The organism is Bradyrhizobium sp. USDA 3240 (assembly GCF_054063295.1).
The window spans coordinates 57,672-173,014 of sequence record NZ_JBSSGD010000003.1; the positions used below are offsets into that span (position 1 = coordinate 57,672).

A 115,343-nucleotide genomic window follows, 5' to 3' on the forward strand; every position below is an offset into this window, starting at 1 on the left:
GACGCCTTCCGGAAGAAGGCCGACCGCGGCTTTGAGCGCCGCTTCGAGATCCTCATCCTCGCGCGGCAGGCAGGTGTAGGCCTCGCCGAAGCGACCAGACGCGAGCGCGTGCGCGCCGAGCACGAAATCCGGCCGCTGCGCGAACCATCGGTTCACGCGGATCGCGCTCTCGTCTTCCGCCGCCGGCCGGATCTCGTCGAGGTCGAGCCACGACAGGTCGCCTTCCGCGTCGCCGACCTTGCGCTTGCGGAAGAACAGGATGTCGACGACGACGTCGGTGCCGGCGCTGGCGCGGAAGCTGCCCTCGGGCAGGCGAATGGCCGCGACCAGATCGGCCGACTTCGCGATGTGCTCACGCGCTGAGGCGTCCGCCTTGTCCATCGTGCCGGAGCTCGTGACGAAGGCGGCGAGGGCGCCGGGCTTCACGAGGTCGATTGCTCGCGCGATGAAATAGTCGTGCAGCCGGAGGCCCATCGACCCGTACGCGCGATCCGAGCGCACGGTTCGGTCCGAGAACGGCGGATTGCCGACGGCGAGATCGAAGCTGGCCGGCAGCTCGGTGCGTGCGAAATCGCCTGCGACGATCCGCGCCCGCGGCTGCAGCAGCCGGGCGATGCGTGCGGTCACGGGGTCGAGCTCGACGCCCGTGACGTGGGAGGTCTCGCGTAGTTCCTCCGGCATCAGCGCCGGAAACAGTCCGGTGCCGACGCCGGGCTCGAGCACGCGGCCGCCGCGCCAGCCGAGGCGCTGCAGGCCTGACCAGATCGCGCGGACAATGAACTCGGGTGTGAAGTGGGCGTACTGGGTGCACCGCGCCAGCGAGGCGTAGCCGGCGCCGTCGATCGCGTCCTCGAGGTCGGCGCCGATCTCCTCCCAGCCCTGCGCGAACTCGGATTCGCCCGGCCGGCGGAAGACGCCATTGGCAAGCTCGGAAGCGCCAAAGCCCGTGAAGCGCATCAACTGCCGCTGCTCGTCCGGCGAGGCGGGCAGCTGCTCCGCTTCAATCCGCACGGCGAGCCGAATGGCCGCGACGCTGTCGCGGGCGCGCTGTTTCCAGCCCTTTGCCAGGCCGCGGTCGCCAGCGAGGTGGAAGTTGTCGCCGCGCTTCACGGCATTCGGCTCGCGAGCCCGCGCGGGGGTGAACGCCGGCGCGGCGGGAGCCGGGGCCGACGGCGGCGGGTCGCGGTCATGGTCGTCGCCGTCCAAGTCGGCGGCGAAGGCGGTGACGCCGAGACCGAGACCCGACGAGAGGGCTGTGTTGCCGAAGAGGTCGATCGTGAAGGGGTCGTCCTGAGCCACTGGAAATGTCCTTCTGCTGGGCGCGTGCAACCGCGCGCGCGAGCGGGCTGTGGCGGACGGCACGGCGTTGCGGGGTTGAGGCGAGGGCCGGCGGAAGGCCGGGTGCCGAATTGCGAAGCCCGGCGCATGGCCGGGCTGCTTGCAGGTCAAGGAGGGCGCGCGGCCCAGCTAGGCCGCGACTGCCTCCGGCAGGTGGCGGAGCTGCACCGGCAGTTTCGCTGCGATCTCCGCTTCGGTGAGTTCGTCCAGCAGCTTCAGCGCGGTGCCATGCCGGCCGGCGTAGACGAGCACGGTGCGGCGGCCGCGCACGGCGGCGGGCCAGCGCTCGCCGACATAGCCGCGGTAGTAGTCGTGCGTACTCGACCAGATGTGCTCGAGCCGCTCTTCGCGCGTCATCGCGCGGACGGGACGAGACTCGCGCTCGATGATCGCGGCCTTCATCCGCTCCGGCGACGCTCTGTCCGACAGGTCGCAGTAGCCGTGGAACCAGCGCATCTGCCCGTCAATCAACGGTGACAGGAAAACGCTTGTCACGCTTGCCGTCATGAATTCACGCATTGCGAACATATCGCCTCGCATCCACAGTGGCGGCAGGATCTCGAGCATGTAGTCGTGTTCGCGCTCGGCGAGCTCGAACCATTCGCCAGCGAAGAGTTGGGCGGCGTCGCCTTCGGCCATCGCCGGATCGCCGCGATGCCGGTTGAACATGCCGTACATCTCGGGGCGCGTCGCGACGCCCTCGAAGACTTTACGGATGGTGGGTGAGGTGTGCATCGGCGGCTCCTCTTGGCCTGGCCGGACTGAAGCGCGAGCGATCGGCGTGATCTCTTCGTTCACTTCAGTCCTTCCTCACACCTCCTCGCCGGCCGCATCGAAGGTCCGGCGGGTCAAGGGCCGCGGAACGCGGGCGAAGCTTCACCCTTGACGCGCTGGCCGGGCATGCGGCAGCGGTTTACCCTCTTCCTATTTTCTCCCTCTTTATTCGGACTTCCCCGTCGCATCGCTCAGGTGCAAGCCTCGCCATCGCGATCATGCGGGAGCCTTGACGCCGCAGCCACCCGCGAGGTCCGCAGCGTCGGGCGGGCCTCCGCCGTCGACTTGCTCAGCTGTTCTCCGTCTCTTCGCCAGCCCCGTCAGATCCTCATTCCAGTCGCCGGCGCACGGTCGCGATCGCGCATAGTGCACGCTCGCTTCCGCGGCGATGGCACGAACGCGATCAGCGTAGACGTCACCCTGTCGATTGTTGTCGGTTGCTGCCACAAGCCGGGCGTTGGCGCGCATGGCCAAGCTGCGGATAGCTTCATCGGTCGCCGGCGACCAGCCGCCTCCGGTGCTGACATAAAGGGTGTCGGAGCGGTGGACCTCGATCGCGGCGAGGCTCATGGCATCGATGGCCGCCTCAGTAATGCAAATCCGCTCGGACCTGGCCGGTCCGAAGCGAAACAGCTCCTTGGCGCCGTCACTGGCGAAGCCGCGCCATGCCGGTCCACGCTCCTCCCACCCCGTGAGCACTCCAGCAGAATCGCTATGTGCCGCCCACATACTGCCCTTTGGCCCCTCACGCAAACGATCGCAGACGACCGCCTGCCTCACGATATCGGCCGGCAGCCCGCGTTCATCGGTGAGATAGCGCCAGGCTCGCGAGCCGGGGCGCGGCTTGACACGATGTCCCCACCGCTCAGCAATAGACCCAAGCGCCTTCGGCGTTGTCGGATGCTGCCACGCCGGTGTGCTGGGGACGAAGCCAATCATTTCCGCAACACGGTCGCATGCGTCAAGGAAACCGACAGATCCAAGATGTTCGGCGAGCGAAAATACGTCCCCTTTTGCCGGCGACAACGGGTCGAACCAGCCGCGGCCTTCGTGGATGACGATGATGATATTGCTGTCGCGGCGATATTTGATCGCGCGTCGTGTGCTTTCCTTGACGTCGACCTTCCAGCCGTCTTTCTCCAGCAGGGCCGCGCAGCCAACCTTTTGGCGCAGCTCTTCGATTTCTCTCTTGTCCATTTGTCTGCACCGGACTCGCGCAGGCGGGTCCGCCCCTTCTTCTGTTGGACTCTCTTGCTCCTAGCCTTGCGGAACATCCCCGACCGGCCGCGAAGCCTGCCGAATGCAAGGGCGCGCTGACCAACGGTCAGTCGTCGCATCGTCAGGCGCGGCGAAGCCTCCCTTGCATTCGGCATGGCGCCAGCGGCAGCCGGTCACCCGGCTCAATGAGCCGGGCTCCAGGGGGCGTATTCATGAACGATGGCGTCCTGATCGCCGTCGTACTCGCTGGAGACCATCACGCCGAATTCGTTATCAGCCTGGAAAAGAATGACCGGCACCATGAGCGTGCGAGCCAGATCGAAGGCATGGTTCTGAGCGAGAGTAAGATTGTGCGACATTGAAGGCTCCCGTCTTGCGGCGGGGACCATCCCCGCTCGACAGGCGCCGACGTGTTCGGGGGCGGCTGCGGTCACCTCGAGAGGCGAAGCCGAAGAGGTCGCACGCTTGCGTAGCTAACCCCTTGCGGGTTGATCGTGAGCTATCGCTGAAAGTTGGTGACGGCGGGAATCGGGAAGGCGGCATATCGTGGGGGTGCTTGACGCCTCCACTTCTCCACCGAAGGAGCGATATGCCGTGTCCAAAGATAACATCATCAAGTTGATTCAGCCAGGAAACGTCGACGATCAACTCACCGAAATCTTGCGCAATAGGGCGCGTGCTCTGTTGGCCCAGGCGGTCGAGGCCGAGGTCGCGGACTTTCTCGGCAAGCATGCCGATTTGAGGACTGCGGACGGCCACCAGCGCTCGTGCGCCACGGTCACCTGCCGGAACGCGAGGTGATGACCGGTATCGGTCCGGTCGGCGTCCGCCAGCCGCGTGTACGCGATCGCGAGGCGGAGGCTACCGATCCCGACCGCATCCGGTTCTCTCCGTCGATCCTGCCGCCCTACATGCGCCGCTCGAAATCGATCGAGACGCTGCTGCCGATCCTTTACCTGAAGGGTATCTCCACCGGCGACTTCTCCGAGGCTCTGGCGGCGCTGCTCGGCAAGGATGCTGCCGGGTTGTCGGCATCCGCCATCGGCCGTCTGAAGGACGGTTGGCTTGACGAACACACCGCGTGGCAGAGGCGCGATCTGTCGGCGAAGCGCTACGTCTACATCTGGGCCGATGGCATCCATCTCCAAGCACGCCTCGAAGACGAAAAGCAGTGCATCGTGGTGCTGATCGGCGCGACGCCGGAAGGCCGCAAGGAACTGGTCGGCTTCACCGATGGCGCCCGCGAGAGCGCGCAGGACTGGCGCGATCTGCTGCTCGACCTGAAGCGGCGCGGGCTCGGCGTGCCGCCGCGGCTCACCATCGCCGACGGCGCGCTCGGGTTCTGGAAGGCCGCCGGCGAGGTCTGGCCGAAAACGCGCGAGCAGCGCTGCTGGGTACACAAGACCGCCAACGTGATCGCCAAGTTGCCGAAGAGCCAGCAGCCTAAAGCCAAACGCGCGTTGCAGGAGATCTGGATGGCCGAAACCAAGGCCGCCGCCGAGCTGGCGTTCGACGCCTTCATCGAGAGCTATACGCCCAAATACGAGAAGGCGGCCGACTGCCTGAGCAAGGATCGGGACACGCTACTGGCGTTCTACGACTTCCCGGCCGAACACTGGAAACACCTGCGGACCACCAATCCCATTGAAAGCACCTTCGCTACCGTGCGCCACCGCACGATCCGATCGAAGGGCTGCCTGTCCAACAGAACGGCGCTCGCGATGGTCTTCAAACTGCTTGAGGCCGCGCAGAAAAGCCGGCGTCGTCTCGATGGCCACAACCAGTTGCCAAAACTCGTTCTCGGTGTGACATTCAACGACGGGATCGAGCTCATCGCCAAACCGACTGACCGTCAGCCCATAACCGCCGCCGCCTGACCGGCCGCGCCGTCACCAACATTTGGCGATAGCTCGTTGATCGTAGAAGGCCGTACCTGAACCAAGGAAAGCCCATTCGAGAGCGGGGTTGGTCCTTCAACGGAAGCATGGTCTGCCAAAACGCACATATTTGATCCCGCGGATAACCAAGCCGAGCCTGCTTTGCGAATTGTCCCATTCAAAGCACTCATGGTCGTCGGCATCGCACGCACGCACGCATGGATAAACTCCCGGTCCGAGTACGTGTGAAGCTGCTTCCGATTAGATCAGCAGGTATTGTTGTTCGGGGATTCGGGCCGTTTGCGTCAGGGATGGCAGCTTATGCCGGGCTCGGCATAATAGAGAGCGTTTTTAGATTGGCGGCGCGGTACCGAAACTTCAAAGTGCGCAGCTGCGAGTGCGCCGGTAATCTAAAAACGTGTTGGACGAAGCCGCCTAGCGCGCAGCTGCCGCTATGGAAATTGGATGCTGCTTCCCGATGGACAGCGCCGTCGCCGGGGCTTCGGGGACATGCTGGATGCGGTCTTGATGCGAAACATTCTAATCGAGATATGGTCTCCCGGACGAAAGGACCGGCGACGCCAGCGCCTGGAGGGCTCGATGTCGGAGGCGTGACAATAGGACGCCTGCTGTCTGCCTTGGCAGACGGAAAGCACGATGATCAATGAGTTGAAACGCCCGACCGTCATGAAGTGTCCATAAGAGGTGGGTCGTGTGACGCAACGGGCGCGAGCACCTCGATGCACACCATCTGCCCTTGACGGCAAAAGGGACATTCTCGCAGGGAAACTCCGGTCAGCTCCTCGACCTTGTCGCGATAATCGCGCCCTTCCTTCGGTTTTACCGGCGTATCGGACTGCTGCATTCCGAGCAGTTCGCGGCAGCGGGCGAGCTTTTGCTTGCGGTAGCGGTTGCCCATGAAACCGTAATAACGGATGCGCTGAAATCCCTCGGGCAAGACATGGACGAGGAAACGCCGGATGAACTCCCCGGCGTCGAGCGTCATCACCTTTTGCCGGTTCTCGTTGCGATAGTCCTTCCACCGGAAGCGTACCTTGCCATCCTCGATATCGACGATCCGGTTGTTGGCGATTGCCACCCGGTGTGTATAGCGTCCGACATATTCCAGAATCTGCTCAGCGCCCGCGAAGGGTGGCTTGGCATAGACCACCCAGTTGACCTGGCGGGCGGGATCCAGATAGCGCCGGAATGCGACGGGATCGTGCAGCCGTTCCAATGACGAAAAGAATCGCAACTCACCGGCATCGAATGCTCTTTGCAGGCCTTCGAGAAACAATCGCCGGAAGAGTCGGGAGAGCACGGCGACTGGTAGGAAGAAGCCGGGACGACACGCGATCCAGCGGCTCCCGTCAGGCGACAGCCCGCCGCCGGGCACGACGCAGTGGAGATGGGGATGATGGCTGAGATTCTGACCCCAGGTGTGAAGCACCGCGAAAAACCCGATCTCCGCGCCGAGATGTCGCCGATCGGCAGCAATGGTGCGCAAAGTCTCGGCGGCTGCGTGGAACAGGATCTTGTAGACCGTGCTGGCATTCTGGAAGGCAATCGCGGCGATCTCGTCGGGAACGGTGAAGACGACATGGAAGTACTGCGTATCGAGAAGCTCTTCCCGCCGAGCCTCGATCCATTCCGCTCGGGCGAGCCACTGGCACTTGGGGCAACTGCGGGAACGGCAGCTGTTGTACGCGATCCGTCGTTCACTACAGCGGTCACACTGTTCGACATGCCCTCCGAGCGCCGACGTTCGGCAGCGCTCGATGGCAGCCATCGCTGCGCGTCGTTCGGTCGATAGCGAGGCCCGGTGCTGCTCTCGCCAGGCAGCACCGTAGCGACGGAATATATCCGCGACCTCCGGACTTGAGCGGCCCATGAGGTTGGCCGTCAGAAATGTTCGGGCGTTGGCGGCGAGGAAGCCTTGGGGATTGGGCGCGGCAGCAGTTCAAGCGGGCTCGTCGCCGCGCAGACCTTGTTGGTAGCGATCCGCAAATATTGGGCGGTCGTCGACAGGCTGCGATGGCCGAGCAGGAGCTGGATGGTGCGGAGATCGGTTCCGGCTTCGAGCAGGTGCACCGCAAATGCGTGCCGCAGCGAATGCGGCGTCACCGGCTTGGAGAGTTTCGACACCCGATGTGCCTTGCGGCAGGTGGCATCCACGGCGCTTGTCGATATCGGTTCTCCAGTAACGGCGCCGGGAAACATCCAACCCCCGGTGGGTCGCACGGCGCGCCAATAGTCCGTCAGCACCTCCAGCAACCTGGCCGATAGCATGACGTAGCGGTCCTTCTGTCCCTTGCCTTGTTCGACGCGCAGCACCATGCGCTGGCGATCGATGGCCTCAGGCTTCAGGCGGGTCGCCTCGGAAATACGCAGGCCGGCGGCATAGCATGTCGTCAGGATCGCCTGGTGCTTGAAGCTCTCGATGCAGCCAAGGAAGTGCAGCACCTCCTCGGGGCTGAGAATGACGGCCAGTGTCTTTGGCGCCTTTGGGCACGGAATGACCTGGTCGAAATCCCAATCGAGGCCGAGCGTGACGCGGTAGAGGAATCGAAGCGCTGCGACGGTCACGTGCACCGAACGTGGCGCCAGCTTTTTCTCGTTCGTCAGATAGACCTGGTAGGCTCGGATATCCTCCGGGCCTAGCAAAGCCGGCGATTTAGCGAAATGCCGGGCGAACTGCGAAACCTGCAGCAAATACGAATCCTGTGTGTGTGTCGCGACAGGTTGCGTACCTGCATGTCTTCCATCATGCGTAACCGAAGCGAGGTCATAGCGAACTCCTTGGCAAGGGGGACGCTGCGCGCGGGCAGCAACACCATCTTGCCAAGGGCAAGCGCGTCTGAAATGGAATGGATTACGTCGCTGTACGGGTGGTGTCGGGGTCAGAGACACGGGCTGGCTTCAAGGGGGATACCCCACGCTCAACACGGATACCCTCCCGCGGAGCGGGTTCGTCCAAGCGTCCTTATGCCGAGTGCTCGATTATGCCGAGCACCCGGCTTTATCGCGTCGGTTCGCCTAAGGCGTCGAGCAGTTTGGCACGCGTGACTCGGCATAATCACAGGGTAGCGAGAAACGCCATGAGCCTGTCCGTGGGTCTGTAGCGAGAGAATCTCCCGGGTACAGGATCGAGCCTTTCGAGAGCCTTTTCTTTGGTAGCCAAATCGGCGGTTATGTAGATGTTCGTCGTCTGGATGCTCTCGTGACCGAGCCACAAAGCGATGACCGCAAGATCGCCCCCCGACTGGAGCAGATGCATCGCGGTGCTATGGCGGATGACGTGTGGCGACACCGACTTGTTCGCTAAACTTGAACAGGACGCCGTCGCTTTGACGACAGCTCGGCGTAGAATGTAGTCGGCTCCATCGCGTGACAGTGGCTGGTTCCGAGCGCTTGGAAAGATGATTGCATCCGGCGCGTCGTCGATCTCGCGAAGCCATCCACGCAAAACGCGAGCTGTTTCGTCCCAGAGCGGGATGACGCGCTCCTTCCGGCCCTTTCCCAACAGCTGGATATTTGCGTGGCCGGCATCGAGATGCAGCTGACGGCGTCGTAACCCAATGATCTCGGAGATTCTGGCCCCTGTGTTGTAGAGAGCCAGGAGCAATGCGTGATCGCGTCGACCCGACCATGTGCTGCCGTCTGGCGCAGCAATCAACGCTTTCACCTCGGCGCGCCTAAGGAAACCGACAAGCTTCTTTTCAAACCTCTTGTTTGGGATCGCCATGATCCGAGTTGCCATTCCCAAACAGCTCGGGTCGTGGAGGGACAGGAAGCGAAAGAAGCCTCGAAAGGCTGCGAGCCTGGCGTTGCGAGAACGGACGCTGCAGCGACGATCGCGTTCGACATAGTTTAGGAACGCGAGGATGGCATCGGCATCGATCTTGGCAATGGGAAGGGCAGTCGGCGCGATCCCGGTCGTATCCTGCACAAACTGTAACAGGAGGCGGAAGGTGTCGCGGTAAGAAGCCACTGTTCGAGGGCTGGCATGTTTGTGCACAGTCAAGTGCTCGGCGAAGAATCGCTGAAGGTGCGGACCAACAAGAGTGACAGGTGCACTCATCCCTCGCCTCCCGCCGAACGATCGAGTGTAAAGCGCGTTCCGGCTGCTCTCAGGAGGTCCGGTGTGGCGGAGAGATACCAGTAGGAGCTCTCTGGCCCAACATGACCAAGATAGACCGCCAGCGTTGGCAGCAGTGATTGCACGTCCAAACCCGCGCTGTGCCACTCGCACAACCGCCGCACTGCAAACGTATGGCGAAATGAAGTGAGACATGGGCGGCGATCATGCGTGTTCGCCGGCGCGATCCCAAGGCTCTGGCACAGACTCGCGAACCAACGTCCGAGATCGTGGACGTCGAGCGGACGGCCATCCCGATTGACGAACAGTCGATCGCCCCAAGTATCACGCTCGTGTGCACGTCGTTCCTCAAAATAGCCACTTAGGGCCGCAGCAACAGTCGCATGGATCGGCACAAGCCGCGATTTATGGAACTTCGTTTGCAGAATTTGAAGATGGGGGTGGGCATCGTCGAGGCGCACGTCCGCCATGGTCAAACGACACGCTTCGCCTACGCGGATCCCGGTGCTTCCGAGCAGACCAAGCATTGTTGACAGCACGATTGGTCGAATCGGTACACGCGAGTGTGACCGTCTGGCCGAGTTTATAAGAGTCGTCGTCTCCTCGTCGGAGAACACATACGGCCGACGCCGCCGACCTGCGGCGATGACGCGCGGGCCCGGCACTTCTGTTCCCGGAATGATCGCAGCCAGATAATTGAGAAAGCCCCGGACGAGGATAAGCCGATCGCCTCGCCCCCTGATGCCGCACGTCGCAGGCGCGTGATCCCATGCCCATGAGACCGCAGTCGCCGCTCGAATTGGAGATCCATCGGTCGCGCCGATGTTCTTGGCGTAAGCGATGAAATCTCGTAGCCCACGCCCATGTCTCGTGTTTGTCAGGCCGACAGCCTTGCGGATCGCCAGATAGTCATCGACGTGTCGCTCGAATTCCAGCGGACCGGTCATCGCGCACCTCCGATCCATGGCATCGAGACGCGCGATAGTGTGGCGAGGTCGAGCTTGGCGTAGATGGCAGTGGTTTGGAGGCGTTGGTGGCCTAGCAGGTCGGCAACCTCGCTGAAGCTTGCACCGCCGTTGATCAATCGGCTCGCTGCCGTATGGCGCAGCATATGCGCGCCGCTAAGCCGACCGAGCGGAATCCCAGCACGCCTCAGGTTGCGCTTGACGATCTGGGTGATCGCAGTGGTATTACTGAGGCGGCTGGGCGGATTGTTGACGCCTATGAACAAGCCGCGACCCGACCCAGAGGGGCGCTCCTGTTCAATATACGCTGCAAGCGCCGTCCCTACATCCTGAGGTAAGGGCATCGCCCTCTCGCGGTGTGACTTGCGAATGCGGGTACGAATGACACCGGCTCGCCAATCGATATCGTCGATCTCCATTGCAATGATCTCGGCGCAGCGCAACCCCAACTGCACGGCCAGGAGTAGTATTGCCCGATCGCGGCACGGCGCTTTGCTGGTCATAACCGCGTCGAGTAAGCGCGAAATGTCGTCGGCTGATAGGCGCCGCGGTAAGCTCGCATGCGCCGCCAGCCGCGTCCTCGGAATCGCGCGATCGAGCCCGCTTGGTACGATGCCGCGCCAAGCTAGAAACCGTAGGAATGACCGAACCGCGGTCACCGGCACTCCGCGGCCACACCCCTTCTTCGATGCCGCTTCCTCGCAGATGAAGCCAGTGATCTGCTGAACCGACAGCGTGGCCCATTGGTCAGTGTTATCAAAACAGGCGGCAACGAACCGGCGTACGACGCGCCAGTATCGTATCCGCGTCGCCGCCGCACCGGCGACGTCACGCAAGTAGCAATCATAGCTGTGCAACCATGAGTTAGCATCGATCTCGGATTGGAAATGCATTGTTGTTCTCTCCCGTGGCCAGGATGGCCAACCGGGAAAGCTCTTGGATTATTCGAGAAAGACCCTGGATTATCCCGAGTCGTGCACAGGAAATTGCTCGATTCACTAACGAATCGACGCGATAAAGCCGAGTGCTCGGCATAATCGAGCACTTGGCATAAGGCAGCCCGCAAGGGGGAAGACCCGCTTGCGGGGCTTCAGCGCAGTCAACAGCCCGGCCCGCAGGGCGACGCCCATCCTGCTCGAAGACACTGCGAGCAGCGATCCGCTTTTAGCTGAATACCGCAAATGATGCGCGCCGAACTCACTTGATGAGGCCGCTGCACCTCTTTGGCACGCTCACTCGGGTTAACCGCCGATCTTGAGCCATGCTTGCCAACCCTCACGGCTGTTCTATGCATTACGGGAGCAATCCCTGCCGAAGCGCGAGGGCCACAGCGTGTGGAAGGGTTAGTGCGGCAAGATTTCGCCTGGCATTGTCCAGATGAAACTTCACGCCTCGCGGCGTGACGTCAAGAAGCTCCGCAATGTCCTGCATCGTCTTGCCGTCAGAGATCCACGCGAGACACTGCCGCTCGCGCTGGGTTAGTGGGCTTCCTATCCCGCCTGATGACGTACGTCCGATCTTGGCACTCACGTGGGCATGGAAGTTGAGACCCACCGTTTGCAACATGTCTTGTGAGGTCTCGATGAAACGCTCGAGCCCAAGGCTGCGGTCGTCCACCGCGAGCGTAAAGGCCGCGACCTGGTTTTGGCTTGCGGGCATGCGAACCGTCAGACCGGTCCTGATCTTGAAGCTGAGCGCATCGTCAAATAGTCGGCGTTCTCTCGGCGACTTTGCGCTTCGCGCCTCACGGCCATCCCACAGCAGCATCCGGCTTGTGTTTCGCGGTTCCTGAAGAACGGGATCGATGTTGTCGTACCCTTCGCGAAAATAGTGACTTGTCCAACTCTTCGGATAGGAAGAGATCAGTTTGGGGCCGTTCGCACGGTGGCCAAAATAGGCGAACCAGCGGAAACCCAATGCATGCGCAGTTCGTTCCGCGACTCGCCGAAAATCATCTTCCGTATGGGCAGAGTGAAGACAATCGACAAATTCATCGCATGCTCGTTTGACACCTTTCATTGTGCCCCTTTTTTGAACTGTTCTGAGTTCCCTAAAGCGAACAACGCGCTTGATTCGCGCGCTGCGTGTGGGCGTGTATTGCGACGTTGCGGCAGCTTTGCGGCAAGAACAATTCCAAAACGCCCTGTCAGAACTGACAGCGCAACGCTGTGATCGTGCCTGCTTTCTTGATCTCGAAGCTGTGATTCGTAAGCAGGAGGTTAAGAATGAAGGTCATTGTGCGCTCGCGTGCGGCGCTTCTGCGCGATTTTGAACTGGCGACAGGAATGCATCGTCTGCGAGGGCGCGTGTTCAAGGAGCGGCTCGACTGGGATGTCTCTGTCGCGGGCGGATTGGAGATCGATCAGTACGACTCATTCAAGCCGACTTATCTATTGGCGCTCGAGCAGCGCGAGCTGGTCGGTTGCGTGCGCCTGCTGCCCACTACTGGACGCAACATGCTGGCGGATACGTTCCCGGTGTTGCTGGATGGCCACACGGCACCGAATGCAGTCAAGATCTGGGAGAGCTCGCGCTTTTGCGTTGATACCAAACACGTCGCGGTGACAGCTGAGAACGGCTTGCGGGAAGCAACGTACCTGCTCTTTGCGGCAATGATTGAATGGGGCCAGCAGCTCGACCTGCAGGCGATCGCGACCGTCACTGATCTGCGCATGGAGCGCATCCTGCGCCGGGCCGGATGGCGTCTCGACCGCCTCGGCGCCCCCCGTCAAATCGGGACGACCAAAGCAGTGGCTGGACTGTTGCCGGTCACCAATGACGCTCTCGGCGCAATCCGAGCGGCCGGGAAGATTTCGGGGCGTGCAATTGAAGCGCCGTCAAGCCTTCCGCTCGCGGCATAGCGTCCGCGTCTTCAACTCCCGAAACAAAGTCATCAACAATGGATCCAGCTGCATTCTCAGCTCTGGTCGAACAGTGCGCGCCGACGCCGAACCTCTTGCGGCCGCTAACGGCAATTGTGCGGCAAGCGAGCTCGTTCGAGCCGCTGCTCATCACAATTCAGGGGCGGAAACCGATTCCTATTCAGGCAAGTGACCGTGACGAAGCGATCCAGCTCGCGACTGAGGCCATTACCGCCGGCCAGTCGGTCCAGACCGGTCTCGCGCAACTTGATGCAGATGAAACCAAGCAGGCCGGGTTGACGGCTACCACGACCTTCGACGCCTGCAAGCATATCGCGGGCCTTGGCAGATTGTTCGAGGCCCGATTGCAAGCGGCAAGGGTGAACGCCGCGGGCCGCGATCAGGCTATTGCCAGGGTTGTTGCGAGCTTTGCAGCCAAAGCTCCCCGAACAACGCCCGAGCCCCGTACCCTGCCGGCCGATGCTGCCGACATTTCCAACGCTGACATGCCGACAAGCAACATGCCAGCTCGCTCCGTCAGGGAGCGCCCGAACTGGGACGTCTACCGCTCAGGTCTCGGCACATCAGCCTTCGTCTATGAACGATAAGGGATTCTTCTGTTCTGCCCTCAACTCATCACCGCGGTCCGGGCTGGTCCGGCTGCAGTGCCAATCGGAGCCGTGCCATGACTTCTCCTCTTAAACACTCTGCTGCCCTGCTTTGCATGGGGGCCGTACTCAGCATCGCCTTGGTTGAGCCGGCGCTGGCGCAGACGGCAAACATCGAAGGCGTGTTGCAGAACATCGTCAACATGCTGACCGGCAACGTCGCGCGCCTGCTGGCGACGCTGGCGGTCATCATCGTCGGCATCGCCTGGATGTTCGGCTATCTCGACCTGCGCAAGGCCGCCTACGTCGTGCTCGGCGTCGCCATCACGTTCGGCGCCTCCGAGGTGGTCTCGACCTTGACCGGAGGTCGCTGATGATCGAGGCCGGGCGTCTCACGGAGGACACCTTGTTCCTCGCCTGCACGCGGCCTGCCATGGTCGCCGGAGTCACCATGGAAGCCATGGCGCTCAACGTTATGTTTTCCTGCATCCTGTTCCTGGTAGCCGGGAGCATCATCTACGGTTTGGTCGCGATTCCGATCCATGGTCTTTGCCGCATCATCTGTCGGCATGACCCCAATATGTTCCGAATTCTGCTCGCCTGGATCGAAACCCGTGGACGCACGCGTAACGCGTTATTCTGGGGCGGATCATCCTGCACACCCCTCAAGCTCGTTCGGCGATATCAAGCACGAGACCTCGGCTATGCGTAACACGGCGCTCAAAACCCGGGAGATCGGGCCAGATGTCTACCTGCCGTTCGGGCGGCACGTCACGGATACGGTGATTAGTCTCACGACGCGAGCGCTGCTCACGGTGATCCGGCTCGACGGTACCTCGTTCGAGACCGCCGAGACGGCGGACCTGAATGACCTTCACGCCAAGCTGAATCTCACTCTACGCAATGTTGCGGATCCGCCGCTGGCGCTCTGGACTCATCTGGTGCGGCGCCGGACGTCAGACTATCCAGACGGGGCATTCCGATCGATCTTTGCAGCTTCGCTCGACGCGCAATATCGCGAGCAGCTTCGCAAGGCAGCGCTATTTCGTAATGATCTCTATCTGACGCTGGTTTGGCATCCTGCTCGCGCCCCCGCCGATGCCGCAGCTGCGTTCTTCAGGCGGCTTGGCCGGAGCGCTGCGGCTTCCATCGAGGTCGACAGCGACGCCTTGAAGCGGCTCAACGATGCGACGCGGGATATGGTCGCGGCATTGGAGCGCTACGGCGCTCATGCTCTCGGATTGGCCGAGCGCGACGGCATCACCTTCTCAGAGCCAATGGAGCTACTCCACGCCGTGGCCTCCGGCGAGTGGATGCCAATGCCGTTGCCGCAAGGGCCGATCGGCCCCGCACTCTACTCAAATCGTGTTATCTTCGGCCGTGAAGCCATTGAAATCCGCAGCGCCGGCGGCTCGCGCTTCGCTGGCATGTTCGGACTCAAGGAATATCCGGCGTCCACCCGGCCAGGCCTGTTGAACGCGCTGCTTTCCGCGCCTTTCGAACTTGTCGTCACGCAATCCTTCGCGTTTTTGTCGAAAGCCGACGCCAAGACGGTCCTGACACGCAAGCAGAACCAGCTGGTCTCGGCTCAGGATCCGGCGGCCTCACAGATCGACGAGCTCGGTGACGCGCTCGACGATCTCGAATCCAACAGGTTCGCACTTGGGGACCATCACCTGTCGCTGCAGATTTATGCCGCGACGCCTTCACAGCTGCAGGATCACATGAGCGTGGCGCGGCGCACTCTGGCCGACGCGGGCGCCGTGGTGGCGCGCGAAGATCTCGGCCTTGAAGCGGCTTATTGGGCGCAGCTTCCCGGGCTGTTCAAATATCGCGCACGAACTGGGGCGATCAGCTCACGCAATTTCGCGGCATTCTCCCCATTCCACACCTATCCCACAGGACAGCCTGCCGGCAACCACTGGGGGCCAGCGGTTGCGATGCTCAAAACCGCATCCGGCTCGCCGTTTTATTTCTCGTTCCATCACGGCGACCTCGGCAATACCTTCATCTGTGGCCCCTCGGGGTCCGGCAAAACCGTCGTGCAGAATTTCCTGCTGTCGCAGGCCGAGCGGCTCGGCGCCACTTACGTCTTCTTCGACAAGGACCGCGGTGCGGAGATATTCGTTCGCGCCGCCGGCGGCACTTATCTGACACTCCGCAACGGCGTTGAGACCGGCTGCGCGCCGCTCAAGGCGCTGGAGCTGACGCCAGCCAATCTTTCGTTCCTGGGCGAGCTTGTCCGGAAGCTCGTAACGCCAGACAACCGTCCGCTGACCGTGATCGAGGAGGAGCGGATCGATTCCGGATTGCGAGCCCTTGCTCACTTGCGGCAGGCGGAGCGCTCGTTCGGAGCGCTGCGGGCTTTTCTGGGCCAGCAGGATCGCGAAGGAATCGGCGCTCGCTTGGAGCGATGGTGCCGAGGCGCTCCTTTCGGCTGGGTGCTGGATGGCGAGCAAGATGCAATCGGGCTAAACGCCCGGTTCATCGGTTTCGACATGACCGATCTGCTTGATCATCCGACCGTTCGCACGCCGCTCATGATGTATCTGTTCTATCGGGTCGAGCGCCTGATCGACGGCCGGCGCCTGATCATCGACATCGACGAGTTCTGGAAGGCGCTTGGCGACGAAGCATTTCGGGATCTCGCCAACAACAAGCTCAAAACCATCCGCAAACAGAACGGCGTCATGGTGTTCGGCACGCAGTCGCCGCGCGACGCGCTGGCCTCCCCGATCGCACACACCATTGTCGAGCAATGCCCGACCCAGATTTTTCTGCCGAACGCGCGGGGAATGCGCTCGGACTATGTCGACGGCTTCCATCTGACCGACACCGAATTCCGCCTGATCAAGGAGGAGCTCGCGCCCGAAAGCCGGCGGTTCCTGGTCAAACAAGGCCACAACTCGGTGGTGGCGGAGCTAGACCTCGGCGGGTTCGATGATGCGCTCGCCGTGTTGTCGGGACGGACGGAAACTGTCGAGCTGCTCGATCGCGTCCGGGCGGAGGTCGGCGACGATCCAGCCCAATGGCTGCCCGTATTTCAAGCGGAGCGGAGGGACGTCCGATGATGGTTCAGCGTATCCCGGCAATCTTCACCTGCGTGTCTATCGTGGCCCTCCTGACGGCATTTCCCGCAGCAGCGGAGATTGTGTTCGATCCGAGCGTCTATGCACGGCAATTCGAGCAACTGACGGAACTGAAGAAGCAGGTCGATACCCTGACGTCGCAGCTCAAGGTGGCGCAGGATCAACTGAACCAGGCCAAGCAGCTCTATGACAGTTTCAACAAGCGGACCAACGCCAACGACATTGGCGCGCTTCTAAACACGCCCCAGTTCCGGAAAGTGCTGCCCCAACAATTCTCTGACATCGAACGTCTCGTGGCGGGGCAGGGTGGCGGCAACTTCGCTGACGCGATGAACCACTATCTTTCACAGAACCGCACCTATGCAGGCAATAGTGGCAATTCGTATTACCAGAGCGAGCTGGACCGGATCGCACGGCAGACTGGCGCCAAGCACTCCATGGGCCAGGCGGTCTACGACACCGCCTCGCAGCGTATCGATGCGCTCGAAGAATTACGAACACGCATCAGCTCGGCAGCCGACGTCAAGGAGACTCTCGATCTGTCGGCGCGGCTGCAGGCCGAACAGGCATTGCTGCAGAACGATGTGCTTCGGATGCAGGGTCTTGCGATGATCCAGCAGGCCCGCACCGACATGGATGGCCAGCGGGAACGCGAGAAGCAAGAACAACTGGTTGATGAAATGAAGGCGGCTCTGCAATGAAATTGAACACGTCCATAGTTGCACTGTCTTTCGCCGCTGTGCTTACGGGCTGCAACGAGGCCGACCAGAGTCAGCGCATAAATACGGTCGGCTGGTATCTCGACCATCGGGACGAGCTTGCGGCGGATCTCAACACGTGCGGCGACAATCCCGGGGAGTTCGCAAAGACGCCGAACTGTATCAATGCGAACGAGGCTCGCAACAAGATTACCGTCCAAGAGATGGAAGACGCCCTAAAGTAAGGATCGCCGCGATGGCCATAAACGTCTTTGACAGTTTTCTGAAGGAGTTCGAGCAGCCGATCACGACGTTCGTGTCGACCTCGGTATCGAATCTTGCCTCCTACATTGATGGTCCTCTTCGCACGGCCGTGATGCTCTATGTCATCCTCTACGGCTTTGCGGTGATGCGGGGCGCAATCTCCGAGCCAATCATGGAGTTTGCCTGGCGGGCAATGCGGATCGTAGTCGTGGTGCTGCTAGCGACCAACTCAAGCGCGTTTCAGCAATACGTCACGGGGCTGTTCTTTGATTCCTTGCCGAAGGAGATTGGCAATGCGTTGGCTGGTGCTGGACTGAATACCAATTCGGGGGTTCCGTTCGATCAGCTTCTGACCAAAGGAATTGACGTAGCAAATAAGATCTACAAACAGGCCGGACTGACCAACATCGCGCCAGCGCTGATTGCCGCCATTCTTCTGGTCTTTGTCGCGGTTGGTTCCTTCTTACAATTTGCCATCCTGCTCTATGCCAAAGTTGGTCTGGGCGTCGTGATCGCGCTTGGGCCGCTCTTCATTGCGCTTGGACTATTTGAGGCCACGCGCCCGTTCACGGAGGCCTGGCTTCGGCAGGTCGCGAATTTCGTGATCCTGCTGGTGCTGGTGGTCGCTCTGGTCGGGCTGATGTTGACCACCGTCAGCGGCTTCATCGACAGGTTCGCTGCAAACGCCGGCACGGCCGGCGAGATGGTGGTAGCTGCGGTCGCCATCAGCGCGGTGCTCGGTCTGTCCGGATACATCGCGCTTCAACTGCCGGTCATCGCAGGCGGCCTCGCCGGGGGTGGCGCTTCGCTCGCAAGCCGGCTGGTCACGAGCCCAATGATTGCCAACGCGACGGCCGCAGCCGGCGGCGCTTATGCCGGCGCGCGCTGGTCAGCCAGCCGGGGTCTCGCCGCACTAAGAGCGAGCCGGCAGGGCGGCAGTATGCAGCGCACCCGATCGCAGGGGACCGCCGCGACGTAGACAATCATCGCCGGCAACAGGCGACAACGACAAACAGGGGCATCAGAACGATGTGGCGTCGACTATTCATCATCTGCCTAATCGCAGTTCAGCTTGGCGGCTGCGCGAGCTGGTCAAAGGGACCGCCATCATGTGATGGCCAGGCTCGGCGGCCGCTCAATCGTTCGCTGTGGGATTGGGAGACGGGTACGCCATTGGCGACGCCGGAGCCGCCTATTCCGCCGTCCGCACCGGCACCAGACATCCGCAAGGGTGAGATCGCCCCGGCAGCGCCCTCCACGCAACTGGCTGCATCAGACCACCAGGCCGCCATTGCAGCCTCTTACCGCGCTTGCGGCAAGGAGGCATGAGATGGTCGGGCACGATGAGCTGAAAGCCTATTTCGACAATGCGCGTCGATGGGAGCAGGATCTGTTGCTGGCGGCCCATCGCTCGCGCAGAACGGCATGGGTGATTGCCGCGGGCGCCTGCGCATTGGCGATCGCCTCGCTCAGTGCGGTCGCGGCACTGGCGCCGCTAAAGACGGTCGAGCCGTTCGTGATCCGGGTCGACAATGCCACCGGCATTGTGGACACCGTCTCCGCCCTCAGTTCGACGCCGGCGCGTTATGACGAAGCCGTCACCAAGTATTTTCTTGGACGCTACGTTCGGGCGCGTGAAGGTTACAGCTACCCCGAGGCAGAAGCCAATTTTCGGACGATTTCGCTGCTCTCGGGGCAGGGCGAACAGGCCCGCTTCGCGGCATGGTACCGCGGCTCCAATCCCGAAAGCCCCCAGGCCGTTCAGGGCCGTTTCGGGGTCGCCACAGTACGGATCAAGGCGATCTCGCTCCTGGCCGACAATGTGGCCTCTGTGCGTTTCATGAAGGAGAGCCGCAAGGGCGAGGAAACCCGCATCACCCACTGGATCTCCACCCTGACGTTTTCCTATGCCAACGCGCCAATGTCCTCCGCCGACCGTCTCATCAACCCCCTCGGCTTTCTGGTCTCGGAATATCGCGCCGATCCGGAGGTCGTGCCATGAAGTCTTTCGTTCTCTTGATGACCTTTGTCCTGGGATTCGCGGAGCCGGCTTTTGCGTTGCAACAGCCGTCACCCGGACAACATGATGCGCGCGTGCGAACCGTGACCTACGATCCAGCCAACGTGGTCCGGGTCAACGGCGTGATTCGGGCGTCAACCCAGGTGTTGTTTGCCGACGATGAGGAGGTCGCGCATGTCGCAATCGGCGACGCGATCGCATGGGAGGTCGCACCGGCGGGCTCAATCCTGTTCCTTAAACCCCGGGAGAAACATCCGCCAACCAATCTGCAGGTCGTCACCACGCGCCCTGATGGCCGCAAGCGCTCGTATCAGTTCGAGTTGTCGATCGCCGAGACGACTCTGGCGGACAGCTATTTCGTCGTCCGCTTCGCCTATCCCGGCGACGAGATCGAGCGTCGGCGTGCGGAGGCGGCCGCCCGTGGCGCGGAGCGGGAAGGCGCGCTGATCGACCAGACCTTTGACCTGCATCATGCCTATGGCGCCCGCAACTGGCGCTTTTCAGCACAGGGCTCGGTCGACCTCGAGCCCGAAGCCGTTTTCGACGACGGCAAGGAGACCACGTTCCGCTTTGCAGGCAACCGCGAAGTCCCCGCGATCTACCTGATCAACTCCGACGGCTCGGAGAGCCTGGTGCCCAAGGATGTCCGCGGCGAGCTCGTGGTGGTCCATGCCACGGCGCGGGAGTTTCGGCTGCGCAAAGGCGACACCGTGCTCTGCATTTTTAACGAAGCATTCGACGCGGTGGGAATTAATCCGGGCACCAACACCACAAGCCCGTCTATTGAGCGGCGGGCGAAGAAATCAGCACCAACTCCAAGGCCACGATAGGCGAGGGCGATATGACCGAACATGATGATGAGAAGATCGCCGGCGACCGTGCCATTACGCCTGTGGGAGGAGGGGACAATGCTCGCGCGACGATGCTCAAACGCGGCTTCGGCGCGCTGGCGCTCACCGCCTTTGCCGCTCTGATCATCTGGGGCACTTGGAAGGGCGAGAAGCCTGTCAGCGATTCCGCCCGAAAGCTGATAATCCGCCAGGCGGCAGCTTTCGAACCCATCCCGGAAGCGCCGGCCGCGCCTGTTACCACGGCCTCAGTTGGAGCCCCGCCGGTCTCAGCCACGCCAGCGGTCCCCGCGCCCGCCTCCGACCAGCTTCTGGAAAGTGCCCGGCGCGCACCGGTGCTGGCCTACAACAGGCCGAGTTCTGTAGGACGCGCGGCCCACGACGGCGTGACCGGAAGTGTCGTCACCGACCCCTATGGGTTCGGACGGGGCGAGCCGCGCAACGACCTCGCCGACAAGCTGAAGCCGACCCCGATCGAGGGCGTGCGCGCGGCGCGGCTCCCCAACCGCAATCTGCTGGTCACCCAGGGCACCTCGATCCCGTGCGTGCTGGAGACGGCGATGTCCTCGGACGTGGCCGGCTTCGTCTCCTGCGTCGTCGTGCGGGACGTGATGTCCGATTCCGGCAACGTGGTGCTGATGGAAAAAGGCACGCAAGTGGTTGGCGAGTATCGCGGCAATGTGCGGCGCGGATCAAAACGCCTGTTCGTGCTGTGGACCCGCGCCAAGACGCCGACCGGCGTCATTGCGGCATTGGCCTCGCCGGCCACGGACGCACTGGGTCGCGCCGGTTTTGACGGTGACATCGACACCCACTTCTTTGAACGGTTCGGCTCGGCGCTGTTGCTGTCCATCGTCAGCGACGCCTCCTCAATCGGGCGTCAGCAGCTGCAGGACAGCTCGATCCAGATCAACAACACCACGGGAGCCACCAACACTGCCGCCGGCATCGCCGTCGAGCAGTCGATCAACATTCCGCCCACTCTGAACAAGAATCAGGGCGAGCTCGTCAATATCTTTGTCGCGCGCGATGTTGATTTCTCCTCGGTCTATCGATTGCGGCGGGTCGAGACCCGCACGCAGATTTTGGACCGCACCGTCCCCGGGGGCCTCGTGGCCCCGGCGGTGGTGACAAAGTGAGTGCCGTACATTCCATCGAGCGCGATGGCAGCCGGCTCGTGCTAGCGCGCTATCTCGAGCCGTTGGCTCCATTTCTGGCGGACAAATCCTTGACCGAAATCGTCGTCAATCGCCCCGGCGAGGTCTTCGTGGAAGGTCCCGGCGGCTGGACCCGGCACGAAGCGCCAGCTCTGACGCATGCCTACCTATCACACCTGGCGACCGCGGCCGCCGGCCACACCCGTCAGGACATCGGCCCGGAGCATCCGGTGGTCTCGACCACCCTGATCGGCGACGAGCGCTGCCAGATCGTGGTGCCGCCGGCGGTGCCAACAGGAACGGTCAGCCTCACCATCCGCAAGCCGTCGGCTTTGACAATGACACTGGACGCCTTTGACCAGGCAAAACTGTTCGATGAAGTCCGCGCCGCCAACAACGAACTCACTACCGACGAGCATCGGCTTCTGGCCCTGAAAGAGGCCGGTGCCTGGCGCGACTTCCTCCAGCTTGCCGTCTCAACGCGGCGCAATATCATCATTTCCGGCGCGACGGGTTCGGGAAAGACCACGCTATCCAAGGCGTTGATCTCGGCGATCCCGGCACATGAGCGGCTCATCACCATCGAGGACACCGCCGAGCTTGTTGTCCCTCATCAGAATTGCGTGCGGCTGCTCTACGCCAAGGACGGGCAGGGTCTTGCCAAAATTGGCCCGCGCGAACTTCTGGAGTCCTGCCTGCGGATGCGGCCGGATCGCATTCTGCTGCAGGAGCTGCGCGACGGGACGGCGTTCTTCTATCTGAGGAATGTGAACTCGGGCCACCCCGGATCGATCACAACGGTTCATGCCGACAGCGCCAGGCTCGCCTTTGAGCAGCTGACGTTGCTTGTCAAGGAAAGCGCGGAAGGGCGCGACCTGCATCGTGACGACATCCGCTCACTGCTGCTGCTTCTCGTCGACGTCGTCATCCAGATGCAGAAGCGGGACGGCCGCTACCGCATTTCGGAGATTTATTATGACCCCGTTCGCAAACGCGACCAGAACAATTAGGGCCGCGCAGGGCCTGGCAGTCGCGCTCGCGGGCTGCGCGCTGTTCCTGCTGGTCGCCTCAAACGTTCTGCTGCTGGGGCTCCGGCTTCACGATGGAGGACTGCATTGGTCGGAGATAGCGACGGGCTGGCCGCGTTACGGCGCTGACACACGTTTCGACCGCTGGCTGACTCTGTCGACTCTCACCGGGGTGGTTGTGGTCTTTGGCCTGCTCGGCGCACTCTTCCGGCACCGTCCTCTCCCGCTTTACGGCAGCGCGCGTTTCGCGTCCGAGCGAGAGATCAAGGCCGCTGGCCTGCGATCCAAGGAAGGCGTGCTACTCGGCCGTAAGGACGGTGCACTGCTCTGCTTCGGCGGGTCGGAACACGTCCTGGTCTACGCTCCGACCAGGGCGGGGAAGGGTGTCGGCTATGTCATTCCAAACCTATTGAATTGGCCAGATTCGGTGGTCGTTCTCGATGTAAAGAAGGAAAACTGGGATCGGTCTGCGGGATTTCGCGCAGCTCACGGGCAGGAGGTCTACTTGTTCGATCCGCTCGAGGAGAACGGTCGCACCGCGCGCTACAATCCGCTTGGTTATGTGCGCGGCGATCCCGCGGATCTCTATGACGATCTGCAACGCATCGCGGTGATGCTGTTTCCGGCCGAAAGCCGAGGCGATCCGTTCTGGTTCGAGGCGGCCCGCTCGGCCTTTGTGGCGATCGGCGGCTATGTCGCGGAAACGCCGGGCTTGCCATTGACGATCGGAGAAATCCTGCACCAGCTGTCCGCTGCCCCCGACCTCAAGACACATTTCGACAAAATTGTCGCCGCGCGCAAGTCCGGCCCTTCGCCACTGTCGCGGAATTGCATCACGGCCTTGAACGACTTCCTCGCGGCTTCTGAAAACACCATGAACTCCGTGCGCAAGACCGTCACGGCGAGGCTCGGGCTTTGGCTCAACCCGCGCATCGATGCCGCCACATCGACCAACGATTTCGATCTGCGGCAGCTGCGGCAAAAACCGATGTCGATCTATCTCGGCGTGACCCCTGACAATCTCGACCGCATGGCGCCGCTTCTGAACTTGTTCTTTCAGCAGGTGGTCGATCTCAATACCCGCGAGCTGCCGGAACAAAATCCCAAACTCAATCGCAAGGTGCTGCTGCTGCTCGATGAATTTCCGGCGCTGGGCAATGTCAACGTACTCGCGAAATCCGTCGCGTTCATCGCCGGTTACGGCATCCGCCTCCTGACCGTGGTCCAGAGTCCGGCCCAGCTGCGCTCGATTTACGGGGTCGACGCTGCCCGCAATTTCATGACCAACCATGCCGTCGAGGTGGTGTTCGCGCCGAAAGAACAGGACGTAGCAAATGAGCTTTCCGAACGCATCGGATACGACACCGTGAAAGCGCGGAGCCGCAGCGGGCCAAAAGGGCTCGCGATGCGCTCGACCAGCGAGACGGTCTCTGAACAACGGCGCGCCCTGATGCTGCCGCAGGAGCTGAAGCTTCTTCCAAGATCCAAGGCCTTCATCCTCGGCACAGGCCTTCCCCCGGTCGTCGCCGACAAGATCGTCTATTACGAAGACAAGGCGTTCCTCACACGCCTGCTACCCGCACCGGTCCAGCAGCTGCCGGGCGGCCGCTCGACCGCGCTGCTTGACGCCGAGATCAAGGAGCTGCGCTCCGAGGTTGCGGAGCTACGCGCGGTATTTCGGTCCCGCCCGTTGACTGACGAAGAGGTAGCCGACCCCTCCACAATTCCAACCAATGCCAGCTTTGATTTCGGGGACGTGGACGTCGACCTCGAAGGACTCTCTGAGGACGACCTGAAAGCCTGGGTCCAGAACTACATCGACGCCCAAGCCGTCCCGCCGGCGCGACGGTCCAGCCGCAAGCAGAACGGACGACAGCATGAACGACACGCGTGACCACAGCGGGGATTTCAGCCTGGAGCGGCAACGTCGCGCGGGGCGCGCTTTCACCCGAGGCAAGGGGGACGCCGAGTCCACAGCAACAGCCCCCAACACGCCTTCATCCGCGGAGGTCACGGAAGTTGCGTTTCCGGACCGCATCCGTCGGAGATATTACGTGGTGGCCAGTGAACCCCAAAAGGATGGATCCGACCGCGAAGCCCGGCTCTATGCCGATGAGCGGAAAGAGTACCTCGCGTTCAAGGCCACTGACGATCGCCTGGTCACCCGCATAGCTGCCGCAGAAGTGATCCGGGACATGGTCAGCGTGGCACAATATCGCCACTGGGAGGCACTTCACGTCCGTGGTTCTGTCGAGTTCCGACGCGAGGCCTGGCTCGAGGCTGGCGCGCGCGGGATGGATGTCAAAGGCTATCAGCCAAGCGAGCCTGATCGCCAGGCGCTCGCTGACCGGCGAGTCGCATGGGATCGAGCCCGGGCCCGGGCCAATGATGCAGAGGCTCGCTCCGCCTCCGACAGGCCGCTGCAGGCGGATAGGCTCGATTACGACAAGGGCGTTTCCGGACGTCTTATGGAGGTCGGCTATGGCCCCTACCGCAACCGCGCCGACGCCGAGCCATCAACCTATGTAGCCATTGAACTGGATGATGGCCGGCGACATCAGGTGTGGGGCGTCGGGCTTGAAACGGACGTCGCAAATAGCGGCGGCAGGCCTGGCGACCGCATCTCTTTGCGCAGGGATGGCGTCGAACCCGTCATCAGGGCAATCAAATCCATAGACGCCGCCACAGGACTCGCTAGCATTGAGCGGCGGCAGATGTGGCGCAACAGGTGGAGTGTGACGGTGGAGGCACGCCGTGCAGACCGACCGGCGGCCGCGCATGATTCCGACCTGCTCGCTGCCCAATCCCAGATCGCCGTCATCAACAAGCTTGTCGAACGCGCTCTGCCGAACGATGAGAATGCTCGCCAGAACATTATGGCTTTCGCCAGGGAGCGCATCGCCCAGCATCTTGAGAACGGGCATTCGTTTTCGCGGGCAGCAGTCATGGAACCGGTTCGAGATCGTCATCCATCGGAACGAGATAAGGAGATCCGAATAGCTCAGACTGGTGAACGCGCGACAGTGCGTGAGCGTCAGCGCTGAATGCACGAGGTCCATCAATGGGCCGCATTGGGCTTTTGGGAAAGTAACCCCGCCCGAAGACAATCCAAAAATCAGCGTGTTTCTGATTTACCATGCTGGCTGGATTGGACGCCAGCATGGCCAGCATGGATAGGCAAGCCTTATTCTCTGGATCTCCGTGCGTGTCGTGGCCGCCATCGAGCGCGGGATGTCGCGCAATCGTGCCGCCAAGCAGTTTGGGGTGGCGATCAGTACTGCCATCGGCTGGATGCAGCGGGTCGAGGAGAGCGGCAGCGTTGAGCCTGGCCAGATGGGCGGTCACAAGCCGAAGGCGGTTTCGGGAGACCACGCAGTCTGGCTGTCGCAGCGGATCAGGGACGGCGATTTCACCAAACGCAGTCTCTTGCCGAGCTTGCCGGTCGCGACCTGAAGATCGACTATCGGTGTGGGACTTCGTGCATGCCGAGAAGCTCAGCTTCAAAAAAGCGTGGCGGCTGGCGAACGCGATCGCCCCGAGGTAGCTCGCCGACGAGCCCAATGGGCAAAGTACCAACGTCGCGTCGCCGGCTCGCTCGTTTTGCTGAGCAAGACCTTGCGAACCTGGTGAACGGTTTCAGCAAGCGGCAAGATGCAGACACACGCTCTGATCGAGAGGACGTTGATCTGGAGCGATTCGGCCCGAAGGGCGGTCAACTACAAGAAGTTGCAGCTTACGGAAGCCACTATTCGGCTTAGAATTCGATCTGTATCGTGGTGGGACTCTATCGCGGTGACGGGCTCTTTGCGGCCGCATCGGAGCGGCTCCAATCATCGAAAGTCTCGCGTGATGCCGTGATGCCGTGATGCCAAGCTTCGTTTTCAGTTCCAAATTGAAGGACGGCCCAGCCAGATCCACACAAGGCATGCGCGCTTTATGACGTTGGGGGTGAGCCTGTAATTAAAGAGAAGGGCAAGCAGGGTCAACCGCAGTTGGAGATCGCGCCGTACCCCAGTTCACTGCGCGGCCGGAGGCTCGAGCCCGCAAGCCAGGCATTGGTCAAGTTTCACGAACGATTGGCTGCGAGGCTCGATTCCGAGATTGCCTTGGCGCCAGTGGAGCAAGACCTGCTGGACTTCCTCAATGGTATCAGGCTGTCGCCATCGATGATGGCGCAGGCCTGTCGGCAGAATGCGACCATGCGCGCGCCCCTCGGCCTGGACACGGTGGGGCGTGCCCCACCGCCGATCCCCGACGCGCTGTCGTTCGCGCTTTATTGCAACACGCTGCTGAGTATATGCGCCCCGGAAGCAGACCAGATGAATACCAACCCACCCGTTCAGCTCACCGCGAATTTCTCCATTTCCACTCGCGAGCAGTCGCCGCACCCGGCGCAGGGGCTATTTTCGTACAAGTGCGTTAGCATTGCTGGCCGGCAGCGAAAACGCTCGCTTGGCCTGCTCAGCGATTTTGTCACCAATGAACTGCCGCACCGCATTGCGGAGATTAGATGCAGTGAACAACCAAACGACGCGGTCAGGACCCTTGGCCGCCCGCGTTGAAGGCCGGGGATTGGGCGAAGGCGCTTTCGGCCGTCGAAGAGGCTGTCGCCGTGATGCCGGACGACCTCCATTTCCGCATGCTCCATGCGGATCTGTTGCTTCATAAACTGCGCGGCTTGCAGTCCGGCTTGCCGGCCCTGCGGCAATTTGTTCGGGACGCGATCGACAAAAAATCCGAGCTATGGATGGAAGGGGCGCTGCGCCAACTCTTCAGTTCGGCGAATGATAACTCCCACTTCCCGCCTGCCGAGCGCCTTCGGATGGGCAAGGATGTTGTCCGAACTGCTCGGCCCTTATAGCACGACAACCGGTGAGCAACCAGCCGAGCGAGATATGTCGTTTTGGCGTTATCTTTGTCGATTTGTCGCGGTCGCAACACGATCATTCAGAGTCTGCCACCACGCGCTCAGCCAAGTCACTGAACAAAATGGAGAGCGGCTTTTGGAGTTCATCCTGTGCAACTGGCACGAACATTGAAGACGTCATTTCGTGACGGCAGCGGCCGCTGACCGTCCTCACGGAAAAGGAGTCAAGAAATGAAAAGCGACATGTCGGACTATGATGTAACTGAACTGACTCTCGAAGAAGCATGTTCAACGTCGGGAGGCGACAAATGTATCATTTTTGAGCCGCCGCCGGGTGGCGGAACCATTGATGCCAATCCCCTGCCCCCCGCCGGGGATAGAGGGTTGATGTAAACTGACTACAAGCCTGCCAGAGACGCGATCATAAATCGCGTTCGCTGGCAGGCTTATTCTTATGCCCTCGTAACATGAGAACTCCATCGGGAACAACCGTTCGGATGCGTCGTAGAGGCCAGATTCGCGCGAAGGCCGATCTTGCTCGCGACCTCAAGATGACTAATCTCGACCGGCGGCGGAGGCCGAAGCCCGCCAATCGGCATCGCTGACGGTGCTTACCATCTGGAAAGAGGGGAGCCATGAAGCCTGAGATGTGGCTGAATTAACAGTTGAAGAAGCATCTGAACCTTCCGGAGGGAGTAGTTGTCGCAACTGCACTCGCGGCTATGGCTGCGTGGCAGCTGTCATCCGCCGCACTTGCATCTGAAGCGAGTTAGATGCGCAACCGCCTGACGTCGCATGGTGCAGACTGGCAGTTTCGCTACCAAATTAACGATTGCAAACCTTGTGACATAATCGAACAATGACCAATATCTTACTTCCTCCTGAAATTGTGAGCTACACGGCCGAAAGCATCCTCTCCCGGCAATCAGGACGATCTTTTCTCATTTACAAGATCATTGTGCTTTCTGTGGTCGCCGCATTGGTGGCGTTGCCACTCATTACCGTAACGGTCTCTGTTCAAAGCGCCGGCACCATTCGTCCCACCATCGAGAAGACTCCCCTGATCGCGCCCGTCTCAGGGCGCATTTCGCGTATCCTTGCCGTTGAGAACGATGTGGTTGCCCTGGGGCAAGAGATCCTCACCCTCGATGCCGTGGTGGTTGAGGAGAAGCTCAGAGCAGTTACAGGCGAAATTCGCGCCAAGGGCGATCTAGCCCGTGACCTTGAGACCCTAATCTCCTCCGGAACAGAAGCCAAGGACCCGATCCAGCTGCTGACCGAGTCCGCCACGGCCGAGCGGCTGCATTTTCTGAACCTGCTGCGGGAGAATGAATATGCCCGCAGTAACGCCGCGGCAGAACTCGAGCGCGCCAAGCGGCTGCTCTCCGTTGCTGCAGCGCCCGCAAAGGCGGTCGACGAACGGGCTTTCGCTCTCCAGAGCATTGAGGTCAAAGGCGAGATCCTCGCCCGGCGCAAAGCCGCCGAGTGGAACCAACAGCTCTTCGACACGAATCTGCGCTTGAAGGAACTCACTGCCAGCTTGCATCAGCTCGAGAACGAACGAGATCTGACCCGGATTCGAGCTCCCGTGTCCGGTGCTCTAGAGCAATTCTCCGGCCTCACCCCTGGTGGCTACGTCCAGGCGGGGCAAACTGTCGCTCGCGTCTCGCCGGATGGCGAACTGGTGGCGGAGATCTACGTCTCCCCCAACGACATTGGCTTCGTGCGAACCGGCCAGTCAGTGCGGCTCCAGGTGGATGCCTTCAACTACAATCAATGGGGCGTTCTAGAGGCGACAGTGCTCAACGTGGCCCAGGACTTCACCCTCCACGATAAAAGCCCGATCTTTAAGGTCCGCTGCGCGCTCTCTGCCAGTCATCTCACGCTCAAGAACGGAGTCATCGGTCAGTTGAAAAAAGGCATGACCGTGCGAGCCCGCTTCCTCGTGGGCGACCGCAGCCTCCTTCAACTCTTCTACAATGAGGTCGACGATTGGCTCAATCCGCTCCTTGCAGGCGGTTAATTCTTCCTCTTCAGAAACAGTGAGCGTCAATGTCGAGTAACGTCATCAAGTACAAACAGCGCGACGCCACGGATTGCGGAGCCGCCAGTCTTGCTTCCGTCGCAGCTTTCTATGGCTACAAGCTGCCATTGTCACGCATCCGCCAGTATGCGTCGACCGGCCGCTCCGGCACCACGGTGTCGGGCCTCATGCAGGCGGCTCAACAGCTAGGCTTCATCGCCAAAGGGGTGAAGGGTGGGTTCGACAGCCTTTACAAGATTCCCAAGCCCGCCATCGCGCATTTAGTCGTTAAGGAGGTCCTACACCACTTCGTCGTCATACAGGCGATCGACCGCCGGTCGATCATCGTCATGGACCCGGCCTATGGCGAAATCCGCAAGTTGTCGCACCAGGAATTTAAGATGCAATGGACTGGCGTCTTAGTGCTTTTGGTTCCGGCAGACATATTCCAGCGCCGCGACGAGACAACCTCATCCTTCGTCCGCTTCGCCCGTCTGCTTGCGCCACATAGGGAGCTGATGGCGCAGGCTCTCATCGGGTCACTGGTGACGACGATCCTTGGCCTCTCAACGGCTATCTACGTCCAGAAGATCGTCGATCATGTGATCGCAGCGGGCAACCACAACCTACTCAACCTGATGAGTGTCGCCATGCTGCTGATCCTGCTGCCGCAGACTCTGATCAATCTCCTCAGAAATCGGCTCCTCCTGCAAACGGGACAGAAGATCGATGTCTGCTTGATCCTCGGCTATTACGATCACGTCCTGAGCCTGCCTCAGAAGTTTTTCGACAGCATGCGTATAGGTGAAATCGTCTCCCGTATGAACGACGCAATGAAGATCAGAAGCTTCCTGAACGACGTCTCGATCACCATGGTGGTTAACGTGCTCGTGATACTGTTCTCGTTCGGGCTGATGTTCGTCTACTCGTGGAAGATCGCCTTGGTCGTGGCGACCTCTATCCCACTATACTTATTGGCCTATTGGACCATCAATTGGCTGAATAGGAAGCGCCAGCGCACCATTATGGAAAATGCCGCCGATCTGGAAGCGCAATTAGTTGAATCACTAGGAGCGGTCTCCACGATCAAGACATTCGGTATAGAGAGCCTGGCCAATCTTAAGATGGAGACCCGCTTCATCAAGATGCTACACTCCGTCTATAGCGCCGGCCTTATCTCGGTCTTCGGAGACAATGCCTCAACCCTCCTCTCAAACCTATTCACCGTCGTGCTGATGTGGTTCGGTACGACGCTTGTCCTCGATCAGAGCGTCACGCCCGGCGAACTACTGTCCTGCTATACGCTGCTTGGCTATATTACCCGGCCGGTTGCCAGCCTGATCCAAACCAATCGGATCGCTCAGGATGCGTTTATCGCCGCGGATCGCCTGTTCGAGATCTTCGACCTGGAGCCGGCAAGCGGTGGCAGCATCGATGCCACCAAGTCCGAACTTGGCGATATCTGCCTGGAGAACGTCACGTTTCGCCATGGCGCGCAGCCTGAGCTTTTCCAGCATCTCAGCATCACCTTCCGCCGAGGCGAGATGACGGCCGTGGTGGGGAAAAGCGGCTCAGGCAAGAGCTCCCTTGCAGCGCTGGTGCAGAATCTCTATCCGCTTGAGCGTGGATGTATCCGGATCGGCCCGCATGACCTCCAGGACCTCTCAACTGAATCCCTGCGTAAAGTTGTCGCTGCGGTACCGCAGTCGGTCGACGTGTTCTCCGGCTCGGTGATCGATAACATCGCCCTTGGTGAGTTCGAGCCGGACATCGAGAAGATCGTGAAGATCTGCGATCAAATAGGGCTGCGGTCGGTGGTCGACCGCTGGCCCGGTGGCTTCCAGGCCTATCTGGGCGAGAACGGCGTACGCCTGTCCGGCGGCGAGAAGCAGCGTCTAGCCCTGGCTCGCGCCCTGTACCGGGACCCGGAAATCCTGATCCTCGATGAGGCGACCTCCTCTCTCGATTCGGTCGCCGAGGCGCTTGTCGTAGGGGTGGTTGAGGAATTGCGTCGGGCCGGTAAGATCATCATCGCCATCTCTCATCGACTGAGCACCATTTGCGAGGCCGACAAGATCGTGGTCCTGGACAATGGACGGGTTGTTGCGGAAGGAAGGCATCCTGATCTGCTGGCAGCTGAAGGTGCTTACGCTCGCTTGTGGCGGGCACAACTTGGAACCGGCTAACATTTCTACTGTTATTGCTGTGTGCATCTGAGCAACACTGGTCGGGATCATCACCTTGAGCCGCTTGCCGCACACCCGATCCGACGCCTCCCACAGCGCCGTCAGCGCGTCCTTGATCGTCGCGCCATATCTGCGTCTTCGCTTTCTTGTTGTCTCGAGCTTGCCCGATCCTACCGTCTCGCGTCGCCGGAGCGCGCGCACCGCATGCTTGCGATGCCAGCCCGTCGTCGCGCACAGCTCGTCGAGGATCCGTCCCTTCTCCCCTCGTTTGGCCGACCGGTAACGCTCCGTTGCTGCCGACACCACCCTCTCAGCATTCGCCAACCGGCGAAGGGAAACTCCACCGCCCTTGTAGCGGACGTACATCTTATGACCACATCGTGCGCACCAGGCGATGCCGTGGAGCAGGAGCTCGCCATTGCTAGGCGCGACGCAGGACTTGGGTTGTCGATCTGGATCGCGACGCAGCCGGTCGATTTCCGTCGGGGGATGGACCGCCACCATCGATCGCCTGCTCGTCGATGTGAAGATCGCGGCGAGCGGCGTTCAGGCGGCGCCGTGCCGGATTCTATTCGGCAATCAGGCGCGAGGTCCCGATCCGCACGTTCGCTGACTGGAACAGCCCGGTGCCCGGCTTCGGCGAGGTCGACATGGTCGCCCATGGCGGCACGTCGGTGGCTGGCTCGTTCATCCAGACCCTCACGATGGTCGATGTCGCCACCGGCTGGACGGAGTGCCTGCCGTTGCTGACGCGGGAAGGTTCGCTCGTCGTCGAGGCGATCAACCGCGCACAGAGCCTATTCCCCTGGCTGTTGCGCGGCGTGGACTTCGACAACGACAGCGCCTTCATGAACGATGTCGTCGTGCCATGGTGTCGCGAACAGAAGCTCGAAGTAACTCGCTCGCGCGCCTACAAGAAGGTAAGCGCGAATTTCTCCGCACCTTTTGCTTTTGAGAGTCCTGATGCATGAGGTGTCCACCAAAATAGGTGGACACCTTGTGATGAGCGACGATGATCAGAAACTGCGGGTCAGGCTTGTCGGCCGGAACGGTCGCCGGCGCTACGAGGCGGCATCGAAAGAGCGTCTTGTCGCGGCCTGCCTTGAGCCTGGGGTTTCGGTATCGAGGCTTGCACTCGAACATGGGGTCAACGCGAACCTCCTTCGGAAGTGGATCAAGAAGCACAGCGCGACCAGGTCGCTGCCGCCGTCCTCACGCCCGGCGTTCATCCCGGTTCAGCTTGAGGGGAAGTCCGAGCGGGACCTGTCGCGAAAAGACAGCGTGGCGACGGTTGATTTGCCGGCTTACGATGAAGTGCGTGGTTCGGAACCCAAAGGGACTCCAGCTTTTTGTTCTCCGGCCAAAGTGAGCGTGTCGCTGCCGAATGGCGTGAAGCTCGCGCTGGAATGCGGCGATGTGGATGCATTGACGGCGATCATCGGAGCGCTGGGCGATGTTTAGACTGGGCGATGACCTGCAGGTCTATCTGCACCGTGAGCCGATCGACTTCCGGGCTGGCATCAACAGCCTTGCGGTCCTGGTCCAGGAGACGATGGCGCTCGATCCATTCACTCCGGCGGTTTTTGCGTTCTGCAATCGCCGTTGCGACCGGATGAAGCTTCTGTTCTTCGATCGGTCCGGCTTTGTACTGGTCCTGAAGCGGCTGACCGAAGACAGGTTCCGATGGCCGCGCCGCCAGGAGGCGATCGTCACGCTGACGACGGAGCAATTGCACTGGATCCTTGACGGCATCGATATCGATGCGATGGTCCGCCATCCGGTGCGGCAATATCAGGTTGCCGGCTGAGCTCTCGAGTTGAGCGGTTGACGCGTCGGTACGGTTCAGATTCAAGAATTCGATGAATCGAACCGGCGATCCGAGTGTTGAAGTGCTGTTGGCACGCATTGCTGCGCTGCAGGCGGAGAACCATCAACTCGCCGACCGCGTCGCCAAGCTCGAGGAAGAACTGGCGCTGGCACGCCTGCATCGTTTTGCGCCGCGCTGCGCGGCGGCGATCAGGGTGAGACTCCAGCGACAATCAAGGTGAGACTGCGCCGATGGGGACGGACCGAAGGGAGGGCGCAGCCCGACCGGAGGACCGTCCCCATCGGCGTCGCGCGTTTTTGGACCCGTCTGGCGGCCGGGTGCGGCTGGTGCAAGCTGTTGATTCGTCTCGACAAGAGGGAATCGATGCCTTGCCTGGCCTCCACATCACCGACCACCAGATGAGGCTGTACATGACCTACCGACTGACACTGTCCCCCGAGGCCGCCGCGGCCAAGGCGGGGTTCTCGAAGGCAAGCGCGGATCGAATCGAGGGCGATTGTCGCCCGCCATCGCAGAAGAAGACGCCGAGGGGCCGGCGCCGGGCCGATCCGCTCGGGCCCTATTGGGACGCCGAGATCGTTCCGATCCTGAAGGCTGCGCCCGGCATCGGCGTGCTGGACGAGCTGCGCCGACGGCATCACGAGTTGAACCCGAACATCCGCCGCACGCTGGAGCGGCGCATCAACGCCTGGCGGGCGCTCAACGGCCCAGAACAAGACGTGATCTTCCGCCAGCAGCACGAGCCCGGTCGCCTGGGTCTGTCCGACTTCACCGACGTGAGCGCGCTCGGTATTACCATCGCGGGTGAGCCGCTCGAACACCGGCTCTATCACTTCCGGTTGGCGTTCTCCGGCTTCGAGCATGCCCATGTCGTGCTCGGCGGCGAAAGCTTCGTCGCCCTGGCGGAGGGCTTGCAGAACGCGCTGTGGGCGCTTGGCGGCGTGCCGCGGGAGCATCGCAGCGACAGCCTGTCGGCAGCATTCCGCAATCTGGCCGCCGACGCACGGGGGGATCTGACGCAGCGCTACGCCGGGCTGATGGGCCACTATGGCATGGCGCCAACGCGCAACAATGCGGGCATCGCACATGAGAACGGCTCGATCGAGAGCGCGCACGGCCATCTCAAGCGGGCACTGGAAGATGCGCTGTTGCTGCGGGGGACGCGCGAGTTCGCCAGTCTCGATGCGTACCGGGCTTTTGTCGACGAGATTGTCGGCCGGCGCAACGCCAACCTCGCCAAGCCGATCGCGCTCGAGAAGGAGGCCTTGGCGCCGCTGCCAAAAGGCCGCACGACCGACTTCGAGGAGAAAGTGATCCCGGTGACGTCGTCAGGCGGCTTCATCCTGCGGCGCGTATTCTACACCGTGCCTTCAAGATTGATCGGCCATCGCCTGCGTGTGCGCATCTTCGACGACCGGCTCGAATGCTTCCTTGGCGTCACGCCGGTCGTGACGCTGCGGCGCGGTCGGCCTGTGTCCGAGAGCCAGGGCGGTCATGTTGTGGATTACCGGCACGTCATCCATGCCCTGCGGCGCAAGCCGATGGCGCTCCTCAATCTCGTTTATCGCGACCAACTCTTCCCGCGTGCAGCTTACAAACGTCTGTTCGAGACCTTGCGGGAGCATGGTGATGACCGGCGCGCCTGCAAGGTGACGGTCGAGCTTCTGGCGCTGGCTCACGAGCGCGCCTGCGAAGCAGAACTCGCCGAGGTGATCGCGATGGATCTGGACGCCGGACAGTTACCCGATCTTGCCGCGCTGCGCGACCGCTTCCGACCCGAGGCGGCCTCGATCCCGCGTGTCGCCGTCAAGCTGGCGCCGCTCGACGTCTACGATGAACTCGCCTCCGTCAGCGTCATGTCGGGCCGCTCGAACCTGGGAGAGGCAGCATGACCGGTATCGCTACCTCCGTCGATGCTGCCCGTGTCGAGCTGCTTCTCAATGAGCTCCGCCTGCCGGGCGTCAAGGCGATCTGGCCGAAGCTCGCCGCACAGTCGGACAAGGAAGGGTGGCCTGCCGCCCGCTTCCTCGCCGCCCTTGCCGAGCACGAGGCGGCCGATCGCACCCGCCGTCGGATCGAGCGACACATGGTGGAAGCGCGTTTGCCCGCCGGCAAGACGCTCGCCACCTTCGACTTCGAAAGCGTGCCGATGCTATCAAAGGCACAGGCGATGGCGCTCGCCGCTGGCGACGCCTGGTTGAAGGCCGGCGCCAATTTGCTCTTGTTCGGTCCACCGGGCGGCGGCAAGACCCATCTCGGCACGGCGATCGGCCTGGCTCTCGTCGAGAACGGTTGGCGCGTTCTCTTCGCGCGCACCACTGATCTGGTGCAACGGCTGCAGGTCGCGCGGCGCGAGCTGGCGCTGGAGTCCGCGATCGCCAAACTCGATCGCTATGACCTCCTGATCCTCGACGACATCACATATGTGAGCAAGGATCAGGCGGAAACCAGTGTGCTGTTCGAGTTGATCGCCGCCCGCTACGAACGACGCTCGCTGCTGATCACGGCCAATCAGCCATTTGGCGAATGGGGGCGTATCTTCCCGGACCAGGCAATGACGTTGGCTGCCATCGATCGTTTGGTCCACCACGCCACGATCCTCGAGATGAACGTCGAAAGTTACCGTCGAAAAGTTGCCCTCGATCGCAAGCGCGGTCCAGGCCGGCCACCTGTTCACACGACCCCCAACGAACTCGACAAGACTGTGATTGACGCTGGCAGCGCCGCTTGATTGTCGCGCAGCGTCAATCAACGCTTGCGAAGTAGGCGGCCAGCGTCAATTATCTCCTGACTCGGCCGCCTCGTCTCATCTTGATTGACGCGCCGCTCTCATCCTGATTGTCGCGCTATACCGGGCAGCGAAAAGCATGTTGATCGTCTCTTCAATGAAGCCGAGCAGGCCTCCGATGAGGAGGACGCCGGCAGTGAAACGAACAATATCGCCGAACTTCCGGACACGGGCTTGCCACCCGTCGAAAACACAATGGGAAAGAAGCGCGGCCGCAAGCCGCTGCCGGGGAACCTACCTCGTGAGCGCGTCGAGTATGACCTGTCCGACGATCAGAAGGCGTGTCCTTGCTGCCGTGGCCAGATGCATCGCATGGGCGAGGCTGTCACCGAGCAACTTCATATCGAGGTGAAGGCGAAGGTTTTACAGAATGTGCGCTTCAAATATGCGTGCCGCCATTGCGATCGCACCGGGATCCACGCCCCTGTCGTGACCGCGCCGATGCCGCCGCAACCATTGCCGGGCAGCGTTGCCACGCCCTCGACGCTGGCGTTCGCGCTGGTTCACAAATATGTCGATGGCACGCCGCTCTACCGCCTGGCGCAGGCCTTCGAACGTGCAGGTGCTCCTGTCAGCCGCGGCGCTTTGGGCCACTGGGTGATTGGTTCGAGCGAGAAGCATCTGCATCGCATCTACGACGCCCTGAAGCTGCGGCTCAGATCACAACCTCTCATCCATGGCGACGAGACAACGGTTCAGGTCCTCAAGGAGAAGGACAAACGGGCCACCAGCACATCGTACATGTGGGCTTATCGCAGCGGCAAGGGCAGCCACGAGCCGATCGTTCTTCTGGATTATCAGCCGGGCCGCGGCCAAATCCACCCGCAAGCCTTCCTCGGCGATTACCGTGGCATTGTAATGAGTGACGGCTATACCGCATGGCGCACGCTGGAAGGGGCCACCCACATTGGATGCATGGCCCACTCCCGGCGGCGCTTTGTCGATGCCCTCAAAGCCAGGAAGAAGGGCGGCGGTCCGCCCGAGCAAGCGCTGCGGTTCTTTGAACAGCTCTACCGGGTTGAAAGGCGGGCGTGGGACGGAATACCGGAGAAGGGTGAAACACAGGCCTACTGCATTCGCCGCTTCCGCCAGCAACATAGTGTCCCCATCCTCAATGCTCTCAAAGTATGGCTCGATGACATGGCCCCGAAGGTCTTGCCTGACAGCAAGCTCGGCGACGCCGTATCCTACACCCGAAACCAATGGGAATATCTGACGCGCTACACCGGGGACGGCAGCATGCCGATTGACAACAATCTTCTGGAGCGCGACATCAGGGTTTTTGCAACTGGCAGGAAGAGTTGGTTGTTCAGCGATACCGTGGACGGAGCCAAGGCCAGTGCCGTCGTCTATAGCCTGATGCTGACCTGCCGCGCCTCACGTGTCGAGCCGTTAGCGTGGTTGCGCCACGTCCTCACCGAATTGCCTCAGCGCGCCGGCGACGCCGATATTACAGACCTGCTGCCCTTCAACTTCCACAAAGCCGCCACTGCCTGAACGGCTCGGTATCGCCCGATACCAGGGCAATCCATCAAAACCGCCGGCGTGCGAAGAAAATCGCGCTTACACAAGAAGAATGATCAGGCGTTTGTCGAGCAGAAGAGTGGTGCCGTCGTCCGCCGCCTCATGGGCTATGGCCGCTTCGATGGCGTCGAGACGGCGCGTATGATGGGCCACATCAACTTCTTCCAACCGTCGTTCAAGCTGAAGGAGAAGCGTCGCGAAGGAGCTAAAGTGATCAAGCGCTATCATCTCCCATCGACGCCCTAAGAGCGTGCCTTAGCGCATCCCAAGGTGACCGCGGCCGTGAAGAAACGGCTACGCGATCAGTATCGCTCGCTCGATCCGGTCGCGCTGTTGGCAGAGATTCGCGCGATCCAAGAGGAACTAGGCAATCGCGTCGATCGTCGTGCCGGACAGGCGCGCGGCCCGCAACCCGCTCACACTAGCATCCTGCCAGCGACCGCAGCGACGTTCGCGAAGACGCTCGGCAAGAGCGTGACGGTCGGCGAGCCGCGTGCTACACACCGGCGAACTCGTCGACCCTATAAGACCAGAGTTCGCATGCCGTCCAAGCTCGACCCGCATATTGCCGCGATCGAAGCGTGGCTCGCAGAGCAGCCGCAGCTGACGGCACTCGCAATTGTCGGCCGGCTGCGCGAGAAACACCCCGAGGAGTTCGGAAAGAGACAGCATTCGATTGTGCAACGTCTGCTGAGGGCGCTCAGACGAAGGGCTGCCGAACGGTTGGTCGCCCAGGGCCCGCTCGACGACGCCACAACCGCTGCCCCATGGCCCGGGGCTGTGGACGGCCCGGGCTATGTAGGGCCCCGAGCCGCCCACAGCCCCCTCGTCGAGCAAGCCGGTCGTCGAGCAAGCCGGAAAAGCCACTTGGCGCGGCCAATCCTTCAAGGTCGTATCGACCAGTACGATGGCGCCATGAGGGTAACATTCGCTAATGCGGCAATACGCGAGCCAAAATTGGACACGCCGATTGACAAAGCGAACGTCCTTCTGTCGTTCCCGCGTGGATAAGAGGGACCGGCTTACCGTCATCAACGCCGTTTGAGGCAATGCGGTTTTGGCAACGATTTCGCCTATAAGCGTCCCGAGCTTATCCTCAACGTGGACCGCCCCCTATATATCCACCTATTGCGGCAGCTGCCATCCCAACAACGCCGACAATTGCAAACACAACCCCCCAAAGCACGCCTCCCGAAGTAGCAGATGCTTCCTCAGGAGTTAGTTCAGTTAGACCCAAGGCTGAGATATCGGCCTTCATTGCTGTGTCCTTTCCAAATCTTAGGATGAGTGAGCGATGCTGGCAAGAAAATCAAGAATCGTGCCAACTGCATAGGAACAGCCCAGAAAAGCGTTCTGCTATCTATTCAACGGCTTAACTGAGTGCGGCGGCACGCCGCCGAACATCACCGTGTCACGGACGCGACAAAACGCCCTTACTAACCTACTCCGAGGCCCTCCGGCACGTGCAGGCTCAAGAGGCCAAGGGCAACATGGTGGCCTGGGTCATCGATCGCGCCGGAGCAGGCGCCACCAAATAGGAATGGTGATCACGCATCGGTCTGCAATTGATCGTAAGGCCGGCTCAAGCGCCTTGATTTGCACTGACGTCTATTTTGATCACGGCGTGTACCGACGCAGCCTCCACTTTTCCAACAATGCGTAGAAGCTGGCCTCAAACGCCTGCCGATCAATGACAGAGCTGGCCCCGGTTGTTTGGACAGAATTTCCGCGTTGATAGGTGGAGCGTCTGCCGTGGTTAGGCTGCCATGCGGAGCGGCAGCGAGTTGAAGTAGGCTTGATCCGGAGCGCCGCGGTCAAGGCTCGAGTGGGGACGCCGGCCATTGTACAACAAGGCTTGAGAACGCCCACGGGACCGTATGCCGTGAGGTTCTGTACCGGCATCACCCTTGGGCAGGCCGCGAGGTTTTCGTCCATGGTGTGATCGACAAGGCGGACGGCGTTGTTTTCCGCTGCACGCTGGATGGATCGGAGACGCGGCGTTTTCTGGAGATCCCATCCTGGATGTTCGACCGCGCGGCATGTGCTCGCGGTGGCAGCCTAACGGCAGAGCCCTTTGTCAGCCTGGAAGCGCTCAACGCGTTGTCGTCGCTTGTCGATTCAGCGGTCAAGAGCGCGACATCATCATGCAGCCTCCATGGTGATCGACAGCCGCCACGACAGAACCCGGCGGGTCGCCCAGTCCAGCGCCACGGCCAGATAGACGAAGCCTTGCGCCATCGGGATGTAGGTGATGTCCATCGCCCAGACCTGGTTCGGACGCGTGATCTCCATACCACGCAGCAGGTACGGATAGATCTTGTGGCCGGGCTCGGGTTGCGTGGTGCGCGGACGGCGATAGAGCGCCTCTATCCCCATCCGCCGCATTAGCGTTTTGACATGCCGGCGGCCGATCTTGCACCCCTCGGCAGCCAGCAGGCCTCGCAGCATTCGCGAACCGGCGAAGGGAAACTCCAGATGCATCCGGTCGAGCCTTTGCATCAGCGCGAGGTCTTTGGGCGGCACTGGACGCGGCAGATAGTAGACGCTGCCGCGGCTGATGTTCAGAGCTTCCGCCTGCTTGCCGATCGGCAGATCGTGTTCACGGTCGATCATCGCTTTGCGCTCAGCAATCCCGCCTTGGTGAGCGCTCCTTCTAAAAAACTGAGCGGGCGCTGCGCGCCCCCTGTGGGATATAAACGGGCGTCAACTCGCCGATCGTAAGACCGTATGTCCGCCTCTACCGATGAGGTGGCTCGCCCTACACTGCGCGTCCGAGGGTTGCTCGGGCGAACCGAGCCGATCCTCATCACAGGAGGACGAGCCGTGGCAGATTATAGGGAAGCATTCGTCGGAATCGATGTGGCCAAGCTGAGAAATGCCGTCGCGATTGCGGATGCAGGCCGGGAGGGGGAGGTTCGGTTCTTCGGCGAGGTTGATGCTTCGGCCACCAACATGCGCCGCGTCTTAGGGCGGATCGCCAACCGGTTTGACCGCGTCCACTTCTGTTACGAAGCCGGCCCGACTGGCTATGGTCTTTATCGCCTGATCCGGTCGCTCGGCCACCAATGCACGGTGGTGGCGCCGTCGCTGATCCCAAGGAAGCCGGGTGATCGTGTGAAGACGAACCGCCGGGACGCCGTTTCTCTCGCGCGGCTGCTACGCGCCGGCGAGCTGACGGCGGTATGGGTTCCCGATGAAGGTCACGAAGCGATGCGCGACCTCGTTCGCGCTCGATCGGCAGCGGTTGAGACGCTGCGCATCCACCGGCAGCAGGTGAGCGCCTTCATGCTCAAGCATGGCCGCACCTATCCCCGCAAAAAGGGCTGGACGATGCGCTATTTGCGTTGGCTCCAGGAACAACAGTTCGACCACCCCGCACATCAGATCGCGCTACAAGAAATGGTCGAAGCAGTTCGCGTCGCCAGGGACCGGGTCGACCGGCTCGAGCGCACGATCGAAGAGTTCGTCTCGACCTGGTCTCTGGAGCCGCTCGTGCGGGCGCTTCAAACATTGCGCGGCGTCGATCTGGTCGTCGCAGTGACATTCGCAACCGAGGTCGGTGACGTGAGCCGTTTTGAGGGCCCACGTCAACTTATGGGTTACCTCGGTCTGGTGCCAAGCGAGCGATCGACGGGAGAGGCTGTCAGACGTGGCGGCATCACCAAGGCCGGCAACGGCCGTGTTCGCCACATGTTGGTCGAAAGCGCCTGGACATATCGACACCCGCCGAAGATCGGCAAGACAAAACTATACCGGCTCGAACAGACGTCGCCAGCAGTGCGAGAGATTGCTTGGAAGGCGCAGAGCCGCTTGACGGCCCGGTACCGGAAGCTGGCGGCGCGCGGCAAACGAACGACGGTGGTCTGCACCGCTATCGCCCGTGAACTGGTGGGGTTCATGTGGGCGGTTGCCAGGCAAGTGCAGACAGCCTGATCGAGCGCCCTTATCATCGTGCATGGGCGGAGGCGGGACCACGGCAGAGGGAATGCCCGTCAGACGCTTTGTGGCCGGCAAGAGCGCCGACGCCCGCAGTAAGATAGGAGCAGACCTCGGACGCACAATCGGGAATGCGGTAGCCAACCCGCGCATCAGAGCTTGATCACCGACGTCCTTCGGTTCCGCCTCCACCTATGCACGACCATCTCTATGAATAGCCGATCGACGACGATCGGGGCGGTGCTCTGCGTTCTAATCCTTGACAGCGGACATCAGAGCGCTGTTCAGCGGCCACCTACCGGTTGACGGGGCGATCTGCGAGTCTGCGGTTTGTTTGAACCGTTAGGCTTAGAATGGACACAGTGCATAGTGCTATCACGGAGCCGGTGAGGCGGCTTGAGGTCTTCACTGGAGCCGGCCGTCGGCGGAAGTGGAGCGACGAGGACAAGGCGCGGATTGTTGCGGAGATCGTTGCGAGCGGCGACTCGGTCTGTTCGGTAGCGCGACGGCATGGATTGCCGCCGCAGCAGTTGTTTGGCTGGCGCCGTCAGTTGCGAGAAGCTGCGGGCGGTCATTCCGAAGTGGAAGAAGTACAGTTTGTGCCGGCGGTGGTGGATGCCGTAGTGCCGGCGCCCGCTGTTGGCCGTGAGCGCAAAGCGGTGCGCTGCAAGGCCAAGACGGATTCCGGGATCATCGAGATCGAAGTTGACGGCATCACGATCCGGGCCGGTCGTGGTGCCGATCCGCCCTAAGACGCGGCGCATGTTGGTGGCCGAAGCATCAACCTCGCCGAAGAACCGAACCTCCCCCTCCCGGCCTGCATCCGCAATCGCGACGGCATTTCTCAGCTTGGCCACATCGATTCCGACGAATGCTTCCCTATAATCTGCCACGGCTCGTCCTCCTGTGATGAGGATCGGCTCGGTTCGCCCGAGCAACCCTCGGACGCGCAGTGTAGGGCGAGCCACCTCATCGGTAGAGGCGGACATACGGTCTTACGTGTAGCGCGCTGTCGACGACAAATTATTGTGCCCGAGCAAGACCTGGATGATCCGGATATCGGTTCCGTTCTCGAGAAGATGTGTCGCGAAGCTGTGGCGCAGCGTGTGCAGCGTGACGCGCTTGGTCAGGCCCGCAGCCTTCACCGCCGACCGGCAGGCGGCATGCAGCACGGTCTGATCGATCGGATGATCTTCGTCACGACCAGGGAACAGATAAAGCCGCGGCCGGGCGAGCCGCCAGTAGGTGCGCAGGATGCCCAGCAGCTGGGGCGACAGCATCACGTTGCGATCCTTCGCGCCCTTGCCGTGGCGCACCTGGATGACGCCGCGGGCGCTGTCGATGTCTTCGATCCGCAGTCCCGCAACCTCCGAGGCCCTGAGCCCGGCCGCATAGGCGGTGGTGAGCGCGGCGCGGCTCTTCAGGCTCGATACCGCTTCAAGAAACTGAACCACTTCGTCGGCGCTGAGAACGACCGGCAGCTTGCGCGGTTCTCGCGCATAGGGAAACCTCCGCTACCATTCGCTCGAAACCGGCGCGTTGCACGCCACCGGCGGCTGAACGACCGAGATCATCATCGATCACTTCGATCTCTGACCACCCGAGTGCCGTCAGCCGGTCCCGCATGGCGTATTGCAATGCGCTGCTCTCGCGATTGTGCAACACCTGATGTGCTGAGGATTGGCGCACGTAAAGAATCGCCTTACGCTCCAGATGATGAGGCCTGACCTTGTCAGAGATCATGATCGCCCCCCTTCGCGGGCGGCGTCGCTGTCATCGCAGCATGGTCGAGCATCAACTGCGTCATCAGGCTTGTGAGGGCCGCCCGCGCTTCCCCCGGCAGCTCCGACCATGCCGGCGCGCCGAGGGCGCCGTTCGACAGGCCGCCCCCGAACAGATCCATCTGCTGCTGCAACCGCGGTTGTCGATTGTGTCGGTATCCGCTCCCTGGCATTGCCGTCTCGCGTGACATGAGTCGCTCCCCGATTCTGGTCGTGAGAGCCTCTGGATGCGCCAGAAAGCGGGGCAGCTGATGGCGTTCGATCCTTCAACGCCAGATCGAGAAGCGCAGCGAGCGCCGCAAGTGCATCGATGCTAACAAACGGCTGAGCTGTCAGAAGCTCGGCGTCAGGGCAGGCCGTCCGGTCGAACATCCATGCTGGAACTTCCAGCCAACGGTCTGCTTGCGATCCGTCCAGGGTGCAGCGAAAAACGACATCGTCAACCTTGTCGACCGCCCCATGAACGCAAACTCGGCGACCAAACCAGGGATGATGCCGATAAAGAACCTCGCGAAGAACGGTCCTGTGGGCGTTCTCAAACGTCGTTGTACAATTGCCGCCGTCCACATTCGAGCCTTGACGGCAGCACACCGGATCAAGCCTACTTCACCTCGCTGCCGCTCCGTACGGCAGCCTAAACCCCGGCAGAGGCTTGATGCGGAGATTCTGTTCAGACAATCGGGACCGGCTCAATCGTTGCAACGGTATGATCGTCATCGCCTGCCAGGCGATTGACACAGGTCCTTACCAAGAAATGCGTTCCAACCTCTTGGGCGGCGCAAAACAATTCATAAATATCGGCCTCACTATCACCGGTATGGATGCACTGCGGTGGCTTCTCGAAAAGCTCGGTGGATTGTTTGAGGTTCTCCAACCACCGAATGCTCTCCTTGGTTTCAATGGGGATCCGTGTCAGGTTGACCTCGCGCCTGAGCGCAGCGACCCCTCTGAATTTCTTTCTGGTCCAGAACTTCACAGCGCTGAGCCCCAGTGGAAGCCCCTCGAGGGTCACCGCAAGGCTCGAATGCATCAATATTCCGCATGTCGTGTACGTTTGGGGGTTCCCGTCCAATCTTCGAGAGTTGCTTTTTGGGGATGCGCTTAATCATCCCGATCAGATCCGGGCGCTCCCTTTGATAGCTGAATTCGGTCGCATCATGCAGGACAAGAACAGGCCCCTTCGCAGCCGCGATACGTTCCCGTGTCGCTTTAAAATGACCAGACAGGATATCGGCCTCGCCTACTCGTTCATTGGAGAAGAAACGATAGGCCGCCTTGGTATTCGCCCAGTCTTGGCAAACCATCGGGATGCTCTGTCCGATGTCTCCACCAATCTGCTTCAGCAGCATACGAAATCTCTCGCCAAGTCGAGCGTCCTGGAATTCGCAAAGCGCAGCTTCACGGTCAAACCAAGTCACAACGTCAGACGCCAACCGATGCGCCTTCTCATCCCGGGCGCGTGAAGTCAGTCCCATAGAGCACCTCTTCTCGAATCAGGTGCCCATCAAAGAATCACAAGCGATTCTGGCGACTCAAGTTTTTCGGCTCAGCGCACCTCAAAAGATGTGGGTAATCGTAAGCTTCGTCGTATGCGTACAGATCGCGTTAAGAACCTCGCGGACATCGACATTCCGCGGCCGGCCGCCGCGCTTGGCCGGCGGAATCCTCGGTGCGATCAGAGCACCCGGCAGTCCCTCAAGGAGATTATTTCCTTGACGTTTTCAGCAGCGATTAGACAACCCCATCACTACCAGCGAAGAGACTATTTTTCTCGTAATTGTTCGCGGGCCCTTGGCGCGCTATTTGCTTGGCTCGCGTTAAACTTATGGAGCTGTGCAGTGCTAAACATACAATTGAGGGTTCCGCTTGTCGGCCAAGAGCGTGGCTATGATGGTCAACCGATCATGCGACGAGATCACCACGGAATTATGCGGCCGTGGGGGAGTTGGGCTTGTTGGTATGCTTCCGCTTGTATGGTGTCCTATTACTTTCGCCCGGGGCCTCGCCTGGGTTTGCCTACGCTTTGGCGGGCCGACGCAGGCCTCGACCGAGACTGTTTTCATTATTTGGCTTCGATCGAAGGATTGGAGAGGCTCGTACAGCCATATGGCGGATTTACGCGCGATTTTCTCGCCGAGACGTTGCTGAGGCGAGGGCCGATCTGGGCTGCGGTAACTCTAGCAGCGGGGGCTAAGCATGTAGCGGTACTGACCGGCGTGAGTGGATATACGCTACACTTCAATGATCCGTCAACCCCAGAGCGTGCAGAAATTGACTTCTTTGATCTTGAGCTCGACGAGCTTCTCGTCAAGAATCGCGATTGGCTGTGAGCGCTGCGCCGCAAGTCCCCTTCGCACAGGACCTAGACCCTATGTTCGCCCTCTGAGGTGACGGGCGGCCCGCCCCGCGGCAAGCTCCTATCGAGGGTTGCGCCGGATGGTCCGGCGCCGAGCCTCAAGCATGGGGAGCGGGCCTGATGAACGATAGCATTTTCGTGGGGCTGGATGTGCACAAGGCGACGATTTCGGTTGCAGTGGCCGAAGCGATGCGCGGCGGGGAAGTTCGTAACTTGGGCATCATCCCTAATCGCGCCGATCAAATCGACAAGCTGGCGAAGAAGCTTGGCAAGGGTGACCGACAGGTAAGTTTTTGTTACGAAGCCGGCCCCTGCGGATATGGCCTGCATCGACAACTGACGGGACTGGGGCACAACTGCATCGTGGTGGCCCCCTCGCTGATCCCGATGAAGGCTGGGGATCGGGTCAAGACGGACCGGCGCGACGCGGCGATGCTGGCCAAGTTGCACCGGAGCGGCGAGCTGACGGCCGTGTGGGTTCCGGATGCGGCGCATGAGGCCATGCGCGACTTGGTGAGAGCCCGCGCCACGGCGATGCGTGTGCTCGGCAAGGCGCGGCAACATCTCCAAGGATATCTGCTGCGACATGGGCGCATCTATGCCGGGAAGAAGGGGTGGACTCTGGCTTATCGTCGCTGGCTCACTACGGTGCGCTTCGATCACCCGGCGGGCCAAATCGTTCTGCAGGACTACATTCTTGCCGTGACCGACGCTGAGGCCCGTGTGGACTGCTTGACCAAGCGGATGGAGGAGCTGGCGCCACAATGGTCGATGATGCCATTCGTAGAGGCCGTGCAGGCCATGCGCGGCGTCGCCTTCAAAGCAACGCTTTTCAACGTCGACAACGGCGACATGGTCTTGTTCGAGACCGAGTCGGGAAGGCGCATCCTGTGCGACATCAACATCCGCCAGGCCGCAGATGACGAGGACGACGACACCCCGACGTCGCTAAGCAGCTCCGGAAAAAGCTCGATCGGGACGAAAAAGGCCGGCTCTTTGTCGATGCCTTCCTCAACACTCATCCGGACGCCGATCACATCCGAGGCCTCTCCAAGCACTTCCACCTCGGCGATCCTTCAGGCTGGGTGAAGGCCGACGACAAGATCATCATCCGCGAGATATGGTCGTCGCCGATCGTGTTCCGCCGGGCGAGGGCGAAAGACGAAGATCATGTCCTCTGCGAAGACGCCGAGGCTTGGCGGGACGAAGCGCGCCGTCGCGCCAACCGTTTCAAGAAGCACCGCAGTGCCGAAGACGGGAACCGAATTCTGATCCTCGGCGAGGACGTCGATGGCAAGACCGACGATCTGACGGAGATTCTAGTGAAGGTCGACGAGGTCTTCTCGAAGATCTGCGGCGCGAACGACACCTCCTTCGAGGCGCGCCTGCTGGCACCGATGCTGGCCTCCGACAAGGAGGAGGAGGAAGTCCTCACCAAGAACAATTCCAGCGTCATCATGCGGCTCGATCTGAAGGTCTCCAAGGTCACGCGCGGCCGCTTCCTTCTCGGCGGCGACGCCGAAGTTGCGGTCTGGGACCGCGTTTGGGAGCGCAACAAGAAGTGGCCTGAGCGCCTTCAATACGACGTCCTGATCGCTCCCCACCATTGTTCCTGGCACAGACTGTCCTACGACAGTTGGTCAGAGAAAGGCGAAGGCGCCAAAGTTTCCGGGCCCGCTCGCAGCGCCCTCGGCCAGCCGCTCGACGGCGCGCTGATCGTCGCCAGCAGCAAGACGATCAAGGACGACGAACACGATCCGCCCTGCATCCGTGCAAAGCGCGAATATCTCCACATCCTCGATCCGGTGAAGGGCGAATTCAAATGTGTCGCCGACGGCCCCGGCGATGACCCGCTGGTGATCGAGGTCAGCTCGGCCGGACCGCGAATCAAGCGTGCGGCGATCGCTGTCAGCGTCGCCGCCGGCACTGGCATCGGCAGCCAGCCTCTCGCTCACGGATGAGCGGATGGCAGAAATCTCCGCAAAGGACGACATTCCGATACCCGTTCGACGGGCCCTGCGTCTCATCGAGTCGCATCCGTCCGTCCGACGGGTGACTGCCGACCGCGTCGAAGGTAGCGACGTCACGCTGGCGGTCGTCGACATTCGGACCGAACTTCCGAACGCATGGAGAGCGGTGTCATTCGGCCCTTTAATTGCGGTTTGTTGTCAAGCTCACATTTTCGAACTCTCCAACGGCAAGGTGGTAGCGCCCGCGCCGTCGGAGCTGGTCGGGGTTGCGGAGACGGCGCGGGCGCGGCTGATACATGCTCTACTGGCCAGGCATTGGACAGTACGGGCTGGTTGATGTCTTCGCCGGGGTCATGGTCCTTTCCGAGGTCGCGCAGCGCCTCATGATGATGTCCGGGTCGGACGCCTCAACGTCTGCAGCGGAGTACAGTCGAGCGCCACCAGCCGAATGAACGAGGTCGCCACAACACCGTCCCAGCGGGACATCGCCAGTCCGGCAGACCGGACCAGGAACTTTACAAAATCGGATCAGGCTTCCTTTGCTTGGCCCCAGTCAAACGATGTGCCGTCGACCCAGATGCAGTGCAGAACAACGGCGATCTTGCGCGCGATGGCGACCTTCGCCTTCCTCATGCCAATCCTCTTGGCGAGCTTCATTCCCCAGGCCTTAAGGGACGACCACTTCTTCGTTCGATAAAGCAGGACGGTCGCGGCCTCGAACAGGTAAGTTCGAAGAAGACGGTCGCCCCATCGTGATATTTTGCCATTGATGTCAGTTTCGCCAGATTGATTGCGCCGAGGTGTAAGACCTAGATAGGCGCCGACGCTCGATGCTGATCGGAATCGCGATGGGTCATCGATCGTATGGCGGAAGGTCAAGGCGGTCACCACGCCAACGCCAGGAACAGTCATCAGGCGGCGCGTCGTCTCATCCGACTTTGCCAACTGGCGGACTTCGTTGTCGAAGTTGCTTTGCTGCTTACAGATCTGTTCATGGATCGACAGAAGCGGCTCGATCACACCGAGGAGCTGATGATCTTTGCCCAATAGCTCACAGACCTGATTGCGAAACTGCAGTCCGATCGCACGTGGCAACAGCAAGCCGTATTCTTTGATCAGACTTCGGACCTGGTTCTCGATGTCTCGACGAATAGCCACGAGCCGGGATCTCGCGACGAGTATCGCGCGGATCCTCTGACTTTCCTCGCTCTTGACTTTGACCTCTCGATACCAGCCAACCCGCACCAGCTCGGCTAGACCTCGAGCATCATTCTGATCGCTCTTGTTCATGCGTACCGACAAAGCCGCGTGGGCATGCCGAGCGTCGATGCAAACCACCGGAAGATCGACCCTGCGAAGTTCATGCCACAGCCAACTCGCCATTGCGCCGGTCTCAAAGCCGATGCGCTCCGCCTGTGGCGCCCGCTTGCGAAGCAGTGCCGTGAGCGCCCCCGGGTCGGACTTGGCTTTCCCCTCGAACAAGACCTCGCCCGCTTCATTGACCACGCATACTGAAGTTTCTTTTTGCGAGACATCGAGTCCGACATATTGCTTCATGACAGCTTCTCCGAAGCGGTTGATTGCGAGAGCTCGATTCTAATGGAGCTTTCGTGTCACGAGCGCTGACCGCAATTACGTCATCATCTGCAATATTGGCTCTGACGCAATTTTGGTGCAGCTCGCTCATTCGGCACCTATCAGTCTGGCTTGAAGCAGATCGATTTTTCCGCGGCCGTACATTTGACGTCTAACGAGCTTGAGGCGAGTAATCTGACCTTCAGTCTGTCCGTTGGACCAAGGCGACGTGATTGCCGCTCGAACCGCTGCTTCATCGTTCGTTACGCCGCGGGCGAATGAGGCGACAAGGCTGGCGCGAGCGCGCTCGATCCAGGATGACAACTCAGCGGCGGCTCTGCGCCGGATCATCCCGTGGAATTCGGCTACGATCTCTCGCGCGGCCTTGATCACGGCGATGGTGGCGGCTTCGTCGGCGGCCGGCTCGTCCTTTTTCGCCTCGTCCGCCTCGTCGACACGCGGGATCAGGTCGAGATTCAGATCGCCCTGGCTCAGCGACTTCAGCGGCTTGCCCTCGAACTCCGAGGGCATCGAGGTCCAGAAGGCGTCGACGGGATCGGACAGCAGCAGCACCTCGATGCCGCGCGCGGTCGCAGCTTCCAGCCGCGGATTCGACTTCAGCCGCTCGATGCTGTGCCGAAACACACTGGCGTTTTCTGGATACCGAAGGTATCTTGGCGTTGGACCCTCCGCCTATTCTGTAGCCCGGCGCGATCGAAGGCGGGCGCTCTTGTGAAGATGCGCTCCGCGATAGGCAGATCTTCGGTGCTGTCGATTTCGTACCACCTGAGACCGTCGCAGCGCGACGCTGCAATCCGTAAGCCTCGTCTTTCCACCAGGCTGGCAAGGAGCGCCTCTGTGCAGGCCTGCGTAGCTCCAGATCCGATGAGGTCATCTAGCGCTGGAACGATCGTTGCTCTCAGCGTCGTCGCTGACAATCGTAGCAGGTTCATCGTCTTGAAACGTCTTGGGCCATCCGCGACAAGGTTAGCTGCGGTCTGTTTCATGCGGAAACTCGTGATGACGCCGCTATCCGACAATAAGACCGCCAAATCTTCCATCGATTCATTGAAGGGAGCAACTGCAGCCACGTCGGTTGCTTGGCTCATCATTAGGTAGCGCAACGCATCCCCTTCAAAGAAGACGTCACCCTTCGACAATGAAGCAGTCTCCGGAAAACAGCGCGTCGCGCGCCAGCCAAAGAGAATAGGCGCTGCCGGTGCGGTCGAACCCGGACGATTCGACAGAGTTGATTTCGAGCTCGCCAAAGCGGTTGCCGCAGGCATATTGAATAACGTCCTTGCGGTAGCCCATACAATTGTGACTTCTTCCACGCCACCGCTTCCAAGTTTCGCAGCGCGTTATGGAGTATGGGCGTTCCATTGACCCCGACAAGCGGCTTGGGCCGCAGATCGGTCAGCGGCCGCAAACGGGAGCCGAAGCCCGCGGCCAGAATGACGGCTTTCTTCGGAGCATCGGTGGTCATTTCATTCCCCTTCGTCGTTGTTTGATATCGCGTCCTCACTCCCAAGCGTGAACGACACGGATCGTCACCGCGATTTCGGTAGTTAATCTGGTCCCGACAGAGCTCCTGTGAGGGGATGGGCAACTCCATCAGACCGAGGGGTCTTGGCGGCAGTCCTCGCCGCAGCGGCGCCCGACGATGTGAACAAGACTGTCCGCTGAGCCAACCCCACGCGCCCTCCAAAGGTCCCACAATATCGGTTGTTCTGCTGCTGTGTGGGGTCTACGGGCTTCGTGAAAAGCGGATCTACATCTTCGGAAGGGCGGATCATCGTCCGCGTTGGGATTTCTCCGAGAGAGAAATGCGCTCGTGCCCCTTCGTCGGTGACTGGATGGTCGTTGAGGTGGGGAGATCGGCAGAGATATTGCGGCAATGGGCAGATCGGCCGCGTATGACCTGCCGCGGCAGTCGACGGTATGCCCAATTTCAGGAGTGAAAACCTGCGACTTGCTGATAAGCGCGCTTGAGCATGATTGCAAGGCAGCCAGTTGCATGGCGGAGGTCCTTCGAGAATGAGTATGTTAGAGAAGCTATTGCCTTAAGTCAGCAGGGCGAAGATAGCGCGCTTCTGCACTTGCGAATTCGTCGTTCCTCAAGACCTCGTCGAGTGTCGCGATATCGGGCTCAATGCTGACAGTGTTCCCCTCAGCTGCGGCCGCAGACCTGCCGCATTGCCGCTCGCATGGAATGGTTGGCCCAGATCACCGTCGCGATGCGTGCGTTACAATAAGCAGAGACCGATGTTCGATAGTATTTCGTTGGAACGATCACGACCGGCAACCTGTTCTGGCAGGCGTGCGTGAACGCAAGGATCTCGTCTGCGGCGCTCTTTCGCGAGTGAATGAGGATCGCATTAGCTCCCGCATCCGCGCAAGCGTGAGTGCGCAAAACGGCTTCTTCCATTTCATGCCCGACAATCAACGCTTCGATGCGGGCAACAAGCACCAAAATCGTCCGCGACCGTATCCTTCACGGCACGCAAGCGGGCGGCTGGAGAATTCGTCGATATCGGCGAGGGGATGCCGCTCGCCAATAAGCGAGTTCGTCTTCGGGAAATAGCTGTCTTCCAGCGCAATCCCGGCAGCGCCACGCTGACGGAGTGTGTTTCGGCATGGAATAAGGACCCCGTTTCGGGGTGATCGGCATCCAATCGGGACCCCGGGATAAGGGTCCACAGTGGCTTCCATCGAGTCATGGAAGCCGAGGTTGGGATGCTGGTGGTGGAGACGATTGGTAAGATCCGTCGCGCCTACTTTGTTGATGGTCGTCCGATCAAGGCGATCTGCCGAGAACTTGGCGTATCGCGGAAGGTGGTTCGCAAGGTCATTCGTTCTCAAGCGACGGAGTTCCGGTACGAGCGCGAGACGCAGCCGCTCCCGAAGATGGGTGCCTGGAGTGCCGAGCTTGATCGGTTGCTGGCAGGGAATGAGAGCAAGGCGGCGCGGGAACGGCTGACGCTGATCCGGCTATTCGAGGAACTCCGCGGCCTGGGTTATGCCGGCGGCTATGATGCGGTTCGTCGATACGCCCGACGGTGGACCAAGGAACGCGGCACCTCGACAGCGTCGGCTTATGTGCCGCTGAGCTTTGCACCAGGCGAAGCCTACCAGTTCGACTGGAGCCACGAGGTGGTCCTGCTGAGCGGCACCACGGTGATGGTGAAGGCTGCTCATGTTCGGCTCTGTCACAGTCGCATGCTGTTCGTGCGGGCCTATCCGCGGGAGACGCAGGAGATGGTGTTCGACGCCCACGACCGGGCATTCGCCCTGTTCAAAGGCACCTGCACCCGCGGCATCTACGACAACATGAAGACCGCGGTGGAGACGATCTTTGTCGGTAAAGGCCGTCTCTACAATCGCCGCTTCCTGCAGATGTGCAGCCACTATCTGGTCGATCCGGTCGCCTGTACGCCAGCGTCGGGCTGGGAGAAGGGGCAGGTCGAGAACCAGGTCGGGCTGGTCCGGGAGCGCTTCTTCACGCCGCGGCTGCGGTTCAAAAACCTCGACGAGTTAAACGCCTGGCTGCTCGACAAGTGCATCGCCTACGCCAAGGCTCATCGCCATCCGGAGCTGGTCGATCAGACGATCTGGGACGTGTTCGAAGCCGAACGCCCCAAACTCGTTCCCTATGCCGGCCGCTTCGACGGCTTCCATGCGGTGACAGCATCGGTCTCGAAGACCTGCCTGGTGCGCTTCGACAACAACAAGTACTCGGTCGCAGCCAGTGCAGTCGGACGACCGGTCGAGGTTCAAGCCTATGCCGATCGCATCGTGATCCGTCAGGATGGACGTATCGTTGCCGAGCACCCGCGATCCTTTGGCCGCGGCGATACCGTCTACGACCCCTGGCATTATGTGCCGGTGCTCGCCCGCAAACCCGGCGCCTTGCGCAACGGTGCTCCCTTCAAAGACTGGGTGCTGCCGGCCGCGATCGAGCGGATCCGGCGCAAGCTGGCCAGCACCGACGATGGCAATCGGCAGATGGTCGACATCCTCACCGCGGTGCTGACTGACGGTCTGTCCGCGGTGGAAGCGGCTTGTGCCGAAGCGCTCAGTCACAGCGTCCATTCCGCCGATGTCGTTCTCAATATCCTGGCCCGTCAACGTGAACCCGCCCCACCGGCCAACATCATGACGCCGGCCGCACTGACGCTCCGTCATGCACCGATCGCCGATTGTGCCCGCTACGACAACCTCCGGAGGACCATCTGATGGAACGAACCCAAATCTTCGACCTCATGGGCGAACTTAAGCTCTACGGCATGAAGGCTGCCTTCGACGAGATCATGGCAACTGCCGTCAAGCGCCAGCACGAGCCTCAACGCATTGTCGGCGACCTGCTCAACGCCGAGATCAACGAGAAGCAAGCCAGGTCGATCAAATACCAGCTCACCATTGCAAAGCTGCCGCTCGCCAAGGACATCGCCGACTTCCAGTTCGACGGCACGCCGATCAATCAGACTCTCGTCAATGATCTCGCTGGCGGCGGCTTCATCGCCCAACAACGCAACGTCGTGCTGGTTGGCGGCACCGGTACAGGCAAAACCCACCTGGCGATTGCCATCGCCAGAAGTTGCATCCGCGATGGCGCCAGAGGACGCTTCTACAACGTCGTCGACCTCGTCAACCGGCTCGAGACCGAGACCCGCAACGGTCGGCAGGGACGGCTCGCCGAGCATCTGACCCGCATGGACTTCATCGTTCTCGACGAGCTGGGCTATCTGCCGTTCGCGCAATCCGGCGGTCAGCTCCTGTTCCATCTCATCAGCCGGCTCTACGAGCGCACCTCCATCATTGTCACCACCAATCTTGCGTTCGGCGAATGGCCCAGTGTGTTCGGTGATGCCAAAATGACCACCGCGCTACTCGACCGATTGACCCATCACTGCGACATCGTCGAGACCGGCAACGACAGCTGGCGATTCAAAAGCCGCGACGATGTTCAAACAACCCGCGCTCGCGCCGTCTCCGCAACCCCGACCAGCTCCGACGACCCGAGCGCTACCAGCAGAGCACGCCGATCAAAGGGGTCCCTTTTGGATGCCGATAGGGGGTCCCAGTCGAACGCCGATTGACAGACGGAGTGTGCGTGCCAATAGACGAGCATTGTTGAAGTGCCCGAAGCCGCCATCCCAACAACCAGCACAGGAAGCTCGTTCTACGTCGGCAAGTTGGCTCCAGGACGCTTCATTGGCGTCGCGGTAGCCCAACGAGTCGCGGTAGCCCAACGAGCAGGCAATTGACAGGCCCGACGCCCAGAGACCCTTGAACCCACGCGCTTGGCGATTGCGGCGGAGAGGCCGTCATGCGCTTCCATGAGGAACGAGACTTCGCTGCTGGAGCAGACCTGAGCACGCAGCATTTCAGTGAGTAAGGAATCAGCGCGCGGACCGGAGCCACTCGCGGGAACAGATTGCTGTGATTGGTCTTGCATGCCGATTCCTTGTTCGTGCGTTTGGTCGGCCGATATTCAGCGGCGGAAGGTGACATGTTTCTGTGATCAAGATCAATTACGCGGGTTGGTAGTTGACTGTGCCGCAAAATTGTTGCGTCTCGCACCGGGCGAGCAGGATTCGTAGGTAAGCCAAGCAATCACATGATGTCCGATCGTTGAAGGACGCACTGTAACCCATGCGCCAACCGAGTTCCTTTCTGTATTTTGTATTCTGCGCGGTTGTGAGACTACCTGACGCGCTAAGGGTTCAGTTCGTTCGCATTTTGTGGCGCTCAAGTGTGCGTTTGGCGTTTCAGAGTACACCCGCGCGGACTCGCGATCAGGACTCGGTCGCGTTGCACGGAAATTATCTAATCGATCGTGTCGCATTCCTGTCTAACTCCGTTCAGCTCGCGGATCATGAGTGTGGGGAGGGCGTGCGAGACGGATCCGAAGTCCTTGCCTCTCTTGTTGAAACGAATTCGAGGGTCCTTCCGGCCACGATGCCCGTGCCGTCCCTTGATCGAGGTGGTGAGGCTGATAGTGCTCGGCACAGCGTGGTCTCCGATCCGGGGCTCCAGCGCCTGACGTTCGAGTTTATTGCCGGGCGCCTTCGATTCAACCAAGCGCGGGATGGGACCTTTTGGGAGGACACAGCCGATGTCGCCATCGCAGTCTGCAAGCGCCGAACCATCCCCGACCTTCGGCCATCTTGAGCGACCGGCATCTCCTGGGTTCAGCACCGCTTCGAGCCACCTGGATCTGCCCGCCCAGTTGTCATGCCCCGCGGTTGAGATACAGGCCAGCGTGCCAACGGAGGACTTCCCGCGTGCGCAAGACTTCACGCATATCGTCGGCTTGGCATGGGACCATGGTTGCCAATCAGCCTCCGATGTCCCGATCGGTGTACTGAGCAGAAAAGGCCTCCTGCCGACGTCACCGCTCCAGTCGCGAGCACATTTTTACATCCGTGGTCGACCTTACACGACCAAGCTGGGGCAAGGAACAAGGCACCCGACCCCAAATAATCCGGCAGGACTTGATATTACGCTCATCCCTGGATCTAGCTTCGAATCCCACGAGCCCGCAGCAGTGGGCATCGAAGGCTTCGCGGGAGATATGCGAAAAACATCGTCATCGACCAAGGCTGCGACGTCTGCGATGCCGACGAAGGGTGCCAAAGGCTGTGGGCTTTGGTCATGTTTCAAGTCAGGGATTGGCAAAAGTCGTCGCGAAAGCTCGTCCGGCCCTCCGGATCAGCCGGAGGAACAGGCCTCCGGATCGGGCGTCCCAGTGCAGCGTCCGCTGGCGCTCCGCCGCAGGCAGTGGCTGGGTGACGAGCATATCACGGCGGATTACACACTCCTGGAGCGGGAATTGCAGAGGGACAATCCGGATCTGGCCGCCCACACCCGGTTTCTGCGGCCCGCGGAAGCTCATCTGCTGCGCTTGACCGATGACGCGAACGTCGTGCAGGAAACCTTGCTGGCGATCGTCAATGACGAGCATGGTAACGATACCGCCAACTTCCTGTTCGTGCCAGTGAACAATGGCGGTGTCAGTAGCAGGGACGGTACGCATTGGACGCTGCTGCTCGTTGATCGCCGCGAGCCGGAAGGGATCGTTGCCTATCACTACGACTCCTTGCCGACGCGTTCTCACGCGGACCGGGCAAGAGAACTCGCAGTCAGGCTGGGCGCTCGCCTCGAGACCGCGCGCATGAACCGGCAGGGGAACAATTATGATTGCGGCGTCTTTGTGGTGGACGGCACACGGACGCTGGCGAGACGATTGGCGGAAGGGCAGCGGCCTGATGACGAGCCGCTTCACCTCGACAACCTCGTCGCCGATCGGCAGGCACTCCAGGATCGACTGAGCGGTCGTGCGCATTCGCGACGGCGAACTCGGTAATGCGCTTGGTCTGCTGGCGCGTCGCTTGCCGGCACCAGAACCTAGGTTGGGTACCAGGACGCGTGAACGACGTGGGTCGGCTCGCTCACGACCCCGCGCTCGCCGGATCGTGGGTGCCGGGCTGTGATCGACCAGCCAATCGGACGCTTCGACACCGAGCGACGGGCTTAAAAGCGAACCTTTCAGCGCTGTCGATCTGCCCGAACGGTGGATCGACACCGTGACTGCCGCTGGCCCATGAAGAACATCGTGCGGTATGTGGATCAAGCGCGTACCGCAGGTGGTAAGGTGGAAGAATCGCGCCTAGCCTCTCGCCGCCGACTTAGCCGCCTATAAAATTGGGGCATCAGAATAATGTTCGCGCTGAACGGATTGTTGGGGGTCACTTCCCTCATCCCTGGCCCCAACACCGCCATATAGGGCTGACCATGAATAATCAGACCTGTCGGCTGCTGGAATGACTGCGGCAGCATTCCTCTTCTATTCAGTGCGCCGATCAGGACGTCGGGGGCGCGTTGCGGGCCGTGATTGAAGCCCAAGGCGACGACATGTCCGAAATCATACGCCGGCGCCTGAGCCGGTATCGCGGCTGCCGGATAAGATGACTGTTGCGGCTGGCCCAACTCGCACCAAGCCCCGGTGTCGTGATCATCGTTACGTACTTCGTCGCGTAAGGCCGTCTCAAAATTCAAACTGCCATCGGGGTACGGCAGAGGCGATCATGGCAATTCCAATGGCGTCCCCGACACGGCGAGCACTTCTTCGAGCGGTTCCTGGAATGAGGTGAGCCGCGGATCACCTTCCCAGGAGACCGATGATGGCCCATCGGCCTCCATCTCCCGCTCCAGCAGCGCCAGTTGCTTCCGCAGCTCTAAGCCGGCATCGCTGATGCCTGCCGCCGGGGGAGGCGCCCGCAGCGAGCTCGGCCGCGGGGTTGCTTCCCCCGCGGCCCGTCTATTTCTACCTCGCGCTCCAGCAGATCTAGATCGTTGTCGTTGATGGTTGCCGCGGGAGTTGCCTGCAGGAGAGAGTGCTGGAGGCGACGTCCCCCGCGGCCGACGGTGGCCCGTCAACTTCCATCTCCCGCTCCATCAGTTCCAACAGATCTAAGTTGTCGCTGATGGCTGGAGACCCCCGTAGCGAGTTGTACTTCCAAAGCAGCTTCAACTGGACGCCCACCGAGTGGAACTTTCTGACGCACCTGTACCTCTGGGCATCGTCCCGCAGCGACTGGTCGTCGAGGCGGCCTGCTATCGCGCTTTTGGCATGCGACTGGAGCCACACACTGAACCCGCGAAGAATGCTACCGGATCTGCTGACACCGCGCGGCGTTTCGAAACCCTGCCATGGATATCCTCTCGCAATCCGCTCCGGCCGCCTCGACTGCCCTCTGGATGAGAGCCGCATCTTCGGGATAGGCAACCAGCCGTGGACCCATGGTTTCCGGCGCTCTGGCGCTCAACAGGAAGTTCCGAAGATGAGCCAGCGCATTCATGACTTTTCTGCCACCACCTTTCAAACTGTAAAGCTCGGCATCTTCGTCCAGCGAGCGGTCGTGAGGCCGAACAATAATGCCCGGCTTGTTTCGTCGTAGAGCCAGCAAGAGAAGCTGCGAATAGTGGTCGCAATGGACGTGGCGGTCCGCGGCTTGAGTCGACCTGCGACAGGCACGCCCGCAGTCGCAGACACCTTGAAGTCATTGAGGCGTTCCTTGTCGTCGGTATGGGTGCAGCATGGGAGCCTGCGGTGGGTCACCGCTGTTCTCACCAGTGCAGTTAAAAGTGCTCGGACGTCGTGTTCGCTGTCAGCGCCAGATCTGACCTCTGGGTCGCGCGCGGACGGCCCAAGCGGTGATCGATGACCCGACCGGGGCTCGTTACCGAAACGCGCCTCATGTCTTTCGCGGCTTGGCGCACCACGATCCACGCCAACTGAAGACGCCCCCAAATCCTGCGGTTCAGAGCGCATCCGCTCCCGGACCGGCCTGATGCCTCGGTGAGCCTCGACCGCCGAAGAACCCGCTTCAACAAGGGGCTCGTCCTTGCGCTCAGTCCCATCAACTCCGGATTGGGAGGTCTTTGATTGTCCAGGACTCGCCATCGCTCATCATTTGCTCCGATTTACGCGAGAAGACACTTGAGCCATCATCCAATACGGGCTGCATCTCAAGTCGGAAGTGCGCTTAAGGTCGCGCCCGACATGAGATATTCCAACGACGATCTGTCGACGTGCCGGGTTGAAACTCCTCGCCTCATCTTCTTTCGAAGTTTCGCGAGGCCAGCGTGCGCGGCGCGGTTTGCCTGAGCCCAAGGCTCCTTGAGGCCAATGAGCCAATGACTGAGCCGACCCAACAGCCCCCGCCTCCGATGTCGGGTTTGCAACATGCTGTCGGGGACGTGATGCCTCCGATTGAGAAAATCGCTTTTGCAAATCAAGTCATTGCAATTGGCATAAGGCTTGAAGGAGGTGAAACAGGAACGTCATCCAGTACGCCTGTGCAAGGAGGAGCGGTGGTGACTTACAAGAGTGTTGCCCTCGGCTTATCGTACGCGGGGGGGGGGGTACGACGGTGACAGTCCAAATGTCGCGATCCGTCGCAATACGCGGTCGCCCATGGTGGTGTCATTGTGATTGACTCTTGGGTGATGGTTCGAGATGACATCAATTCGCGTGCGCGCCACGGTGCTGCGCCTGTGCCAGGCTCCGCGCCCGCCGGCATAAGTGTCCGTGATGCGATCGAATTCGAACGGCTCGAAGCCGAGGTGCGGCGCATGGAGGCCGACGGACCAGCTGCGGTTGATTGGAGCAAGGTCAACACATTGTCGCTCCACATCCTGGCCAAGCAGTCAAAGGACATTTTGGTCGCGTGTTGGGCGACCTATGGTTTGTTTCGGACTGGAAGATACCAGGGCCTTGCCGTCGGCTTAGGCGTTTTGCGCGGAATGGTGGACGCGCATTGGGATGGACTCTTTCCGCCGATCAAGCGGGAACGGGCGCGGGTCGGAGCGATCGATTGGCTCGTTGGTCGCGTTGGACCGGAGGTGGTAGAGAATGCGCCCGTCGAAACCGAATATCCGGCCGTGCTCGCCGCCTATGAGGCGCTTGATGATCTCGATCGTCAATTGCGCGAGAAGGTGATCAATAAGCAAGTCGCTTTGGGCGAGCTATTGAGGGCGCTGAAGCCGCATTACGACAAGGCCAAGCGCGCAATCGCCGCGGCGGCAGAACATGCGACTGAGGCGGCACAAGGTGCCGATGAGACCGCGGCCGCACCGGCCGTATCCACTCCGCCGGTTGAACCTGCTCAATCAGGAGCACCGGAGGCATTGCTACCGGCTAGTTCCGATGGCGACTCGGCCCGCTTTATCGACGGCTTGCCGGATATGCTGCGACAGGCTGCGGCCGTAAGGCGCGTCACATCGCCCACAGACCCGAAGGTCTATCTGCTCAATCGCTTCGGCGCCTGGATGCGCTTCGACGCGCTGCCGCCCGATACAGGGGGGCGCACGACGATATTTCCGCCTGCGGACACTATTGCAGCGTTAGAAGCCAAGATTGCGGCCGGTCAGCGCGCCGATGTCGTAGACTTGGCCGAAGAGATCGTCTGGACGGCACCGTTCTGGCTCGACGTTCACCGGCATGCCGCCAAAGCGCTGGAACAAATGGGGCCGCTCTTTGGGTCGGCGGCCACGGCGGTGCGCGCAAGCGTAGCTCTGCTGGTCACACGCTATCCGCAGATATTGGAGTTTCGGTTCAACGACGGCCGGCCATTCGCGGACGACGAAACGCGAGCCTGGGCCGCCGTGGGTGGTGCGGACGTGTCGAGGGGCCATGATCCTGTCGACGAAGCTGTTGCCGAGGCACACAGGCTCGTTGGCGGCGGGCAGCCGCAGGCCGCACTCGAGAAGCTGTCGCGTGCGCTGAATGGCGCGGCTGGGGAACGCGCGCGGTTCGTGGGCCAGCTTGCGCAAGCACGTTTCTGCGTCGAAACGGGCTTCGTGACGACGGCTATCCCACTGCTCGAGCACATGGAAGAGATGATCGCCGAGCGCAAGCTCGAAAGCTGGGAGCCCACGCTTGCACTCGACGCCGCCGAACTGCGCTTCCGCGCGATGACCCATTTCGACTCGCAGCAGATGATCGACGAGCCCAGCCGCCGTGTGGCGCTTGAGCAAATCCGAATGCGGGTCGCAGGCATCGACATCGCACGCGCGAGCCAGCTTGGTCGCCAGCTGATCTAGTCCGGACAACGTCTTAACAGGAACTCATATGGCACAGGAAAGCTCGGTCGCTCCAAAGGAGCGCATCAATATCCGCTTCAAGCCTGCAACCGGCAACCTGAAAGAGGAAGTCGAACTGCCGCTCAAATTGTTGGTTTTGGGCGACTTCACCGGACGGACCGATGACCGCCCGATTGAGGAGCGCGAGATGGTCAATATCGACAAAGACAATTTTAACGACGTTGTCAAAAGCCAGGAACTGACTCTCCATATTTCTGCTGAGAATAGGCTCGACGACCAACCCGAAGCCGGCAAGCTGTCCGTGTCGCTGCGGTTTGAGAGTCTGAACGACTTCGAACCCGAGCGTGTCGCACGGCAAATCCCCGAATTGCGTGCATTGACCGAATTGCGCGCGGCCCTGATCGCGCTGAAGAGTCCGCTGGGCAACGTGCCGAGTTTCCGCAAAGCCATCCAGAATCTGCTCGAAGACCACGGCGCGCGGCCGCGGCTCTTGAGCGAGCTCACCAGCAACGGCGAGGGCGAGTGAGCGGATCGACGAGCCGTTTTTGAGGAGCGATGGCGCTATGACCGATACAAGCGTGGAGCAGTCGACCGAAGTCGCCACCATGGCCACCGATTTGTCGCTGCTGGATCAAGTCCTCGTCGAAACCAAGATCACCCCGCGCGACGAGGGGTACGATCTCGCCCGCCGGGGCGTCGCAGCCTTCCTCGCCGAGCTCCTCAAACCGAGCCGGGCCGACGAGCAGGTCAACAACGCGCTCGTCGATCGGATGATCGCCGAGATCGACAGCAAGATCTCGGCTCAGCTCGACCACGTGCTGCATACGGTCGAGTTCCAAGGGCTCGAGTCGGTCTGGCGCGGTCTAAAGTTCATGGTCGACCGCACCGATTTCCGTCAGAACATCAAGATAGAAATCCTCAGCGTCAGCAAGGATGAACTGCTCACCGACTTCGAGGACAGCCCGGAGATCGTCAAGTCCGGCCTGTACAAGCACGTCTACACCGCAGAGTACGGTCAGTTCGGCGGCGAGCCTGTCGCAGCCATGATATCAGCCTACGAGTTTGGCAGTGGCAGTCAGGACGCTAAGCTGATGCGGTACATGAGCGCGGTGGCCGCCATGTCGCATGCGCCTGTCATTGCTGCCGCTGCGCCGGACATGTTCGGCGTCGAACGTCATGAGGAGATCGCGGGTCTAAAGGACCTGCAATCGGTCTTCGAGGGACCAAAATACGCCAAGTGGACATCGTTCCGCGAAAGCGAGGACGCTCGCTATTTCGGCCTGACGCTGCCGCGCTTCCTGCTGCGCTTGCCCTATGGTCCCGAGACGGTCCCGGTGAAGGCATTCAATTACCAAGAGGGCTCCGGCGGCGAAACTGACAACTACCTCTGGGGGAATGCTGCTTTTGCCTTCGCGACGCGCTTAACCGAAAGCTTCGCCAAATATCGCTGGTGCCCGAACATCATCGGCCCCCGATCGGGCGGCGCAGTTGAGGACCTCAATCTGCATACCTATGAGGCGATGGGGCAATTGCAGACCAAGGTACCGACGGAGGTTCTCATCTCGGACCGGCGCGAGTTCGAACTTGCCGAGCAGGGCTTCATCGCGCTGACCATGCGCAAGGGCTCTGACAATGCCGCTTTCTTCTCGGCAAATTCTGTGCAGAAGCCGAAATATTTCGGTAACACCCAGGAAGGCAAGGCGGCCGAGCTCAACTACAAGCTTGGCAGCCAGCTGCCCTATATGTTTATCATCAATCGTTTCGCACACTACATCAAAGTGCTACAGCGCGAGAACATCGGCTCGTGGAAGAGCAAGGAAGAGTTGCAAGACGAGCTGAATAACTGGATCCGACAGTATGTCGCCGATCAGGAGAATCCGTCGGCAGAGGTGCGTTCGCGGCGACCTTTGCGAAAGGCGGAGATCATAGTCGAGGACGTCGACGGTGAACCGGGCTGGTATCGCGTCGGCATCGCCGTCGTTCCACACTTGAAGTACATGGGCGCGGATTTTGCTTTGACGCTCAAGGGTAAGCTCGACAAGCAATAGAGATGATAGTTGATGTTCGACCGCAGCCTTATGGAGCGCTTGGAGGACGGAACGGAGACCAATCAGGGGTCGTTCGGTCGTTTCCGTGCAAGTGTGCTGGCAAACTTACATCGAGTTCTGAACTCGCGCCAGGGCTGTTGTGAAACGCGGCCGGACTTTGGCATGCCCGACCTCAACGAGGCCGTCGGGCAGGGAGCCGACGCGGTGGGCGCGCTCGCGTATTCGCTCAAGCACCAGATCGAGACGTTTGAGCCGCGCTTGAACAATGTTTCGATCCGCTTTCATGCCGATCCCGATAATCCGCTGCAGCTGAGCTTTCACGTCAACGCGACGCTCGATCATAACGACCAAATGGAGCCGATCTCCTTCGAGGCGATCTTCGAGAAGCACGTTCGGGTAAGGGGCTGACGCGGCGGTGGCCCTTAATCCCTATTACGAGGACGAGCTGTCCTATTTGCGTGAGCTCGGCAATGATTTCGCTTTGGCAAATCCGAAGCTTGCGCCCTTTCTTGGACGCGATGCCACCGATCCCGATGTCGAACGGTTGCTCGAAGGCTTCGCCTTCCTTGTTGCACGGCTGCGTCAGAAGCTCGATGACGAATTTCCCGAATTTGTCCACGGCCTGTTGCGGATGGTATGGCCGCAATATCTTCAAGCTCTGCCGCCCATTACAACTCTGGCCTTTGCCTTGAGATCATCGGCGAGCGCCGCGAGCTTGAACGTGCCGGCCGGCACGAGCGTCCGCTCGCGGCCGATTGAAGGAACGAACTGCACGTTCGTCACCTGCTACTCCATTGACGTGCTGCCACTGGAGATCATTAATGTCCAGCTCGAGAACTGGTCGAGTTCGGCCCGGCTAACCTTGGGTATCAAAGCAACCGGTCAGCAAAACCTGTCATGTCTCAAGAATGGTCGGCTCCGCCTCTTCTTCTCGACCGAGCGAGAGCCGGAAGTGGGGCGCTGCCTGTTGGCCTGGCTGTGCCGTCACGTCTCGCAGGGAACTGTCATCGTGGCGGATCGAGAAGTCGCCGCAATCGATTCAGCACAGATCGCGCGAGTCGGCTTCAGCGATGACGAGGCGGTTTTGCCGTGGCCGCGCAACGCTTTCTCAGGATTTCGGATCATTCAGGAGTATCTGAGCTATCCGTCGAAATTTCTCTATGTCGAACTGTCTGGTCTCGAGCCGCTCGCGGCCCACACGGAGACCGAATGTAGGCTCACTTTCGAGTTTCGACGTCCGTTCCCCGCGCAGTTGCGCGTGGGCAAGGGCCAGATTTGCTTGAACTGCACACCGGCAATCAATGTCTTCAGCCATGAGGCCTCGCCGATCCGCCTGAAGCGGACCGCAACCGAATACCGCGTGCGTGCTTCTGGAGGGCCTAACTTCTCCATCCGTTCCGTTGATCGCGTGACCGGCTACGTGCAAGGCCGCCCGGAACGCATCGAGTTCGAGCCATTCGACTTGTTGGGCCACGATCTGCCCGGCGCCGAGCGCAACCGAGCCTACTTCCGTGAGCGTATCCGGCCGGCGGTGGTTGGCCGTGGCGTCGATCACTATGTGAGTTTCGTCGACCGGCTTGACATCGGTCAGCATCCGCCGATCGACGTCGCATCCCTGCAATTGACCTGCTCCAACGGACCCATTGCCGACCGGTTGGCAGTTGGTAGCGTGGATCTGCCGACCTCTGATACGCCTCGCTCGGTAACCTTCTCCAATATCACGGCGGTCGCGGCAGAAGTACCGCCGCCGGTCAATGATGGTTTGTTGCGGCGGCTAACAGCCAATCTGGCGCGCAATTATGGTGCGATGGTCAATATCGATACGCTGCGGACGGTCCTTGCCAGCTACGAGTTCCGCGCGGTCTACGACATTCAGGCGCAGCGCCGCCTGGAGTTGTTGCTAGAAGGCCTCGACCAGTTCGTGACCACAGACACCGATCACGTGATGCACGGCGCCCCGATCCGAATGCGAAACATCGAATTAGCTGTGATCGACAGCAAGATCGGCGGTGAGGGCGAATTGTTCCTGTTGGGTTCAGTGCTCGATGCCTTCTTCGCGACCTTCGCCGGCATCAATATGCTGCACCGGTTTTCGGTCCGCGGCACGGAAAGCAACGCACACTACACATGGCCAGCGAGAATTGGATCGATCAGCCCGCTCTGACCGCGCCTGATCAAGGCGATGAGCTTTCGGCTTGCGGGTTCTTTTCGCTTGCAGCGCTCCTCGAGCGGCGCTTCAGTGACGCTCCCCCGATTGGGTCCACCGACGATCCCGCGCGCGACGCGGTGCGCTTTCGCGCATCACCGACGCTTGGCTTTCCTGCCGAAGAGATCGCGGAAGTTAGGCGGGTCAAGGCCGCCGGCGAGCGCGTCGAGGTAGACGTCAATTTCCTCGGGCTGCACGGCCCCTCTTCGCCGCTGCCGCCCTTCTACACCGAACGGGTCATGCACGCGGACGGCATCGGGTTGCTCGACGATTTCTTTGATTTTTTCAATCACCGTCTGATTAGCCTGCTGCTGCCGATCTGGCGGTACTACCGTCACCATTTGCGGTTCGAGGAGGGCGCGACCGACGCGATCTCGGTGCTGGTTGGTGCGCTCTTTGGGCTCATGCCTGGGGAACACACAGCCAAGGAACGTGAGTTGCGGGCGCGGCTGCTGCCTCATGCCGGCGTCCTTGCATTGTGCTGCCGGTCAGGGCGGCTGGTGGCTGGCGTGATTTCCAGCCATCTGAATATCCCGGCTCGGGTCGAGGAATTCATTTGGCGCGAGATCGACATTCCAGGGGAGGCGCGGTGGAACCTTGGCCAGTCTGGTCTTCAACTTGGCGTTGACACCCTTGCTGGCGAAACCATGCCGGACGTCGTGGGCAAATTCCGGCTTTGCCTCGGTCCGGTCAACCAGCAGCAGTTTCGGTCGCTGCTGCCCAGTTGCGCGACCCACGCCATCCTTTCCCGTCTGATTAACGTTATTCTGCGCGAGCCTTTGGCATGGGATCTGCTACTGGAGTTAGCGCCTGGGCAGACGCCGGAATGGACGCTAGGTGAAGGAGAATTGGGCTGGACTACATGGATCGATCCGCCAAAACGAACTGGAAGCTCTGTTCTATTGTGATGTCTTCGCGTTACTCGCGCATGCTCCGATGTTGAGGCAGGTGGCACTCGTTGGAGTGGACAATTTGAGCCTGAATCAGAAGCCGCTCGATGGGGTGTTTCTCTTGCCTCGGGACGAATCTGGCCAAGACCGACATCTGCGGCACGGCCCCCAATCTGACGACGGGCAGTTTCGAGGCTCTGTCAGATAGTAGACTTTGCGCAGGAGCTACGTCGATGAAATTCATCGGGCGCGAGATCGACGTTCCACCGCAGACGTGGTGGCGCCTAAGCTAACCTAGTCTTCAGCCAGACGTTGAAAATCATGCCGAACGTCTTGGGTAAATTCGGCCTTTAGTCTCGGGCCGATCGTGGTCGAGTAGCTCGGCCATTTGGCTTTGCCCTCACAGATCCGGGCAGGCGGCTTTCCCGCACCCGGCTCTTCCCGAGGGTAACCCGCGTCATATCCGCGCCTGTGCCCAAGTGCGAGTGATGCGTGGAACGGGCAGACGGAAGGTAAGCGTAGCGCCGAGGCCCGTCTGATTGCTTGTGCAGAGTCTTGAGAGCACTGTTAGAAGAGTCATCTTCTGGAAGGGTGCTCACAATGGACGACCATTCTGACGACATAAGACGACCGTTTTCACCGCGTATTGAAGTGTTCGCTGGCGCAGTTCGCAAGCGCTGGCCGGATGATTTGAAGGCACGGATTGCGGCGGAAAGCCTCGAACCGGGGGCGGTTGTCACAGATGTCGCGCGTCGCCATGGCTGCCGGCCCCAGCAGGTGCATGACTGGCGGCGCCGGGCGCGTTTGGGCCAGTTGGTATTGCCGGCGTCGGCGGACACGCTGTCGTTCGTGCCGGTGGTGTCGGAATCAGTGTTGCCTGCGGCCGCAGAGCCCTCCGGATCGCCGGAAGCAGCCATTGTGACGGTTGAGTTCCAGGGCGCGCGCGTGGAGGTGCGCGGGGCGCCTGGCCTTGCTGCGTTGAGTGATGTGTTCATTGCGCTCCGACGGACACGTTCATGCTGACGATGCCCGCGAGCCTCATGATCTACGTGGCGACGCAACCTGTGGACTTCAGGAAGGGTGCAGAGGGCTTGGCGCTGCTGGCGAAGGAGACGCTGGGCCATGACCCGATGAAGGGCGTGGCGGTGGTGTTCCGTGCGAAGCGAGCCCAACACTCGACATTCTGCATACAGTCTTCGAAGCGCGAAGATTGCGTATCCGTGGCATCCGCTTTTTGGGCGGACGCTTCAGGTGGCACCGTTCCGACGCGGCAACTTGGGGCGGAGTTGATCAGCGACCTTGCGCCCACTGCGCTTGGGCGGTCTCGGCATCGTCCTGGGCAAAGGCGGTGGCGATGAAGGCGGAGACGAGGCGCCGCCCGCTCTTGCCGGCGTGCGCCAACGCGTTGCGCATGAAGTGGACGCGGCACCGTTGCCAGCCGGCGTTGAGCACCTTGGCGACGGTGGCCTTGATGCCCTCGTGGGCGTCGGAGACGACGAGCTTGAGGCCGCGCAAGCCGCGGCGGGCAAGTTTGCGCAGGGACGCCGTCTAGAACGTCTCGGCCTCGGAGGGACCGATATCCATGCCGAGAACCTCGCGCCGGCCGTCGCTGTTGACGCTGACCGCGACAATCACCGCGACCGAGACGATGCGGCCATTCTGGCGCACCTTCACATAGGTGGCGTCGATCCACAGATACGGCCAGTCGCCCTCGATCGGGTGGGCGAGGAACGCCTTCACTTTGTCGTCGATCTCGCCGCACAGCCGGCTCACTTGGCTCTTGGAGATGCCGCTCATCCCCATTGCCTGCACTAGGAGCCCGTCCAGATATGTTTTCGTGACGGGCATTTGTTGTAGAGTAGCAGGCTCAGGCTGCGTTTGCGAGGTTGAACAGCTTGAGGAGGTTATGGACGGTGCAGATCATTGTCCACTCGGCGCGCACTTTCTCGATGCCCCGCAACAGGAACTGGCGGAAGCCTCTTGCCTGTTTGATCTGTCCGAACACCGGCTCCACCACTTGCTTTCGCAATCGGTAGGGTGTTTCGAAGCCGCCATCGTCGGCTTCTTTCGCATGACCTGTGTCAGCGGGCCGCCGACCTTTCCGTTCGCTACTGTCGGGTGCTTGGCGCGTCCGGGCGCGACATAGCCATCGATGCTGCGTGTGTCGAGCGCTTCGAGATTGGCTTCGCTGCAGTAGCCGGAATCCGCTGAGGCCTGCCGCGGCTTGCGGCCAAGATTGCTCTCGATGGCCTCGATCAGGGGCACCAACTGGCCCTGATCGCTGCCGTGCTGGGTCAGTTCTTGCGCGACAATGATCTGGGCATGTGCATCGACGGCCGCCTGGGCATTATAGGCCTGAACGAAGCCATCCTTCGACTTCATGATGCGGCTTTCCGGATCGGTGAAGTTGCGTTGCGCCTTGGGATTGGGTTCCTCCGATGGCAGCGCCGCCGGTTTGCCCGGCTTCTTGCGGCCTTCGGCCTGGCGCTGCTGTTCCTTTTCGGCCTCGATGCGGCGCTCTTCCTCCGCCGCCAGTTTGGCGTCCGCTTCCAGCGCCGCCATCGCTTGCTGGATCTTCGCCAGCCGTTTCTGCTTGTCGACGGTCCAGTCCGGCAGTTCGTCGCTGTTGCCGAAAGTCTCATCCTCCGAGGCATCCGCCGCCTCGGCGGCCGCCAGCATGCGAGCGACCTCGGCCTTCAATTCCGCCTCGCGCTTCTTCATGCGCTCATAACTCATCGCCTTGTGTTTCGACGCGTTCGCCTTGATCTTCGTACCATCCAGCGCGACATGACCGAGCTTGACCAGCCCGGCCGTCTCCCACAACTTCAGAACCTGCACGACTAGCGCGCCGAGCGCCTTCAAATGTCGCTTGCGAAAGTCGCTGATCGTCCGAAAATCCGGCGCATCCAGCGCCACGATCATCACAAAATCGTTCCGCTCCCGGCAGGCCTTGGCAATCCGACGCGACGAATACAGCCCACTCGCATAGCTATGCAGCAGCAGCGCCACCATCATCCGCGGATCAAACGGCGGCTGCCCAAGCCCGCTCACATAGCTGCCCATGATCTCCCTGAGATCGAGGCTCTCCCGCACCAGATCAACCATAAACCGCGAGACATGGCCTTTCGGCACGAAGTCCTGCACATTCGGCGGCAGAAGCAGCGTCTGATCGATGTTCCAAGGCCGAAAATACTTGCTCATCGCCCAATGTTGAATCAGACCCGACCAGATTTGAACAGCGACTATCCAGACAAGCTCCTAGTAGGTCGTCTACCGAACGGGTCGAGACGCCCTGTACGTAGGCCTCCTGCACCACGGCGGTGAGCGCCTTCTCGGCCATCCGGCGCGGCTCCAGGAAGCCTGGGAAGTAGGACCTTGCGCAGCTTGGGGATGCGCAGTTCGACCGCGCCGGCGCGGGTCTCCAGATCCGGTCGCGGTAGCCATTGCGCTGCGCCAGACGCTCGGGGTTCTTCTCGCCGTAGGCCGCCCGGTGTGGCCCTCGACTTCCAGCTCCATCAGCCGCTGGGGCGGCAAAGCCGATCATCTCGCGCAACAGATCGGCATCGGGGGTCTTCTCCACGAGCGTGCGCAGGTTCATCATATCGTCGGTCATCGGTGATTCCTCGGTTGCGTTGGCGTGTCGCAACCCGATCCTACCGGAGAACTGCCGATGACCACCGCAAAGCCATCACTGGGGACACGACCTCTCGGGCCGGTCAACCAGCAACAGTTTCGGTGCGGTGGAAGTGGCGTTCACTGGTTTTTTTAAGCATGGGCCCGACGACACTGGCCGGGTTGAAGCCAAAAAAACTCCATCTCAGGGCTCAACCCGGTCGACCTTTGTCCGGTGTCTGACAGCTGCACAAGCCTCTGTCAGTTCGAGAACGCTTGCCGTCGTCCGAACCGCACCTTTTGATGCCTAATCAATGGCTTAAGTTGGTGATGATCATTGGCACGACCGTTGCTATTGAGATTTAGCAACGTTGATTGGCTGAGTGGACGTAGATGCGAAAGACGACCTATGCGCTCCTTTGCTTGAGCCAGAGTGCTTTACTCCAGAGAGAGAGACAGCGCGTCTTCCAATGTAACCGGGCGCACGAAGCGACCTTCCTTTTCTTCGTACGCAATCGACGCGTGAGCCAGTCGAACGTCCTCAGAACAATGCCGCGGAGCAGGCAACAATGCTGCCGCCATCGGCGATTCCTTTGGGACGCCCGGCTGCCTCTCCTGTGAGGACCAGCAAACCTGAAGGTGTGGGATGCATCTCATACTCGGAGTCCTCGGAGAGAACGCCGACCTCTTGGGCCACAACGCAAGACAGGCATTCGGGCCGGATGGCGGCTCCGTCGGACGTGGGCGCGGGTGTAACTGGCGGCTTCCAGATCCAACCAACACGCTGTCAGGACACCACGCACTGATCTCATTCAATGGCATCGGTTTCACGATAACCGATACAAGCACCAACGGCGTCTACATCAACACCGTGGACGCACCGCTGGGACGCGGCAATACCGCGCCGTTAGCCGATGGCGATACACTATACATGGCAAATTACATCATCTCCGTGATGATCGAGAACGATCCTGCCGAGGAACGTCAACGGCTCGGCTTGACAGGCTCGAAGGCGGTGCGTCTTGACCGTATAACGTTACTGTCGCCTTCATTCGCCGAAGAGTCAGCAACTGCAGCTTCTCCGACTTCCGGACCGTTAGACGACGATGCGAATCTTCCTCTCGATCCGCTAATCGGGAGTTGCTCGCGCCATGCCTTCTATTCAGCTGCACAATGGGAGCCGCAGGCACCTCGTACGCCGTCCGTGCTTGCGGACGAGCCGCTCAGCGACGGCATCGGCGCTGTCGATCCGAGATTAGAGGACCTTCTGAGGCGACTGTCGAGCACTGCCATGACGCAGATGCCATCTTCGCACGCGCAATCGGGAAACATCGGATCAATTCCGCTGCCGTCGGTCGACGCGCCATCTGCCGAGCCACCGCAGCCGCCGCCCTCAGCATTCTCGAACGGCGGTGGTGCACCGTCAAATGGCTATCCTGTGCCAATCATTCCCGAGGACCTGGATCTGAGCGATTTGTTGCCGGCAGTGGCCTCGCGCGGGATGCCATCGCAGCGAACAAATGCGCGCTTCGCCGGATCCAACGAAGTGCTCCAGGTCGTGGGCAAGCCGCTCGCTCCTGCCCCGACGACTGATCTCGGGAAATTACCTGATCCTGGCACTTTGTCACCCCGGCCCGATGAGCGCGAACTTGATCAGTTGGCGAGCCCGAAGGAGGCTCCTGTGCAACGAACGGACGGCACCCCCGAAATGAGCACGGCGACAGCCAGCAGCGCTCCGCCGTCGCCTGCAGCCTCTCCATCGGACGCAGACGAACTACAGGCGTTCTGGACCGCGCTCGGGTTCAATCCGGACCTTGTGCCACCTGCGCAGCGTCGAGAGTTCTTTGCCGAACTCGGCCGCGCGATCACCGAGATGGCAAACGGCCTGCATTCGATACTGGCAGCGTGGGCCATGGTCAAACATGAGTGCCAGATCGAGTCGACGCGAGTACGCGCTGGGAACGACAATGAGTTACGGTTCATGAAGAGCCGTCATGCCCTGCGCGAGGCGCTCGCAAAGGATCACGGTTTCCAGCTGCTCTCCCGGTCGGTGCGCGCAGGCTTCGACGACATCAAGGCGCATGAGGTCGCGGCCATAGCGGCGATGAAGGGGGCGGTCAGCAATGTGCTGACGCATATGAGTCCCCAGCGTATCGAGAGCGACGGTGCAAATAGCGGGCGTTTCGGCGCCCGCATCAACAAGGCCAAATTGTGGGACCGATTTGTGGAACTGCACGCATCGATGGTTGGTGACATCGATCGAACGGCTCGCTCCTATATCGCGGAAGAGTTTACCCGAAGCTACGAGTCGCAATTCTCCTCGCCTGGCCAGAATGCAGAGAAGACGGCGTAATGGTGTCGCCGAACACACGCCAGCGGTTGGCCGTCGTTGGCGGCGCATTGCTGGTGACCGCCGCAGTCAGCAATTGTTCGACCGACAAGAGCTCGAAGACGACGCCAATCAAATTCGTGATCGAGGCCGATGAGCTCGTCAACCCAAACGCGCGCGGCAAGCCGTCGCCGGTAGTGGTCCGTATCTATGAGCTGAAGTCGACAGCCAACTTCGCGCAAGCGCAGTTTTTCGAGCTGTTCGACGATGACGCCAAACGCCTCGGGCCGGATCTCGTGGCTAAGCGTGAGGTCGAGTTGACGCCAGGCGACAAGGTCGATTTCGAGCGCAACACGCCGATCGAAACGCAGAATGTCGGCGTGATCGCCGGCTTCCGCTCGGGCAACGATGCGCAATGGCGCTCAGCTGCCGAAATCAAGCCCGATCGTGACAATAGGATCTGGGTCAAACTGACGGCGCAGGCCGTCAGCATTGAGAAGGAGGAGAGTCGAAATTGGTGGAAAATCTTCTGACCAGTCCGTCGTGATCGCAACGGTCGCCGGGCAGATGCACCTTTCGAAAACTCAGCGAAGAGGCGCCTGAATAGTGTCTGCGACAAGCAAACCGATCTGGTCTGAAGGTATGTTGGTGCGGCCACAGCACTTTCAGCAATACGACCGATGGATCGAGCAACTGGTCGAGAACCGCGTGGCTGGTCTGGTCGGCTACGGCTGGGGCATTCGAAAACTTGCCTTTGATCGTGATCTTCTGGCGCTCGGCCAACTCGCGCTTACCGAACTTGAAGCCATTATGCCCGACGGCACCGCCCTTCGTGTGCCGGAGCATGTCCGCCCTCCGATCGGACGAATTCCTCCGCCGGCTGCGAAAAACTTGCTGGTCAAGATCGCAGTAGGCACGCGCCGACAGGCCGGCAGCGACGTCTGTTCCGGGGATGCACTTGCGCACCGCCACGATCATGAGGTCTTGCAGGTCCGGAATCCAAGCGCACCGGAAAAAGCTCCGGTCGATATAAGGGTTGCGTCGCTAACAACACATCTTATGTTCGACGGAGAGGAGGAGGTTGATCTGATCACGCTGCCTATTGGCCGCATCCGTGATATCGATCCGGCCGGCGCGATCACTTTATCCAACACCTACGTTCCGCCGGCGATCGATATTCACGCAGTCCAACCGGTAATCGCGCTGTTGAACGAGGTCAGATCGGTGCTGCGGACACGCGCAGAGGCGCTTGCTGCCCGCGCGGATCCCTCGCGCGCGACGGCAGACGGAGCGGGACTGATTGATCTTGTCACGTTGTCGATCGTGAACGACGCAGAAGCCGTGTTCGACCACTTCGCAGCAACATGCGGACATCACCCTGAAACCGTCTTCCGCGCATTGCTTGGCCTTGCAGGGCGGCTGTCGAGTTTCGTTGGCGACCGCCGTAAACCGCAGGAGATGCCCCCCTATCGGCATGAGGATCTCGAGAGTTGCTTCACGCCGTTGGCTGATATCTTGCGAAAGCTGCTGTCTGTCGTGATGCAGAGCGCCGCAATATCGCTACCGTTGCAGGATCGAGGCTACGGCATCCTAACCGGCCTGATCATCGATCGCACCTTGTTCCAGGACTCCCGGTTCGTTCTCGTTGCTGTCGGAAGCGTACCGACCGAGACGTTGCGCAACCAGCTTCCGGCGCAGATGAAAGTAGGCTCGGTCGAGCAGATTCGCGACCTCGTCAATCTTCAGCTCCCGGGTGTTCCGGTTCGCGCGCTGGCCGTGGCGCCGCGCGAGTTGCCCTACATCCAGAATGCCGTCTATTTCGAGCTGGACCAGGCGGCGGAGCTGTGGCGCACCCTGCCGCGCTCGGCGGCCTTTGCTTTCCACGTCAGCGGTGACTACTCGGATCTCCATCTCGAATTCTGGGCCATCCGTGGAAAACGTGCGTGACGGGCGCGAAAAACATGAATGAACCGACAGTTATTGGACGCAGGCCAGTCGGTCCGACCCGTAACACGCAGCGGGCGCAATCGCCCGCTTGTGTTCCTCCGAACCTCGCCGCCCCGACCGGCACTTACACGCCGTCGCCTGTCTCTGAATCCGACGAAGTAGGCGCAGCCAACCATACCGAGATCATTGTGCAAAGTCTCTTCGAGCCAAAGGCAGTGGAGGACGTCTTGGTTGCAGCCGCGACACCGCTCCTTTTGGTCGTCGCCCAGCTTCGCGTCGTCAACAATGCCGATATTGGTGCGCTGCGTCGCGGAATTGTCGAGCAAGTCCGTCGTTTTGAGGAGCGTGCCGCCAACGATCAAGCGGACGGCGGCGATGTACGGGCCGGCCGTTACGTGATGTGCGCGCTGCTCGACGAGGCGGTGATGACCACGCGCTGGGGCAGCGAAAGCGCCTGGAGTGACAACAGCTTGCTCAACCAGTTCCATAATGAGACCTGGGGAGGCGAGAAGGTCTTTCAGATACTCGAGCGCGTCCAGGCAAAGCCGGCCAAATACCTCGCGTTGCTTAAGCTCATCAACATCTGCCTGTTGCTCGGGTTCGAGGGTAAATATCGCGTAGTCGACGGGGGGCGCGACCAGCTTGAAGACCTGCGCTCCGACGTTCAGCGCCTCTTGCGGGAACATACGAGTGCGCCACCCGCCGCGCTATCGGGCCAATGGCGCGGCATCAGGGTACGCACGGGCGTGCGTCGCTACGTGCCGTTGTGGATCATCTTTGCCGCTGCCACCATTATGGCGCTGATCGGCTACAGTTTCTTCCATTGGCGCCTATCGGGCGAACTCGTGCCGGTCGAGCAGCAGCTCAGTGTGATCGGGCACTCTGGGCCACACTGAAGGGAGGTGCGAGTGTTTGGCACTCAATTGGCGGCACTCTTGTCGGCTCGGGGCATCATCACGCTGATCGCCTTGTTGACAGTCGACGCGTTGATCTGGTTCGGCGGGCCTTACCTTGACCTGTTCGGTCAGCGCCCGTTCGATTCGGCGGCTGTTCGCGTTGCCACAATCGCCTGCCTCTTCTCGGCGCTGGTCGTCGTCATCCTTGTCCGCTACTGGCTGGCACGCCGTGCGAACCGGCGTGTCATCAAATCGCTGATGGAGAGCGAAGGCCTCATCACGACCTCGAAAGATCGCGGCCGTGAGGAGGTCGAACTGATCCGCAGACGCTTCGAGGACGCGCTGAAGGTCCTGCGCGATACAGTGTTCGCCGGTAAGCGCGGACCAAGCTATCTGTTCGAGCTGCCCTGGTACATCATCATTGGCCCACCGGACGCCGGCAAGACGACGATCCTGCGCAACTCGGGCCTCGAGTTCCCGCTGACTGAGCGGCTCGGCGTCGACCCGGTGGCGGGCGTCGGCGGCACGCGAAACTGCGACTGGTGGTTTACCGAAAAAGCAGTCTTTATCGACACGGCAAGCCGTTACACGACGCAGGATACGGATAGCGAGGTCGATCGTGTTGCCTGGCACGGCTTTCTCAATCTTCTCACGATGCATCGACGCCGGCGGCCGATCAACGGCATCCTGCTTGCGATCAGCTTGTCCGATCTCTTACTGGGCGATGATAACAGGCGCTGGCGCTCCCAGTCGATTCGTTCGCGGATACAGGAGCTACTGAAGACGTTTGGCATGAGCATTCCGGTCTATGTTCTGGTAACCAAGTGTGACCTCGTGACCGGCTTCGCTGAATATTTTGACGATCTCGACCATGAGGGCCGCGCCCAGGTCTGGGGCAAGACCTTTCCTCTCGAGGGACCAGGCGATCACATCGACGACGTCGTAACCCTTGAGATCCAGGAACTTGCCGAGCGCCTCGAGACCAACTTGGCGTTTCGCATGCATGACGAACGTAATCCCACTCGTCGTGCACTGATGTATGCATTCCCGAAGGAATTGCGGAGCATCCGGACCGCAGTCGTCGGCTTCGTTAGCGAAGTCTTCCGGCCGAGCCGCTTCGAAGTGCGACCGATGCTGCGCGGGATCTACTTTACAAGCGCTGCCCAGGAAGGAATGCCGATTGAGCGGATTAGCGGTGCGATCCGAAGCCATTTCGGTCTGCACCCGGTCCCGCCCACGCCGTCCATCGGGCCGGGAAAGGCATTCTTCATCAGTCAGTTGCTGACCGACGTGATCTTCGCTGAGCAAGGACTGGTCGGTCGCAATTTCAAACTCGAACGTAAGCTCGCGCTGGTGCACTGTGCGGGCTATCTCGCGGCCGTTATGCTGGCGGTGGCCGCGTTGACTCTGTGGTACGACGCCTTTGCCCGCAGCGAAATGCGTATCACTGAAACCAACACGGCGGTACAGACAATGCAAGTTCGCATCAAAGAAGCACGCGAACCGCTCGACCTGATAAAGCTTCTGCCGACCCTCAATGCCGCGCGCCGGCTGCGTCTGGCAGCCGGCGAGAACACTTGGTACGCGTGGCTCGGTGGGCTCGGGATTTCGGCGACCCCGGTGCTCGCGCCAGCCGCGCAACAAGCTTATGACCAAATTCTGGTCGACCGCCTGCTGCCGGTTTTTGCTGGAAGGCTTGCGGCTCGCATCGACGCGCTATCGCGTACTGGCAATGATACTCTGCTGGACCAAGCCAAGGATGCGTTCCGCACGTATTTGATGCTCAGTGATCCGACGCATTTCGATCGCGGCAAAGTCGAACAGGCTGTGCGCAGTGAAGTGGCGCTTGCGCTTGCACTCGAGACGACATCAGCGGGCGAACTGCTGGAACATTTTTCACGCCTCCTCGAGTTGCTGCCGAAGCCCATCACCAGCGACCGGAACTTCGTGATAGCGGTCGGCTTGCGGTTGATGGAACGTCCCTTCGTCGAGCAGGTCTACGCCCGGCTTTTACGCGAAGCCGCTCAAAGCACGCGGCTTCGGCCAATCGACCTGGTTAGTCTGCTGGGGGCCGGCCAGCTGGAGGTAAAGCCTCAGGCTGTTCACCCCACCATTGGCCATCAGGAGCTACCTTCTTCGGGCGGTACGGCGATTATCCCCGGCATCTTCACACGGGATGGTTTGATCGATTTCCTGCTACCACACCTTCCACTCATCGTCCAAGACGAGCAAAGCGGCGACTGGATCCTTGCCGGCAGCTCATTCGACACGGCGGATACACAACAGGTCGTGCGCAAGGTCATCGATCGCTATGTTGCCGATTATATTCGCATATGGACAAGCGCGCTGAGCCGCGTCCGCGTCGTCAAGTTCGACGATATGCAGCGCGCCTCGGCGATCCTGCGCGGGCTGGCCGGACCGGAAAGCGCACTGCAGCAGATCATTTCCATCGTACGAGACAATACGAACCTGCCGCCGCCCGGAGAGCAGGCTGCGGCCAAGGCGGGTGAGACAACGGTCGCCGTGTTCTCGGCGGCATTCGGCGACGCTCCCTGGCCGGGAACGCGGATTACCGAAGCCTTCCAGCCTCTGGTCCAACTGGGCACAGGCAGAGCTTCGGGACAAGCTGCCAGCATGGATCGTATCCGCGATCTTTTCGGCGGCCTGTATGCAACGATGGCCAACATCGCAACTGCACCGGATCCTGGCCAAGCCGCATTTCAGCTCTTTCAGCGGCGTGTCAAGGATCCGAGCAACGATGCCTTCGGTACCGTGCGCGCCGACTCGGCGCTGCGACCCGAGTTGGTCCGTTCCATCATGAACGACATCGCTCTCTCGACATGGAGCGTCTTGCTTCAACAGGCCCACGGTCATGTCAGTGCTGTGTGGACGCGGGAAGTGGCGCCGGTTTGCCAGGCAGCCGCCTACCAGCGTTATCCATTGTTTGCGGCCGCGACCGAGGACGTAACACTAAAGGACTTCAGCGATCTCTTTCGCCCCGGCGGCATCCTTGATGAGTTTTTTCAGAAGTACCTGTCGCCATTCGTCATCGAGCGCAGAACCGGCTTTGGGCTGGCGACCATCGACGGTGCGGCGGCGCCGATCCATGCGGATGCCATGGCTCAATTTCAGCGCGCGCGAGAGATCCGCAAGGCATTCTTTAGCGGTTCGGCCTCCGCGCCGGCCGTGAAGTTCAGCATCAAGCCCGTCTATCTCGCCTCCAAACTGCTGCGCGCGACTTTTGTCTTGGATGGCAAGGAGATCGTCTATCGTCACGAGGCGCCCCGTGCCTACGACCTTGAATGGCCGAGCCGAACCGATGCAAGCACGGCCTCCGTCACGCTTGCCTCAGTTGATGGAACTGAAACGAAGATTGAGCACTCAGGCCCATGGGCTCTGTTCCGTCTCGTCGATGCGTCGCGAGCCTCCTCGCGTGGGGCTCCCGACCGCTTCACGATCACGATCGGCGGACCGGACCGGCCCGACGTGACCTATGAACTACGGGCGGAAAGTGTACGCAATCCATTCAACTTGAGTGTCCTTCGTTCGTTCCGATGTCCGGATCACCTGTGACAGCAACGCTGTGAGAGTTCTCGTTTTCTTTCGCGAAGAGACAAGCAAATATCGCTGGTGATACCCTGGCGCGAACGCTCGGCGTGGACGTCGTACGCCTTCGCTTGGTGGCGGCGACTGAGTTGCGGGATACGTTCCTTGTGCGCCGCAACCGCCTCGAGCTGCATCAGGAGCTCAGTGGATAGTTGGAGGTCGAGCTGTGACGGCGAGGGATGAGGCTGCATTTGTGAGTACAGCGCCCTTGGGATATGTGCTCGGCGGTCGTTTCGACCTGGTGGAGATCATTGGCGAGGGCGGCACCAGCACCGTCTATCGTGCGATCGATCGGATCGGCCTGTGGGCGCGTGAACAAAATCCCGAAGTGGCAGTGAAGGTCATCCAACCAAATGCGATGATGCGCCAGAAATTAGTGCAGTTGCTGCACCGCGAGGCGCGTCTTCTGCGTGACTGTGTGCACCGGAATTTGGTGCGAATCTACGATTCCGACTACGACGGCAAGTATCATTACCTGGTCATGGAGCTCTTAAAGGGCCGCGCGCTAGCGCACATCCTGGCCGATCGTCAGGGGCAGCCGCTGTCCCCCTCTGTGTCTTTTCATATTGTCCGCGCCGCCGGGCAAGGCCTCGCCCACATGCACAGCCTTGGTATCGTCCATGGTGACCTTAAGCCGGGAAACATCTTCATGACTTCGACGGGCGAAGTCAAAATTTTGGACTTTGGGACAGCCCTCATGCTCGACGTTTCGCCGCAACACGACAGGTCCACGGCACTGCTCGATCAGATTGGACTGTTGACGCCGGCTTATGCGTCGCCACAGATGCTGAGAGGTGAGCCATGGGCGGAAAGCGATGATGTCTTTTCTCTCGCGGTGGTCGCCTACCTGGCCCTCACCGGCACCCACCCGTATGCGCGGCTGCCAGCCGACGAGGCACTTAAGGCGAATCTCGGACCGGCGCCGCCGCCGACTGTTTCGGCGGCGCAATGGCGGGTGCTCGCTTCGGGCCTTGCCCTCAACCGCCGCGACCGTATCGAAACCGTCGGTGAGTTCGTCCAGCGCCTTGCCCGCCCGCGATGGTTCTACCGATGGCGCGGTCAGCGCATGCCTCTGTCGCATTGACGGGCCATCATTTTGAGCGCTCATTGGCAACTCAAGAGACATCTCTTCTCTCCGCCAGAATGCGCCCGAAGCGCCGCAATTCAAATTGTATCGATAGATTGCCAGCGAGTGAAACACGCGAATCTGGAGCGTCAAATGGCTAACCTTCTCGAGCGACAAATTATGGGATGCAGCGAAAAGATCTCGTGTCAAACGCCGACCAACTTGACCCTTGTCCAGTGTCCGACAGTCGCGCCGCTGCTGTTAGGGCGCCGATGCTGTTAGGTTGACAACACTTATGTGGCATACCGCAGCTTCTCAGAACCAAATCAGCAGCTCCATAGGGGAGATGCCGTTGGCACAGCTGTTGCTATTGATGAGATGCAGCGACACTGATTGGCTGAGTACACGAAACGCAAGATGAACGACGTTCTCTTTCCCTTGAACTTGAAAACGAAACCCAACGTAGCTTTCACCGTACCTGAGGGCGCACACAACAGGCATGGGCTAGTCGACCGGCTTCACTACAATGGCGTGAAAGAGGCGGCAAACGCTAGCGCCGCGGGCAATCGAATGGAACAGCCGGCTGTCGATCCGCGTTGTTGGGCACGGCTTGACGTGAGATCTAGCTTGCGCTCGGAGTATTGGAGAGAGCGATGAACTCATAAATCAAGGGCGCTAGATGCGCGGCTGGGACGTGCATCACGGCGCCGCTGGCCGATCGCCATACCTTATGCACGGCAGCGAAAAAACGACATCGGGCCGGCCGCCTACCATCTCGCCAGCCAAATGGCCGGTTCCGCTTCAGGTCCTAAACCGCCGCGATCGTGCCTCGGCTCCCAAGCGATCCCTCGATCCGCGGCGCTGTGACAAGCGTTGTTAGCACAGCCGCAGTTTGATTTGGTGCGCCGATGACCAACGACTCCAATCTCAGTATTGACTTAGAGATTCGCAGCAAGCCCGGCATGGAGCTCGACGTCCAAGGCTTCGAGGGCACCGAGTGCATTTCTCTGCCGTTCAGCTACGTCATTTACGCCACGACATCGAGCGATGTCGATACCGGCTCTTTGATAGGTGAGCGCGCCAAGCTGTCTGTCAAAACCGCATGCGGGCGATGGCTTGCCTCGGGCCTCTGCGCCCAAATAGAGGAACTCGACCCTACGGGGACTGACCTGCGGGTGCTCCAGTTTGTCCTGCGACCGCGTTTTGCTGTCGCGGAGCTCTCAGTTGCGAGCCGCATTTATGGTCCCGGCCAACCCATGGGCGTCGATGACATCATCAAACTGCAGTTGAGCAAGGTGAGCATCAGCATCCCCAGCGAATACAATATTGATCGCTATCGCAAGCGAAATTATGTTGTGCAATACAATGAAAGCGATTTGACGTTCATTTCCCGCCTTTGCGAACGGAACGGAATCTTCTATTTCTTCAAGCAAGAAGACGACGGTGAAACCGTCGTCTTCGGCGACAACAATCTGGCTTTCCCCAAAGTCAAGTTCGGCGCCAAGTCGACGCTTCTTTATGCGCGCCAGCGCAAGCGACCGCGAGGCGTCGACGAAGCCGCTGTTCTGTCGTTCCGGCAGCGCCGGGTTCTCTCGACAGAGACAATCGCACTCCGCGATTATAACGAAACGGTACCTTCCGTCATGTCCGGCGCTAAGCAGGTCGGGCAAGGCAGCGGTTTCTTGGGCAAAGCCTCGCGCTTCGGCGGGAATTTTGCGAACGACGCAGAAGCGACGGCGCTGGCCCGGATCCGCGCCGAGCAGATCTGCGCCGGCCAGACAATGTACATCGCCCACAGCGACGCACCGGAGCTGCGCGCTGGCGCCATTTTCGAACTGGAGGGCCATCCGCGCTTTGACGGTGAATATCTCGTCATCGCCGCGGATCACTCGGCCTATCGCCCGGCGCCGCGCGGATTCGGTGGATCTGGGCAGGATGGACGAGCCTACGGGAACATGGTCCATTGCATCCGCTCGGACGTGCCCTATCGACCGGTTGCGATGACGCCTGTGCCTGTGGGCGTCGGCCTCCACACCGCCACAGTCGATGGAGAAGTTTGGAACGGACGGGCCGAGATAGACGATCAGGGCCGCTACATGCTGCGGTTTGCATTCGCCGACGAACCGGCCGAGGGCCGTGGTAGCGACTACGTGCGCAAGCTCGAACCTTATGTAGGTCCGAATCAAACCGGCTTGCATTGTCCGTTGGTGCCAGGCACGGAAGTCCTAGTTGGTTACTTGAACGGCGACATTGACCGACCAGTCGTGATCGGGGCCGTCCACAACCCCGATATGAAGGGAGGAGTGACATCGGATACGCACACGTTCAATCGCCTCAAGTCGCAATCTGGCGCCTCGATCGAGATGTTCGACGGATCTTCGTGATTTCTTGTCCTCATGGCGCATCATGACCCTCTGGTGTCCAGCGACACACGAGATCGACCCGCTATTGGAAGCGGTCGCCAATACGGCACGCGCGGCCATCTCGCCGAGCGCATCGATCAACATACCGCCGCCGTCGGCGGATGGCATTTGGTCGCAACGGCTTCGTGACGGACGAGAAGTGCGCCTCAAATTGTCTACGCCCTGTTTCGAGCAGGAACAGCGCGGTCCTTGCACGGTGCTCGTTTACGCACTGCAGGGCAATGCCGTTGTCGATAACGGCATGGGCTACCGTGTGACGGGGCAGGCTGTTCTCGACGTCGCCACGCGTGCATTTCTCGATGTCGAGTGTCAGTTGGAACGGGTTGGCTCCGTTGCGCCGTGACAGATCGCTGTCACGATCGTGACGACGTCGTCGCTTGATGGTGTCGGTGTCTGGAAAACCGCGTAGTGCTGTGCCGGGAAGGCTCGCAATATTAGGCATCGGATGCCCACGGCCGTTGGCACAAATGTTGCGATATCCATCGTGCCGGTGTGTGCCGGCGTATGTCAGACAATAGGAGCCGAAAGTGTCACTTGAAGCCTACTTGAAAATCAAGGGAAAGAAGCAGGGCGACATCTCCAAGGATGCCTCCAAGCCGGACAGCGTCGGGCAGGTCGCCAAGGGTGACTCGGATAAGCAGGGGAAGATCACCGTTGTCGCCTTCAACAGCAGCATCATCGTTCCTCGCGATGCCACGAGCGGTGTCGCCACGGGCGCTCGCAACCACCAGCCGGTGATCTTCACGAAGTTCTTCGATCGAGCCTCGCCGCTGCTATGGCAGGCGCTGGCCACTAACGAGGTGCTCGAAGAGCTGGTTTGCGAGTTCTACCGTACCGACCCTGGGGGTATGCCGCAGCCGCAGAACTTTTTCAAGATAAGCTGGAAGAACGCGACGTTAGTCGAAGGCAAGTCTTATGTGCCGCTGACGATCAATCCGCAGAACAACTTCTTTCAGAACATGGAAGACTGGTCGTTCACCTACAAGGAGGTGAAATGGGAGCACGTTCCCGGCAGCACCAGCGGCGAGGATAAATGGTGATAACTCCGCGGGGGTGGCGCTGTCGCCGTCTTGCGGCGCCAAGAAAGCCCTTCGACGCCAAGCCAGGGGAGGGGTGACTGGCCCCAGGCGCGGTCCGGTACATGGTGGACACATCGCGCACATTCGAGGCGGGACGCCGCAGGACTGGGCGGCGGCCATGCCGGGTCTGCTTCAAACTGGATAGCGCTGTGCGGACAATGCGAAGCGTAGCTAGCCCGTCCTATTCGTGAGAGTGCGTTTTTTTAGTCCGATTGATGTGGCCGCACATCTGCTCTGACGAGGCGCGCGGGATTGCCTTCGGCTTTTCACCGCCTGACGACCGGTACTTTGCAACGCGCTTGAGGTGTAGGTTGGGCGAACGGGGGGCGGACGCCCCGCCGGTCAAGGACCGAGCGGCAGCAGCGCGCTTGGCAAGCCGCGGATCAGGTCGGCTTCGGGACATGCCGCGGCAAACGCAAGGCGAATGCGGCTCGTGGTCTCGACGACACGGGCAGCGAGTTTCAAGAGACGAAGACGCAGCGTCGCGAACTCGGCTGTGGCCAATTCCCGGGCTTTGGGAATCGCGTCGCGCACGGTCAGCATCAGCCAATAAGCGGCGGTGTGGAGAACGAGGCGGACTTGATTGGCGAGCGCCGAACGGCAGCTGGTGCGATCGGAGGCGAGCTGTGTCTTATGCAGCTTGATCAGATTCTCGGCTTGGCCGCGCGCGCAATACAGGCTGTCGTAGATCCACTCGGCCGAGCCGACATCGAGGCTGGTGACGACGAAGCGGATGTCGAGGCCGAGCATCGTCGCCTCAATACGGGCGACGGTGCGCCGTTCGCGATCCCAGGACTTTGCCTTGTGGCGCGTCTCGGTATAGCCGCGCAGAACAGCTAGGTTCTCGATGGCGCGTCGGGTGCGGATATCGTCGGCGACCTCGTCGACTTTTCTGGCGAGCGGCCTGGTACCGGACAGACCGAAGATGTAGTCGATGCCGTTGTTCTCGCACCACGTCATCGCCTCCGGCCGAGCATAGTGCCCGTCGCCACGGAACGTAATTCGCGTCTTGTGCCATCGCGTGCGGATGTGCCGCACCAGGCGGCGCAGATGGGCACGCACCTCGACGCCGCCCGGCGTCTTGCCGGGCCGCAGCACGACCGCCACGGGCCGGCTCTTCTCCGTGTCGTAGACGTGGATCGGCAGGAAGCAGCGTTCGTCATAATGAGCGTTGAACAGCGAGAGCTGCTGATGGCCGTGGACGACATCGCAGGTATCATCGATGTCGAGCGTGACGGATGCAGGCTCGCGCGGGTAGCTATCCATCCATGCGTCGACCAAAGTGTAGGTCAGTCGGATCACGTCGCGCAGGCGGGGAGCATTCTCCAGCCGCGACAGCGTCGGTTGGGAACACAGATCGCGACCGCTGTCTGGTAGCCGTCCACAGGCCAGCTTGAATGCGGGATCGGACCGCAGATGATCGAGGTCATCGGCGTCCTCGTAGCCGCAGCAGATCGCGAACATGCGAGCGCGAAACATATCGACAAGGCTGTGCACGACCCGCGTCGGATCGCGCCGATCCGGGAACACCCGGGCCAAATTGTTGGCCAAACCGAGACGTCGCTCGGCCATCGCAAGAAGCATCACGCCCCCGTTCGAGGTCAGCCGACCGCCATCGAAGGCAGCTGTGACTTTCTTGGCGTGAACGGCTGGAAACGAGAAGGGTAGACTCGTATCATCGGTCATGGCGGGCGTGGCGTTCGCGGTGGAAGGTGATGGGGTTGGCTTCGCAACCGAATCCTACGCTTCATCAGCGCTTTACACCACGCTCGCCAGCCTCTCAGGCGCCCTCTGACGAATAAGACGGGCTAGATTGGCTTCCAGCTCTACTCAACAGGATGTTGGATAAGCCGGGGCCATTAGCTGCCATTGCCGATTAGTATGAGACTAGGCGCAAGCCGAGCTTATCTGCCTGCTGATCGCGCCAATTGTCCGACGCGCGCGGCAAAGCCAAAGCGACGCCAGTTTAAATAGCTCTCGTGGGTGGGGACCAGCTTCTTCTATGTCGATCGGGATGGACGAAAGCGACAATTTGCGTCGTCAACGACGACAAGGGCGAGATGGCGCCTCAGACGCAGGGCAGGCCGAGCGGGATTCTGGTATCCCTTCCGAACCTTCAGAACAAGATCAACCGCGAGGTTGCCTCTGCGGTCTCCCCCGGGCGATGAGGCGGTGTGTCCAGTGCTTGACCCGGGCGCCGCGAGCCGCCGACGCTCCTGGCGGACCGTCGCAGCAGCCCAATCTTGAGGGCATGGCCGAAGCAGAGGCTCGGCTAGAGCGGCTAAGAATAACGAGAGCTTGGGAGGCGGCCGCAAGCTCCGGGCAGCTAGACCTTAGGTCGCTGTCCCTGACGGTTTTGTCATCCCCTAGCCTGCCGGCGTGGCTCTCGCTCCAGCGCATAAACGTCAGCAACAATCAGCTGAGCCACCTGCCTGAGCTTCCGCCCCGTCTGTATGAACTCGACGCCCGGATGAATCAGCTGACCAGCCTTCCCGCCCTCCCACACACGCTCTGGCGTCTGATTGTTTTGGGCAACCAGCTGACCAGCCTGCCCGACCGCCTTCCTGCCGCGCTCTGCTGGCTCTACGCTCAGGATAACCGGCTGACGAGTGTGCCCGAGAATCTGCTGACGCATCCGAGTTTGCGCCTAGTTAACCTGCAGAGGAATTCCCTGTCCGAGCGGGTACGGACTAACCTTGTGAGAGCCCGACATGCCGATGACTATCAAGGACCGTTATTCATAGTGGACGTAGCAGTGGCGCAAGGTCCAGCGCGGACTCTCGCTGAGGCGGTCGCGGATTGGCTTGACGGCGAGCCGGAGACGGTGGCCCTCTGGCAGGGTTTTTCCGAAGAGGAGGGCGCCCAGGAATACGCGGGCTTTCTCGAAAAGCTGCGGACGAAAAACGTCAACGCTGCCGATGAAGGATTCCGGCAGGCGGTGGCCAAAGATCTGCGGAGGGCGGCGAACAATCCGCAATTGCGCGCGCGCTATTTCGAGGTGGCTTCCGATGCCAACCAGAGCTGCGAGGATCGCAGAACTTTGGCCTGGAACGGCATGCAAAACGCACGCATAATCGCAGACATCGAGAACAGGGTCTATGACAATCGGCTCGGCGACCTCATCGAACTGGGCCGGGTCATGTTCCGCTTGGACGCGCTGGAGGGGATCGCGCGCGAGAAGGCCCACTCGCTCGGCACCAAGAATTCCGCCCGCCGTGTCGACGAGATCGACGTCTATCTTGGCTATCAGGTCCAGCTGCGCGAGCGGCTGGGGCTGGAGCACATCGCCCCCGGTATGGCCTACTTCAACGTCTCTGACCTCACCGCCGAAGACATTGACAACGCCGAGACGCTTGTGCGTGACAAGGAGACGGCGGAGTTTGCCGATTATTTGGCGACGGACTGGCAGCCTTGGGACACGGTGGTGAGCCGCATTGCACCCGAAGCCCATGAAGCGATGAGCGAACAGCTCATCGATGCAATGGGGGACGAGTTCAATGACCGATTGAAGAAAAGGCTCGCCGCCCTGAACCTGACCGGCTTTGGCGATGCGGAGCGGGAATTGGGGGTCGAGGTCCGCAAGGAAATCGAACGCGAGATCAGGGGGGCTCTAAGGGACAAGGTGCTCGCTGGCCTCAGGCCCGGGCTGCAGTCGGACCGGCACATTCTTCCCAGGCCGGATCAATCGAATGGAAATGTCTCCGGGTCGCCCATCAGACCGCAGCGTCCGCTGGTCCTCGACGCCGAGGAATGGGTGGACGACGCCCACATCAGCGCAGATTACGCGCTCGTGCGCGCGGAGTATCCTGGTCTGGCCGCCCAGGCGCGGTTCGTGGAACCGGCGCAGGTCCAGCTGCTGCGCGAAACCGCGGACGAGACTGTCAGGCAGGAACTTCTCCAGGAGATCGTCCGGGTGGACCAGCAGCCTAACGATACAGCCGACTTCCTGTTTCTGCCAGTGAACAATGGTCGTGCTGATCAAGAAGGCGACCATTGGTCGCTAATGTTCGTTGATCGCCGCCACCGGGCCGCCTATCATTATGACTCAGCCGGGCCGCTCAACAGCGAGGCTGCAACAGAGCTCGCAACAATCCTGAGCGTCAACCTGCTACCAGTCCGCATGGCCCGTCAGGGGAACAATTATGATTGCGGCGTATTTGTGGTGGACGCCACACGGGGGCTGGCTGCACGATTGGCGCAAGGAGAGCGGCCAGATCACGAGCCGCTGCACCTCGACGGTCTCGTCGCCGATCGGCCGGCACTCCAGCGGCGACTCTCGCAGAATCGATGACGCGCCTTAAGGTCGAATCTGGGGGCTGTGAAATCGCGTCACGCGAGGGCGCGGCAGGCGCTCATGACGCGACGTCGCTGAAGCCGGATTGAACGAAGGCGCGGGAGGCTATGCGCGATTTTGCAGCCATGGGGCTTGTTCGAGGGCACCGTCAAGTTAACGAATTGGAGCGGCCGATGGGGTAGACGACCGGCATGCCGACCGCCCGGGACCCTCTTTATCTCCGCCATCGCTTCCCACCGGAAGTGATCAGCTATGCCGTTTGGTTGAATTTCCGGTTTCCCTTAAGCGTGCGCATGGTCGAGGAAATGCTGGCGGCGCGTGGCATTGGCGTGACCTATGAAACCGTGCGCCAGTGGGGGCAGAAATTCGGCAAGTTCTCCGATCGGATCCACTCATTAGCCTGGGCGAGCAATGAACACCGCTGAAGGGGCCGAAATGCCGCGGCCTGACGGCATAGCGAAGCTATCGCACGATAGCGGCGCACATTTTCTTCAACGGCCAGCCCGGTCATGTGTGGATCCCCCATGTCTTTCACGTGTGCGAACTTGCGGCAGAATTATTTTCGATCCGTTAGCGGCCAGAGTGGAAAGCGTGAATGGTTGGCAAAACCTTGCTGGCACGCTGATGATGAGCGTTCCACCGAAGGATCCACATCAACTGAGCCCTAATAGCCCGTCCTATTCGTGAGAGTGCGTTTTTTTAGTCCGATTGATGTGGCCGCGCATCTGCTCTGACGAGGCGCGCGGGATTGCCTTCGGCTTTTCACCGCCTGACCGACCCGTACTTTGCAACGCGCTTGAGGTGTAGGTTGGGCGAACGGGGCGCGGACGCCCCGCCGCTCAAGGACCGAGCGGCAGCAGCGCGCCTGGCAAGCCGCGGATCAGGTCGGCTTCGGGACATGCCGCGGCAAACGCAAGGCGAATGCGGCTCGTGGTCTCGACGACACGGACAGCGAGTTTCAAGAGCCGAAGACGCAGCGTCGCGAACTCGGCAGTGGCCAATTCCCGGACTTTGGGAATTGAGAAGCAGTATTTTGTCTATAGCGCGACAATCAGGATGAGAGTGGCGCGTCAATCAAGATGAGACAAGGCAGCCGAGTGGGCGGATCATTGACGCTGGCCGCGGGTTTGGCAAGCCTTGATTGACGCTGCGCGACAATCACGCAGGATTGCCAGCGTCAATCGTTGCCTTGTCGAGTTCGTTGGGGGTCGTATGAACGGGCGGCCGGCCTGGACCGCGCTTGCGATCGAGGGCAACTTTTCGACGGTAACTTTCGACGTTCATCTCGAGGATCGTGGCGTGGTGGACCAAACGATCGATGGCAGCCAACGTCATTGCCTGGTCCGGGAAGATACGCCCCCATTCGCCAAATGGCTGATTGGCCGTGATCAGCAGCGAGCGTCGTTCGTAGCGGGCGGCGATCAACTCGAACAGCACACTGGTTTCCGCCTGATCCTTGCTCACATATGTGATGTCGTCGAGGATCAGGAGGTCATAGCGATCGAGTTTGGCGATCGCGGACTCCAGCGCCAGCTCGCGCCGCGCGACCTGCAGCCGTTGCACCAGATCAGTGGTGCGCGCGAAGAGAACGCGCCAACCGTTCTCGACGAGAGCCAGGCCGATCGCCGTGCCGAGATGGGTCTTGCCGCCGCCCGGTGGACCGAACAAGAGCAAATTGGCGCCGGCCTTCAACCAGGCGTCGCCAGCGGCGAGCGCCATCGCCTGTGCCTTTGATAGCATCGGCACGCTTTCGAAGTCGAAGGTGGCGAGCGTCTTGCCGGCGGGCAAACGCGCTTCCACCATGTGTCGCTCGATCCGACGGCGGGTGCGATCGGCCGCCTCGTGCTCGGCAAGGGCGGCGAGGAAGCGGGCGGCAGGCCACCCTTCCTTGTCCGACTGTGCGGCGAGCTTCGGCCAGATCGCCTTGACGCCCGGCAGGCGGAGCTCATTGAGAAGCAGCTCGACACGGGCAGCATCGACGGAGGTAGCGATACCGGTCATGCTGCCTCTCCCAGGTTCGAGCGGCCCGACATGACGCTGACGGAGGCGAGTTCATCGTAGACGTCGAGCGGCGCCAGCTTGACGGCGACACGCGGGATCGAGGCCGCCTCGGGTCGGAAGCGGTCGCGCAGCGCGGCAAGATCGGGTAACTGTCCGGCGTCCAGATCCATCGCGATCACCTCGGCGAGTTCTGCTTCGCAGGCGCGCTCGTGAGCCAGCGCCAGAAGCTCGACCGTCACCTTGCAGGCGCGCCGGTCATCACCATGCTCCCGCAAGGTCTCGAACAGACGTTTGTAAGCTGCACGCGGGAAGAGTTGGTCGCGATAAACGAGATTGAGGAGCGCCATCGGCTTGCGCCGCAGGGCATGGATGACGTGCCGGTAATCCACAACATGACCGCCCTGGCTCTCGGACACAGGCCGACCGCGCCGCAGCGTCACGACCGGCGTGACGCCAAGGAAGCATTCGAGCCGGTCGTCGAAGATGCGCACACGCAGGCGATGGCCGATCAATCTTGAAGGCACGGTGTAGAATACGCGCCGCAGGATGAAGCCGCCTGACGACGTCACCGGGATCACTTTCTCCTCGAAGTCGGTCGTGCGGCCTTTTGGCAGCGGCGCCAAGGCCTCCTTCTCGAGCGCGATCGGCTTGGCGAGGTTGGCGTTGCGCCGGCCGACAATCTCGTCGACAAAAGCCCGGTACGCATCGAGACTGGCGAACTCGCGCGTCCCCCGCAGCAACAGCGCATCTTCCAGTGCCCGCTTGAGATGGCCGTGCGCGCTCTCGATCGAGCCGTTCTCATGTGCGATGCCCGCATTGTTGCGCGTTGGCGCCATGCCATAGTGGCCCATCAGCCCGGCGTAGCGCTGCGTCAGATCCCCCCGTGCGTCGGCGGCCAGATTGCGGAATGCTGCCGACAGGCTGTCGCTGCGATGCTCCCGCGGCACGCCGCCAAGCGCCCACAGCGCGTTCTGCAAGCCCTCCGCCAGGGCGACGAAGCTTTCGCCGCCGAGCACGACATGGACATGCTCGAAGCCGGAGAACGCCAACCGGAAGTGATAGAGCCGGTGATCGAGCGGCTCACCCGCGATGGTAATACCGAGCGCGCTCACGTCGGTGAAGTCGGACAGACCCAGGCGGCCGGGCTCGTGCTGCTGGCGGAAGATCACGTCCTGTTCGGGGCCGTTGAGCGCCCGCCAGGCGTTGATGCGCCGCTCCAGCGTGCGGCGGATGTTCGGGTTCAAGTCATGATGCCGTCGGCGCAGCTCGTCCAGCACGCCGATCACGCGGATGCCGGGCGCAGCCTTCAGGATCGGAACGATCTCGGCGTCCCAATACTGCCCGAGCGGATCGGACCGGCGCCGGCCCCTCGGCGTCTTCTTCTGCGATGGCGGGCGACAATCGCCCTCGATTCGATCCGCGCTTGCCTTCGAGAACCCCGCCTTGGCCGCGGCGGCCTCGGGGGACAGTGTCAGTCGGTACGTCATGTACAGCCTCATCTGGTGGTCGGTGATGTGGAGGCCAGGCAAGGCATCGATTCCCTCTTGTCGAGACGAACCAACAGCTTGCACCAGCCGCACCCGGCCGCCAGACGGGTCCAAAAACGCGCGACGCCGATGGGGACGGTCCTCCGGTCGGGCTGCGCCCTCCCTTCGGTCCGTCCCCATCGGCGCAGTCTCACCTTGATTGTCGCTGGAGTCTCACCCTGATCGCCGCCGCGCAGCCCGGCGAGGAGGGCGCACGGACGCGAAGCTGGCCGGGGTTGCGCAGCGGCCGGGCGCCCGGATGAGAGCCCCAATGCCAGCGACGGCGACTGGTCGACTTGCGGGTTTTAGCCCGCCTTGAACAAGCTCGGACCTTGGCCACGTCTTCGCGGAGCCTTCTGGCTGCGGCTGAAGTCGAGCAGCTTCTGCTGCTCGGCAAGTGTACGCCAGAACCGACCCTAACCGCTTGTTCTCGACGATCTCCGCCTGGTCGACTTGTCGCACCTTGTCGAACGTCCGGTAGGGCGGCGCACGGCCCCTGTGCTTGATCACAAGCCGCCCGTCCGGATGGTCGAACACGGTGACGCGCTGGCGGGCGAGGGTGCTCGTAATCTCGTTCGGCTCGAGGATGAACAGCATCTTGTCGTATTGCAGCGTCAGACTCTGCGATACCGTGCGCTCTTCCTTCCAGGCAAAGGCATCATCGACGACGTCGTGCTCAGTCAGCGGTCGATGCACGTCCTTGTCACTGAAGGGAGGCTTCGCAAACCGCCGATTGTAGCCTTCCATGAACGCGGGCAAAAATGCGTTGCCGGCCTCGATGGTTGAGATTCCGGCCAGCCGCATCTCCTTCAACAGACGATCTTGCAGCGTTCCATTGGCTCGTTCGACGCGACCCTTCGACTGCGGAGCGTTGGCACAGATGATATCGATGTTGAGCTCGTGCAACGCCCGGCCAAACTGGGTCATGCCGTCACCCCCGGGCGCCCCGACCCTTGTTTACCCGGAACGTCGCGTGCTTATCCGAGTAGAATGCGACCGGCTTGCCGTAGCGCTGCAAATAGGCGCGCGTCGCAGCTCTTCTAACGGTGGTCTATTGCTCGCATAACATAGATTATGGAATACTTTTGCAATTCTTAGAATATGGTCGAGAATGACTTCGGATTACTTTAATATACTTGCACTGAGATTTTGTCCAGATCAACCCGCTTGCGGCGCGTCGCACGCCGGCTCCAAGCCCGGAAAGTGCCGCTGGACGTAACCACGACGGGTTTTGCGCTTGAGCCAGGACTCGAGGGCCTCGACGGCCTGCACTGACCAATGCGGTTTCGCCAAACAGAGTAGGATCGATCGTAAGCACGTAGAACCGCGCCATGTTACGGGCCAGATCGCTTATGAAGCCGAGCATGGCAATCGCCATACTCGCGCCCATGAGGAGCGCCATATAGACCGCGTCTGCGCCCCAGAAGGTGCAATGCCCCGTCACACATCGAATCGGTATTTGCGGCTGCGCAGGTCAAATGCTGCGCGGCCACCCTCCATGATTGACGTGATGGTAGCGCTGACGGCTGGCGTCTCGATGGCACCATCACAATCGAGTTGAACGTGAGCGTCATGCGGAGACCACGCGCTGAGGGTTGATCTGGTCGGCTAGGAAGATCTCGCGGAATGGTTTGTCGCGAGGTCACAATGTCAAAGGATAGTCGTAAGGATAGCGATAAGGATAGGCATATGCCTATCCTCGAACACGGCGCCGACACGCTGCAGCGTGTCGAGATCATCACCGGGACGGGCCGACGTCGGCGCTGGTCGACCGATGCGAAGGCGGCGATTGTTGCGGAGAGTTTTGCGCCGGGTGCAAGCGTGTCCGCAGTGGCGCGGCGACACGACATCAGTCCAAGCCTGTTGTTTCTCTGGCGTCGCCAGGCTACGCGGGCGCAGGTCGCGGAGCGCGGGGACAGAGGCATGCCACCTGGCTTTGTGCCGATCGCGATCACCGGCTGTGGGCGCCCGAGTGAGGAGCAGGCGGCGATCGAGATCGAGGTCGGCGCGATTCGCATCCGTGTCAGGGGGACAGTCGACCGGGAGGCACTGTGCGAGGTGCTGGCGGCGGTCGGGACGGTTGGTCGATGATCGGGCTTCGAGCTGGGTTGTCGATCTGGATTGCGACGCAGCCGGTCGATTTCCGCCGCGGCATGGACTCGCTGGCGATGCTGGTGAGCGAGGCCTTTGGAGCCGATCCGTTCGACGGCGGACTTTATGTCTTCCGCTCCAAGCGCCGAGATCGCGTGAAGATCCTGACTTGGGATGGAAGCGGCCTTGTCCTTTACTACAAAAGAATCGAGGGGCAGTTCACCTGGCCGCCGATCAAGGAAGGCGTCATGTCGCTATCTCATGCTCAGCTCTCGGTGCTGCTCGATGGCTCGGACTGGAAGCGTGTGCCGATGCGAGTTGTGGATCAGCCGATGCGAGCTGGTTGATCATTATCAAGAGTCGTTCGTCACTCATGCGGAGTTGTTGTAGAATCGCTCTGCATGAGTGATTTGCCTTCCGATCCAGCATTGCTCCGACAAGCCGTGATGACGCTATCGTCACGGCTTGCGGCGTTGTCGGAGGAATGCAGCACGCTGGCGACCGAGCGTGATGCAGCGATCGCCCAACGCGACGCTGCGATCCAGGAGAACGACAAGCTCCTGATGATCCTGTCCCAGTACAAGCGCACGATCTTCGGTCCGCGCTCCGAGACACTGGATATCGGACAGCTGTCTCTCTTCACCATCAGGGCACAGGCGGTTCGTGCCGCCGCCAACGACGACGTGACCGGAGGCAGGCTGCCTGACGGAGCGGAGGGCCGTGGAAAGCGACCGGCGCGACGCAACCGGGGGAAGCTTCCGGAGCATTTGCCGCGCATCGATGTCGTGATCGATATCGAGAGCCACATCTGCCCTTGCTGCGGCGAGCAGCTGCACAAGATCGGGGAGACCGTCAAGGAAGCCTTCGACGTCATTCCGATGCAGTACCGGGTCAAGCGCATCATGCGTCCACGGTACGGCTGCCGGGGATGCCGCCAGGGTGTTCTGCAGGCACCCGCGCCGGCCCAGGCGATCGACGGTGGAATGGTGACGGAAGCCTTGCTGGCCCACGTCGCGGTGATGAAATACGGCTACCAGCTGCCGCTGTATCGCCAGGAACAGATGTTTGCCGCCCAAGGCATCACGCTCGACCGGCAAACGCTGGCCTCGTGGATGGGCCGCGTCGCCTGGTGGCTGAAGCCGCTTCACGCGCTGTTGCGCCGCGCAGTGATGTCCTACCCGCGGCTGTTTGCCGACGAGACGCCGCTGCCAGTTCTCGATCCCGGCCGTGGCAGAACCAAAGTCTGCCAGTTCTGGGCGATCGCCACCGACGACCGCCCGTGGGGCGGCCCGGCGCCGCCGGCAGTAGTCTACGTGTTCGCCGAGGATCGCAAGGCAATCCGCGCCAGGCAGCTGTTTGGAGACTACGACGGCATCCTGCAGGTCGACGGCTACGCCGGGTACAAGGGGCTGATTAAAAACGGCGGCCGTCTGGTACAACTGGCGTTCTGCTTCGCGCATGCGCGGCGGAAGTTCTGGGACGTCCACATCGCGACGAAATCGCCGATTGCCGCGGAAGCGCTGCAGCGGATCGCGATGTTCTACGCCATTGAGGATCGCATTCGCGGTTTGCCGGCGACGCAGCGAGCTGCGGTGCGACAATCCGACACCAGACCGCTGATCGAGGACTTCAAGCCCTGGCTCGAGGCGCGACTGCTGGAAGTCTCGAAGAAATCCGGCCTTGGCAAGGCGATCCGCTACACCCTCAACCATTGGGACGGCCTGACGCGATTCATCGATGATGGGCGCATCGAGATCGACAGCAATACGGTCGAACGCAGCATCAAGCCGATCGGGCTGGGAAAGAAAAACTATCTGTTCGCAGGCAGTGAGGGCGGCGCCGAAACCTGGGCCACTCTCGCATCACTCATCAACTCCGCAAAGCTTCACGACATCGACCCACGGCACTATTTTACTGATGTTCTCGAGCGCATCGTCTCCGGACGTACCAAGATCAATCAGCTGAACACGCTGCTGCCGTGGAATTGGAAAGCCGAGCGCGATGGTTCGGAGCCAAAGCTCGCCGCTTGATCAGTTCGACGGCACGGCGTCGGGAACTTCCTGCGCATCGCTGGCGTCGTCGTAGATCTCTTCGCGGATCACGCGCAGCGTTACCTCGTGCAGATACACTTGCAGCGCACCCTCCAGCTCGGTGAACTCGGGCAGCAGGACTCGATCAACGAAGCCCCGTGACGCACGGACCATCACCGTGTTACGTCGCTGTCGGCGATAACGAAACGGCCGCAGCCCATATCGGCGGCAAAGCGCCAGAAACAGGTGCCGAGACCACTGGTCGGGAAGTGAGAATTGCTGTTCGATCGGTGGATCGTGGCGAGCAAGTTCCTCGACCCGGGCCCGCACCCGCTGCAGCGCGGCTTCCGCTGCAAGGCGCTCACCAGCAGTTCCGGCCCCCACGAACAACGCCTCGATCTTCCGAAGCTTCTCGCGCAGCTGCGACTCGCTGGTCATTCTGATCCCCGTTGCCCGCTCCGAACCGGGATCAACCCATCACCGCGCGCCGGCGGCGTCAATCATCCCGACCGCGCTATCCAGAGCATTCCGCGCAAGTCAAGCCCAGGCACCCGTGATCCTCTCGTGACGCTCACAGTTGAACCCGGGGGGCATTGTTGGTCGGATTGGAAGTCGGCTCGGGCGACTTCAGGGTAACGATCTTATCAGCGTCCCCGTTCACCACGATGTTTGCGTTGTGCGTCGTGAAGATGAGCTGACGAGTCGCCTTCGATGTCCGCAACAGCTCTACAATCCGCATTATGACGCGATTGTCGAGATCGTCCTCCGGTTGGTCAATGATCAGGGTGCCTGCAGACTGTTTCAGCAGCAGCTCTAGTAACGCAGAGGCTTGCTGACCAGGTGACGCCATCTGGAAGTCTATTGCCCTGCCTTCATCAACATACGACATGTTGATCGCATCATTTGGCACAGCGGCAACAATGCCGGCGATGACGGGATCCGCTAAGTTCTGATAAATGCGTTTTCGCTGACGTTCTGTCAGTTGCCTGACGCCGTTGAAGATCAGGCTCTGCAGCGAATTCAGCAAACCATCACTAGCATCGGGCGGCGAGCCAGCCATGATCTTCGCCTCGTATAGCTCCAAGAACCGCTGTCGCAGCTTCGCCCACCCAAGATCCTCATCTTCGTCCAGTGCCGCTTTTATCCAGTCGACGCACCCCTCCTCAACCTGCTGCGTACCGGAAGCCTCAAACAGCTTCTGCAGCGCAGCACGGTACTGCACTGGCATGCGGTCCTTGCGCATCCGAGCTCTCAGCATGTTGCTGGACCTTCCGGCCACCTTATCGGCGGCGGCCTTTAGGATGGCTCGTCGGCGCGCGACCAGGCTGTCCAACTTTTCCAGGACTTCGCGAAAGCCCTTTTCCGCATTGGCCTGCAGTTGGCCCTCGGTTCTTGCTTTCGCCTGGGCCGCTTCGGCAGCCTGAAGTTCTGTATTTAATCGCGCAACCTCGTCAACCAGATTGCTGTGTTTGCCCTGCTCCTCGACCGCCGCGGCATAGGTCACTAAAAACGCGTCACGCTTGACGTTGAAGCGGCTCTTGGCATCGGCTTGCTTGAGTGACAATGCTTCTAGCGCCGCCCGGGCTGAGGTGAACGCGTCCCCCATGGCAGTCTTCGCCTGATCGAGCGCCTGTTGTACCTCACCCACTTCGTCAAACTCGGCCGCCCCCTCATAAGCGGCCAGGTCAACGGCCAACACAAAGGTCTCGATCTCGTTGAGCTTAACCTTTGCTTCTTCCGCCTGGTCGCCGACGGTTCCGATATACTCGCTCGCCCGGCCATACTTAGGACTCTGCTCGATCGTGCGCAGAGCCTCCGCCGATAACCCCTCTTCTTCGAGCCGCTTTGTTAGCGCCGCTATCCGGGTCCGCAAATCCTCGACCTTCTCGGTTGCCTGACTAAGGTCGACTCTCGATTTCCAAAGAGCAACCAGATTGATCAGTGCAACTCCCACGCTGCGTTGCGTGTTCTCAATGTCTCGGTCGACGTCACGCCGCTGATCCACTTCCTCAGCAGCTGCGATGTTTGTTATCTGATCCGACGCTGTCGCCGGATCATTCATCGTGCTCGATAGGCCCTTCTGCCGAAATGCCCTCGACCGGAACCGTTCTCGAGCGGTACTGGTTGTCAGTTGAAGCGTTCGATCGCCAACCGTCGCAGTTATGGCCTCACTGTTCGCCAGAGAGCGTTTCCAGGTCTCCTGCACGCCCTCCCGCTCGAGCACGACCTCCACATATCCATCGCCGGCGAGGGTTTCGCTGATGAGCTTGGCTTCGCGGCTTTGATCAAGCTCCACTCTCCCGCCGAAATCCTTGTCGGTCCGACCCAGGCCAAAACGCAAGTATTCAAGGAAGGCGCTTTTGCCTGATCCGCGTCCGCCAATAATGGCGTTAAAGCCGTTGTTAAAAGCGATCCTCACCGGTGCCGGACCGGTCAAGCTGCTCTTAACCCGCAGCTCGACCAGATGCTCCGTGGGACAAGATGGCGCCTCAAAAGCGATTCGCGCCTCATCAGCAAGCAGCGCCTGGCGCAGAGCCTCAATCGAGTGCTCGCCAAGCTTCACCCAACAGTCATTCGCGCCGAGGCGACCCCAGTCCGCCCGGCGATTGTCTCCAGTCGCCAAGATGGCACGGCGCCGTTTACCCCAGTCGTGGATCTTGCCGCGTATTTTCTCGACCGTCTTGGAATCCAGGGAGCCGTACGGCCGCTCGATATACACGCCATCGATCGGCAGGTTGGCAAAGCGCGGATGATGGCCTGCCTCGTTTAAGCTCTTGTGGTCCTCTTCCTTGCTGAAATGCGGTAGGACGACGCTAATGTCGCGAAGATGTTGCTCTCCTTGAATCGCCGCGACGAAGCCGGTGACCGTTTCCCGAGCCGGCAGAACAGCGCAGGTCTTGGCTTCGGTCGCGGCCGCCACAAGAACATTGCCGGCAGCTCCAATCGCCAATTTTTGTGTGTCGATGTTTGCGCTGGGGTCGAAGATGACGATGCACTGAGCATTGTCTGAGCAGGTAATTTCAACGGCGGGAAAGACGCGTACCGTTGAGTTAAGCCGCGTCGCCGCCTCTAAGACGTAGGCCGAGAGACAAACATCATGGTGATCCGAGATCGCTACGGCCTGCAGACGAGCGGCTTCCGCAGCGCGGATAAAGCTCTCGGCCCATTGTTTGCGAGCTAACTCGGCTGCCTCGTCGCCGCCGGGAAGGTCGGGCGAGCCGGTCCAGCCGCGATCACGCGGCGTATGGCATTGAAAATCACACTTGTGCCAAGTGGTGCCCGGGTGAAGCCCGACCTCGTACGCCATTTCCTGCCCCTCTGTTGGGGCCATACTCTCGTAGGTTGCGCATTCGCGCAACGGTGGTCGTTGTGGGTCGAAGGTCGCACTAAAGTAGGGGCTCCAAGGGGCGAGACGGCCGTTTGAACGGACCGCCCCCCAGCGTTGCAGGGGAGCGGCCGCGTGTCACCTGGTCGGCTTCGGCTTGCAGGTGATCCCAAAGCCCGTGTACGGCGGCGGAGGCTTGGGCGGCGAGCAGATCACCATCTCCTTTGTGAACGAGCGATCTTACGAGGATGGCTCGTTTGGGCGCTCCATCCAGTTCATTGCCAATCCGCGCCTGTTCAAGACACCCGCAGAGGCTCGCGCTGCATTGGCGGGCTGGCCGCTCGGCCAGCCGAACATCCTGAACGCACCCATTAGGAATGTCTCCGTAAAATTGCTGAGACTAGCTGACGCGATGTCAAACCTCACAATAAGCGAAGCGGCAGAGCTCTCCGCGCTACTTAAAGGCAAGTGGAACATTCCTACTCCCAGCCAGGAAGAGCGTTGAACCGACTACGACAACAACCGCTGCAACTGCATCTCGTCTGCTTCCCGCGCACAACCGCCGCTAGCTGGAAAGAATAGAGCCCCTAAGGCGAGGCTCTGGACTTTCGCAAGCAGTACGAGGGCAGCCTGAGTGGCCGCCCGGGTGTCCTGATCGGACAGATGTTGCCAGAGCGACTTCGTCGTCGCCGTGCCGGTGCCCTGCTGAGAGGCGCGCTCCATCAGCGCGTTGAAGCGCTCACCGGCATTGCCAACCTCGACGCTTCACCTCTCGATCGGCGTACCAAGTTTGCTTTTCGCGGGGCAATCATCCTGCTCTTTGCAGTAGCTATCCCGACTGTCGCTGGACGTAACCACGACGGCTTTTTCGTCTGAGCCAGGACTCAAGCGCCTCGGCGGCCTGCACGTGTCCATCGAACAGATCGAGCCGCCGTCGACCGCGCCCACCGAGACGGCCCCATTCACGCACCAATGCCGTATCGCCAAACAACGTCGGCTCGATCGTGAGCACATAGAACCGCGCCATGTTGCGGGCCGGTTCGCGACGCTCGAGCACGAGATATTGCACCGTGAGTTCGGACATGCGCCAGAATCGCAATTGCCGAATCGACCGTCCAATTAAAAAAATGAATCGATCCGCGCCAACGATTCAGAAATTTCATGCAGGCAACGAGACAGTCGGGGCTGGCGCCCGATAGGCCGCTGAGCTGAAGCCCGCAAGCTCCGGGCCCGCTGGGTGGCGGCGTACTTCTCGGAGATGTCGTCTGAACAGGTTGCCACGCGCGTGCTCGACGGAGATCCCTCCTCCGACCTCAGGCATTGCGCAAGACTTCCTCGAGCTGTGCGACGAGGTTCGCCCTGTGCTCGGCAGGAAGTTTGTCCAGATTGATCTGCTTCCAGCGCACCGCCGGCAGCTTCTCCGCGCCAGGGACGCCCAACAGGCTCCAATTCGGCTCGCCGCGCTTGAACCCCATGAGGAAATCCTTGTGAGCTTGCGGCATTTTTCCCGCGATCTCGGCGATTAGCGTTTCCCGGGTTTCGAGCAATTCGTCCAGACTTACTTCATCGGCGGTCATGCCCTCGAAGCCGTGCGTGAACTCCTGCCCAATGTCCTTGCGACGGGGAACCACGACCTCGGAAATCGGCCTGTCATGGCTGATGAGGTAGACGATGAACGCTTTGCGGAGATCGTCCGTGATGCCTTCGTTGGCGAGCAGATCGCGGACATCAAAGAGGTCGCGCGGATGCTGCCGGTCGAGAGCCGCGACGAGCTTGCCGGCGTATAGATCGGCGAACGAAACGACTTTCATCTGTGCGAAGCCGAACGTTTCCTCCACGCCAGGCGAGACATCGCGCAGCTCCGGCTCGAAGACGCTGCCCCTGATCACCGGCGTGACCTCGATCTTGATCTGCGCGTCGCCTTTCTGGATGGTCAGCTTGGTGACGATCTTTTCACGAGCGTTGACGACTTCCGTCACCCGTGCGCCCGGCAATCCTTTTCTGGTGGCCGCCGCCATGCGCTTCATCGCTGCATCGATCGCGGCAAGAGATTCGGGGCGCGGAGCCACCAGCAGATAGGTCAGGTCGATATCGACCGATAGGCGGGGCATATCGCGGTGGAAGAGATTGATAGCGGTGCCGCCCTTGAGCGCAAAATCGGGCTCCGCCGCGACGAACGGAATCGTCTCGATCAACAAGGTCACCTGATGCCGGTATTTTTCAGACAGGGGCATTGAGGTCATCTGGGATGGTTATGAGGTATTTGGTGTCGAGTTTGCCGCCCTTGACGAGCATGCGCTTTCCCGTGCCGAGATTGACTTTCGACTTGTCGATCTGTTTGAGCCAAGCGTGCTGATGCCGCTCCGCGAACCAGAAGAACAATCGTTTGACCTTGACGCTTTTGCAGTCGTTCAGAAGCATTTGCAGCCGCCGGGGACTTAGGCTCCTCAATCCTTCCGCTAACGCATCGACCTGATGGAAGCTTTCGTGGCGGGGCAATTCGTGGAGCAGTTCGAGGAACGCACGTTCGGGAGTCGATACCGTGAGAGGCCAGTCGAATGGTCCCGGTATTTTCCGCGTCGTCCCCGACTCTGATCCGGGCGTCCTCCCGTGCGTTTTGAATAGACTTTGTGTGCGGTGAACGCGGAATTTCTGTTTGAGCGGGAGTTTGCCGAGCCAGCCGGGAGCGGACCGCGTTCCATATAAATGTACGGTCGAAGGACCCCCCTGGCTCAAGTAGTGGCCGAGGCCTTGCACTTCGATGGCGGTACGTCCGCCGACGACGAGATCGGAGCCGAGCAGTTGCTGGAGCGAAACGACGACACCCTGCCAGGAGACTTCGCCGAGCGGTCGCTTGAAGGTTCCCCGCGCGGGCTGAACGAGCCAGCCGGCCGATACGTATTGGCTGCGCAGGCTGGTGGAGTATCCATGCCGTTCCATCCAGGCGGCATCGACCAGAAGCCCCTGCGGGAGGGTTCGTTCGAGCTTGTTTAGCTTTCTGTCCTTTTGCTCAGCCATACTAAGTAAATTAGCACATATTCAAACCACATCCAAGGTTTAAGTCAAACCGATTTGCCACAGCCAGACTAAGTAAAATCGTCGTAATATAAACCTGCCTCAGGATCCAAAATTGACATTCTGTTCCTATTTTGTTCTAATCTAGATTGCCCTCCTGCGAGGCAGCTCGCGCTAACTCGACGTGTCGGTGGAAAACCCGCCGGCCAAGTCGAAATCGACAACGCTTATGTGGACATTAAGCCGAGCGACATCGCAATCGCGCACAGATCATGTTGAATCCGGTTGCAGGAAATGATGGGGAGTTCATGAGTTTCAAAGCAACCGGCGCTTCGCACGAGGCGACCCTACATTGCCCCAACTGCAATCACGAGATCCGGCTAACGGAGTCGTTGGCCGCTCCCCTCCTCGCTGAAACTCGTCAGCGCTTTCAACAGCAGTTGGCCAGCAAAGATGCAGAGATGGAGCGTAAGACCGAGGCACTGCGGCTGGAACGCGAGCAGGTCGCTAAGGACCGCGAGCAAATCGAGGACCACGTTGCGAAGCGATTGACCGCCGAACGTGCACAGCTGGTCGCGGCCGAAAGCAAGAAGGCACGAGAGGCGGCCGCAGCTGAGCTGCAGGCAAAGGACGCGGAAGCCGCGGAGCTGCGAGCCACTCTGCTTACCAACAACGCAAAGCTTGCGGAGGCCCAAAAGCAGCAGGCTGAACTGATGCGACAGCAGCGCGCACTCGAAGAGGAAAAGCGCGAACTCGACCTGACAATAGAGAAGCGCGTGCAGGCCTCAATCAGCGAAATCCAGATCAAGGCCAGGCAGGAAGCCGACGAGGCTGCGCGCTTACGCGTTGCCGAGAAGGACCAGACCATCGAGTCGATGTCTCGAACGATTGAGGAGCTCAAGCGCAAGGCCGAGCAGGGATCACAGCAATCCCAAGGGGAAGTACTCGAGCTCGAGCTCGAAGAGCTTCTGCGCGGACGTTTTCCAACCGATTCAATTGAGCCGGTTGGAAAAGGTGAGCTTGGGGCGGACGTTATTCAACAGGTGAATGGTGCCATTGGCCAATCAGCCGGCATCATCCTTTGGGAAACCAAACGCACCAAGGCATGGAGTGACGTGTGGCTCGCCAAATTACGTGACGACCAGCGCCGTTCCGGCGCCGACGTCGCTCTGATCATCTCACATGCGCTGCCAAAACATATCGAGCAATTTGATCTCGTCGACGGCGTATGGGTGGCTCATCCGCGTTGCGCATTGCCGGTCGCCGTGGCTCTCCGCCAGGGTCTGATCGACGTGAGCAGCTCACGCCTCGTTCAGCAGGGCCAGCAGACCAAGATGGAGCAGGTCTACCACTACCTGACAGGCACGAAGTTTCGGCAGCGAGTCGGAGCTGTCGTTGAGAAATTCAACGATATGCGCGAGGATCTCGATAAGGAGCGCAAGTTTATGGGCCGCCAATGGGCCAAGCGGGAAACCCAAATCCTGGCCGTCATCGATTCGACCGTGGGCATGGTCGGCGACCTGCAGGCAATTGCCGGGAAGGCCATGCCGGATATTCCGAGCCTAGATACTCCGTTGTTGGAGAACGCTGTTGAGGTCGAACGGAAAGTTGGATGATCTTCCCCTACTCTCTTTACACTGCATCCGCGCGCGAGCCGCCTAGGGTCGCATGCAGACTTCGGCCGGCTGTTCACGTCAAGCGCGTAACCAGAAGCTGCCAGTTCGCGGTCGCATTGCACGCCGAACCTTGCTCTCTCGTCATTCCGAATTCCAGCCCTGCGCTAACGGGGAACGAACGACGGATATAAGGATTCGTCGTATCAGGAGCTGTCACAATGCTGATGACGCGTGAACGAAGGCCACCGATACGGACGCTGCGCGGATGGGCGATCCAAGTGCTCCCTTTAGGCTGCGGTCGTCGCGGGGCTTGAGGAGTTGCGGATCGGTGTTGAATCACTGCGTGCCGAGCGCGGTGATAAATGGGTCGTTGCGTTTGTCGACTTCTATCTCGGCGAAAGACGCACATGCGAGCTTGGAATGAGCTCGCCTTGCAGAGCTTGACGCCGGAAGTGCAGCGTGGAGACGACAACGCCAAAGCGGCATTCGAAGCCGAGATTGCCCGCGTCGTCGCTACTGTCGCTGGCGGCCTTCAAGGTAAATCGCTAAAAGATCGCGAGGCGCGCGCTTGGGCGCTGCTGTCGATCCTTTCGGGTGGCGTAACTATGCGCGTGCGGTCGGCGACAAGACCGTCAGTGCTGCGATTGCCGCGGCCTGCCGGTCAGCCGCGTTGGCGATTGCAAGCCAATCCTGACGACAGTGCAAAGGAGCACCAATGCAGCTCTCCATCTATCTCTTTTTCATCACCACCTGCGAACAGTGCCAGCCGGCGGTCTTGCATGAAATTCAATGCTGAGACCAGTTTCGTCGCCAGTCTTTAAGACGGCGGGTCCCGCAATCGCAGGTCGCCTCAGGCATTGATCGCACGATGCGAATGCCCGGGCGATAGAAATTGGCGATAGTAAGTGCACCCCGATCCGTCAGCGGCGCGCGACCGCTAAGCTGAAGGCGCAAGAATTGCGCCGCGAGCAGAACGCCGGCAGCAACCGAAACAAAGCCCACCGACATCATGGGCGGACCGGCAGCAAATCGGTCGAGATCCTGCGCACCAAGTTTTCCGCAGCCCGGATCGTCGAGGTATTCCGATGCTCTGTCCGGATCAATTTTCAGGTCTTCAAAATATTGACGGCGCTCTTCCGGATTCAACGTCCGGGCATGGTCCAAACGCGCCTTCACACGATCATTTCGGTCGATGACGGCGTTGAAGCACTTCAAGCAAAGCTGGTCGCCGCGCATGTCATACGTGGTGACCTTTGCGGTCAGCCCATGCGTGCTGCCCCCGATGATCAGACCGGGCCAAAGATTTTGGATGGCGTGACGAGCCCTGTTGTCGTCGACACACGACAAGATGATGCCGTAGAGATACCGGCGTTCGAGCTGTTCGAGTTCAGCGCGTTTGTGGTCTCTACCTGACCCACTGACGTAGTCTTGCCAGGTCTTCTCATAAGCAAACACGTTGAGACCGCGCGGCTCCAAAAATGCCTTCATCATCGGCGATTTCGGCCAACCGTCGTTGTCAATGGCGCTGAGCGCGTAGCGATTGTCATTCGACAAGTCCAAAGTGTCCGGATCTGCGGCGACCGCAAAGCCGCGGAGACCTGGCACGCCGGCAAGCCCGAGGGCGAGTGCTTGCGCTACGGCTCCTGCGCCGGCGACGTAGAAATCGGGCAGCGGCATGTTCGGCAGTTTGGGATCGGGCGCGAGCGCTTCCCATGAAGGGGCGGCTTCGCACGACCACACGGAAAGGAGCAGGTCTCGATCAACGCCGAGCAGCTCACCCTTGCCCGGCTTTAGGCCTCTAAGGCGTTTGAATACTTCGCCAGCGGCAAAGCAGGCGGCGAAATAGGGTCCGATCGACAATTCTGACGTAGTAGAGGCGCCTTCGGGGAATTCGCGTCCGATAAATAGGCGCCAACCATCTGCGAAAATCACAAGTCGTTCCGGCGCCCTCGCCTCCCCTTGAGGCTTGCCGATATGGAGTTCAATCGTGACATTCTCGGCCGCCTCCGGCCGGTAAGATTTTGCGACAACGTGATTGTGCGCGACGGCATGGACGCAGTTGAGCATGGTCTGCAGCAACTTCGGGTCCTGCCCGAAAGCCGCGAGCTTCTCGAACGTTGGCAAGTCAGGAATGTCAAAAATGATGGAAGTGACGAGTTTGAACTGCCGACAGAGCAAATTCGTGAGCATCCAGAGCGCATCCTGCCCGGACTTGGTGCTCGCGGCGGCGGTGTTGATCGAAACCAGCACATGGCCTTGCCGCGCCGCGGCGGTGTCGGCCAGAATCCCGGCAGGGTCTGGCCGAAAATGGCGATCCGAGAGCTGTTCGATCTCGACCGTCATTAGCGCAGATCAATCAATTTAGGGGGCGGCACCGACCCGATGGTCACGGCAAGATTGGCCGAAGGCTGGTCGAGCCTTTGCCAACGGTCATCGAGGAAGGCGGTCACGCCGATCTCGGCGGGTAATGCCGCCGGCCAGAGCCGCGCAATCCAGCCGCGGTATCTCCACATACCGGGTACATGCCCATAGTTGGGATAGATCAGCGAAAGCGCGCGACGGCTGTTTGCCATCTCATCGTCATAGCCGGAGTGCGAAACCCAGTCACCCGGGTGCGAATGGATTTGCGCCAAGTTCTTCCAACCACGAGGGCGAGCGACATTGGCAACGTCGATCATAGCGCTCGGCTCTACAAAATAGTGCCCCTGATTGTTTCGCTGGCGCGGGACGACGACTGAGGCCACGACCGCCGCACCTTCTGCCGGCCTCTGGCCAAACCAGAAGCAGCAGGACTCAACGCCCTTCATGGAACGCAACCAATTCGAGGTCAGGCGGATTGTATCCGCCGATGCAATCAGGCTTGGCACGGTCATGCGGCGCGACCCAGATAGTGCGGCGGCACCAAAATGCGCCGGATCGACGCGATGGTGGCCATAAAGGTCTGGCGATCACCCTGCCAGACCAACTTCGGGTCGACAGAATGATTCACTTTGTAAAATTCGAGCGTAAGCGAGCAACACACGAGTTGCAGGCCACTGCTAGCGTAGTTCGTATGGAATGCAATTTCGGGGTGCCCCGGCGCGTTCGGAACCCATTTTGCGTCTTCGTTGACCTTGTATTGAAGCGTGAGGGGATTCACGAACTGCGTCCCCGGCGGCCACGTCGGGTAGTGATCGAAGGAGAGCCGCAGGAGATAGGCATCAACCCGATGGTCGGCCGTCGTGGCGAACATCGGCACCAACAACGTAAGGTCGTCGGGCTGAGCCCAACCGACCTCCTCCAGCGAACGCCCCTTGAGCGCGCGCTGGAGGTGCTCGGCAAAGACCTGCCGGCCGGTCGCGATATCCTGAACCGGCGGCTTACCAAAAATGGTCATAAGCACCGCCCGTCGGGCCGACGATCTGGAAGCTGAGCGCCTTGACGATCTTCTTGTCGATCAGCTCACGCAAGGTGAGCGAGAGATAAGGCATCAGATCATGACCAGAAGCACTCTGCAGACGGTCGTCGGGTTTGTGCGGCTCCTTCAGCTTGTGCGCCGCCTTGTCCCAAGCGGCCGCCAAAGTCGTCTCCCAGGACGTGTGAAACGTCACGGTCTCCAACGAGTTGACGTCCTCGAACTCGACCAAGGGCTCCTTCTTGGCCTCCTCGATTTCGTGCTTGGCGTCCTCGATCTCGTGTTCGGCCTTTTCGAGATCCTTCAAGGCCTTATCGAGATCGACCTCAGCCTTTTCCAGATCGGGATTTTCTCCATTGCTATGCATTAAGTCCTCCGAAGGTAAGCCTTACGGCGATAAGCTAAATATATGCAGATTTGCTAAATTTGTCAAGCAAACTGTTGGCGGCGCTTGACGTAGCAAGCAAAGCGGCGTAATTCTTTCGTTGAATCAGCCACATACGGAAACGTCATGAGCGACAAGAAAGAGCAGCCGCCGAAGCTGACTTTTGGAAGACATTTAGCGCGACTACGGGACATCGCCGGTCTGACCTTGCGCCAGGTCGAAGAAGCCACTGGCAAAGACGTCTCGAACGCTTATCTTAGTCAACTTGAGAATGATAAAATTGCGAAACCCTCGCCGAACGTGCTTCACGTCTTGGCCGGTCTCTACAAGACCTCCTATGAGGACCTCATGGATCGAGCCGGTTATCTTTCGGCGGAGAATGCGCGAAAGGCGGCCACGTTTGCCGTCGGCGATCTAACGCCGGATGAAGAAAAAGCGCTGATGGAGTATCTGGCCTTCATTCGGAAACAAACGCGCGCGTGACCCGTCCCGACGACTCGCTCCTCACGCCACAACAGCTCGCCGACGTTCAGCGGCATGCGGATCGGCTGCTTCGAGATGCCGGTGCGTACGGCATCTTTCCGACCCCGGTAAAGACCATCATGGAAGCCGCCAAGCTCACCGTGGTGGACGATCAAATTCTCAACGAGTCCTTTCTGAAGCGGTTTATCGTGTCCGCCAAAGCAAGCGTCGCTACAATCAAGTCGGCGCTGAGCAAGGTGCTGGGGCTGTTCGAGGCGAACGACCGCTTGGTCGTGATCGACAAAGACATCCCTCTACCCCGCATTCCGTTTGTGAAGCTGCACGAGGCGGGGCACGGGACCATGCCCCATCAGAGCAAGGTCTATTCGCTCATCCACGACTGCGAAAAGACTCTCGACCCCGATATTCATGATCTTTTTGAGCGTGAGGCCAACGTATTCGCATCAGAGGCCCTTTTTCAGGGCGACGTATTCGCGCAGCACGCGCATGATAGCGAGTTCGGCTTCAAGGCAGCAATGGCGCTGGCGAAGCAATTCGGCGGCTCGAACTACGCTACATTCCGACGATATATCAAAACGAACCCTAGCCCGTCTTATTCATGATTTGCCGGGCGGGGCAGCTGGAACATTTCCGGTCGGGGTGAAGGCGCGCGCGAACGCTTCGGCTTTTTCGCCGCTTTTCGACCCGACTTCGTGAACGCGTTGGAGGACGGCAGCGGGGTGACCGGGGGCTCATGCCCCGCGCGTCAGGGTGCTTGCGGGACCAGAGCGTTTACCAAGCCGCGGAACAGGTCGGCGTCGGGGCACGCCGCAGCGAAGGCGAGACGGACGCGGGTGGCGGTCTCGATGACGCGGGCTGCGATCTTGAGAAGCCTGAGCCTGATCGTGTTGAACTCGGCCGTTGCCAGATCGCGCGGCTTTGGGATGGCATCGCGCACGGCGAGGATGAGCCAATAGGCGGCGGTGTGGAAGACGAGGCGGACCTGGTTGGCGAGCGCCGAGCGGCAACTGGTGCGATCGGAGGCGAGCTGGGTCTTGTGCAGCTTGATCAGGTTCTCGGCCTGTCCGCGAGCGCAATAGAGGCTGTCATAGATCCACTCAGCCGAGCCGATATCCAGGCTGGTGACGACGTAGCGGACGTCGAGCCCTTGTTGGGTTGCCTCGATGCGGGCGACGACGCGGCGCTCACGATGCCAGGAGCCGGCCGCGTGGCAGGTCTCGGTGTAGCCGCGAACCACGATCTTGTTCTCGATCGCACGTTCGGTTCGAAATGCATCACAGACCTCGTCGACCTTTCTGGCGAGCGGCTTCGTGCCGGCTAGCGCGAAGATGTAATCGACGCCGTTTTGCTCGCAAAAAGTCATCGCCTCGGGGCCGGCGTAATGGCTGTCGCCGCGGAAGGTGATACGCGTATCGGGCCAGCGCCGGCGAATGCGCCGAACCAGGCGGCGCAGGTGTGCCCGCACCTCGCGGCCGCTCGGCGTCTTGCCGGGGCGCAGGATGACCGCAACAGGCCGGCTGTGCTCGGTGTCGTAGACGTGGATCGGCAGGAAGCAGTGTTCATCATAATGGGCGTTGAACAGCGAGAGTTGCTGACGGCCAGCGACCGCAGCCGGCTGCCGTGCCGATGACCCGCAATGCCAGGCGTTTCCTCACGGCCTGCCTGCTTGCTGCGTTCGTAGCGCGGGCGCGCAAGGGCCAAGTCGAGCTCGCTGCGGATCAATTCTTCAATGAATTCCCGCGCTCGTTCCCGCACCGCAGTTTCGATCGGATCGAACCAATCGTCGAAAAGCTGGGGAGCCGTCTCTCCTCCACGCTGCGGGAAATGCGTCTTCGTGATACTGCTGGTTATGGCGTGGTCTCCGATCCGGCGTTCCAACGCCGGATGATTCGAGGTTGATCACCTCGGAGACTACGCCACCTTCAATTCCAACCAATCCCGCGACGGGACCGCCTTGACGGCGTTCGGGACGTTCGTGGAGTGCCTGACGGCTTAGCTCGATGTCCACGTTCCACGAAATGGGAAATTCCCTTGCTTCTCTACGTTCCCAAGTTTGGCGGATCGTTGGCGGACAGGCTGAGGCCCCACGTATGCTCGATGCGTTACAGCACGCGGACCATTCACTTGCTGCGCTTCGCTCCCAAGTTTGGCAAATCGTCGGCGGACAGGCTGAGGCCCCGAGTGCGATGACTGCACTCCAAGGAGAGGGGCGTTTGCTTGCTCCGTTCTTTACCCGGAGTGCGGTAACTCCAGCTGAGAGGAGCTCTGCACTTAGGCTGGTCGGGAAGGCGACGAACAATGGAGACGGAGCAAAAGACGGGAGGGGAGACGGGCTAAACTTTGCGCGCGCGGTGAAATACGGATTGTGTCTCGCGGGCGCAGGCTACGTCTATAATGAGGTCGCAAACAACTTCTTCCTCTCTACGACATCACTGCACGACGGGAAGAAGGGCTTCACCAGTAACAAACGGCTCAGGTTGGCTCAGGCGAAGGCGCGGCAGTATTATTCGTCGTATCACGCTGCGGGCCCTGACGCTAGGTGCCTCAATGAACGTCCCCTCAATCCAATCCGTATCTGTGGCAATAACCTGTTCGTAACGATGATTGACTACCGAGCGGCGACCTATGTACATGTTGGCCGCCTAGTGGATTCCGTAGAGGCGCGCACTTCTCTTGTGCTGAACCTGAGCTGCATGAAGGGTCATCTCGTGAAGGACGAGTGCGTGGCCAGGTACAGGCCACCCAAAGTGCCGAAGGATCCGGACCTGACGAGCAGCCCGCTATACGACAGAAAGAATAAGTATGCATTGGCGGGTGTGCTCAACGAGGAAACGGGTGCTTACGGCTACACCTCGAGGTCTATCACTCAGCCATTCGTGAACAAGGGCGTTCAGCACTTCCGCGATGCCACCTTACGCAGCGAGAATGGACTAACGTTCAAGCGATGCATCGAGAGGCTCGACGCGCTGCTCGACAAGGATGTCGGTCTCAGAGAGGAGGCCCAGTTCGCGGCTGGTCAAGCCATCCTGAACTTTAGGCAGGTCTACGCTTCTGACGAGCATTGGGGACACGCTGAGAACGTCGTGATGCGGACACTGGCCGAGCAAGGATGGCTATCACGGTCGGAGACTGACAAGCTCGATGCGACTCTTATGTTCGAAGATCCAAATAAGAATCCGCTCAAACGGAACAAAAGCTGGATTGGGCCTGGACTACACCAACTTGACATCTGGATTCAGCAGAGGCGGTCGGGTAATCCTGTGTTAGGCGAGGACCTGAACCACCGCGAGATTGATAACATGAAGAATCTGCCCATCGCGCACGTCAAGTTGAACGAGCAGGGCAATGGGTTCGAGGACTGCTCCGGGCTGGGCGACTCGTTTACGTGCGCAAATGCCGTCGCCAGCATCAATCACGCGCGCTTGATGAGTGGCCAGCCACGCCTCTCAAAGGAGGAGGCTATAGTCATCGTCGCGTGTCTTAACGCCGTATACGACGATACGAGTTCAATACGGCATACGCTCCACGAGGTGGCACGAGGCTGCTTCGTCGGCGCTGGTTACACCATCGAAGACGCGGATGAGTTCTACGAGGGGGTGTGTCGGAAGGCCGCGCGAGAGTACTACGGCGGCAGGTATCTCTCCAACCAGAGCTGACGCCGCAAGAGGTCTCGTGGATTGGCGAGCTACGCTCTCGAGGCGTTCTGAGCCGGAACACGAGTTGCGGATTGAGTCCGATCTCACTGCATGCATGCTTCCCGAGGCTGGGACGTCGAATCCGATAGCACAAAGAAAAGCAGCTAGGTTCGAGGGGATGATAAGGCAGGCGGGGATGCGACCGCAGGTCCCGTCGCGGGATTGGTTGGAATTGAAGGTGGCGTAGTCTCCGAGGTGATCAACCTCGAATCATCCGGCGTTGGAACGCCGGATCGGAGACCACGCCATAACCAGCAGTATCACGAAGACGCATTTCCCGCAGCGTGGAGGAGAGACGGCTCCCCAGCTTTTCGACGATTGGTTCGATCCGATCGAAACTGCGGTGCGGGAACGAGCGCGGGAATTCATTGAAGAATTGATCCGCAGCGAGCTCGACTTGGCCCTTGCGCGCCCGCGCTACGAACGCAGCAAGCAGGCAGGCCGTGAGGAAACGCCTGGCATTGCGGGTCATCGGCACGGCAGCCGGCTGCGGTCGCTGACCGGCAGCTCGGGCCGATTGTCGGCCAAGCCGAGACGCCGCTCGGCCATCGCCAGAAGCATCACGCCCCCGTTCGAGGTCAGCCGACCGCCATCGAAGGCAGCTGTGACTTTCTTGGCGTGAACGGCTGGAAACGAGAAGGGCGGAATCGTATCATCGGTCATGGCGGGCGTGGTGTTCGCGGCTGAAGGTGATGGGGTTGGCTTTGCAACCGAATCCTACGCCGCATCAGCGCCTTACACCACGCTCGCCAGCCTCTCAGGCGCCCTCTGACGAATAAGACGGGCTAAGTTGTCGCTGATGGCTGGAGACCCCCGTAGCGAGTTGTACTTCCAAAGCAGCTTCAACTGGACGCCCACCGAGTGGAACTTTCTGACGCACCTGTACCTCTGGGCATCGTCCCGCAGCGACTGGTCGTCGAGGCGGCCTGCTATCGCGCTTTTGGCATGCGACTGGAGCCACACACTGAACCCGCGAAGAATGCTACCGGATCTGCTGACACCGCGCGGCGTTTCGAAACCCTGCCATGGATATCCTCTCGCAATCCGCTCCGGCCGCCTCGACTGCCCTCTGGATGAGAGCCGCATCTTCGGGATAGGCAACCAGCCGTGGACCCATGGTTTCCGGCGCTCTGGCGCTCAACAGGAAGTTCCGAAGATGAGCCAGCGCATTCATGACTTTTCTGCCACCACCTTTCAAACTGTAAAGCTCGGCATCTTCGTCCAGCGAGCGGTCGTGAGGCCGAACAATAATGCCCGGCTTGTTTCGTCGTAGAGCCAGCAAGAGAAGCTGCGAATAGTGGTCGCAATGGACGTGGCGGTCCGCGGCTTGAGTCGACCTGCGACAGGCACGCCCGCAGTCGCAGACACCTTGAAGTCATTGAGGCGTTCCTTGTCGTCGGTATGGGTGCAGCATGGGAGCCTGCGGTGGGTCACCGCTGTTCTCACCAGTGCAGTTAAAAGTGCTCGGACGTCGTGTTCGCTGTCAGCGCCAGATCTGACCTCTGGGTCGCGCGCGGACGGCCCAAGCGGTGATCGATGACCCGACCGGGGCTCGTTACCGAAACGCGCCTCATGTCTTTCGCGGCTTGGCGCACCACGATCCACGCCAACTGAAGACGCCCCCAAATCCTGCGGTTCAGAGCGCATCCGCTCCCGGACCGGCCTGATGCCTCGGTGAGCCTCGACCGCCGAAGAACCCGCTTCAACAAGGGGCTCGTCCTTGCGCTCAGTCCCATCAACTCCGGATTGGGAGGTCTTTGATTGTCCAGGACTCGCCATCGCTCATCATTTGCTCCGATTTACGCGAGAAGACACTTGAGCCATCATCCAATACGGGCTGCATCTCAAGTCGGAAGTGCGCTTAAGGTCGCGCCCGACATGAGATATTCCAACGACGATCTGTCGACGTGCCGGGTTGAAACTCCTCGCCTCATCTTCTTTCGAAGTTTCGCGAGGCCAGCGTGCGCGGCGCGGTTTGCCTGAGCCCAAGGCTCCTTGAGTGTGTCGAGGTGCGTGCCGATCTGCGCCGCCTGATACGGCATATCCGGACGCGGTGGCACAACACGCGAATTACGTTCCGTGGCGACGGGCGCTATGCCCGGCCGGAGGCCATGGCGTGGTGCGAGACCAACGGCATCGACTACATCTTCGGTCTGTCCGGCACTGCTCGGCGGCGATCAGGGTGAGACGCCAGCGACAATCAAGGTGAGACTGCGCCGATGGGGACGGACCGAAGGGAGGGCGCAGCCCGACCGGAGGACCGTCCCCATCGGCGTCGCGCGTTTTTGGACCCGTCTGGCGGCCGGGTGCGGCTGGTGCAAGCTGTTGATTCGTCTCGACAAGAGGGAATCGATGCCTTGCCTGGCCTTCACATCACCGACCACCAGATGAGGCTGTACATGACCTACCGACTGACACTGTCCCCCGAGGCCGCCGCGGCCAAGGCGGGGTTCTCGAAGGCAAGCGCGGATCGAATCGAGGGCGATTGTCGCCCGCCATCGCAGAAGAAGACGCCGAGGGGCCGGCGCCGGGCCGATCCGCTCGGGCCCTATTGGGACGCCGAGATCGTTCCGATCCTGAAGGCTGCGCCCGGCATCGGCGTGCTGGACGAGCTGCGCCGACGGCATCACGAGTTGAACCCGAACATCCGCCGCACGCTGGAGCGGCGCATCAACGCCTGGCGGGCGCTCAACGGCCCAGAACAAGACGTGATCTTCCGCCAGCAGCACGAGCCCGGTCGCCTGGGTCTGTCCGACTTCACCGACGTGAGCGCGCTCGGTATTACCATCGCGGGTGAGCCGCTCGAACACCGGCTCTATCACTTCCGGTTGGCGTTCTCCGGCTTCGAGCATGCCCATGTCGTGCTCGGCGGCGAAAGCTTCGTCGCCCTGGCGGAGGGCTTGCAGAACGCGCTGTGGGCGCTTGGCGGCGTGCCGTGGGAGCATCGCAGCGACAGCCTGTCGGCAGCGTTCCGCAATCTGGCCGCCGACGCACGGGAGGATCTGACGCAGCGCTACGCCGGGCTGATGGGCCACTATGGCATGGCGCCAACGCGCAACAATGCGGGCATCGCACATGAGAACGGCTCGATCGAGAGCGCGCACGGCCATCTCAAGCGGGCACTGGAAGATGCGCTGTTGCTGCGAGGGACGCGCGAGTTCGCCAGTCTCGATGCCTACCGTGCTTTTGTCGACGAGATTGTCGGCCGGCGCAACTCCAACCTCGCCAAGCCGATCGCGCTCGAGAAGGAGGCCTTGGCGCCGCTGCCAAAAGGCCGCACGACCGACTTTGAGGAGAAAGTGATCCCGGTGACGTCGTCAGGCGGCTTCATCCTGCGGCGCGTGTTCTACACCGTGCCTTCAAGATTGATCGGCCATCGCCTGCGTGTGCGCATCTTCGACGACCGGCTCGAATGCTTCGTTGGTGTCACGCCGGTCGTGACGCTGCGGCGCGGCCGGCCTGTGTCCGAGCGCCAGGGCGGTCATGTTGTGGATTACCGGCACGTCATCCATGCCCTGCGGCGCAAGCCAATGGCGCTCCTCAATCTCGTTTATCGCGACCAACTCTTCCCGCGTGCAGCTTACAAACGTCTGTTCGAGACCTTGCGGGAGCATGGTGATGACCGGCGCGCCTGCAAGGTGACGGTCGAGCTTCTGGCGCTGGCTCACGAGCGCGCCTGCGAAGCAGAACTCGCCGAGGTGATCGCGATGGATCTGGACGCCGGACAGTTACCCGATCTTGCCGCTCTGCGCGACCGCTTCCGACCTGAGGCGGCCTCGATCCTGCGAGTCGCCGTCAAGCTGGCGCCGCTCGACGTCTACGATGAACTCGCCTGCGTCAGCGTCATGTCAGGCCGCTCGAACCTGGGAGAGGCTGCATGACTGGTATCGCTACCTCCGTCGATGCCGCCCGTGTCGAGCTGCTTCTCAATGAGCTCCGCCTGCCGGGCGTCAAGGCGATCTGGCCGAAGCTCGCCGCACAGTCGGACAAGGAAGGGTGGCCTGCCGCCCGCTTCCTCGCCGCCCTTGCCGAGCACGAGGCGGCCGATCGCACCCGCCGTCGGATCGAGCGACACATGGTGGAAGCGCGTTTGCCCGC

The 115,343-nt window shown here is 60.8% G+C and carries 88 protein-coding genes and 23 pseudogenes (2 of these 111 cut by a window edge); 67 read left to right on the forward strand and 44 right to left on the reverse strand.

Annotated elements, in window-relative coordinates; translation table 11 throughout:
• The 4 genes and pseudogenes from ACVIGA_RS42845 to ACVIGA_RS42860 all read right to left on the reverse strand — a co-directional run.
• Positions 1 to 1,299: pseudogene (locus ACVIGA_RS42845) on the reverse strand (DEAD/DEAH box helicase family protein) (its annotated part extends 2,661 nt beyond the left edge of the window); the annotation flags it as partial.
• Between the two features lie 168 nt (positions 1,300 to 1,467).
• Positions 1,468 to 2,073: a DUF1419 domain-containing protein gene (locus tag ACVIGA_RS42850; protein ID WP_456671094.1), complete on the reverse strand. Its 606-nt coding sequence runs from the start codon at positions 2,071 to 2,073 to the stop codon at positions 1,468 to 1,470.
• A 255-nt stretch (positions 2,074 to 2,328) separates the two neighbouring features.
• Positions 2,329 to 3,309 carry a DUF3991 and toprim domain-containing protein gene (locus tag ACVIGA_RS42855; RefSeq protein WP_176396340.1) on the reverse strand — a complete coding sequence of 327 codons (981 nt, stop codon included), beginning with the start codon at positions 3,307 to 3,309 and terminating at the stop codon, positions 2,329 to 2,331.
• Between the two features lie 203 nt (positions 3,310 to 3,512).
• Entirely contained in the window at positions 3,513 to 3,689 is a 177-nt protein-coding gene (locus ACVIGA_RS42860) for a hypothetical protein (protein WP_176396339.1), read from the reverse strand.
• Between the two features lie 235 nt (positions 3,690 to 3,924).
• Here ACVIGA_RS42860 and ACVIGA_RS42865 point away from each other — a divergent pair.
• Positions 3,925 to 5,207 (forward strand): annotated as a pseudogene (locus ACVIGA_RS42865) (IS256 family transposase).
• 685 nt (positions 5,208 to 5,892) lie between these two features.
• On the opposite strand, the gene ACVIGA_RS42870 reads toward ACVIGA_RS42865, so the two are convergent.
• The 6 genes and pseudogenes from ACVIGA_RS42870 to ACVIGA_RS42895 all read right to left on the reverse strand — a co-directional run bounded on the left by ACVIGA_RS42870 (position 5,893) and on the right by ACVIGA_RS42895 (position 12,290).
• Positions 5,893 to 7,098 (reverse strand): IS91 family transposase, encoded by a 1,206-nt coding sequence (locus ACVIGA_RS42870; RefSeq protein WP_176396338.1) that lies wholly within the window; start codon positions 7,096 to 7,098, stop codon positions 5,893 to 5,895.
• Between the two features lie 11 nt (positions 7,099 to 7,109).
• Positions 7,110 to 7,996 (reverse strand): annotated as a pseudogene (locus ACVIGA_RS42875) (tyrosine-type recombinase/integrase).
• Positions 7,997 to 8,283: 287 nt separating this feature from the next.
• A complete protein-coding gene (locus tag ACVIGA_RS42880; RefSeq protein ID WP_207841077.1) occupies positions 8,284 to 9,288 on the reverse strand; it encodes a site-specific integrase in 1,005 nt (334 codons plus the stop codon).
• Positions 9,285 to 10,253, reverse strand: coding sequence for a tyrosine-type recombinase/integrase (locus ACVIGA_RS42885; protein WP_176396336.1), 969 nt, complete (start codon positions 10,251 to 10,253; stop codon positions 9,285 to 9,287). Before ACVIGA_RS42885 ends, ACVIGA_RS42880 begins: the two co-directional genes overlap by 4 nt.
• Entirely contained in the window at positions 10,250 to 11,164 is a 915-nt protein-coding gene (locus ACVIGA_RS42890) for a tyrosine-type recombinase/integrase (RefSeq protein WP_176396335.1), read from the reverse strand. The genes ACVIGA_RS42885 and ACVIGA_RS42890 overlap by 4 nt, the downstream gene beginning before the upstream one ends.
• 400 nt (positions 11,165 to 11,564) lie before the next feature.
• Positions 11,565 to 12,290, reverse strand: coding sequence for a helix-turn-helix transcriptional regulator (locus tag ACVIGA_RS42895; RefSeq protein WP_166217536.1), 726 nt, complete (start codon positions 12,288 to 12,290; stop codon positions 11,565 to 11,567).
• Positions 12,291 to 12,496: 206 nt separating this feature from the next.
• Between ACVIGA_RS42895 and ACVIGA_RS42900 the strand changes: the two genes are divergently transcribed.
• The 27 genes and pseudogenes from ACVIGA_RS42900 to tnpC (ACVIGA_RS43030) form a co-directional block, all read left to right on the forward strand.
• Complete coding sequence (locus ACVIGA_RS42900; protein WP_176396333.1) at positions 12,497 to 13,132, forward strand: acyl-homoserine-lactone synthase; 636 nt, start codon at positions 12,497 to 12,499, stop codon at positions 13,130 to 13,132.
• Positions 13,133 to 13,170: 38 nt separating this feature from the next.
• Positions 13,171 to 13,740, forward strand: a complete 570-nt coding sequence (locus ACVIGA_RS42905) for a lytic transglycosylase domain-containing protein (RefSeq protein WP_166217530.1) — start codon at positions 13,171 to 13,173, stop codon at positions 13,738 to 13,740.
• 77 nt (positions 13,741 to 13,817) lie between these two features.
• Positions 13,818 to 14,114, forward strand: coding sequence for a TrbC/VirB2 family protein (locus ACVIGA_RS42910; protein WP_025038371.1), 297 nt, complete (start codon positions 13,818 to 13,820; stop codon positions 14,112 to 14,114).
• The gene (locus ACVIGA_RS42915) at positions 14,114 to 14,452 is read left to right on the forward strand and encodes a type IV secretion system protein VirB3 (protein ID WP_176396332.1); all 339 of its coding nucleotides are present in this window, start codon (positions 14,114 to 14,116) and stop codon (positions 14,450 to 14,452) included. The genes ACVIGA_RS42910 and ACVIGA_RS42915 overlap by 1 nt, the downstream gene beginning before the upstream one ends.
• Positions 14,445 to 16,811: a VirB4 family type IV secretion/conjugal transfer ATPase gene (locus ACVIGA_RS42920; protein ID WP_456671095.1), complete on the forward strand. Its 2,367-nt coding sequence runs from the start codon at positions 14,445 to 14,447 to the stop codon at positions 16,809 to 16,811. The genes ACVIGA_RS42915 and ACVIGA_RS42920 overlap by 8 nt, the downstream gene beginning before the upstream one ends.
• Complete coding sequence (gene virB5, locus ACVIGA_RS42925) at positions 16,808 to 17,530, forward strand: P-type DNA transfer protein VirB5 (RefSeq protein WP_176396331.1); 723 nt, start codon at positions 16,808 to 16,810, stop codon at positions 17,528 to 17,530. Before ACVIGA_RS42920 ends, virB5 begins: the two co-directional genes overlap by 4 nt.
• Complete coding sequence (locus tag ACVIGA_RS42930; protein ID WP_456671054.1) at positions 17,527 to 17,772, forward strand: EexN family lipoprotein; 246 nt, start codon at positions 17,527 to 17,529, stop codon at positions 17,770 to 17,772. Before virB5 ends, ACVIGA_RS42930 begins: the two co-directional genes overlap by 4 nt.
• A gap of 11 nt (positions 17,773 to 17,783) precedes the next feature.
• Positions 17,784 to 18,770: a type IV secretion system protein gene (locus ACVIGA_RS42935; RefSeq protein WP_207841069.1), complete on the forward strand. Its 987-nt coding sequence runs from the start codon at positions 17,784 to 17,786 to the stop codon at positions 18,768 to 18,770.
• 351 nt (positions 18,771 to 19,121) lie between these two features.
• Positions 19,122 to 19,793 carry a virB8 family protein gene (locus ACVIGA_RS42940; RefSeq protein ID WP_166217509.1) on the forward strand — a complete coding sequence of 224 codons (672 nt, stop codon included), beginning with the start codon at positions 19,122 to 19,124 and terminating at the stop codon, positions 19,791 to 19,793.
• Complete coding sequence (virB9, locus tag ACVIGA_RS42945) at positions 19,790 to 20,641, forward strand: P-type conjugative transfer protein VirB9 (protein ID WP_207841067.1); 852 nt, start codon at positions 19,790 to 19,792, stop codon at positions 20,639 to 20,641. The genes ACVIGA_RS42940 and virB9 overlap by 4 nt, the downstream gene beginning before the upstream one ends.
• A gap of 11 nt (positions 20,642 to 20,652) precedes the next feature.
• Positions 20,653 to 21,798: a type IV secretion system protein VirB10 gene (virB10, locus tag ACVIGA_RS42950; protein ID WP_166217169.1), complete on the forward strand. Its 1,146-nt coding sequence runs from the start codon at positions 20,653 to 20,655 to the stop codon at positions 21,796 to 21,798.
• The gene (gene virB11, locus ACVIGA_RS42955) at positions 21,795 to 22,826 is read left to right on the forward strand and encodes a P-type DNA transfer ATPase VirB11 (RefSeq protein WP_208073969.1); all 1,032 of its coding nucleotides are present in this window, start codon (positions 21,795 to 21,797) and stop codon (positions 22,824 to 22,826) included. The genes virB10 and virB11 overlap by 4 nt, the downstream gene beginning before the upstream one ends.
• Positions 22,792 to 24,738, forward strand: coding sequence for a type IV secretory system conjugative DNA transfer family protein (locus ACVIGA_RS42960; protein WP_166217499.1), 1,947 nt, complete (start codon positions 22,792 to 22,794; stop codon positions 24,736 to 24,738). The genes virB11 and ACVIGA_RS42960 overlap by 35 nt, the downstream gene beginning before the upstream one ends.
• The gene (locus ACVIGA_RS42965; protein ID WP_176396325.1) at positions 24,722 to 25,888 is read left to right on the forward strand and encodes an LPD7 domain-containing protein; all 1,167 of its coding nucleotides are present in this window, start codon (positions 24,722 to 24,724) and stop codon (positions 25,886 to 25,888) included. The genes ACVIGA_RS42960 and ACVIGA_RS42965 overlap by 17 nt, the downstream gene beginning before the upstream one ends.
• A 166-nt stretch (positions 25,889 to 26,054) precedes the next feature.
• Entirely contained in the window at positions 26,055 to 26,297 is a 243-nt protein-coding gene (locus tag ACVIGA_RS42970; protein ID WP_173644000.1) for a transposase, read from the forward strand.
• Positions 26,298 to 26,836: 539 nt separating this feature from the next.
• Entirely contained in the window at positions 26,837 to 27,406 is a 570-nt protein-coding gene (locus tag ACVIGA_RS42975; protein ID WP_456671055.1) for a hypothetical protein, read from the forward strand.
• Positions 27,403 to 27,705 carry a hypothetical protein gene (locus tag ACVIGA_RS42980; protein ID WP_456671056.1) on the forward strand — a complete coding sequence of 101 codons (303 nt, stop codon included), beginning with the start codon at positions 27,403 to 27,405 and terminating at the stop codon, positions 27,703 to 27,705. The genes ACVIGA_RS42975 and ACVIGA_RS42980 overlap by 4 nt, the downstream gene beginning before the upstream one ends.
• A 237-nt stretch (positions 27,706 to 27,942) precedes the next feature.
• Complete coding sequence (locus tag ACVIGA_RS42985; protein WP_208073971.1) at positions 27,943 to 28,104, forward strand: hypothetical protein; 162 nt, start codon at positions 27,943 to 27,945, stop codon at positions 28,102 to 28,104.
• 466 nt (positions 28,105 to 28,570) lie between these two features.
• Positions 28,571 to 29,734 carry an HlyD family secretion protein gene (locus tag ACVIGA_RS42990; protein WP_456671057.1) on the forward strand — a complete coding sequence of 388 codons (1,164 nt, stop codon included), beginning with the start codon at positions 28,571 to 28,573 and terminating at the stop codon, positions 29,732 to 29,734.
• A 29-nt stretch (positions 29,735 to 29,763) separates the two neighbouring features.
• Entirely contained in the window at positions 29,764 to 31,920 is a 2,157-nt protein-coding gene (locus ACVIGA_RS42995; protein WP_338702161.1) for a peptidase domain-containing ABC transporter, read from the forward strand.
• A 626-nt stretch (positions 31,921 to 32,546) separates the two neighbouring features.
• Positions 32,547 to 32,891 carry an integrase catalytic domain-containing protein gene (locus tag ACVIGA_RS43000; RefSeq protein ID WP_338702159.1) on the forward strand — a complete coding sequence of 115 codons (345 nt, stop codon included), beginning with the start codon at positions 32,547 to 32,549 and terminating at the stop codon, positions 32,889 to 32,891.
• Positions 32,892 to 32,922: 31 nt separating this feature from the next.
• Entirely contained in the window at positions 32,923 to 33,381 is a 459-nt protein-coding gene (gene tnpA / locus ACVIGA_RS43005; RefSeq protein ID WP_166073826.1) for an IS66-like element accessory protein TnpA, read from the forward strand.
• Positions 33,374 to 33,727 (forward strand): IS66 family insertion sequence element accessory protein TnpB, encoded by a 354-nt coding sequence (gene tnpB, locus ACVIGA_RS43010; RefSeq protein ID WP_166073804.1) that lies wholly within the window; start codon positions 33,374 to 33,376, stop codon positions 33,725 to 33,727. The genes tnpA (ACVIGA_RS43005) and tnpB (ACVIGA_RS43010) overlap by 8 nt, the downstream gene beginning before the upstream one ends.
• 52 nt (positions 33,728 to 33,779) lie before the next feature.
• Positions 33,780 to 33,968 carry a hypothetical protein gene (locus ACVIGA_RS43015; RefSeq protein WP_338702274.1) on the forward strand — a complete coding sequence of 63 codons (189 nt, stop codon included), beginning with the start codon at positions 33,780 to 33,782 and terminating at the stop codon, positions 33,966 to 33,968.
• 148 nt (positions 33,969 to 34,116) lie between these two features.
• A complete protein-coding gene (gene istA / locus ACVIGA_RS43020; protein ID WP_456671058.1) occupies positions 34,117 to 35,640 on the forward strand; it encodes an IS21 family transposase in 1,524 nt (507 codons plus the stop codon).
• Positions 35,637 to 36,479: an IS21-like element helper ATPase IstB gene (istB, locus tag ACVIGA_RS43025; protein ID WP_176535476.1), complete on the forward strand. Its 843-nt coding sequence runs from the start codon at positions 35,637 to 35,639 to the stop codon at positions 36,477 to 36,479. The genes istA (ACVIGA_RS43020) and istB (ACVIGA_RS43025) overlap by 4 nt, the downstream gene beginning before the upstream one ends.
• Before the next feature lie 111 nt (positions 36,480 to 36,590).
• A pseudogene (gene tnpC / locus ACVIGA_RS43030) lies at positions 36,591 to 38,033 on the forward strand (IS66 family transposase); the annotation flags it as partial.
• 66 nt (positions 38,034 to 38,099) lie between these two features.
• Here tnpC (ACVIGA_RS43030) and ACVIGA_RS43035 read toward each other — a convergent pair.
• Positions 38,100 to 38,288 carry a hypothetical protein gene (locus ACVIGA_RS43035; protein ID WP_224944638.1) on the reverse strand — a complete coding sequence of 63 codons (189 nt, stop codon included), beginning with the start codon at positions 38,286 to 38,288 and terminating at the stop codon, positions 38,100 to 38,102.
• Positions 38,289 to 38,342: 54 nt separating this feature from the next.
• On the opposite strand from ACVIGA_RS43035, the gene ACVIGA_RS43040 reads away from it, so the two are divergent.
• Positions 38,343 to 39,071: a hypothetical protein gene (locus ACVIGA_RS43040; protein ID WP_456671059.1), complete on the forward strand. Its 729-nt coding sequence runs from the start codon at positions 38,343 to 38,345 to the stop codon at positions 39,069 to 39,071.
• A gap of 1,134 nt (positions 39,072 to 40,205) precedes the next feature.
• Here the strand turns inward: ACVIGA_RS43040 and ACVIGA_RS43045 are convergent.
• A pseudogene (locus ACVIGA_RS43045) lies at positions 40,206 to 40,721 on the reverse strand (DDE-type integrase/transposase/recombinase); the annotation flags it as partial.
• 162 nt (positions 40,722 to 40,883) lie between these two features.
• Here ACVIGA_RS43045 and ACVIGA_RS43050 point away from each other — a divergent pair.
• Positions 40,884 to 41,993 carry an IS110 family RNA-guided transposase gene (locus ACVIGA_RS43050; RefSeq protein WP_173643979.1) on the forward strand — a complete coding sequence of 370 codons (1,110 nt, stop codon included), beginning with the start codon at positions 40,884 to 40,886 and terminating at the stop codon, positions 41,991 to 41,993.
• A 743-nt stretch (positions 41,994 to 42,736) separates the two neighbouring features.
• On the opposite strand, the pseudogene ACVIGA_RS43055 reads toward ACVIGA_RS43050, so the two are convergent.
• From ACVIGA_RS43055 to ACVIGA_RS43085, 7 genes and pseudogenes are all read right to left on the reverse strand, one after another.
• A pseudogene (locus tag ACVIGA_RS43055) lies at positions 42,737 to 42,889 on the reverse strand (IS110 family transposase); the annotation flags it as partial.
• 105 nt (positions 42,890 to 42,994) lie between these two features.
• Positions 42,995 to 43,507 (reverse strand): annotated as a pseudogene (locus tag ACVIGA_RS43060) (tyrosine-type recombinase/integrase); the annotation flags it as partial.
• The gene (locus ACVIGA_RS43065; RefSeq protein WP_456671060.1) at positions 43,434 to 43,739 is read right to left on the reverse strand and encodes a hypothetical protein; all 306 of its coding nucleotides are present in this window, start codon (positions 43,737 to 43,739) and stop codon (positions 43,434 to 43,436) included. The pseudogene ACVIGA_RS43060 and the gene ACVIGA_RS43065, both read right to left, overlap by 74 nt.
• On the reverse strand, positions 43,729 to 43,968 hold the full coding sequence (locus ACVIGA_RS43070) for a hypothetical protein (protein ID WP_176396409.1): 240 nt from the start codon (positions 43,966 to 43,968) through the stop codon (positions 43,729 to 43,731). Before ACVIGA_RS43070 ends, ACVIGA_RS43065 begins: the two co-directional genes overlap by 11 nt.
• A gap of 479 nt (positions 43,969 to 44,447) precedes the next feature.
• The gene (locus tag ACVIGA_RS43075) at positions 44,448 to 44,651 is read right to left on the reverse strand and encodes a hypothetical protein (RefSeq protein WP_456671061.1); all 204 of its coding nucleotides are present in this window, start codon (positions 44,649 to 44,651) and stop codon (positions 44,448 to 44,450) included.
• A 22-nt stretch (positions 44,652 to 44,673) separates the two neighbouring features.
• Complete coding sequence (locus ACVIGA_RS43080) at positions 44,674 to 45,252, reverse strand: IS4/Tn5 family transposase DNA-binding protein (RefSeq protein ID WP_456671062.1); 579 nt, start codon at positions 45,250 to 45,252, stop codon at positions 44,674 to 44,676.
• A 123-nt stretch (positions 45,253 to 45,375) separates the two neighbouring features.
• Positions 45,376 to 45,468, reverse strand: a pseudogene (locus ACVIGA_RS43085) (IS5/IS1182 family transposase); the annotation flags it as partial.
• A gap of 237 nt (positions 45,469 to 45,705) precedes the next feature.
• Here ACVIGA_RS43085 and ACVIGA_RS43090 point away from each other — a divergent pair.
• From ACVIGA_RS43090 to ACVIGA_RS43100, 3 genes are all read left to right on the forward strand, one after another.
• Positions 45,706 to 46,107, forward strand: coding sequence for a papain-like cysteine protease family protein (locus tag ACVIGA_RS43090; RefSeq protein ID WP_224497213.1), 402 nt, complete (start codon positions 45,706 to 45,708; stop codon positions 46,105 to 46,107).
• Positions 46,108 to 46,253: 146 nt separating this feature from the next.
• Complete coding sequence (locus tag ACVIGA_RS43095; protein ID WP_224497192.1) at positions 46,254 to 47,222, forward strand: IS110 family RNA-guided transposase; 969 nt, start codon at positions 46,254 to 46,256, stop codon at positions 47,220 to 47,222.
• Positions 47,219 to 48,094: a ComEC/Rec2 family competence protein gene (locus tag ACVIGA_RS43100; protein ID WP_166217129.1), complete on the forward strand. Its 876-nt coding sequence runs from the start codon at positions 47,219 to 47,221 to the stop codon at positions 48,092 to 48,094. Before ACVIGA_RS43095 ends, ACVIGA_RS43100 begins: the two co-directional genes overlap by 4 nt.
• A gap of 537 nt (positions 48,095 to 48,631) precedes the next feature.
• Here ACVIGA_RS43100 and ACVIGA_RS43105 read toward each other — a convergent pair.
• From ACVIGA_RS43105 to ACVIGA_RS43120, 4 genes and pseudogenes are all read right to left on the reverse strand, one after another.
• The gene (locus ACVIGA_RS43105; protein WP_456671063.1) at positions 48,632 to 49,660 is read right to left on the reverse strand and encodes an IS110 family RNA-guided transposase; all 1,029 of its coding nucleotides are present in this window, start codon (positions 49,658 to 49,660) and stop codon (positions 48,632 to 48,634) included.
• A gap of 126 nt (positions 49,661 to 49,786) precedes the next feature.
• A pseudogene (locus ACVIGA_RS43110) lies at positions 49,787 to 50,311 on the reverse strand (transposase); the annotation flags it as partial.
• Positions 50,296 to 51,164 (reverse strand): annotated as a pseudogene (locus tag ACVIGA_RS43115) (phosphocholine cytidylyltransferase family protein). The pseudogenes ACVIGA_RS43115 and ACVIGA_RS43110, both read right to left, overlap by 16 nt.
• A 569-nt stretch (positions 51,165 to 51,733) precedes the next feature.
• Positions 51,734 to 52,303 (reverse strand): annotated as a pseudogene (locus tag ACVIGA_RS43120) (isocitrate lyase/phosphoenolpyruvate mutase family protein); the annotation flags it as partial.
• Positions 52,304 to 52,414: 111 nt separating this feature from the next.
• On the opposite strand from ACVIGA_RS43120, the gene istA (ACVIGA_RS43125) reads away from it, so the two are divergent.
• Positions 52,415 to 53,914, forward strand: a complete 1,500-nt coding sequence (istA, locus tag ACVIGA_RS43125) for an IS21 family transposase (RefSeq protein WP_166309211.1) — start codon at positions 52,415 to 52,417, stop codon at positions 53,912 to 53,914.
• On the forward strand, positions 53,914 to 54,777 hold the full coding sequence (istB, locus tag ACVIGA_RS43130) for an IS21-like element helper ATPase IstB (RefSeq protein WP_166107168.1): 864 nt from the start codon (positions 53,914 to 53,916) through the stop codon (positions 54,775 to 54,777). The genes istA (ACVIGA_RS43125) and istB (ACVIGA_RS43130) overlap by 1 nt, the downstream gene beginning before the upstream one ends.
• Before the next feature lie 3 nt (positions 54,778 to 54,780).
• Here istB (ACVIGA_RS43130) and ACVIGA_RS43135 read toward each other — a convergent pair.
• Positions 54,781 to 55,064: pseudogene (locus ACVIGA_RS43135) on the reverse strand (isocitrate lyase/phosphoenolpyruvate mutase family protein); the annotation flags it as partial.
• 1,164 nt (positions 55,065 to 56,228) lie between these two features.
• On the opposite strand from ACVIGA_RS43135, the gene ACVIGA_RS43140 reads away from it, so the two are divergent.
• The 9 genes and pseudogenes from ACVIGA_RS43140 to ACVIGA_RS43180 all read left to right on the forward strand — a co-directional run.
• Positions 56,229 to 57,047: a hypothetical protein gene (locus ACVIGA_RS43140; RefSeq protein WP_456671064.1), complete on the forward strand. Its 819-nt coding sequence runs from the start codon at positions 56,229 to 56,231 to the stop codon at positions 57,045 to 57,047.
• A gap of 2,645 nt (positions 57,048 to 59,692) precedes the next feature.
• Positions 59,693 to 61,288: a type VI secretion system protein TssA gene (gene tssA, locus ACVIGA_RS43145; protein ID WP_456671065.1), complete on the forward strand. Its 1,596-nt coding sequence runs from the start codon at positions 59,693 to 59,695 to the stop codon at positions 61,286 to 61,288.
• Positions 61,289 to 61,316: 28 nt separating this feature from the next.
• Entirely contained in the window at positions 61,317 to 61,814 is a 498-nt protein-coding gene (gene tssB, locus ACVIGA_RS43150) for a type VI secretion system contractile sheath small subunit (protein WP_166217466.1), read from the forward strand.
• 37 nt (positions 61,815 to 61,851) lie between these two features.
• Positions 61,852 to 63,336, forward strand: coding sequence for a type VI secretion system contractile sheath large subunit (tssC, locus tag ACVIGA_RS43155; protein ID WP_456671066.1), 1,485 nt, complete (start codon positions 61,852 to 61,854; stop codon positions 63,334 to 63,336).
• 12 nt (positions 63,337 to 63,348) lie between these two features.
• A complete protein-coding gene (gene tssE / locus ACVIGA_RS43160) occupies positions 63,349 to 63,744 on the forward strand; it encodes a type VI secretion system baseplate subunit TssE (RefSeq protein WP_166217457.1) in 396 nt (131 codons plus the stop codon).
• Between the two features lie 7 nt (positions 63,745 to 63,751).
• Positions 63,752 to 65,500: a type VI secretion system baseplate subunit TssF gene (gene tssF / locus ACVIGA_RS43165; protein ID WP_166217452.1), complete on the forward strand. Its 1,749-nt coding sequence runs from the start codon at positions 63,752 to 63,754 to the stop codon at positions 65,498 to 65,500.
• Positions 65,464 to 66,450: a type VI secretion system baseplate subunit TssG gene (gene tssG / locus ACVIGA_RS43170; RefSeq protein ID WP_456671067.1), complete on the forward strand. Its 987-nt coding sequence runs from the start codon at positions 65,464 to 65,466 to the stop codon at positions 66,448 to 66,450. The genes tssF and tssG overlap by 37 nt, the downstream gene beginning before the upstream one ends.
• 582 nt (positions 66,451 to 67,032) lie before the next feature.
• On the forward strand, positions 67,033 to 67,455 hold the full coding sequence (gene tnpA, locus ACVIGA_RS43175; RefSeq protein ID WP_456671068.1) for an IS66-like element accessory protein TnpA: 423 nt from the start codon (positions 67,033 to 67,035) through the stop codon (positions 67,453 to 67,455).
• Between the two features lie 17 nt (positions 67,456 to 67,472).
• A pseudogene (locus ACVIGA_RS43180) lies at positions 67,473 to 67,547 on the forward strand (hypothetical protein); the annotation flags it as partial.
• Positions 67,548 to 67,697: 150 nt separating this feature from the next.
• On the opposite strand, the pseudogene ACVIGA_RS43185 reads toward ACVIGA_RS43180, so the two are convergent.
• The 3 genes and pseudogenes from ACVIGA_RS43185 to ACVIGA_RS43195 form a co-directional block, all read right to left on the reverse strand.
• Positions 67,698 to 68,247: pseudogene (locus tag ACVIGA_RS43185) on the reverse strand (IS256 family transposase); the annotation flags it as partial.
• Positions 68,248 to 68,299: 52 nt separating this feature from the next.
• Positions 68,300 to 69,633 (reverse strand): annotated as a pseudogene (locus tag ACVIGA_RS43190) (IS1182 family transposase).
• Positions 69,530 to 70,045, reverse strand: coding sequence for a transposase (locus ACVIGA_RS43195; RefSeq protein WP_456671069.1), 516 nt, complete (start codon positions 70,043 to 70,045; stop codon positions 69,530 to 69,532). Before ACVIGA_RS43195 ends, ACVIGA_RS43190 begins: the two are co-directional and overlap by 104 nt.
• A 645-nt stretch (positions 70,046 to 70,690) precedes the next feature.
• On the opposite strand from ACVIGA_RS43195, the gene tagH reads away from it, so the two are divergent.
• The 9 genes from tagH (at position 70,691) to ACVIGA_RS43240 (ending at position 83,351) form a co-directional block, all read left to right on the forward strand.
• A complete protein-coding gene (gene tagH / locus ACVIGA_RS43200; protein ID WP_456671070.1) occupies positions 70,691 to 72,397 on the forward strand; it encodes a type VI secretion system-associated FHA domain protein TagH in 1,707 nt (568 codons plus the stop codon).
• Positions 72,398 to 72,450: 53 nt separating this feature from the next.
• Positions 72,451 to 72,906, forward strand: coding sequence for a type VI secretion system lipoprotein TssJ (gene tssJ, locus ACVIGA_RS43205; RefSeq protein WP_456671096.1), 456 nt, complete (start codon positions 72,451 to 72,453; stop codon positions 72,904 to 72,906).
• 73 nt (positions 72,907 to 72,979) lie between these two features.
• Positions 72,980 to 74,320 (forward strand): type VI secretion system baseplate subunit TssK, encoded by a 1,341-nt coding sequence (tssK, locus tag ACVIGA_RS43210; RefSeq protein ID WP_208074021.1) that lies wholly within the window; start codon positions 72,980 to 72,982, stop codon positions 74,318 to 74,320.
• A complete protein-coding gene (gene icmH / locus ACVIGA_RS43215; protein WP_166217395.1) occupies positions 74,317 to 75,216 on the forward strand; it encodes a type IVB secretion system protein IcmH/DotU in 900 nt (299 codons plus the stop codon). The genes tssK and icmH overlap by 4 nt, the downstream gene beginning before the upstream one ends.
• A 12-nt stretch (positions 75,217 to 75,228) precedes the next feature.
• Positions 75,229 to 78,789, forward strand: a complete 3,561-nt coding sequence (gene tssM, locus ACVIGA_RS43220; RefSeq protein WP_456671071.1) for a type VI secretion system membrane subunit TssM — start codon at positions 75,229 to 75,231, stop codon at positions 78,787 to 78,789.
• Positions 78,790 to 79,039: 250 nt separating this feature from the next.
• The gene (locus tag ACVIGA_RS43225) at positions 79,040 to 79,906 is read left to right on the forward strand and encodes a serine/threonine-protein kinase (protein ID WP_225049199.1); all 867 of its coding nucleotides are present in this window, start codon (positions 79,040 to 79,042) and stop codon (positions 79,904 to 79,906) included.
• Between the two features lie 890 nt (positions 79,907 to 80,796).
• Positions 80,797 to 82,272 carry a type VI secretion system Vgr family protein gene (locus ACVIGA_RS43230; protein WP_456671072.1) on the forward strand — a complete coding sequence of 492 codons (1,476 nt, stop codon included), beginning with the start codon at positions 80,797 to 80,799 and terminating at the stop codon, positions 82,270 to 82,272.
• Positions 82,273 to 82,336: 64 nt separating this feature from the next.
• Positions 82,337 to 82,654 (forward strand): hypothetical protein, encoded by a 318-nt coding sequence (locus tag ACVIGA_RS43235; protein ID WP_208074026.1) that lies wholly within the window; start codon positions 82,337 to 82,339, stop codon positions 82,652 to 82,654.
• 184 nt (positions 82,655 to 82,838) lie between these two features.
• A complete protein-coding gene (locus ACVIGA_RS43240) occupies positions 82,839 to 83,351 on the forward strand; it encodes an Hcp family type VI secretion system effector (protein ID WP_166217379.1) in 513 nt (170 codons plus the stop codon).
• Between the two features lie 381 nt (positions 83,352 to 83,732).
• Here the strand turns inward: ACVIGA_RS43240 and ACVIGA_RS43245 are convergent, their stop codons facing one another.
• Complete coding sequence (locus ACVIGA_RS43245) at positions 83,733 to 85,076, reverse strand: IS1380 family transposase (protein ID WP_456666119.1); 1,344 nt, start codon at positions 85,074 to 85,076, stop codon at positions 83,733 to 83,735.
• Between the two features lie 784 nt (positions 85,077 to 85,860).
• On the opposite strand from ACVIGA_RS43245, the gene ACVIGA_RS43250 reads away from it, so the two are divergent.
• Positions 85,861 to 87,681 (forward strand): NEL-type E3 ubiquitin ligase domain-containing protein, encoded by a 1,821-nt coding sequence (locus ACVIGA_RS43250; protein ID WP_456671073.1) that lies wholly within the window; start codon positions 85,861 to 85,863, stop codon positions 87,679 to 87,681.
• Positions 87,682 to 87,875: 194 nt separating this feature from the next.
• Positions 87,876 to 88,073: pseudogene (locus tag ACVIGA_RS43255) on the forward strand (IS6 family transposase); the annotation flags it as partial.
• Positions 88,074 to 88,523: 450 nt separating this feature from the next.
• Here the strand turns inward: ACVIGA_RS43255 and ACVIGA_RS43260 are convergent.
• The 4 genes and pseudogenes from ACVIGA_RS43260 to ACVIGA_RS43275 all read right to left on the reverse strand — a co-directional run.
• Positions 88,524 to 88,706 (reverse strand): annotated as a pseudogene (locus ACVIGA_RS43260) (transposase); the annotation flags it as partial.
• A gap of 136 nt (positions 88,707 to 88,842) precedes the next feature.
• Positions 88,843 to 89,685, reverse strand: coding sequence for an IS21-like element helper ATPase IstB (gene istB, locus ACVIGA_RS43265; RefSeq protein WP_456671046.1), 843 nt, complete (start codon positions 89,683 to 89,685; stop codon positions 88,843 to 88,845).
• Positions 89,682 to 91,214, reverse strand: coding sequence for an IS21 family transposase (istA, locus tag ACVIGA_RS43270; RefSeq protein ID WP_456671047.1), 1,533 nt, complete (start codon positions 91,212 to 91,214; stop codon positions 89,682 to 89,684). Before istA (ACVIGA_RS43270) ends, istB (ACVIGA_RS43265) begins: the two co-directional genes overlap by 4 nt.
• A 302-nt stretch (positions 91,215 to 91,516) precedes the next feature.
• Positions 91,517 to 92,241, reverse strand: a pseudogene (locus ACVIGA_RS43275) (ISNCY family transposase); the annotation flags it as partial.
• A 659-nt stretch (positions 92,242 to 92,900) separates the two neighbouring features.
• Between ACVIGA_RS43275 and tnpA (ACVIGA_RS43280) the strand changes: the two are divergent.
• The 3 genes from tnpA (ACVIGA_RS43280) (at position 92,901) to tnpC (ACVIGA_RS43290) (ending at position 95,332) form a co-directional block, all read left to right on the forward strand.
• Entirely contained in the window at positions 92,901 to 93,302 is a 402-nt protein-coding gene (tnpA, locus tag ACVIGA_RS43280) for an IS66-like element accessory protein TnpA (protein ID WP_414643311.1), read from the forward strand.
• Complete coding sequence (gene tnpB, locus ACVIGA_RS43285) at positions 93,299 to 93,649, forward strand: IS66 family insertion sequence element accessory protein TnpB (protein WP_166202960.1); 351 nt, start codon at positions 93,299 to 93,301, stop codon at positions 93,647 to 93,649. Before tnpA (ACVIGA_RS43280) ends, tnpB (ACVIGA_RS43285) begins: the two co-directional genes overlap by 4 nt.
• 99 nt (positions 93,650 to 93,748) lie before the next feature.
• The gene (tnpC, locus tag ACVIGA_RS43290) at positions 93,749 to 95,332 is read left to right on the forward strand and encodes an IS66 family transposase (RefSeq protein WP_166215215.1); all 1,584 of its coding nucleotides are present in this window, start codon (positions 93,749 to 93,751) and stop codon (positions 95,330 to 95,332) included.
• Here tnpC (ACVIGA_RS43290) and ACVIGA_RS43295 read toward each other — a convergent pair whose 3' ends face one another.
• Together ACVIGA_RS43295 and ACVIGA_RS43300 are read right to left on the reverse strand one after the other, a co-directional pair.
• The gene (locus ACVIGA_RS43295) at positions 95,333 to 95,770 is read right to left on the reverse strand and encodes a hypothetical protein (RefSeq protein ID WP_166202962.1); all 438 of its coding nucleotides are present in this window, start codon (positions 95,768 to 95,770) and stop codon (positions 95,333 to 95,335) included.
• 136 nt (positions 95,771 to 95,906) lie between these two features.
• Positions 95,907 to 98,639, reverse strand: a pseudogene (locus ACVIGA_RS43300) (TrlF family AAA-like ATPase); the annotation flags it as partial.
• Between the two features lie 214 nt (positions 98,640 to 98,853).
• On the opposite strand from ACVIGA_RS43300, the gene ACVIGA_RS43305 reads away from it, so the two are divergent.
• The gene (locus tag ACVIGA_RS43305; RefSeq protein WP_456671074.1) at positions 98,854 to 99,162 is read left to right on the forward strand and encodes a hypothetical protein; all 309 of its coding nucleotides are present in this window, start codon (positions 98,854 to 98,856) and stop codon (positions 99,160 to 99,162) included.
• 324 nt (positions 99,163 to 99,486) lie between these two features.
• On the opposite strand, the gene ACVIGA_RS43310 is transcribed toward ACVIGA_RS43305, so the two are convergent.
• From ACVIGA_RS43310 to ACVIGA_RS43320, 3 genes are all read right to left on the reverse strand, one after another.
• Positions 99,487 to 99,741, reverse strand: a complete 255-nt coding sequence (locus tag ACVIGA_RS43310) for a WGR domain-containing protein (protein ID WP_456671075.1) — start codon at positions 99,739 to 99,741, stop codon at positions 99,487 to 99,489.
• A gap of 229 nt (positions 99,742 to 99,970) precedes the next feature.
• Positions 99,971 to 100,891 carry a nucleotidyl transferase AbiEii/AbiGii toxin family protein gene (locus ACVIGA_RS43315; protein WP_456671076.1) on the reverse strand — a complete coding sequence of 307 codons (921 nt, stop codon included), beginning with the start codon at positions 100,889 to 100,891 and terminating at the stop codon, positions 99,971 to 99,973.
• Positions 100,878 to 101,675 carry a type IV toxin-antitoxin system AbiEi family antitoxin domain-containing protein gene (locus ACVIGA_RS43320; RefSeq protein ID WP_456671077.1) on the reverse strand — a complete coding sequence of 266 codons (798 nt, stop codon included), beginning with the start codon at positions 101,673 to 101,675 and terminating at the stop codon, positions 100,878 to 100,880. The genes ACVIGA_RS43315 and ACVIGA_RS43320 overlap by 14 nt, the downstream gene beginning before the upstream one ends.
• Positions 101,676 to 101,980: 305 nt before the next feature.
• Here ACVIGA_RS43320 and ACVIGA_RS43325 point away from each other — a divergent pair, with 305 nt between their 5' ends.
• A complete protein-coding gene (locus ACVIGA_RS43325) occupies positions 101,981 to 103,288 on the forward strand; it encodes a DUF2130 domain-containing protein (protein ID WP_456671097.1) in 1,308 nt (435 codons plus the stop codon).
• A gap of 786 nt (positions 103,289 to 104,074) precedes the next feature.
• Here ACVIGA_RS43325 and ACVIGA_RS43330 read toward each other — a convergent pair.
• The 4 genes from ACVIGA_RS43330 to ACVIGA_RS43345 are packed head-to-tail and all read right to left on the reverse strand — an operon-like array spanning position 104,075 to position 107,049.
• Positions 104,075 to 105,631 (reverse strand): ThiF family adenylyltransferase, encoded by a 1,557-nt coding sequence (locus tag ACVIGA_RS43330; protein WP_456671078.1) that lies wholly within the window; start codon positions 105,629 to 105,631, stop codon positions 104,075 to 104,077.
• Complete coding sequence (locus ACVIGA_RS43335; RefSeq protein ID WP_456671079.1) at positions 105,631 to 106,161, reverse strand: Mov34/MPN/PAD-1 family protein; 531 nt, start codon at positions 106,159 to 106,161, stop codon at positions 105,631 to 105,633. The genes ACVIGA_RS43330 and ACVIGA_RS43335 overlap by 1 nt, the downstream gene beginning before the upstream one ends.
• The gene (locus ACVIGA_RS43340; RefSeq protein ID WP_038975216.1) at positions 106,158 to 106,664 is read right to left on the reverse strand and encodes a hypothetical protein; all 507 of its coding nucleotides are present in this window, start codon (positions 106,662 to 106,664) and stop codon (positions 106,158 to 106,160) included. Before ACVIGA_RS43340 ends, ACVIGA_RS43335 begins: the two co-directional genes overlap by 4 nt.
• On the reverse strand, positions 106,648 to 107,049 hold the full coding sequence (locus ACVIGA_RS43345; protein ID WP_456671080.1) for a hypothetical protein: 402 nt from the start codon (positions 107,047 to 107,049) through the stop codon (positions 106,648 to 106,650). Before ACVIGA_RS43345 ends, ACVIGA_RS43340 begins: the two co-directional genes overlap by 17 nt.
• Positions 107,050 to 107,193: 144 nt before the next feature.
• On the opposite strand from ACVIGA_RS43345, the gene ACVIGA_RS43350 reads away from it, so the two are divergent.
• Both ACVIGA_RS43350 and ACVIGA_RS43355 read left to right on the forward strand, forming a co-directional pair.
• Complete coding sequence (locus tag ACVIGA_RS43350; RefSeq protein WP_456671081.1) at positions 107,194 to 107,550, forward strand: helix-turn-helix domain-containing protein; 357 nt, start codon at positions 107,194 to 107,196, stop codon at positions 107,548 to 107,550.
• Positions 107,547 to 108,152, forward strand: coding sequence for an ImmA/IrrE family metallo-endopeptidase (locus ACVIGA_RS43355; RefSeq protein ID WP_456671082.1), 606 nt, complete (start codon positions 107,547 to 107,549; stop codon positions 108,150 to 108,152). Before ACVIGA_RS43350 ends, ACVIGA_RS43355 begins: the two co-directional genes overlap by 4 nt.
• A gap of 143 nt (positions 108,153 to 108,295) precedes the next feature.
• Here ACVIGA_RS43355 and ACVIGA_RS43360 read toward each other — a convergent pair.
• A pseudogene (locus tag ACVIGA_RS43360) lies at positions 108,296 to 109,156 on the reverse strand (IS1380 family transposase); the annotation flags it as partial.
• 20 nt (positions 109,157 to 109,176) lie between these two features.
• On the opposite strand from ACVIGA_RS43360, the gene ACVIGA_RS43365 reads away from it, so the two are divergent.
• Both ACVIGA_RS43365 and xopAG read left to right on the forward strand, forming a co-directional pair.
• Complete coding sequence (locus ACVIGA_RS43365) at positions 109,177 to 109,449, forward strand: hypothetical protein (protein WP_166217366.1); 273 nt, start codon at positions 109,177 to 109,179, stop codon at positions 109,447 to 109,449.
• Positions 109,450 to 109,763: 314 nt separating this feature from the next.
• Positions 109,764 to 111,206, forward strand: coding sequence for a XopAG/AvrGf1 family type III secretion system effector (gene xopAG / locus ACVIGA_RS43370; protein ID WP_208074030.1), 1,443 nt, complete (start codon positions 109,764 to 109,766; stop codon positions 111,204 to 111,206).
• Between the two features lie 238 nt (positions 111,207 to 111,444).
• On the opposite strand, the gene ACVIGA_RS43375 is transcribed toward xopAG, so the two are convergent.
• On the reverse strand, positions 111,445 to 111,717 hold the full coding sequence (locus ACVIGA_RS43375) for a hypothetical protein (RefSeq protein ID WP_166217366.1): 273 nt from the start codon (positions 111,715 to 111,717) through the stop codon (positions 111,445 to 111,447).
• 47 nt (positions 111,718 to 111,764) lie between these two features.
• Positions 111,765 to 111,908, reverse strand: a pseudogene (locus tag ACVIGA_RS43380) (IS1380 family transposase); the annotation flags it as partial.
• A 1,340-nt stretch (positions 111,909 to 113,248) separates the two neighbouring features.
• Between ACVIGA_RS43380 and ACVIGA_RS43385 the strand changes: the two are divergent.
• The 3 genes and pseudogenes from ACVIGA_RS43385 to ACVIGA_RS43395 form a co-directional block, all read left to right on the forward strand.
• Positions 113,249 to 113,410: pseudogene (locus ACVIGA_RS43385) on the forward strand (transposase); the annotation flags it as partial.
• 192 nt (positions 113,411 to 113,602) lie between these two features.
• Positions 113,603 to 115,126 carry an IS21 family transposase gene (gene istA / locus ACVIGA_RS43390; protein WP_456671083.1) on the forward strand — a complete coding sequence of 508 codons (1,524 nt, stop codon included), beginning with the start codon at positions 113,603 to 113,605 and terminating at the stop codon, positions 115,124 to 115,126.
• A pseudogene (locus tag ACVIGA_RS43395) lies at positions 115,123 to 115,343 on the forward strand (ATP-binding protein) (its annotated part continues 127 nt past the right edge of the window); the annotation flags it as partial. The gene istA (ACVIGA_RS43390) and the pseudogene ACVIGA_RS43395, both read left to right, overlap by 4 nt.

Coding starts and splice junctions, on each gene's coding strand:
- istB (WP_176535476.1), top strand. CDS start 35,637: ATGACCGGTATCGCTACCTCCGTCGATGCTGCCCGTGTCGAGCTGCTT.
- ACVIGA_RS43090 (WP_224497213.1), top strand. CDS start 45,706: ATGCGGCCGTGGGGGAGTTGGGCTTGTTGGTATGCTTCCGCTTGTATG.
- ACVIGA_RS43070 (WP_176396409.1), bottom strand. CDS start 43,968: ATGTCACGCGAGACGGCAATGCCAGGGAGCGGATACCGACACAATCGA.
- ACVIGA_RS43335 (WP_456671079.1), bottom strand. CDS start 106,161: ATGACCGTGCCAAGCCTGATTGCATCGGCGGATACAATCCGCCTGACC.
- ACVIGA_RS42935 (WP_207841069.1), top strand. CDS start 17,784: ATGGCCATAAACGTCTTTGACAGTTTTCTGAAGGAGTTCGAGCAGCCG.
- ACVIGA_RS43315 (WP_456671076.1), bottom strand. CDS start 100,891: ATGCCCCTGTCTGAAAAATACCGGCATCAGGTGACCTTGTTGATCGAG.
- ACVIGA_RS42995 (WP_338702161.1), top strand. CDS start 29,764: ATGTCGAGTAACGTCATCAAGTACAAACAGCGCGACGCCACGGATTGC.
- ACVIGA_RS42930 (WP_456671054.1), top strand. CDS start 17,527: ATGAAATTGAACACGTCCATAGTTGCACTGTCTTTCGCCGCTGTGCTT.
- tssB (WP_166217466.1), top strand. CDS start 61,317: ATGGCACAGGAAAGCTCGGTCGCTCCAAAGGAGCGCATCAATATCCGC.
- tnpB (WP_166202960.1), top strand. CDS start 93,299: ATGATCGGGCTTCGAGCTGGGTTGTCGATCTGGATTGCGACGCAGCCG.
- ACVIGA_RS43245 (WP_456666119.1), bottom strand. CDS start 85,076: ATGACCGATGATACGAGTCTACCCTTCTCGTTTCCAGCCGTTCACGCC.
- ACVIGA_RS42850 (WP_456671094.1), bottom strand. CDS start 2,073: ATGCACACCTCACCCACCATCCGTAAAGTCTTCGAGGGCGTCGCGACG.
- tssG (WP_456671067.1), top strand. CDS start 65,464: ATGGCCAGCGAGAATTGGATCGATCAGCCCGCTCTGACCGCGCCTGAT.
- ACVIGA_RS43095 (WP_224497192.1), top strand. CDS start 46,254: ATGAACGATAGCATTTTCGTGGGGCTGGATGTGCACAAGGCGACGATT.
- istB (WP_456671046.1), bottom strand. CDS start 89,685: ATGACCGGTATCGCTACCTCCGTCGATGCTGCCCGTGTCGAGCTGCTT.
- ACVIGA_RS42965 (WP_176396325.1), top strand. CDS start 24,722: ATGAACGACACGCGTGACCACAGCGGGGATTTCAGCCTGGAGCGGCAA.
- tagH (WP_456671070.1), top strand. CDS start 70,691: ATGCATCTCATACTCGGAGTCCTCGGAGAGAACGCCGACCTCTTGGGC.
- ACVIGA_RS42940 (WP_166217509.1), top strand. CDS start 19,122: ATGGTCGGGCACGATGAGCTGAAAGCCTATTTCGACAATGCGCGTCGA.
- ACVIGA_RS43310 (WP_456671075.1), bottom strand. CDS start 99,741: ATGTCCGAACTCACGGTGCAATATCTCGTGCTCGAGCGTCGCGAACCG.
- tnpA (WP_166073826.1), top strand. CDS start 32,923: ATGAGCGACGATGATCAGAAACTGCGGGTCAGGCTTGTCGGCCGGAAC.
- ACVIGA_RS42905 (WP_166217530.1), top strand. CDS start 13,171: ATGGATCCAGCTGCATTCTCAGCTCTGGTCGAACAGTGCGCGCCGACG.
- ACVIGA_RS42895 (WP_166217536.1), bottom strand. CDS start 12,290: ATGAAAGGTGTCAAACGAGCATGCGATGAATTTGTCGATTGTCTTCAC.
- ACVIGA_RS43350 (WP_456671081.1), top strand. CDS start 107,194: ATGAGCGACAAGAAAGAGCAGCCGCCGAAGCTGACTTTTGGAAGACAT.
- ACVIGA_RS43065 (WP_456671060.1), bottom strand. CDS start 43,739: ATGATCTCTGACAAGGTCAGGCCTCATCATCTGGAGCGTAAGGCGATT.
- tnpB (WP_166073804.1), top strand. CDS start 33,374: ATGTTTAGACTGGGCGATGACCTGCAGGTCTATCTGCACCGTGAGCCG.
- istA (WP_166309211.1), top strand. CDS start 52,415: ATGCTGGTGGTGGAGACGATTGGTAAGATCCGTCGCGCCTACTTTGTT.
- ACVIGA_RS43230 (WP_456671072.1), top strand. CDS start 80,797: ATGACCAACGACTCCAATCTCAGTATTGACTTAGAGATTCGCAGCAAG.
- ACVIGA_RS42870 (WP_176396338.1), bottom strand. CDS start 7,098: ATGGGCCGCTCAAGTCCGGAGGTCGCGGATATATTCCGTCGCTACGGT.
- ACVIGA_RS43320 (WP_456671077.1), bottom strand. CDS start 101,675: ATGGCTGAGCAAAAGGACAGAAAGCTAAACAAGCTCGAACGAACCCTC.
- ACVIGA_RS43375 (WP_166217366.1), bottom strand. CDS start 111,717: ATGACCCGCAATGCCAGGCGTTTCCTCACGGCCTGCCTGCTTGCTGCG.
- ACVIGA_RS43345 (WP_456671080.1), bottom strand. CDS start 107,049: ATGCATAGCAATGGAGAAAATCCCGATCTGGAAAAGGCTGAGGTCGAT.
- tssC (WP_456671066.1), top strand. CDS start 61,852: ATGACCGATACAAGCGTGGAGCAGTCGACCGAAGTCGCCACCATGGCC.
- ACVIGA_RS43195 (WP_456671069.1), bottom strand. CDS start 70,045: ATGACCGACGATATGATGAACCTGCGCACGCTCGTGGAGAAGACCCCC.
- ACVIGA_RS43295 (WP_166202962.1), bottom strand. CDS start 95,770: ATGACCAGCGAGTCGCAGCTGCGCGAGAAGCTTCGGAAGATCGAGGCG.
- ACVIGA_RS43250 (WP_456671073.1), top strand. CDS start 85,861: ATGAATCAGCTGACCAGCCTTCCCGCCCTCCCACACACGCTCTGGCGT.
- virB9 (WP_207841067.1), top strand. CDS start 19,790: ATGAAGTCTTTCGTTCTCTTGATGACCTTTGTCCTGGGATTCGCGGAG.
- ACVIGA_RS42920 (WP_456671095.1), top strand. CDS start 14,445: ATGCGTAACACGGCGCTCAAAACCCGGGAGATCGGGCCAGATGTCTAC.
- ACVIGA_RS42890 (WP_176396335.1), bottom strand. CDS start 11,164: ATGCATTTCCAATCCGAGATCGATGCTAACTCATGGTTGCACAGCTAT.
- virB10 (WP_166217169.1), top strand. CDS start 20,653: ATGACCGAACATGATGATGAGAAGATCGCCGGCGACCGTGCCATTACG.
- ACVIGA_RS42915 (WP_176396332.1), top strand. CDS start 14,114: ATGATCGAGGCCGGGCGTCTCACGGAGGACACCTTGTTCCTCGCCTGC.
- istB (WP_166107168.1), top strand. CDS start 53,914: ATGGAACGAACCCAAATCTTCGACCTCATGGGCGAACTTAAGCTCTAC.
- ACVIGA_RS42990 (WP_456671057.1), top strand. CDS start 28,571: ATGACCAATATCTTACTTCCTCCTGAAATTGTGAGCTACACGGCCGAA.
- ACVIGA_RS43105 (WP_456671063.1), bottom strand. CDS start 49,660: ATGAAGCAATATGTCGGACTCGATGTCTCGCAAAAAGAAACTTCAGTA.
- ACVIGA_RS43035 (WP_224944638.1), bottom strand. CDS start 38,288: ATGATAGCGCTTGATCACTTTAGCTCCTTCGCGACGCTTCTCCTTCAG.
- ACVIGA_RS42885 (WP_176396336.1), bottom strand. CDS start 10,253: ATGACCGGTCCGCTGGAATTCGAGCGACACGTCGATGACTATCTGGCG.
- tnpA (WP_456671068.1), top strand. CDS start 67,033: ATGGACGACCATTCTGACGACATAAGACGACCGTTTTCACCGCGTATT.
- tssA (WP_456671065.1), top strand. CDS start 59,693: ATGGTTCGAGATGACATCAATTCGCGTGCGCGCCACGGTGCTGCGCCT.
- tssE (WP_166217457.1), top strand. CDS start 63,349: ATGTTCGACCGCAGCCTTATGGAGCGCTTGGAGGACGGAACGGAGACC.
- ACVIGA_RS43015 (WP_338702274.1), top strand. CDS start 33,780: ATGAATCGAACCGGCGATCCGAGTGTTGAAGTGCTGTTGGCACGCATT.
- ACVIGA_RS42960 (WP_166217499.1), top strand. CDS start 22,792: ATGACCCCGTTCGCAAACGCGACCAGAACAATTAGGGCCGCGCAGGGC.
- ACVIGA_RS42860 (WP_176396339.1), bottom strand. CDS start 3,689: ATGTCGCACAATCTTACTCTCGCTCAGAACCATGCCTTCGATCTGGCT.
- ACVIGA_RS42900 (WP_176396333.1), top strand. CDS start 12,497: ATGAAGGTCATTGTGCGCTCGCGTGCGGCGCTTCTGCGCGATTTTGAA.
- ACVIGA_RS43325 (WP_456671097.1), top strand. CDS start 101,981: ATGAGTTTCAAAGCAACCGGCGCTTCGCACGAGGCGACCCTACATTGC.
- ACVIGA_RS43340 (WP_038975216.1), bottom strand. CDS start 106,664: ATGACCATTTTTGGTAAGCCGCCGGTTCAGGATATCGCGACCGGCCGG.
- ACVIGA_RS42880 (WP_207841077.1), bottom strand. CDS start 9,288: ATGAGTGCACCTGTCACTCTTGTTGGTCCGCACCTTCAGCGATTCTTC.
- tnpC (WP_166215215.1), top strand. CDS start 93,749: ATGACGCTATCGTCACGGCTTGCGGCGTTGTCGGAGGAATGCAGCACG.
- virB5 (WP_176396331.1), top strand. CDS start 16,808: ATGATGGTTCAGCGTATCCCGGCAATCTTCACCTGCGTGTCTATCGTG.
- tnpA (WP_414643311.1), top strand. CDS start 92,901: ATGCCTATCCTCGAACACGGCGCCGACACGCTGCAGCGTGTCGAGATC.
- ACVIGA_RS43080 (WP_456671062.1), bottom strand. CDS start 45,252: ATGGGACTGACTTCACGCGCCCGGGATGAGAAGGCGCATCGGTTGGCG.
- ACVIGA_RS43365 (WP_166217366.1), top strand. CDS start 109,177: ATGACCCGCAATGCCAGGCGTTTCCTCACGGCCTGCCTGCTTGCTGCG.
- ACVIGA_RS43330 (WP_456671078.1), bottom strand. CDS start 105,631: ATGACGGTCGAGATCGAACAGCTCTCGGATCGCCATTTTCGGCCAGAC.
- ACVIGA_RS42855 (WP_176396340.1), bottom strand. CDS start 3,309: ATGGACAAGAGAGAAATCGAAGAGCTGCGCCAAAAGGTTGGCTGCGCG.
- ACVIGA_RS42910 (WP_025038371.1), top strand. CDS start 13,818: ATGACTTCTCCTCTTAAACACTCTGCTGCCCTGCTTTGCATGGGGGCC.
- ACVIGA_RS42985 (WP_208073971.1), top strand. CDS start 27,943: ATGAAAAGCGACATGTCGGACTATGATGTAACTGAACTGACTCTCGAA.